At 71.6% G+C, this 111,024-nt stretch carries 108 protein-coding genes, 6 tRNA genes and 2 pseudogenes (2 of these 116 only partly in view); 57 read left to right on the top strand and 59 right to left on the bottom strand.

Features of this window, described 5'->3' with window-relative positions; genetic code table 11:
- The 3 genes from ACTWPV_RS28060 to ACTWPV_RS28050 form a co-directional block, all read left to right on the top strand.
- Window positions 1-322, top strand: partial view of an NAD(P)/FAD-dependent oxidoreductase gene (locus ACTWPV_RS28060; RefSeq protein WP_443154083.1) — the 3' portion only. 857 nt of this gene lie to the left of the window's left edge; the window shows 322 of its 1,179 coding nt (coding positions 858-1,179); its start codon lies off the left edge, out of view; it ends in the stop codon at window positions 320-322.
- A gap of 119 nt (window positions 323-441) precedes the next feature.
- Window positions 442-999, top strand: coding sequence for a WD40/YVTN/BNR-like repeat-containing protein (locus ACTWPV_RS28055; RefSeq protein WP_443154082.1), 558 nt, complete (start codon window positions 442-444; stop codon window positions 997-999).
- 187 nt (window positions 1,000-1,186) lie between these two features.
- Window positions 1,187-3,562: a heavy metal translocating P-type ATPase gene (locus tag ACTWPV_RS28050; protein WP_443154081.1), complete on the top strand. Its 2,376-nt coding sequence runs from the start codon at window positions 1,187-1,189 to the stop codon at window positions 3,560-3,562.
- A gap of 62 nt (window positions 3,563-3,624) precedes the next feature.
- Here ACTWPV_RS28050 and ACTWPV_RS28045 read toward each other — a convergent pair.
- The 5 genes and pseudogenes from ACTWPV_RS28045 to ACTWPV_RS28025 form a co-directional block, all read right to left on the bottom strand.
- Window positions 3,625-3,771 (bottom strand): annotated as a pseudogene (locus ACTWPV_RS28045) (metal-sensing transcriptional repressor); the annotation flags it as partial.
- A gap of 129 nt (window positions 3,772-3,900) precedes the next feature.
- Complete coding sequence (locus tag ACTWPV_RS28040; protein WP_443154080.1) at window positions 3,901-6,126, bottom strand: heavy metal translocating P-type ATPase; 2,226 nt, start codon at window positions 6,124-6,126, stop codon at window positions 3,901-3,903.
- A gap of 21 nt (window positions 6,127-6,147) precedes the next feature.
- Entirely contained in the window at window positions 6,148-7,122 is a 975-nt protein-coding gene (locus tag ACTWPV_RS28035) for a hypothetical protein (protein ID WP_443154079.1), read from the bottom strand.
- Window positions 7,119-7,331, bottom strand: a complete 213-nt coding sequence (locus tag ACTWPV_RS28030; RefSeq protein ID WP_443154078.1) for a heavy-metal-associated domain-containing protein — start codon at window positions 7,329-7,331, stop codon at window positions 7,119-7,121. Before ACTWPV_RS28030 ends, ACTWPV_RS28035 begins: the two co-directional genes overlap by 4 nt.
- A gap of 27 nt (window positions 7,332-7,358) precedes the next feature.
- Window positions 7,359-7,640, bottom strand: a complete 282-nt coding sequence (locus ACTWPV_RS28025) for a metal-sensitive transcriptional regulator (protein ID WP_347643866.1) — start codon at window positions 7,638-7,640, stop codon at window positions 7,359-7,361.
- Between the two features lie 226 nt (window positions 7,641-7,866).
- Between ACTWPV_RS28025 and ACTWPV_RS28020 the strand changes: the two genes are divergently transcribed.
- Together ACTWPV_RS28020 and ACTWPV_RS28015 are read left to right on the top strand one after the other, a co-directional pair.
- On the top strand, window positions 7,867-8,004 hold the full coding sequence (locus ACTWPV_RS28020) for a hypothetical protein (protein ID WP_443154077.1): 138 nt from the start codon (window positions 7,867-7,869) through the stop codon (window positions 8,002-8,004).
- A gap of 314 nt (window positions 8,005-8,318) precedes the next feature.
- Complete coding sequence (locus tag ACTWPV_RS28015; protein ID WP_443154212.1) at window positions 8,319-8,660, top strand: tyrosine-type recombinase/integrase; 342 nt, start codon at window positions 8,319-8,321, stop codon at window positions 8,658-8,660.
- A 65-nt stretch (window positions 8,661-8,725) separates the two neighbouring features.
- Here ACTWPV_RS28015 and ACTWPV_RS28010 read toward each other — a convergent pair.
- Window positions 8,726-8,800: transfer RNA gene (locus ACTWPV_RS28010), tRNA-Val, on the bottom strand.
- A gap of 485 nt (window positions 8,801-9,285) precedes the next feature.
- Here ACTWPV_RS28010 and ACTWPV_RS28005 point away from each other — a divergent pair.
- Window positions 9,286-9,702, top strand: coding sequence for an SsgA family sporulation/cell division regulator (locus ACTWPV_RS28005; protein ID WP_132341648.1), 417 nt, complete (start codon window positions 9,286-9,288; stop codon window positions 9,700-9,702).
- 76 nt (window positions 9,703-9,778) lie between these two features.
- Here ACTWPV_RS28005 and ACTWPV_RS28000 read toward each other — a convergent pair whose 3' ends face one another.
- Window positions 9,779-10,336: a DUF305 domain-containing protein gene (locus ACTWPV_RS28000; protein ID WP_443154076.1), complete on the bottom strand. Its 558-nt coding sequence runs from the start codon at window positions 10,334-10,336 to the stop codon at window positions 9,779-9,781.
- A 135-nt stretch (window positions 10,337-10,471) separates the two neighbouring features.
- Between ACTWPV_RS28000 and ACTWPV_RS27995 the strand changes: the two genes are divergently transcribed.
- The gene (locus tag ACTWPV_RS27995) at window positions 10,472-11,848 is read left to right on the top strand and encodes an LVIVD repeat-containing protein (protein WP_443154075.1); all 1,377 of its coding nucleotides are present in this window, start codon (window positions 10,472-10,474) and stop codon (window positions 11,846-11,848) included.
- 5 nt (window positions 11,849-11,853) lie between these two features.
- Here ACTWPV_RS27995 and ACTWPV_RS27990 read toward each other — a convergent pair whose 3' ends face one another.
- From ACTWPV_RS27990 to ACTWPV_RS27970, 5 genes are read right to left on the bottom strand one after another with little or no spacing between them, the layout of a single operon-like run.
- Window positions 11,854-12,378 (bottom strand): hypothetical protein, encoded by a 525-nt coding sequence (locus tag ACTWPV_RS27990; RefSeq protein ID WP_443154074.1) that lies wholly within the window; start codon window positions 12,376-12,378, stop codon window positions 11,854-11,856.
- Window positions 12,379-12,435: 57 nt separating this feature from the next.
- Window positions 12,436-14,211 (bottom strand): protein kinase domain-containing protein, encoded by a 1,776-nt coding sequence (locus ACTWPV_RS27985; protein ID WP_443154073.1) that lies wholly within the window; start codon window positions 14,209-14,211, stop codon window positions 12,436-12,438.
- A 39-nt stretch (window positions 14,212-14,250) separates the two neighbouring features.
- The gene (locus ACTWPV_RS27980; protein WP_443154072.1) at window positions 14,251-15,093 is read right to left on the bottom strand and encodes an aminotransferase class IV; all 843 of its coding nucleotides are present in this window, start codon (window positions 15,091-15,093) and stop codon (window positions 14,251-14,253) included.
- 1 nt (window position 15,094) lies between these two features.
- Entirely contained in the window at window positions 15,095-16,105 is a 1,011-nt protein-coding gene (locus tag ACTWPV_RS27975; RefSeq protein ID WP_443154071.1) for a chorismate-binding protein, read from the bottom strand.
- A complete protein-coding gene (locus ACTWPV_RS27970) occupies window positions 16,072-16,989 on the bottom strand; it encodes a LysR family transcriptional regulator (RefSeq protein ID WP_347643873.1) in 918 nt (305 codons plus the stop codon). Before ACTWPV_RS27970 ends, ACTWPV_RS27975 begins: the two co-directional genes overlap by 34 nt.
- 57 nt (window positions 16,990-17,046) lie before the next feature.
- On the opposite strand from ACTWPV_RS27970, the gene ACTWPV_RS27965 reads away from it, so the two are divergent.
- Complete coding sequence (locus tag ACTWPV_RS27965) at window positions 17,047-18,219, top strand: Rid family hydrolase (protein ID WP_443154070.1); 1,173 nt, start codon at window positions 17,047-17,049, stop codon at window positions 18,217-18,219.
- Here ACTWPV_RS27965 and hutH read toward each other — a convergent pair.
- The 3 genes from hutH to ACTWPV_RS27950 are packed head-to-tail and all read right to left on the bottom strand — an operon-like array spanning window position 18,211 to window position 21,086.
- On the bottom strand, window positions 18,211-19,761 hold the full coding sequence (gene hutH, locus ACTWPV_RS27960; RefSeq protein ID WP_347643875.1) for a histidine ammonia-lyase: 1,551 nt from the start codon (window positions 19,759-19,761) through the stop codon (window positions 18,211-18,213). The two genes, ACTWPV_RS27965 and hutH, sit on opposite strands and share 9 nt — an antisense overlap.
- Before the next feature lie 16 nt (window positions 19,762-19,777).
- The gene (locus ACTWPV_RS27955) at window positions 19,778-20,485 is read right to left on the bottom strand and encodes an ArsR/SmtB family transcription factor (RefSeq protein WP_443154069.1); all 708 of its coding nucleotides are present in this window, start codon (window positions 20,483-20,485) and stop codon (window positions 19,778-19,780) included.
- Window positions 20,486-20,534: 49 nt separating this feature from the next.
- A complete protein-coding gene (locus ACTWPV_RS27950; RefSeq protein ID WP_443154068.1) occupies window positions 20,535-21,086 on the bottom strand; it encodes a hemerythrin domain-containing protein in 552 nt (183 codons plus the stop codon).
- Between the two features lie 113 nt (window positions 21,087-21,199).
- Here ACTWPV_RS27950 and ACTWPV_RS27945 point away from each other — a divergent pair, with 113 nt between their 5' ends.
- The 4 genes from ACTWPV_RS27945 to ACTWPV_RS27930 all read left to right on the top strand — a co-directional run bounded on the left by ACTWPV_RS27945 (window position 21,200) and on the right by ACTWPV_RS27930 (window position 23,441).
- Window positions 21,200-22,396, top strand: coding sequence for a hypothetical protein (locus ACTWPV_RS27945; protein WP_443154067.1), 1,197 nt, complete (start codon window positions 21,200-21,202; stop codon window positions 22,394-22,396).
- Window positions 22,397-22,425: 29 nt separating this feature from the next.
- Window positions 22,426-23,148 carry an SDR family NAD(P)-dependent oxidoreductase gene (locus ACTWPV_RS27940; protein WP_443154066.1) on the top strand — a complete coding sequence of 241 codons (723 nt, stop codon included), beginning with the start codon at window positions 22,426-22,428 and terminating at the stop codon, window positions 23,146-23,148.
- Between the two features lie 80 nt (window positions 23,149-23,228).
- Window positions 23,229-23,300 (top strand) — tRNA-Gly (locus ACTWPV_RS27935).
- Window positions 23,301-23,366: 66 nt separating this feature from the next.
- A tRNA-Val gene (locus tag ACTWPV_RS27930) sits at window positions 23,367-23,441 on the top strand.
- A 79-nt stretch (window positions 23,442-23,520) separates the two neighbouring features.
- On the opposite strand, the pseudogene ACTWPV_RS27925 reads toward ACTWPV_RS27930, so the two are convergent.
- Window positions 23,521-24,692, bottom strand: a pseudogene (locus ACTWPV_RS27925) (serine hydrolase domain-containing protein).
- A 307-nt stretch (window positions 24,693-24,999) separates the two neighbouring features.
- Here ACTWPV_RS27925 and ACTWPV_RS27920 point away from each other — a divergent pair.
- The 5 genes from ACTWPV_RS27920 (at window position 25,000) to ACTWPV_RS27900 (ending at window position 30,463) form a co-directional block, all read left to right on the top strand.
- Window positions 25,000-27,372 (top strand): ATP-binding protein, encoded by a 2,373-nt coding sequence (locus ACTWPV_RS27920; RefSeq protein WP_443154065.1) that lies wholly within the window; start codon window positions 25,000-25,002, stop codon window positions 27,370-27,372.
- 113 nt (window positions 27,373-27,485) lie between these two features.
- Window positions 27,486-27,965 (top strand): hypothetical protein, encoded by a 480-nt coding sequence (locus tag ACTWPV_RS27915; RefSeq protein WP_443154064.1) that lies wholly within the window; start codon window positions 27,486-27,488, stop codon window positions 27,963-27,965.
- 42 nt (window positions 27,966-28,007) lie between these two features.
- Complete coding sequence (locus ACTWPV_RS27910) at window positions 28,008-28,583, top strand: epimerase (RefSeq protein ID WP_443154063.1); 576 nt, start codon at window positions 28,008-28,010, stop codon at window positions 28,581-28,583.
- Between the two features lie 116 nt (window positions 28,584-28,699).
- On the top strand, window positions 28,700-29,794 hold the full coding sequence (locus tag ACTWPV_RS27905; protein ID WP_347644345.1) for an LLM class flavin-dependent oxidoreductase: 1,095 nt from the start codon (window positions 28,700-28,702) through the stop codon (window positions 29,792-29,794).
- A gap of 39 nt (window positions 29,795-29,833) precedes the next feature.
- The gene (locus ACTWPV_RS27900) at window positions 29,834-30,463 is read left to right on the top strand and encodes an FMN reductase (RefSeq protein WP_443154062.1); all 630 of its coding nucleotides are present in this window, start codon (window positions 29,834-29,836) and stop codon (window positions 30,461-30,463) included.
- A gap of 43 nt (window positions 30,464-30,506) precedes the next feature.
- On the opposite strand, the gene ACTWPV_RS27895 is transcribed toward ACTWPV_RS27900, so the two are convergent.
- Entirely contained in the window at window positions 30,507-31,415 is a 909-nt protein-coding gene (locus ACTWPV_RS27895; protein WP_443154061.1) for a superoxide dismutase, read from the bottom strand.
- Between the two features lie 158 nt (window positions 31,416-31,573).
- Here ACTWPV_RS27895 and ACTWPV_RS27890 point away from each other — a divergent pair, with 158 nt between their 5' ends.
- The 4 genes from ACTWPV_RS27890 (at window position 31,574) to ACTWPV_RS27875 (ending at window position 34,414) form a co-directional block, all read left to right on the top strand.
- Window positions 31,574-32,140: a hypothetical protein gene (locus ACTWPV_RS27890; RefSeq protein ID WP_443154060.1), complete on the top strand. Its 567-nt coding sequence runs from the start codon at window positions 31,574-31,576 to the stop codon at window positions 32,138-32,140.
- Window positions 32,141-32,168: 28 nt separating this feature from the next.
- The gene (locus tag ACTWPV_RS27885) at window positions 32,169-32,774 is read left to right on the top strand and encodes a cyclodeaminase/cyclohydrolase family protein (RefSeq protein WP_443154059.1); all 606 of its coding nucleotides are present in this window, start codon (window positions 32,169-32,171) and stop codon (window positions 32,772-32,774) included.
- Window positions 32,771-33,598, top strand: a complete 828-nt coding sequence (locus ACTWPV_RS27880) for a bifunctional 5,10-methylenetetrahydrofolate dehydrogenase/5,10-methenyltetrahydrofolate cyclohydrolase (RefSeq protein WP_443154058.1) — start codon at window positions 32,771-32,773, stop codon at window positions 33,596-33,598. The genes ACTWPV_RS27885 and ACTWPV_RS27880 overlap by 4 nt, the downstream gene beginning before the upstream one ends.
- A gap of 87 nt (window positions 33,599-33,685) precedes the next feature.
- Window positions 33,686-34,414: a type 1 glutamine amidotransferase gene (locus ACTWPV_RS27875; protein WP_443154057.1), complete on the top strand. Its 729-nt coding sequence runs from the start codon at window positions 33,686-33,688 to the stop codon at window positions 34,412-34,414.
- Here ACTWPV_RS27875 and ACTWPV_RS27870 read toward each other — a convergent pair.
- A complete protein-coding gene (locus ACTWPV_RS27870; protein WP_347643890.1) occupies window positions 34,383-35,123 on the bottom strand; it encodes a sulfite exporter TauE/SafE family protein in 741 nt (246 codons plus the stop codon). The two genes, ACTWPV_RS27875 and ACTWPV_RS27870, sit on opposite strands and share 32 nt — an antisense overlap.
- Window positions 35,124-35,186: 63 nt before the next feature.
- Window positions 35,187-36,275: an alpha/beta hydrolase gene (locus ACTWPV_RS27865; RefSeq protein WP_443154056.1), complete on the bottom strand. Its 1,089-nt coding sequence runs from the start codon at window positions 36,273-36,275 to the stop codon at window positions 35,187-35,189.
- Window positions 36,276-36,328: 53 nt separating this feature from the next.
- On the opposite strand from ACTWPV_RS27865, the gene ACTWPV_RS27860 reads away from it, so the two are divergent.
- A complete protein-coding gene (locus ACTWPV_RS27860) occupies window positions 36,329-36,988 on the top strand; it encodes an endonuclease V (protein ID WP_443154055.1) in 660 nt (219 codons plus the stop codon).
- Between the two features lie 18 nt (window positions 36,989-37,006).
- On the opposite strand, the gene ACTWPV_RS27855 is transcribed toward ACTWPV_RS27860, so the two are convergent.
- Both ACTWPV_RS27855 and ACTWPV_RS27850 read right to left on the bottom strand, forming a co-directional pair.
- Window positions 37,007-37,378, bottom strand: a complete 372-nt coding sequence (locus tag ACTWPV_RS27855; protein ID WP_347643893.1) for a hypothetical protein — start codon at window positions 37,376-37,378, stop codon at window positions 37,007-37,009.
- A gap of 104 nt (window positions 37,379-37,482) precedes the next feature.
- Window positions 37,483-38,151: an NADPH-dependent F420 reductase gene (locus tag ACTWPV_RS27850; protein ID WP_443154054.1), complete on the bottom strand. Its 669-nt coding sequence runs from the start codon at window positions 38,149-38,151 to the stop codon at window positions 37,483-37,485.
- 82 nt (window positions 38,152-38,233) lie between these two features.
- On the opposite strand from ACTWPV_RS27850, the gene ACTWPV_RS27845 reads away from it, so the two are divergent.
- From ACTWPV_RS27845 to ACTWPV_RS27825, 5 genes are all read left to right on the top strand, one after another.
- Window positions 38,234-38,596, top strand: a complete 363-nt coding sequence (locus tag ACTWPV_RS27845; protein ID WP_443154053.1) for a winged helix-turn-helix transcriptional regulator — start codon at window positions 38,234-38,236, stop codon at window positions 38,594-38,596.
- Between the two features lie 69 nt (window positions 38,597-38,665).
- Window positions 38,666-38,791 carry a hypothetical protein gene (locus ACTWPV_RS27840; RefSeq protein WP_443154052.1) on the top strand — a complete coding sequence of 42 codons (126 nt, stop codon included), beginning with the start codon at window positions 38,666-38,668 and terminating at the stop codon, window positions 38,789-38,791.
- 12 nt (window positions 38,792-38,803) lie between these two features.
- Window positions 38,804-38,947 (top strand): hypothetical protein, encoded by a 144-nt coding sequence (locus tag ACTWPV_RS27835; protein ID WP_347643896.1) that lies wholly within the window; start codon window positions 38,804-38,806, stop codon window positions 38,945-38,947.
- 20 nt (window positions 38,948-38,967) lie between these two features.
- On the top strand, window positions 38,968-39,579 hold the full coding sequence (locus ACTWPV_RS27830) for a TIGR00645 family protein (RefSeq protein WP_443154051.1): 612 nt from the start codon (window positions 38,968-38,970) through the stop codon (window positions 39,577-39,579).
- Window positions 39,580-39,607: 28 nt separating this feature from the next.
- On the top strand, window positions 39,608-39,928 hold the full coding sequence (locus tag ACTWPV_RS27825; RefSeq protein WP_443154050.1) for a hypothetical protein: 321 nt from the start codon (window positions 39,608-39,610) through the stop codon (window positions 39,926-39,928).
- A gap of 33 nt (window positions 39,929-39,961) precedes the next feature.
- Here ACTWPV_RS27825 and ACTWPV_RS27820 read toward each other — a convergent pair whose 3' ends face one another.
- Together ACTWPV_RS27820 and ACTWPV_RS27815 are read right to left on the bottom strand one after the other, a co-directional pair.
- Window positions 39,962-40,777: a Cof-type HAD-IIB family hydrolase gene (locus ACTWPV_RS27820; RefSeq protein ID WP_443154049.1), complete on the bottom strand. Its 816-nt coding sequence runs from the start codon at window positions 40,775-40,777 to the stop codon at window positions 39,962-39,964.
- A gap of 122 nt (window positions 40,778-40,899) precedes the next feature.
- Complete coding sequence (locus ACTWPV_RS27815; protein ID WP_443154048.1) at window positions 40,900-41,376, bottom strand: DUF2283 domain-containing protein; 477 nt, start codon at window positions 41,374-41,376, stop codon at window positions 40,900-40,902.
- 199 nt (window positions 41,377-41,575) lie between these two features.
- Here ACTWPV_RS27815 and pyrF point away from each other — a divergent pair, with 199 nt between their 5' ends.
- Window positions 41,576-42,400: an orotidine-5'-phosphate decarboxylase gene (pyrF, locus tag ACTWPV_RS27810; RefSeq protein WP_443154047.1), complete on the top strand. Its 825-nt coding sequence runs from the start codon at window positions 41,576-41,578 to the stop codon at window positions 42,398-42,400.
- Window positions 42,401-42,426: 26 nt separating this feature from the next.
- Here the strand turns inward: pyrF and ACTWPV_RS27805 are convergent, their stop codons facing one another.
- The 11 genes from ACTWPV_RS27805 to ACTWPV_RS27755 all read right to left on the bottom strand — a co-directional run bounded on the left by ACTWPV_RS27805 (window position 42,427) and on the right by ACTWPV_RS27755 (window position 53,708).
- Window positions 42,427-42,639 carry a hypothetical protein gene (locus tag ACTWPV_RS27805; RefSeq protein WP_443154046.1) on the bottom strand — a complete coding sequence of 71 codons (213 nt, stop codon included), beginning with the start codon at window positions 42,637-42,639 and terminating at the stop codon, window positions 42,427-42,429.
- Window positions 42,640-42,664: 25 nt separating this feature from the next.
- Window positions 42,665-43,549 (bottom strand): ribokinase, encoded by an 885-nt coding sequence (gene rbsK, locus ACTWPV_RS27800; protein ID WP_443154045.1) that lies wholly within the window; start codon window positions 43,547-43,549, stop codon window positions 42,665-42,667.
- Window positions 43,546-44,880 carry an ADP-ribosylglycohydrolase family protein gene (locus ACTWPV_RS27795; RefSeq protein WP_443154044.1) on the bottom strand — a complete coding sequence of 445 codons (1,335 nt, stop codon included), beginning with the start codon at window positions 44,878-44,880 and terminating at the stop codon, window positions 43,546-43,548. Before ACTWPV_RS27795 ends, rbsK begins: the two co-directional genes overlap by 4 nt.
- On the bottom strand, window positions 44,877-46,016 hold the full coding sequence (locus ACTWPV_RS27790; RefSeq protein WP_443154043.1) for an ADP-ribosylglycohydrolase family protein: 1,140 nt from the start codon (window positions 46,014-46,016) through the stop codon (window positions 44,877-44,879). The genes ACTWPV_RS27795 and ACTWPV_RS27790 overlap by 4 nt, the downstream gene beginning before the upstream one ends.
- Window positions 46,013-47,104 carry an ADP-ribosylglycohydrolase family protein gene (locus tag ACTWPV_RS27785; protein WP_443154042.1) on the bottom strand — a complete coding sequence of 364 codons (1,092 nt, stop codon included), beginning with the start codon at window positions 47,102-47,104 and terminating at the stop codon, window positions 46,013-46,015. Before ACTWPV_RS27785 ends, ACTWPV_RS27790 begins: the two co-directional genes overlap by 4 nt.
- A gap of 6 nt (window positions 47,105-47,110) precedes the next feature.
- The gene (locus ACTWPV_RS27780) at window positions 47,111-48,118 is read right to left on the bottom strand and encodes an ADP-ribosylglycohydrolase family protein (protein ID WP_443154041.1); all 1,008 of its coding nucleotides are present in this window, start codon (window positions 48,116-48,118) and stop codon (window positions 47,111-47,113) included.
- Window positions 48,115-49,416, bottom strand: a complete 1,302-nt coding sequence (locus ACTWPV_RS27775; RefSeq protein ID WP_443154040.1) for an ABC transporter substrate-binding protein — start codon at window positions 49,414-49,416, stop codon at window positions 48,115-48,117. The genes ACTWPV_RS27780 and ACTWPV_RS27775 overlap by 4 nt, the downstream gene beginning before the upstream one ends.
- A gap of 9 nt (window positions 49,417-49,425) precedes the next feature.
- Window positions 49,426-50,244 carry a carbohydrate ABC transporter permease gene (locus tag ACTWPV_RS27770; protein WP_347643912.1) on the bottom strand — a complete coding sequence of 273 codons (819 nt, stop codon included), beginning with the start codon at window positions 50,242-50,244 and terminating at the stop codon, window positions 49,426-49,428.
- Window positions 50,241-51,155 carry a carbohydrate ABC transporter permease gene (locus ACTWPV_RS27765; protein WP_443154039.1) on the bottom strand — a complete coding sequence of 305 codons (915 nt, stop codon included), beginning with the start codon at window positions 51,153-51,155 and terminating at the stop codon, window positions 50,241-50,243. The genes ACTWPV_RS27770 and ACTWPV_RS27765 overlap by 4 nt, the downstream gene beginning before the upstream one ends.
- Window positions 51,152-52,219: a LacI family DNA-binding transcriptional regulator gene (locus ACTWPV_RS27760; protein ID WP_443154038.1), complete on the bottom strand. Its 1,068-nt coding sequence runs from the start codon at window positions 52,217-52,219 to the stop codon at window positions 51,152-51,154. Before ACTWPV_RS27760 ends, ACTWPV_RS27765 begins: the two co-directional genes overlap by 4 nt.
- A gap of 238 nt (window positions 52,220-52,457) precedes the next feature.
- The gene (locus ACTWPV_RS27755) at window positions 52,458-53,708 is read right to left on the bottom strand and encodes an MFS transporter (protein ID WP_443154037.1); all 1,251 of its coding nucleotides are present in this window, start codon (window positions 53,706-53,708) and stop codon (window positions 52,458-52,460) included.
- 22 nt (window positions 53,709-53,730) lie between these two features.
- On the opposite strand from ACTWPV_RS27755, the gene ACTWPV_RS27750 reads away from it, so the two are divergent.
- The gene (locus ACTWPV_RS27750) at window positions 53,731-55,002 is read left to right on the top strand and encodes an ROK family protein (protein ID WP_443154036.1); all 1,272 of its coding nucleotides are present in this window, start codon (window positions 53,731-53,733) and stop codon (window positions 55,000-55,002) included.
- A gap of 596 nt (window positions 55,003-55,598) precedes the next feature.
- Entirely contained in the window at window positions 55,599-55,904 is a 306-nt protein-coding gene (mihF, locus tag ACTWPV_RS27745) for an integration host factor, actinobacterial type (RefSeq protein ID WP_043641121.1), read from the top strand.
- 147 nt (window positions 55,905-56,051) lie between these two features.
- Here mihF and ACTWPV_RS27740 read toward each other — a convergent pair whose 3' ends face one another.
- On the bottom strand, window positions 56,052-56,699 hold the full coding sequence (locus ACTWPV_RS27740; RefSeq protein WP_443154035.1) for a response regulator: 648 nt from the start codon (window positions 56,697-56,699) through the stop codon (window positions 56,052-56,054).
- Window positions 56,690-57,937, bottom strand: coding sequence for a sensor histidine kinase (locus ACTWPV_RS27735; protein WP_443154034.1), 1,248 nt, complete (start codon window positions 57,935-57,937; stop codon window positions 56,690-56,692). The genes ACTWPV_RS27740 and ACTWPV_RS27735 overlap by 10 nt, the downstream gene beginning before the upstream one ends.
- A gap of 184 nt (window positions 57,938-58,121) precedes the next feature.
- Here ACTWPV_RS27735 and ACTWPV_RS27730 point away from each other — a divergent pair, with 184 nt between their 5' ends.
- The 4 genes from ACTWPV_RS27730 to ACTWPV_RS27715 all read left to right on the top strand — a co-directional run bounded on the left by ACTWPV_RS27730 (window position 58,122) and on the right by ACTWPV_RS27715 (window position 63,207).
- Window positions 58,122-59,402, top strand: coding sequence for an acyltransferase family protein (locus ACTWPV_RS27730; protein ID WP_347643918.1), 1,281 nt, complete (start codon window positions 58,122-58,124; stop codon window positions 59,400-59,402).
- A 46-nt stretch (window positions 59,403-59,448) separates the two neighbouring features.
- On the top strand, window positions 59,449-59,949 hold the full coding sequence (locus ACTWPV_RS27725; RefSeq protein WP_443154033.1) for a GNAT family N-acetyltransferase: 501 nt from the start codon (window positions 59,449-59,451) through the stop codon (window positions 59,947-59,949).
- 47 nt (window positions 59,950-59,996) lie between these two features.
- A complete protein-coding gene (locus ACTWPV_RS27720) occupies window positions 59,997-62,504 on the top strand; it encodes a DEAD/DEAH box helicase (protein ID WP_443154211.1) in 2,508 nt (835 codons plus the stop codon).
- 187 nt (window positions 62,505-62,691) lie between these two features.
- Window positions 62,692-63,207 carry a DUF2087 domain-containing protein gene (locus ACTWPV_RS27715; protein ID WP_443154032.1) on the top strand — a complete coding sequence of 172 codons (516 nt, stop codon included), beginning with the start codon at window positions 62,692-62,694 and terminating at the stop codon, window positions 63,205-63,207.
- Here ACTWPV_RS27715 and ACTWPV_RS27710 read toward each other — a convergent pair.
- A complete protein-coding gene (locus ACTWPV_RS27710) occupies window positions 63,174-64,100 on the bottom strand; it encodes a helix-turn-helix domain-containing protein (RefSeq protein ID WP_443154031.1) in 927 nt (308 codons plus the stop codon). The genes ACTWPV_RS27715 and ACTWPV_RS27710 overlap by 34 nt on opposite strands.
- 41 nt (window positions 64,101-64,141) lie before the next feature.
- On the opposite strand from ACTWPV_RS27710, the gene ACTWPV_RS27705 reads away from it, so the two are divergent.
- Complete coding sequence (locus tag ACTWPV_RS27705) at window positions 64,142-64,921, top strand: phytanoyl-CoA dioxygenase family protein (RefSeq protein WP_347643922.1); 780 nt, start codon at window positions 64,142-64,144, stop codon at window positions 64,919-64,921.
- Between the two features lie 5 nt (window positions 64,922-64,926).
- On the opposite strand, the gene dusB is transcribed toward ACTWPV_RS27705, so the two are convergent.
- Window positions 64,927-66,036: a tRNA dihydrouridine synthase DusB gene (dusB, locus tag ACTWPV_RS27700; protein ID WP_347643923.1), complete on the bottom strand. Its 1,110-nt coding sequence runs from the start codon at window positions 66,034-66,036 to the stop codon at window positions 64,927-64,929.
- A gap of 81 nt (window positions 66,037-66,117) precedes the next feature.
- On the bottom strand, window positions 66,118-66,348 hold the full coding sequence (locus tag ACTWPV_RS27695) for a hypothetical protein (RefSeq protein WP_443154030.1): 231 nt from the start codon (window positions 66,346-66,348) through the stop codon (window positions 66,118-66,120).
- Window positions 66,349-66,408: 60 nt separating this feature from the next.
- Here ACTWPV_RS27695 and ACTWPV_RS27690 point away from each other — a divergent pair, with 60 nt between their 5' ends.
- The 4 genes from ACTWPV_RS27690 (at window position 66,409) to ACTWPV_RS27675 (ending at window position 67,334) form a co-directional block, all read left to right on the top strand.
- Window positions 66,409-67,083: an ACT domain-containing protein gene (locus tag ACTWPV_RS27690; RefSeq protein WP_443154029.1), complete on the top strand. Its 675-nt coding sequence runs from the start codon at window positions 66,409-66,411 to the stop codon at window positions 67,081-67,083.
- A 15-nt stretch (window positions 67,084-67,098) separates the two neighbouring features.
- A tRNA-Gly gene (locus tag ACTWPV_RS27685) sits at window positions 67,099-67,170 on the top strand.
- A gap of 14 nt (window positions 67,171-67,184) precedes the next feature.
- A tRNA-Cys gene (locus ACTWPV_RS27680) sits at window positions 67,185-67,258 on the top strand.
- A gap of 1 nt (window position 67,259) precedes the next feature.
- Window positions 67,260-67,334, top strand: a tRNA-Val gene (locus ACTWPV_RS27675).
- 82 nt (window positions 67,335-67,416) lie between these two features.
- Here ACTWPV_RS27675 and ACTWPV_RS27670 read toward each other — a convergent pair.
- The 4 genes from ACTWPV_RS27670 to ACTWPV_RS27655 all read right to left on the bottom strand — a co-directional run bounded on the left by ACTWPV_RS27670 (window position 67,417) and on the right by ACTWPV_RS27655 (window position 71,972).
- A complete protein-coding gene (locus tag ACTWPV_RS27670) occupies window positions 67,417-68,754 on the bottom strand; it encodes an APC family permease (RefSeq protein WP_443154028.1) in 1,338 nt (445 codons plus the stop codon).
- Window positions 68,755-68,834: 80 nt separating this feature from the next.
- Window positions 68,835-69,668, bottom strand: coding sequence for a carbohydrate ABC transporter permease (locus tag ACTWPV_RS27665; protein ID WP_347643927.1), 834 nt, complete (start codon window positions 69,666-69,668; stop codon window positions 68,835-68,837).
- The gene (locus ACTWPV_RS27660) at window positions 69,665-70,588 is read right to left on the bottom strand and encodes a carbohydrate ABC transporter permease (protein WP_347643928.1); all 924 of its coding nucleotides are present in this window, start codon (window positions 70,586-70,588) and stop codon (window positions 69,665-69,667) included. The genes ACTWPV_RS27665 and ACTWPV_RS27660 overlap by 4 nt, the downstream gene beginning before the upstream one ends.
- Before the next feature lie 49 nt (window positions 70,589-70,637).
- Complete coding sequence (locus tag ACTWPV_RS27655) at window positions 70,638-71,972, bottom strand: extracellular solute-binding protein (protein WP_443154027.1); 1,335 nt, start codon at window positions 71,970-71,972, stop codon at window positions 70,638-70,640.
- A gap of 325 nt (window positions 71,973-72,297) precedes the next feature.
- Here ACTWPV_RS27655 and arfA point away from each other — a divergent pair, with 325 nt between their 5' ends.
- On the top strand, window positions 72,298-73,788 hold the full coding sequence (gene arfA, locus ACTWPV_RS27650) for an arabinosylfuranosidase ArfA (RefSeq protein WP_443154026.1): 1,491 nt from the start codon (window positions 72,298-72,300) through the stop codon (window positions 73,786-73,788).
- Between the two features lie 3 nt (window positions 73,789-73,791).
- On the opposite strand, the gene ACTWPV_RS27645 is transcribed toward arfA, so the two are convergent.
- The gene (locus ACTWPV_RS27645; protein ID WP_443154210.1) at window positions 73,792-74,772 is read right to left on the bottom strand and encodes a LacI family DNA-binding transcriptional regulator; all 981 of its coding nucleotides are present in this window, start codon (window positions 74,770-74,772) and stop codon (window positions 73,792-73,794) included.
- Window positions 74,773-74,914: 142 nt separating this feature from the next.
- Window positions 74,915-75,607 (bottom strand): DUF6348 family protein, encoded by a 693-nt coding sequence (locus ACTWPV_RS27640; protein ID WP_443154025.1) that lies wholly within the window; start codon window positions 75,605-75,607, stop codon window positions 74,915-74,917.
- Between the two features lie 255 nt (window positions 75,608-75,862).
- Here ACTWPV_RS27640 and ACTWPV_RS27635 point away from each other — a divergent pair, with 255 nt between their 5' ends.
- The 4 genes from ACTWPV_RS27635 to ACTWPV_RS27620 all read left to right on the top strand — a co-directional run bounded on the left by ACTWPV_RS27635 (window position 75,863) and on the right by ACTWPV_RS27620 (window position 79,546).
- A complete protein-coding gene (locus ACTWPV_RS27635) occupies window positions 75,863-77,041 on the top strand; it encodes a glycosyltransferase family 4 protein (protein ID WP_443154024.1) in 1,179 nt (392 codons plus the stop codon).
- Window positions 77,042-77,161: 120 nt separating this feature from the next.
- Window positions 77,162-78,046, top strand: coding sequence for a D-alanyl-D-alanine carboxypeptidase family protein (locus ACTWPV_RS27630; RefSeq protein WP_443154023.1), 885 nt, complete (start codon window positions 77,162-77,164; stop codon window positions 78,044-78,046).
- A gap of 52 nt (window positions 78,047-78,098) precedes the next feature.
- The gene (locus ACTWPV_RS27625) at window positions 78,099-78,656 is read left to right on the top strand and encodes a GbsR/MarR family transcriptional regulator (protein ID WP_443154022.1); all 558 of its coding nucleotides are present in this window, start codon (window positions 78,099-78,101) and stop codon (window positions 78,654-78,656) included.
- Window positions 78,653-79,546: an alpha/beta fold hydrolase gene (locus ACTWPV_RS27620; protein WP_443154021.1), complete on the top strand. Its 894-nt coding sequence runs from the start codon at window positions 78,653-78,655 to the stop codon at window positions 79,544-79,546. Before ACTWPV_RS27625 ends, ACTWPV_RS27620 begins: the two co-directional genes overlap by 4 nt.
- A 195-nt stretch (window positions 79,547-79,741) precedes the next feature.
- On the opposite strand, the gene ACTWPV_RS27615 is transcribed toward ACTWPV_RS27620, so the two are convergent.
- Window positions 79,742-80,371, bottom strand: coding sequence for an alpha-ketoglutarate-dependent dioxygenase AlkB (locus ACTWPV_RS27615; RefSeq protein ID WP_443154020.1), 630 nt, complete (start codon window positions 80,369-80,371; stop codon window positions 79,742-79,744).
- A gap of 222 nt (window positions 80,372-80,593) precedes the next feature.
- Here ACTWPV_RS27615 and ACTWPV_RS27610 point away from each other — a divergent pair, with 222 nt between their 5' ends.
- Complete coding sequence (locus ACTWPV_RS27610; protein ID WP_443154019.1) at window positions 80,594-81,871, top strand: MFS transporter; 1,278 nt, start codon at window positions 80,594-80,596, stop codon at window positions 81,869-81,871.
- Between the two features lie 25 nt (window positions 81,872-81,896).
- Here ACTWPV_RS27610 and ACTWPV_RS27605 read toward each other — a convergent pair whose 3' ends face one another.
- The 3 genes from ACTWPV_RS27605 to ACTWPV_RS27595 form a co-directional block, all read right to left on the bottom strand.
- Window positions 81,897-82,442, bottom strand: coding sequence for a CGNR zinc finger domain-containing protein (locus tag ACTWPV_RS27605; protein ID WP_443154018.1), 546 nt, complete (start codon window positions 82,440-82,442; stop codon window positions 81,897-81,899).
- A 68-nt stretch (window positions 82,443-82,510) separates the two neighbouring features.
- On the bottom strand, window positions 82,511-82,870 hold the full coding sequence (locus ACTWPV_RS27600) for a DUF2203 domain-containing protein (protein ID WP_347643940.1): 360 nt from the start codon (window positions 82,868-82,870) through the stop codon (window positions 82,511-82,513).
- A gap of 9 nt (window positions 82,871-82,879) precedes the next feature.
- Entirely contained in the window at window positions 82,880-83,551 is a 672-nt protein-coding gene (locus tag ACTWPV_RS27595) for a GntR family transcriptional regulator (RefSeq protein ID WP_443154017.1), read from the bottom strand.
- A 100-nt stretch (window positions 83,552-83,651) separates the two neighbouring features.
- Here ACTWPV_RS27595 and ACTWPV_RS27590 point away from each other — a divergent pair, with 100 nt between their 5' ends.
- A complete protein-coding gene (locus ACTWPV_RS27590; protein ID WP_443154016.1) occupies window positions 83,652-84,986 on the top strand; it encodes an MFS transporter in 1,335 nt (444 codons plus the stop codon).
- A gap of 67 nt (window positions 84,987-85,053) precedes the next feature.
- A complete protein-coding gene (locus ACTWPV_RS27585; RefSeq protein ID WP_443154015.1) occupies window positions 85,054-85,986 on the top strand; it encodes an SPFH domain-containing protein in 933 nt (310 codons plus the stop codon).
- Here the strand turns inward: ACTWPV_RS27585 and ACTWPV_RS27580 are convergent.
- Window positions 85,983-87,278: an MFS transporter gene (locus ACTWPV_RS27580; protein WP_347643944.1), complete on the bottom strand. Its 1,296-nt coding sequence runs from the start codon at window positions 87,276-87,278 to the stop codon at window positions 85,983-85,985. The genes ACTWPV_RS27585 and ACTWPV_RS27580 overlap by 4 nt on opposite strands.
- 289 nt (window positions 87,279-87,567) lie before the next feature.
- On the opposite strand from ACTWPV_RS27580, the gene ACTWPV_RS27575 reads away from it, so the two are divergent.
- Both ACTWPV_RS27575 and ACTWPV_RS27570 read left to right on the top strand, forming a co-directional pair.
- On the top strand, window positions 87,568-88,275 hold the full coding sequence (locus ACTWPV_RS27575; RefSeq protein WP_443154014.1) for a sirohydrochlorin chelatase: 708 nt from the start codon (window positions 87,568-87,570) through the stop codon (window positions 88,273-88,275).
- A gap of 43 nt (window positions 88,276-88,318) precedes the next feature.
- The gene (locus ACTWPV_RS27570) at window positions 88,319-88,867 is read left to right on the top strand and encodes a GNAT family N-acetyltransferase (RefSeq protein ID WP_443154013.1); all 549 of its coding nucleotides are present in this window, start codon (window positions 88,319-88,321) and stop codon (window positions 88,865-88,867) included.
- Here ACTWPV_RS27570 and ACTWPV_RS27565 read toward each other — a convergent pair.
- A complete protein-coding gene (locus ACTWPV_RS27565) occupies window positions 88,864-89,379 on the bottom strand; it encodes a hypothetical protein (protein WP_443154012.1) in 516 nt (171 codons plus the stop codon). The two genes, ACTWPV_RS27570 and ACTWPV_RS27565, sit on opposite strands and share 4 nt — an antisense overlap.
- A 113-nt stretch (window positions 89,380-89,492) precedes the next feature.
- Here ACTWPV_RS27565 and ACTWPV_RS27560 point away from each other — a divergent pair, with 113 nt between their 5' ends.
- Window positions 89,493-89,948, top strand: coding sequence for a hypothetical protein (locus ACTWPV_RS27560; RefSeq protein WP_443154011.1), 456 nt, complete (start codon window positions 89,493-89,495; stop codon window positions 89,946-89,948).
- A gap of 2 nt (window positions 89,949-89,950) precedes the next feature.
- Here ACTWPV_RS27560 and ACTWPV_RS27555 read toward each other — a convergent pair whose 3' ends face one another.
- A complete protein-coding gene (locus tag ACTWPV_RS27555) occupies window positions 89,951-96,259 on the bottom strand; it encodes a CHAT domain-containing protein (RefSeq protein WP_443154010.1) in 6,309 nt (2,102 codons plus the stop codon).
- Between the two features lie 194 nt (window positions 96,260-96,453).
- Here ACTWPV_RS27555 and ACTWPV_RS27550 point away from each other — a divergent pair, with 194 nt between their 5' ends.
- Window positions 96,454-96,858, top strand: a complete 405-nt coding sequence (locus tag ACTWPV_RS27550; protein WP_347643950.1) for a nitroreductase family deazaflavin-dependent oxidoreductase — start codon at window positions 96,454-96,456, stop codon at window positions 96,856-96,858.
- 13 nt (window positions 96,859-96,871) lie between these two features.
- Here the strand turns inward: ACTWPV_RS27550 and ACTWPV_RS27545 are convergent, their stop codons facing one another.
- Together ACTWPV_RS27545 and glgA are read right to left on the bottom strand one after the other, a co-directional pair.
- Window positions 96,872-97,060 (bottom strand): hypothetical protein, encoded by a 189-nt coding sequence (locus ACTWPV_RS27545; protein ID WP_443154009.1) that lies wholly within the window; start codon window positions 97,058-97,060, stop codon window positions 96,872-96,874.
- Complete coding sequence (gene glgA / locus ACTWPV_RS27540; protein ID WP_443154008.1) at window positions 97,057-98,229, bottom strand: glycogen synthase; 1,173 nt, start codon at window positions 98,227-98,229, stop codon at window positions 97,057-97,059. Before glgA ends, ACTWPV_RS27545 begins: the two co-directional genes overlap by 4 nt.
- Window positions 98,230-98,437: 208 nt before the next feature.
- On the opposite strand from glgA, the gene glgC reads away from it, so the two are divergent.
- On the top strand, window positions 98,438-99,673 hold the full coding sequence (glgC, locus tag ACTWPV_RS27535) for a glucose-1-phosphate adenylyltransferase (RefSeq protein ID WP_347621076.1): 1,236 nt from the start codon (window positions 98,438-98,440) through the stop codon (window positions 99,671-99,673).
- Between the two features lie 271 nt (window positions 99,674-99,944).
- On the opposite strand, the gene ACTWPV_RS27530 is transcribed toward glgC, so the two are convergent.
- The gene (locus tag ACTWPV_RS27530) at window positions 99,945-100,775 is read right to left on the bottom strand and encodes a hypothetical protein (protein WP_443154007.1); all 831 of its coding nucleotides are present in this window, start codon (window positions 100,773-100,775) and stop codon (window positions 99,945-99,947) included.
- Between the two features lie 353 nt (window positions 100,776-101,128).
- On the opposite strand from ACTWPV_RS27530, the gene ACTWPV_RS27525 reads away from it, so the two are divergent.
- Window positions 101,129-102,607 (top strand): Nramp family divalent metal transporter, encoded by a 1,479-nt coding sequence (locus ACTWPV_RS27525; RefSeq protein ID WP_443154006.1) that lies wholly within the window; start codon window positions 101,129-101,131, stop codon window positions 102,605-102,607.
- 340 nt (window positions 102,608-102,947) lie between these two features.
- Here ACTWPV_RS27525 and ACTWPV_RS27520 read toward each other — a convergent pair whose 3' ends face one another.
- From ACTWPV_RS27520 to tnpA, 3 genes are all read right to left on the bottom strand, one after another.
- The gene (locus tag ACTWPV_RS27520) at window positions 102,948-103,976 is read right to left on the bottom strand and encodes an ArsR/SmtB family transcription factor (RefSeq protein WP_443154005.1); all 1,029 of its coding nucleotides are present in this window, start codon (window positions 103,974-103,976) and stop codon (window positions 102,948-102,950) included.
- A 97-nt stretch (window positions 103,977-104,073) separates the two neighbouring features.
- Window positions 104,074-105,627, bottom strand: a complete 1,554-nt coding sequence (locus ACTWPV_RS27515) for an MFS transporter (protein ID WP_443154004.1) — start codon at window positions 105,625-105,627, stop codon at window positions 104,074-104,076.
- Window positions 105,628-105,987: 360 nt separating this feature from the next.
- Window positions 105,988-106,404 (bottom strand): IS200/IS605 family transposase, encoded by a 417-nt coding sequence (gene tnpA, locus ACTWPV_RS27510; RefSeq protein ID WP_443154003.1) that lies wholly within the window; start codon window positions 106,402-106,404, stop codon window positions 105,988-105,990.
- 22 nt (window positions 106,405-106,426) lie between these two features.
- On the opposite strand from tnpA, the gene ACTWPV_RS27505 reads away from it, so the two are divergent.
- Together ACTWPV_RS27505 and ACTWPV_RS27500 are read left to right on the top strand one after the other, a co-directional pair.
- Window positions 106,427-107,626: an RNA-guided endonuclease InsQ/TnpB family protein gene (locus tag ACTWPV_RS27505; protein ID WP_443154002.1), complete on the top strand. Its 1,200-nt coding sequence runs from the start codon at window positions 106,427-106,429 to the stop codon at window positions 107,624-107,626.
- An 89-nt stretch (window positions 107,627-107,715) separates the two neighbouring features.
- Window positions 107,716-108,432, top strand: coding sequence for an MFS transporter (locus ACTWPV_RS27500; protein WP_443154001.1), 717 nt, complete (start codon window positions 107,716-107,718; stop codon window positions 108,430-108,432).
- A 34-nt stretch (window positions 108,433-108,466) separates the two neighbouring features.
- Here the strand turns inward: ACTWPV_RS27500 and ACTWPV_RS27495 are convergent, their stop codons facing one another.
- On the bottom strand, window positions 108,467-109,420 hold the full coding sequence (locus ACTWPV_RS27495) for a sporulation protein (protein WP_443154000.1): 954 nt from the start codon (window positions 109,418-109,420) through the stop codon (window positions 108,467-108,469).
- Between the two features lie 287 nt (window positions 109,421-109,707).
- Between ACTWPV_RS27495 and ACTWPV_RS27490 the strand changes: the two genes are divergently transcribed.
- Together ACTWPV_RS27490 and ACTWPV_RS27485 are read left to right on the top strand one after the other, a co-directional pair.
- Window positions 109,708-110,748, top strand: a complete 1,041-nt coding sequence (locus ACTWPV_RS27490; RefSeq protein WP_347643961.1) for a PP2C family protein-serine/threonine phosphatase — start codon at window positions 109,708-109,710, stop codon at window positions 110,746-110,748.
- Window positions 110,749-110,899: 151 nt separating this feature from the next.
- On the top strand, window positions 110,900-111,024 hold the 5' end (the start) of the coding sequence (locus tag ACTWPV_RS27485; protein WP_443153999.1) for a GH39 family glycosyl hydrolase. Its footprint extends 1,243 nt past the window's final position; 125 of the gene's 1,368 nt are visible here — the first part of the coding sequence; its start codon is at window positions 110,900-110,902; its stop codon lies beyond the right edge, outside the window.

Raw genomic sequence — 111,024 nt, 5'->3', positions numbered from 1 at the left:
CGTCGAACACTGGTCGAACGCCAACGACCAGGGCGCCGCCGCGGCGCTCAACCTGCTGGCCGGTCCGGACAACGCCAAGCCCTTCGCCGACCTGCCGTCCTTCGCCACCCACGTGCACGGCGCCCGCATCCAGACGGCCGGCCTGCCGCACCTGGCGGACGAGACCCGCGTCGTGACCGGCGACCCGCGCGAGGGGCGGTTCGCCGTCGCCTTCGCCAAGGACGGCGCTCTGGTAGGCGCCGTCGCGGTGAACGCGCCCAAGGACCTGATCCGCGTCAAACGCGCCATCCTGGCGGGCGATCGCCTGGCTTCCCTGGTGTGACGAGAAGACACGCTGAGGCCACGCTTCTACGATCGCCGGTAGCATTTGAACAGACCCGGGTGGAGGGACTGTCACATGGTGCGTGGCCTAGGAGAGCTCGAGTCCACGACCAAGACCACATGGGCTTCGCCATCACCGGCCCGAAGACGTTCCTGGCCAGCGGACACCCCTCGCCCGAGGACGTCTCGCCGGAACACCCGCCCCACCTCGGCCTTGTCAAGTCGACGGACTCCGGACGCACCTGGAAGACGCTGTCGGAGGACGGCTCCGCCGACTTCCATTCCATCCAGCCCGCCGGCGGCAACTTGTACGCCTACGACAGCCAGACGTCTAAGGTATGGCGCAGCATCGACGGCGGCACCACCTGGTCGAAGGGCACCGAGGAGAAGGTGATCGACCTTGGAGCCAGCGCCGAGCAGCCGTCACGCGTCTACGCCACCACACCCGACGGGCTGAAGGTCAGCACCAACGGCGGGCTGCACTACAGCAAGGTCACGAAAGCCCCCCTCCTCAGCCACATCGACGTCCTCGCAGGCGACGCGCTCGTGGGAGCGGGAGCCGAGGGCCGAATCCACATCAGCCAGGACTCCGGGAAGACCTGGTCCGCCTCCGGACTTCTCCTTGTCGACGTGGCCGAGGTCCTGTGGATACGCGGAAAGCATCTCCGCAACCTGTGAAGTCATGTTCCTCCCGTCGCGAGTGACGGCCCTACCCAGCAATCGAGGCGCCCTAAGCACATCTACGATCAGCCGCAGTAGTACAGCCCATTGCCGTATGCAGCACCTCCGGACTGACCAAAGCCTTAGCGGGTACCGGTTCTACGATGAGCCATCGTGAAGTAGAGCTCTGTGGGAGGTGACAACCATGAGCGACTACGTCCCTGCGCGACCTGGCGAAGACAAGGAACGCAGCACTGCGATCCTTGACGTCAGCGGGCTGCACTGGGCTTCCGAACAGAACGTCGTCGTGGCCACCCTGGGCCGGCGCCCAGGCGTGCTGCAGGTCGAGGCCAACGCTGCCGCCCAGACGGCGACGGTGCGTTTCGATCCGCGCGTCACGTCCCTCGCCGAGCTGCGTACGTGGATCACCGAATGTGGCTATCACTGCGCCGGGCAGTCGGTTCCCTCTCACATCTGCGATCCCATGGCTGAGCCTGACCCGCCAGGCGCGAGCGTCGAGGCTCCGCCCGCTGATCACGCAACGCATGCCGAAGAAGCGGCGTCACCTCACGACATGATGGGACACGGCGGCCATGCCGAGATGTCGATGGCCTCGATGGTCACTGACATGCGCAACCGCTTCCTGGTGGCCGCGGTCTTCTCCATCCCGATCGTGTTGTGGTCTCCGATCGGCACGGAGGTGTTCGGGCTGGACCTGCCTGTCCCGTTCGGATGGCGTCAAGACGTCTGGGCGCTGCTGCTCAGCCTGCCGGTGATCTTCTACTCGTGCTGGATCTTCTTCGACGGAGCCGTCCGCGCACTTCGCGCCCGCACCCTCGACATGATGGTTCTCGTCGCGGTCGCGGTCGGCGCCGGCTGGTTGTACTCCCTGGTCGTCACGCTCACCGGCGGCGGCGAGGTGTTCTACGAGGCCGCCACCGTCCTGGCCGCCTTCGTACTGCTCGGCCACTGGTTCGAAATGCGGGCGAGGGGCGGCGCCAACGACGCCATCCGTGCCCTGCTCGACCTGGCCCCGCCCAAGGCGACGGTTGTTCGTGATGGTCAGCCGGTCGAGGTCCCGACCGCCGAGGTGATGGTCGGCGACCTCCTGCTGGTCCGTCCTGGCTCCAAGATTCCGGTCGACGGCACCGTCGAAGAGGGTCAGAGCGAGGTCGACGAGTCGATGGTCACCGGCGAGAGCCTGCCGGTGCACAAGGAGCCGCGTTCTGCCGTCATCGGTGCCACCGTCAACCGCAACGGCACGCTCAGGGTGCGCGCGACCAAGGTGGGAGCCGACACCGCCCTGGCACAGATCGTCCACCTCGTCCAGCAGGCGCAGAACTCCAAGGCGCCGGGGCAGCGGCTGGCCGACCGGGCGGCGTTCTGGCTCGTCCTCGTGGCATTGATCGGAGGGGTCCTCACCTTCGCGGTCTGGCTGCTGGCCGCAGGGCAGCCGTTCAGCGTCGCGATCCTGTTCGCCATCACGGTCGTCGTCATCACCTGTCCCGACGCGCTCGGCCTGGCGACCCCCACCGCCATCATGGTGGGCACCGGGCTGGGGGCCAAGCGTGGGGTGTTGTTCAAGAATGCGATGGCGCTCGAGTCCTCGGCCCGCATTCAGGTCGTGGTGATGGACAAGACCGGCACCTTGACCAAGGGCGAGCCGGAGGTCACCGATGTGGTGGCAGGTGACACGCTGCCGGACGACGAGTTCCTGCGCCTGGTCGCTGCCGTCGAGCGGGAGTCAGAGCATCCGCTGGCCGAGGCGATCGTCCGGCATGCGGATGGCCTGGGCTTGGCGCCGATGAGGGCCGAGCACTTCGAGAACGTCCCCGGACACGGCGCTGTCGCGCAGGTCAACCGGCGCAAGGTCGTGGTCGGCAACCGGCGGCTGCTGGAGCGGGAAGGGGTGGAGCTCGGGAAACTGGCGGGCAGGCGGCGGGAACTGGCCGAGGGCGGCCGCACCGCCGTCGTGGTCGCCGTGGACAACACGGTGGCCGGCATCATCGGCATCGCGGACGCGGCGCGGGACACGTCCTCTGCTGCCGTTGCCACGCTGCATGAGCTCGGCATCGAGGTGGTGATGCTCACGGGAGACAATGCCGCGACCGCGGAGCGGATCGCGCGGCAGCTCGGCATCGACACCGTGATCGCCGAAGTGCTCCCGCGAGACAAGGCGGCCAAGATCGCTGAGCTCCAGGCAGGCAGCCGCAAGGTGGCCATGGTCGGGGACGGCGTCAACGACGCCCCGGCACTCGCCCAGGCCGACCTGGGCATCGCCATCGGCGCCGGCACGGACGTGGCCATCGAAACCGCCGATGTGGTGCTGATGCGCTCCGACCCGCTGGACGTGCCCACGGCCCTGCGCATTGGCCGGGGTACGTTGCGCAAGATGCGGCAGAACCTGGGCTGGGCCATCGGCTACAACGCGCTCGCCCTGCCCGTCGCCGCCGGGGTGTTCGAGCCGGCGTTCGGGCTCGTGCTTCGGCCTGAGATCGCCGCGCTGTCGATGTCGGGATCGAGCGTGATCGTGGCCGTCAACGCCCTCGCGCTCAAACGGCTGCGCCTGCCCTCTACGTGACGAAAGGCGGGTCGAGAACGCACCAGCCTGGCGACGGCGTCGCCGGGCTCCTTGACTTCCGCCTCGGCATCCGGGCCGCCCTGGCGGGTGGCTTCGGAGACGCAGTGGGCAAGGTGCTCCTCAGGCAGGGCCAGGGAGAATGACTTCAGTGCGCTGGTGGCCGCGGAGACCTGGGTCAGGATGTCGATGCGTGCTGCGTCTGGCAGCACAGCCGGCCGTAGAAGCCGCGCGGTCGGACCGGTACGGGTCGAGGTTGCTCCCGATCGCACCCGATCTGCGGCACCTGAGCAAGAGGAGGATGGCTCCACGCCGTACGGCGTGGAGCCATCCCGGCACTGCTACTTGAAGCGCCGCAGGCGCAGACTGTTGCTGACCACGAAGACGCTGGAGAACGCCATCGCCGCTCCTGCGATCATCGGGTTGAGCAAGCCGAGCGCCGCCAGCGGCAGGGCGGCCACGTTGTAGGCGAAGGCCCAGAACAGATTGCCCTTGATCGTGCTGAGCGTCTTACGGGACAGCCGGATGGCGTCGGCGGCTACCCGCAGGTCGCCCCGTACCAGTGTGAGGTCGCTCGCCTCTATGGCGGCGTCGGTGCCGGTGCCCATGGCCAGCCCCAGGTCGGCCTGGGCCAGCGCGGCAGCGTCGTTGACCCCGTCACCGACCATGGCCACGACCTTGCCCTCGGACTGCAGGCGCTTGACCACGTCGACCTTGTCTGCGGGCAGCACCTCGGCGATCACCTCGTCGATGCCCACCTCGGCCGCGACGGTCTTGGCCACGGCCTCGTTGTCGCCGGTCAGCAGCACTGGTGTGAGACCGAGGGCACGGAGCTGGGCGATGGCCTCCTTGCTGGTCGGCTTGACCGCGTCGGCCACCACGAGCACCGCCCGTGCCTGGCCGTCCCAGCCGACCGCGACCGCGGTGCGGCCGCCGGCTTGGGCCTCGTGAAAGTCCCGTTCCAGGTCGGCCGGAAGGTGCTGGGACCACTCCTCCAGCAGCCGGGGGCGGCCGACCAGGACCGCGTGGCCGTCGACGATGCCTTGAACGCCGAGCCCTTCGACGTTGGCGAAATCCTCCGGCGCGGGCAGTTCGCCGACGCGGGCAGCGGCACCCTTGGCTATGGCCTGGGCGATCGGGTGCTCGGAGGCGTATTCCAGCGCACCTGCCAGGCGCAGCACCTCGTCCTCGCTCGTCCCCTCGGCCACGTGGACGGCCGTGAGGGTCATCCTGCCCTCGGTGACCGTGCCGGTCTTGTCCAGCACCACAGTATTGATCTTGCGGGTGGACTCCAGCACCTCCGGCCCCTTGATCAGGATGCCGAGCTGCGCGCCTCGGCCGGTCCCGACCAGCAGCGCAGTCGGCGTGGCCAGACCGAGTGCGCACGGGCAGGCGATGATCAGCACCGCGACCGCCGCCGTGAAGGCCGCCCCGACACCGTCGCCGGTGCCGAGCCAGAAGCCCAGCGTACCGAGGGCGAGTGCGATCACGATCGGCACGAAGACGCCGGAGATGCGGTCGGCCAGCCGCTGCACCTGCGCCTTGCCGGTCTGCGCCTCCTCGACCAGCTTGGCCATCTGGGCCAGCTGGGTGTCGGCGCCGACCCGGGTTGCCCGGACGATGAGCCTGCCGCCCGCGTTCACGGTGGCGCCGGTGACCGCATCGCCCACGCCGACCTCGACCGGGACGGATTCGCCGGTGAGCATCGAGGCGTCCACGGCCGAGGAACCTTCCTCGACCACGCCGTCAGTAGCGATCTTCTCCCCCGGCCGGACCACGAACCGGTCGCCCGCCGTGAGCTGCTCGACCGGCACGCGCCGGCCGTCGGCCAGCTCCACGTCCTTGGCGCCCAGCTCCAGCAAGGCCCTCAGCGCAGAGCCGGCGCGCCGCTTGGAGCGGGTCTCGAAGTAGCGCCCGGCCAGGATGAACGCCGTCACCGCGGCGGCCGTCTCCAGATAGATGTTGCCGGAGCCGTCGGTGCGCTCGATGGTGAACGTGAACGGGTGCGTCATGCCGGGCGTGCCGGCGGTGCCGACGAACAGCGCCCACAGCGACCAGCCCAGCGCGGCCAGAGTGCCGACCGAGATCAGCGTGTCCATGGTGGCCGCGCCGTGGCGCAGGTTGGTCCAGGCTGCCTTGTGGAAGGGCCAGCCCGCATACGCCACCACGGGAGCGGCCAGTACCAGCGACAACCACTGCCAGTTCGTGAACTGCAGGGGCGGGATCATCGCCATGGCCACCACCGGGACCGACAACACCACGGAAGTGATGAGGCGGTGGCGCAGCGGCTGGAGCTCGTCCTCCGGCTCCTGCTCGGCCGCCTCCGTTGTGGGCGGGGCGGGCAGCGCGGCCGTGTATCCGGCCTTCTCCACCTCCGCGATGAGCTGCTGCGGGTTGACGTCCTCGGGGAAGGTGACCTTCGCCTTTTCCGTCGCGTAATTGACCGTCGCGGTCACGCCGTCCATCTTGTTCAGCTTGCGCTCGATGCGGTTGGCGCACGAGGCGCAGGTCATGCCGCCGATCGAGAGCTCGACCGCGTTCTGCCGGTCATCGGTGACCTGGGTCATCACCGTTCTCCTTTCTCTCGCTCAGTGGCTGTGGCCGTCGTCGGCGTGCCCGGTCGATGTGGGCGTCGGCGTGGAGGTCGGGATCGCCGGCCGCTCCCCAGCGCCGAGGGTGAAGTCCGCGGTGCGGACCTCGCCCTTGTGCTGGAAGTCGAGGAACAGCCGGTAGTCGCCGGTGCTGGGCGCTTCGGCGTAGAAGACGATCTCCGGCCCGGGGTCGGTCTCACCGTCGCCGGGCTCTCCGTCGGGATGGACGTGCAAGTAGGCAAGGTCCCTGGCGCGCAGCGCCACGAGGTGGCCGTAGGCGCCGAGGTAGGGCTGCAGGTCAGTGACCGGCTCGCCGTCCTTGCTGACCTTGAGGGTGAGCCTGCTCGACTGGCCGGGCGTCAGCTCGCCGTCGAGGGTGACCTCGTATCCGTCGACGCTCGCCGTACGGCTGGCCTGCGGCAGCGCCTTCGGCTCGAAATCGCCGGCGACGAGCAGGTCTGTGCCCAACGTCAAAGCCTTGCCGCCCGTGGGGGCGAAGTCGGCGAAGGCCCGGTACGCTCCCGCGCCGGGCAGGGTCAGCTTGACCGACCAGACGCCGTCACCTGCTTCGGTGGGGTGGAGATGCAGGAAGGTGCTCAGGTCGCGGGACACGACGATGAAGTGAAGCTTCTTGTCGTGCTCAACCTGGTAGTCGGTGACCGGCTCACCGTCAGGCCCGGTCACCGAGAAGCGGAAGTCGGTCGGCTCATCCGGCTTGATCGTCGCGGTGAGCGGGTGAAGGGTGTAACCGCTCTCGGACACTTGGAGCCCCCCGGGGGTATCGTCCTTCACCTGCTCGGTGGCGTGCTCCCCGTGGCCCGCGCTCGCGCTCGCGGTGGGCGCTGTCATGGCGGCGTGGTCCTCGGCCGGGGGCGTCCCCACCGGTCCCACCACCTTGCCCGCGCCCAGAGCACCGCCGAAAACGACGGCCAGTCCCAGGACGTATGAGCCGAGCTTGGCTGGGGTGTTCACCGGTTCGCCACCTCGTAACCGGCCTCTTCAACGGCAGCGATGATCTTGGCTGAGTCAATAAGGCCGTCGCTGTCCACGGTCAGCAGCCCGGTCGCCAAGTCCACCTCGACGTTGGCGACCCCGGTCACTTCGCTGACCTCCTCCTTGACCGAACTGACGCAGTGGCCGCAGGTCATGCCCTTGACGGTGTAGGTGGATGTGGTGCTCATATCGATCTCTCCTTCAGGTCGGCAGGGTCAGGAACGCACGAGTCTGGCGATCGCCTCGGAGGCCTCCTTGACCTTGGCGTCAGCCTCCGGCCCGCCCTTCAGCGTGGCCTCAGCGACACAGTGGGCCAGGTGCTCTTCGAGCATCGACAGGGAGAACGACTTCAGCGCGCTGGTCGCCGCCGACACCTGAGTCAGGATGTCGATGCAGTATTTGTCGTTTTCGACCATCCGCTGCAGCCCGCGGACCTGCCCCTCGATACGGCGCAACCGCATGGCGTGGTCCTGCTTGCTACCGCTGTATCCGGCCATGTCCACCCCTCCCCTTGTCGATCGCCCAGAACAACACCATACCCCCCTACCGTATTCCTGGCAAAGCAGGGCGGCGCCGCCGTTCACTTCGCCAACGACTCCTTGGATGACTCCAGGAGCTGGCTCGACATCGGAATGACTGTCAGCGCCGCCCTGGCCGGCACCGTCTCGACGGCATCACCACCTACCCTACCGGGGTACCGCTCCGTTCCTGACTCTGCGCGAGGTGGCTCGGGTTGAGCGGCTCGCCAGTCGGTCGGTGCCCCGCCGGCGCAAGGCGTGGCGCGAAGGCGGGACGCAAGCGCTGCTGTCCAGAGCCGTCCTCTTCGGCTACCACCGCGTGGCGCCCTCCGAGCGGCCGTGAATCTGGGCCATCGACCTGGATCAAGCCCGGAAGGACCCGCCACTCTCTTGACCTGCGTCAGGCGAGCCTTCCCGTCAGCGTTCGCAGCGCAGGCTCATACCTACTTCTCTACGATGTAGATCCCTAAGACCCTTGCGCGACTTCACCTTGCGGATGGCAACGTCGCATGGAGTGGACCCGGCACACCAGTTGGACATCCCAGACCACCTGGACCGCAGCGAGCGTGCCGAGACCTGCCACGCCGTACGCTCCAGCTCCCTCATCGGTGTGTCCGCGCCCTGGTCGTGCTCTGGGAGCACCTGGACGCCCGTGGAATGCCCCCGGGCAAGGACGATCAGGCACGTCTGGTGTTCGCCACTCGAAACGGCACCGCGATGAGTGCGGGCAACGTCCGTCGCGAGTTCCGGTGGGTCATCACCAGGGCCGGCCTGGTCGGTTCCGAGTGGACCCCTCGGGAGATGCGGCACAGCTTCGTCTCACTGCTCTCCGCTGACAGCGTGCCCATCGAGCACATCGCTCGCCTGATCGGTCACGCGGGAGGGTCGGCGGTGACGGAGAAGGTCTACCGTCAGCAGATCCGTCCGGTGATGCAGGAAGGAGTCGCGATCATGGATCGCATCTTCCCCGCTCCGGACCACGGCCCCGAGGAGCCGTAAGTCACTCACTTTGTCACTCAGAAGATCCAAAAGGCCGGTTCCTGACGTGGAACCGGCCTCTGAACTGGTGGGCGATACTGGGATCGAACCAGTGACCTCTTCGGTGTGAACGAAGCGCTCTCCCGCTGAGCTAATCGCCCGCCCTGCCGGCTCCGCTTGGTGCCGACGGGGAAAACCATACCGCACTCTGGCGCCTGCTGGCGAAGCGATGTGATCAGAAGAGGGTGGGCCGGGCGGCGGGAGGGGGCCGGCGGGGGCCGGATCGGCGCAGCCGTAGGGATTCGGGTGAAACGCGGCGGTTGCCCATCGGCATGGCGGGTCGGTGGCATACCATCAGTCGTGTTCCGGAAGACACCGGTCGCGATCATTTCGCAAGAAACGTTCATGACCGACGCCTCCGGAACACGGTCCACCGCACGCAAAACCCTTGCAAATACGACCCGATTGATGCCGTTTAGCCTGGTAGATGCCCAAATGTCCAGCTGTGATGTGCGTTACAGAAGGCCCTAGGAGCGGAATCTTTCCTACGGGTTTCTTCGTTCCCTGCGTCATGGCTCAGGACGAAGTCCGTCAGAGCAGTGAAAGCCCCGTAGAGGGGACCTACGACGAAAAGGTTTGGCTGACGATGAACAGCACCACCGTCTCCGCCGAGCTTGGCCTTCGGCTTGTGGTCCCCGACCGTACAACCGTCCCCCTGCTCGCCGGGTTGAGTTACACAGCTGACGACCCATACGCCATCCGCATGGCCTTCCACGTAGGGAACGACGAGCCGGTCGAGTGGATCTTTGCTCGCGAACTGTTGACCGTGGGCATCGTGCGACGTGTCGGCGACGGCGACGTGCAGGTGTGGCCCGCCCGTGCCGACGGCGAGCGCACGCTGCACATCAGTCTCACGTCACCGTTCGGGCAGGCGCTCTTCGAAGTGCCGCTGGCCCCGCTCACGGAGTTCCTCCACCGCACGTACGAGAAGGTGCCCGCGGGCCGCGAGACCGACTTCATGGATCTCGACAGCGAGCTGACCAACATGCTCTGGCCCTCGTGACCGGAAGCGACCTCGTGAACGAGAGCGACCCCGTGCCCCCGGTGTCCCCCGGTCGGAGCACCCCCAGGCCCCGGAGCTAGGCCGGCAGCGATTCCAGCACCCGCTTCATGCGGGTGATCTCGATGCTCTGACCCGAGTACACATCCTTGGCGAGCAGCCGCATGCGCCGGTCCCGGCCGGTCGCGAGCTGCTCGCCCGCCATCTTCACCGCCCCCTGGTGATGTCTGATCATCAGCTGGAGGAACAACCGGTCGAAGGCGGTCCCCTTGGCCGCGCCCAGCGCGTTCAGCTGCTGCTCGGTCGCCATCCCGTAGCCCTCGGCCTCCCCGTGGTCGTGTCCCGACGGGGCGGAGCGGCCCAGCTCGGCAAGCCAGTTGGTCATGCCCTTGATCTCCGGCAGCTGGGCGGCGTCGATCGCGCGGGCGATCGCGCGGATGGTGGACGTGGTCGTGCGGTCTTCCACGAGCGCCGTCATTTCCAGAGCCTGGCGATGATGCGGGATCATGGCCTCGGCGAAACGTACGTCGGAGGCCACGGTCGGGGCGGGCGTCTGCCCGAGCCGCTCCCCCGGTGTCGCCGTGCGCCCCTGGCCTCCTGGGCTGCCGGGCACGATGACCGGCGCCTCCGTACCCACGGCAGAGGGTTGGGCAGACGGCTGCGAGCAGGCGCTTAGGCCCAATATGGTCAGAACCGTGATAAAGACCGTGCGCGGCGTCGAACCTGCTGACATAGCTTCCATACTGAGCCACAACATGAAGGGGAATGCGCGTTGATCTCTGCCAAGCTGCGCGGAGCGTTGCTGTGTACGGTCATGCTGCTGGCCTCCGCGTGCGCCGGAGTCCCGCTGGGGGGCATGCCCGAAACGCCCGCAGGGTCGTCGCAGGAGACCGGCGCTCCAGCAAAAACCACCGCGGACGGCGTGATGAAGAGCGACAATGTGGAACACGTCGCCAACATTCCGAGAACTGCCCCGTTAAACGGTTCGGAAGACCTCAATACGGACCTCGCCTTCCAGGGCGACTACGCGTACATGGGCAACTTCGGCGGGTTCACGATCTACGACATCAGCGACCCGACGCAGCCGCAGATCGTCAGCCAGGTGTCCTGCCCGGCGCAGCAGAACGACGTCACCGTCTACGGCGACCTGCTCATCCTGTCGATCGACGAGCCGCGCAGCGGCCCGGAGTGCGACTCCCGCGATGACCGCCGCAGCTGGGAAGGTCTGCGCATCTTCGACATCAGCGACAAGAAGAGCCCCAGATACGTCAGCGCGGTCCAGACCGACTGCGGCTCCCACACGCACACGATGGTCCCCGCCGGGGAGACCTTGTACGTGTACGTCTCCTCGCCGGGCCCGGAGCCCGAGTCGGAGACCTGCCAGCCGCCCCACGAGCTCATCCAGATCGTGGAGATCCCGGTGCAGGACCCGCAGTCGGCGAAGATGGCGGCGAAGCCGGACCTCTTCCCTGAGCGCTCCAACAGCGAGGGCGGCTCCGGCTGCCACGACATCACCGCCTACCCGGAGAAGAACGTGGCCGCGGCCGCCTGCTTCGGCGACGGTGTGATCATGGACATCACCGACCCGGTCGAGCCGAAGGTCGTCCAGCGGCTGAACGATCCTGAGAACTTCCAGATCTGGCACTCGGCGACGTTCAACAACGACGGCACCAAGATCGTGTTCGGTGACGAGCTCGGCGGCGGCGCCATGGCCACCTGCGACAGGAACACCCCTCCCACGAAGGGCGCGGACGCCGTCTACGACCTGATCAACGGCCAGTTGGAGCGGCGCAGCTACTTCAAGATCCCGAGGGAGCAGCAGCCGGACGAGAACTGCGTCGCCCACAACGGCTCCCTGATCCCGGTGCCGGGCAAGGACGTCATGGTCCAGTCGTGGTACCAGGGCGGGGTGTCGATCTGGGACTTCACCGACTCCGCCAACCCGAAGGAGATCGGCTTCTTCGAGCGCGGGCCCGACGAGACCGGCGGCACCGTGGGCTCCTGGTCCGCGTACTACTACAACGGCTACATCTACTCCAGCGACATGCGCCAGGGCCTCGACGTGCTGCGGATCGACCATCCGCTCACCGACCCGGCCAAGCAGGTCAGGATGGACGACTTCAACGTACAGACGCAGAAGTCTTACTGAAGGGTTCAGTGCGCCTCGGTGGCCCCCCAGGACGGCCAGCAGTGCTTCGACCGCGCCGCCGCGCCCGCGATGGCGGCGCCGTCGAGCCGCACGATCTCGAGGCCGATACCGGCCCACGGCCACTCCATGGTGAGGACGAAGTCCTCCGGCGGCGGCAGCGGATGCAGCCACAGGGGCGTCTGGTAGAGGGTGAACGTCGCGTCGCCGCGCACGCCGCCGGGAAACCAGGAAAGGCTCGGCGGCGCGCAGTGGTGGTCGGCGTCGGAGGCGACTTCGACGCCGTCCGGATAGCGCAGCGTGATGTGCAGCGACGTGCTCTCCTCGCCGGAGAACGCGGAGTCGAGCTGCAGCGCCAGGCCGCGCGGCGCCGCCGCGTTGCGGGCCACGACGTCGATGTTCAGCAGGCAGCCGGTGTCGAAGGCCTGGATCATCGGCAGCAGGACGGCTAGGGCGGGGGTTCGGGCGAGCACACGCTCCACTGTGACGATGGCACCCATGGTGGAGATCGGCGGCACCGGGGCTGTCTCCATGTCCCTCATCATCGCCGCAGGACGCGCCTGAGGCGATCCCGTGGCGCGTCCGGATCCCTAGCCGGGTGCGGCGATCTCCCCCTGCCGCCAGCCCCCGAACGTCGTGGAGTAGGTGGAGGCGAGCTCGGTGCCGCGCACCTCGGTCACCCAGGAGAGCACGAAGAGCCGGGGACGGTTCTGCCGGTCCAGTTCCAGCTGCCAGTTGATCCTGGTGCCTTTGAGCTCGCTCGTCTTCCAGGCGGCCATGCCCGCGAGCCGCTCCTGGATCGCGCCGGGCGCCTTCTCCGCCGGCAGGCTGCCGGAGTAGCGCAGGCCGGCCGCGTCCACCCGCTCCGTGCGCCCCACCAGGTCGAGGATAACGCCGATTCCCGACATGGTGACGACCATGTCGAGGTAGTCCTGGCCACGCGGCTCGCGCTCCCCTTGCGGTTTCCCGTCGACGAACAGCTCGGTGGAGCCCTCGGACAGCACCATGGCCACGTCCATCGCGGGCTCGCCGGCGGGGGTGACGGTCATGGCGTAGGCGCAGTTCTGCGGGCTGAAGCTCACCTCGGGATGGAACCGGATCCGGCCGTGCGCCTTCGCGGCGAACTCGCTCTGCGTCAGGGCGCCGTCGAAGGTCAGGTCCGCCATCGGCTTCACCGTGATCGCGCTCTGCATCGCGATCACGATGTCCTGCCCTTCCGGCCGCGGCGGGACGACCGTGCGCTCGGGTGACGCGGTGGCGCTCGGCGAGCGGTCCTGCGCGGCCGGGGTCGCCGAGCCCGCGGGGGTGGTGGACGTCACGGAGCCGCTCGCGTCCGGGCTCCCCGCAGCGTCGGGGCCGGCGACCCGCCCGCCGGATGCCGGGCCCCGGGCCGAGCGCCACCACAGCACGCCTCCCGACACGGCCCCCGCACCCGCGACCGCGCCCGCCCCGAGCAGCAGCGCCCGCCGCGACACCCGGCCTCGCCCTCCGCCCGCAGCCGCCCGCGCTCCCCTGCTGAGCTCCGCCTCGGCGGCCCGGTCGTCCGGGGTGCGGCTCTCCGGTGCGGGTGCGGCGCTCGCGCCGGGCGGGTCCGAGGGCTCGCCGAGAAGTTCCAGCAGGACCGTACGGGCGCCGGGCCGGGCGGAAGGGTCCTTGGCCAGGCAGCGCGCCACGATCCCGCGCAGCGGCTCGGGCAGCCCGCCGAGGGCGGGCTCGCCGTGCAGGATCCGGTACGCCACCGCCGCGAACGTGTCGCGCCCGAACGGCGGCTCACCCGTCGCCGCGAACGTCATGGTCGAGCCCCACGCGAACAGGTCGGCCGCGGGCCCGACGGTGTCACCGGACAGTTGCTCGGGCGACATGTACGGGGGCGTCCCCGAGGGCGAACCCGCCGTCGTGGTGGCGTCCACCAGCCGGGCGATGCCGAAGTCGATCACCCGTGGCCCGTCGGGGCCCAGCAGCACGTTGCCGGGTTTGAAGTCCCTGTGCACCACGCCGGCCCGGTGGATGGCGGCCAGGGCGGTGACGGTGCCGATGGCCAGCCGGGTCAGCGCGGCGCCACGCACCGGCCCGGCCGTCGCGAGGGCGGGGCCGTCGATGTACTCGGCGGCGACGTAGGGAGGATCGTGGTCGAGGTCGGCCACGATCACGCGCGCGGTGCAGAACTCGTCGACCATCCGCGCGGCGGCGAGCTCGCGGGCGAAGGCCCGGTCGATCCCGCCGGTCATCACCTTGACGGCCGCCTGGCCGGAGCCGGGCGACTCGCCCAGGTAGACGATGCCCTGCCCGCCCTGGCCGAGACGGCCCACGATGCGGAACTCTCCCACCGCCTCGGGATCTCCCGGGCGGAGCGGATCGACTGCCACGTATGCCTCACACGATCAGTTGTGAGGCATGACCTTAGCTCATGGGTCGAGGTCGGCGGCAGAGCGTTCTGCGAAGATCCGCATGGCCTTGATGGTGATCGGACCGGGCGCGACGGGCAGCTCGGTGTCGTCGACCCGCCTGATCGGCTGCACGTCGCGGGTGGTGGAGGTGAGGAAGGCCTCCTCGGCTTCGTAGAGGGCCGTCAGCGGGATGTCGGCCTCTTCCGCTCCGCACCATTCGAGGACCAGCGCCCTGGTGACGCCCGCCAGGCAGCCGGACCCCAGGGTGGGGGTGAGCAGGCGGCCGTCGCGCACGACGAAGACGTTGGAGCCGGTGCCCTCGCACAGGTGGCCCGCGAGGTTACCGAAGACGGCCTCGCCGCCGCCGCGCTGCTTGGCGTACAGCAGGGCCTTGGCGTTGTCGCCGTAGGACGTGCTCTTGACGCCGGCCAGGGCGCCGCGCTCGTTGCGCGGCCACGGGACGACGGTGACATCGGCGGCGGCCGGGAACGGCTTCTGCTCGCCGACGATGACGACGGACGTGGTGCCCTGGTCGCCGCGGTCGGAGCCGAGCGGGCCGGGGCCGCTGGTGTAGGTGACGCGGATGCGGCCGAGCGGCCAGGCGGGCCCGTTGGCCGTCGTGGCGGCCAGGAGCTTGCCGATGCCGTCGGCGATGGCCTCGACGTCGGGCTCGGGCAGGTCCATGCGCTGTGCTGAGAGCCTGAGCCGGTCGAGGTGCCGGGTGAGCGCGAACGACTCACCCTTGACGATCTTGATGGTCTCGAAGACGCCGTCGCCCACCATCAGCCCGTGGTCGAACACCGACACGGTGGCCTGAGCGGGGTCGATCAGCTCCCCGTTGACCCAGACAGGGATGTTCACTTCAGTCTCCTCCTGTGGATGCCAGTGCGATGAGCCTGGCTGCCTTGAGCTCGGTCTCGTGCCATTCGCGCCCGGGGTCGCTGCCCCAGGTGATGCCCGCGCCCGTGCCGAACCGGATCTCGCCGCCCGCGAGCCAGAACGTCCTGATGCCCACGGCCAGCGCCGCCGTGCGCCGGTCGGCGTCGACCCAGCCCACGGCCCCACAGTACGGGCCCCGGGGGGCTGGTTCGAGCTCATTGATGATGCGGACCGCCGACGACTTCGGCGCGCCCGTGACGGACCCCGGCGGGAACGTCGCGGCGAACAGCTCGGGCCATCCCGCACCCGGGGCCAGCCTGGCCCTGACGGTGGAGACGAGGTGGACGAGGCCGGGGTGCTCCTCGACCGCGCACAGCGCGGGCACCTCGACGGATCCGACGTCGGCGACCCTGCCGAGGTCGTTGCGGACGAGGTCGACGATCATGACGTTCTCGGCGTAGTCCTTCTCCAGCAGGTCGGCCGCGGTGACGCCGGTACCCTTGATGGGCCGGGACTCCACGACGTCGCCGTCGCGCGACAGGTAGAGCTCGGGCGAGGCCGACACCACGCTCAGCCCGGGCACCTGGATCACCGCGGAGTGCGGCGCGGGGTTGCCGGACGCCAGGCGGGCGGCCAGCGCGAGCGGGTCGGCGTCGGGCGGGGCGGGCGCCGACAGGATCCGGCAGAGATTGGCCTGGTAGACCTCGCCCTGCTCGATGAAGGCGCGGATCGCCCGCACGCCGCTCTCGTAGGCGGCGCGGTCGAGCGAGCTACGCCACTCGCCTCGGCGGGGCCCGTGCCAGGGGCGGGCCGGCGCGGGCAGGGGCGCCCGGCGCACCCGGTCGAACCGGGCGCACATCACCTTGCCCTCGTAGTCGACGACGACGGCCCACCAGCCCTGGCCGTCGAGGGCGGCGAGGTCGGTGGTCACGTCGCGCAACTCCGTCGCGAGCACGCCGCCTAAGCAGGCGTATCCGTCGTGCACATCTGCCATTCTCCCAGCATCCCGGCCAGCTCGAGCGCGGCGGGCAGCGGGGTGCCGGGCAGGGCCGCGTACACCTTGCGCGCGGGCGCCGTGCCCCGCAGCGGCCGCAGCACCAGGTCGCGCGGCACGGCCCTGGCCGCCAGCTCGGGCACCAGCGTCACGCCCAGCCCGGCGGCGACGAAGCCGAACTTGCCCGACCATTCGGCCACCCGCAGCCCGGTGCGCGGCGTGAACCCGGCCGCCGCGCACGCCGTCACGAGGAGGGTGGGCTGCCCGCGCGGGGCCGCCTCGATCCAGCTCTCCCCGGCCAGGTCGCGCAGGTCGACGTCATGCTCGGCGGCCAGCCGGTGGTCTCCGGGCAGCGCGACGAGCAGCCGGTCGTCCAGCAGCGGCACCGTGCCGGCGACGCCGGCGGGCAGCCCGGAGGGGTAGTCGCTGATCACGGCCACGTCCAGCGTCCCGGCGTTCAGCCCGTCGACCAGCCGCGCGCTGAGCCCTTCTGTCAGCCGCAGGTCGACGCCCGGGTGCCGGTCGGCGAACCGCCTGAGCGTGGCGGGCACGAGGCCGACGTTGGCCGTGGCGAACGCGCCCACCCGCAGGACGCCGCCTCGCCCGGCGTGGATGGCGGTCAGTTCCTCGCCCGCCCGCTGGAGCCGGTCGAGCACGGCGACGGCGTGGCGGTGCAGCGCCTCGCCGGCGGGCGTCAGGCGTACGCCCCTGGCCAGGCGCTCGAAGAGCGGCCCTCCTGCGGCGCGTTCCAGCGCGGCGACGCGGCGGGAGACCGCGGACTGGGTGTAGCCGAACAGCTCGGCGGCGGCGGTGAACGAGCCGCTCCTCGCGACCTCGTCGAAGAGCCGCAGCGTGGCGGCGTCAAAGGCATTCGTGTCAAGCATGGCTGATATGCAATCTAGTCGGTGGTGGAATGCCTCGCTCCCCGCTTCACTGAGCGCATGATTGCTTTTTTCGGACAGGGGCGCATGGGAGCGCCGATGGCCCGGCGGCTCGTGGAGGCCGGGCACGAGGTACGGACGTGGCGGCGCGGCAACGGTGTCACGGCCGCCGCGGCGGTGGACGGCGCCGGCCTGGTCATCACGATGCTGAGCGACCCGGCCGCGGTGCGCGAGGTGGTGACCGCGGCCCTGCCGGGGCTGCGGCCCGGAACGACCCTGGTGGAGATGTCGACGATCGGCCCGGAGGCGGTGCGCGAGCTGCGCGCGCTGCTGCCGGCGGAGGTGGGACTGGTGGACGCGCCCGTGCTGGGGAGCGTGGGCCCCGCCGCGTCCGGGACCCTCACGGTGCTGGCCGGCGGCGACGTGGCAGGGTGCCGAGAGGTGCTGTCGGCGTTCGGGCGGGTCAGGGAGCTCGGCCCGCTGGGGACGGGCGCGGCCATGAAGATCGCCGTCATGAGCGCGCTCGTGCCCGTCCAGGTGCTGCTGGCCGAGACGTTCGCGTACGGCGGCGCGCACGGCGTGGACCGCGACGCGCTCGTCGACGTGCTGGCGGACACCCCGCTGGGCGTGGCGGCCGAGCGGCTGAGGGCTCCTTCCGGAGAGACCCGTTACTCCCTGGCCCACGCCGCCAAGGACCTGGAGCTGGCCGCGTGGGACGGGGCCTGGATGAGCGCGGCCGCCAGGACGCGGCTGCAGGATGCTCGGGCGGCCGGGCTCGGCGAGCGGGACGTCACCGCCATCGCGGAGCACGTCGCGGGCCCCGCGGCCGGATCCGGCGCGCGGCGGGCGGTGCCGCTCAACCTGGCGACCGTCCCGGCCACGAACGGCATGTACTCGCACGCCGTCCGCGCCGGCGACACGCTCTACGTCTCCGGCCAGGCCGCGTTCGACGAGCGGGGGAACATCGTCGGCGCGGGCTCCATGACGGCCCAGGCCGAGCACGTGTTCCAGGTCGTGGCCCGCATCCTCGCCGATCAGGGCGCGACGTTCGACGACGTGGTGTTCATCAGGACGTACCTGACGGACATGGACGACCGCGTGGCGTACGGGCGGGTGCGCAGGAAGTACATCACCGGCACGCCCCCGGCCAGCACGACCGTCGAGGTGTCGAAGCTGTTCATGCCGGGGTTGCTGCTGGAGGTGGACCTGATCGTCGCCCTGCCGTCACGCTAGGGGGCCGGTCACCGACTCGGCGGCGGCCACCACTCCCCCGTCGGCGACCAGGCGCACGGCGGAATCGATCTCCGGCGCGAGGAACCGGTCGGGGCCGGGGGCGGGGACGGTCTCGCGCAGCGCGCCGAGCACGGCCGCCGTCGCGGGCGCGGGCTCCAGCGGGGCGCGCAGGTCGATCGCGCGGGCGGCGGTGAGCACCTCGACGGCCAGCACGCGGGTCAGCCCGTCCACGGACCTGCGCAGCTTGCGCGCGGCCGACCAGCCCATGGAGACGTGATCCTCCTGCATGGCCGAGCTGGGGATGGAGTCGACGCTGGCCGGCACGGCCAGCCGCTTGAGCTCGGAGACGATGGCGGCCTGGGTGTACTGGGCGATCATGTGACCGGAGTCGACGCCGGGGTCGTCGGCCAGGAACGCGGGCAGCCCGTGGTTGCGGGCCACGTCGAGGAACCGGTCGGTACGCCGTTCGGACATCGAGGCCAGGTCGGCGGCCACGACGGCCAGGAAGTCCAGCACGTACGCGATCGGGGCGCCGTGGAAGTTGCCGTTGGACTCGACGCGGCCGTCGGCCAGGACGGCGGGGTTGTCGACGGCGCTGGCCAGCTCGCGCCCCGCCACGGTGGCGGCGTGCGCGATGGTGTCGCGGGCGGCGCCGGCGACCTGGGGTGCGCAGCGCAGGGAGTAGGCGTCCTGGACGCGGGTGCAGGCCTCCGGGTCACGATGGCTCGCCATGATGCCGGAGTCATGCAGGATTTTCGTCATGTTGGCTGCGGACAGGGCCTGGCCCGGGTGCGGTCGCAACGCCTGCAACTCGGGCGCGAACACCCGGTCGGTGCCCAGCAGCGCCTCCACGCTCATCGCGGCGCTCACGTCGGCGGTCCTGACCAGCCTGGTGAGGTCGTCGATGGCCAGGATCAGCATGCCCAGCATGCCGTCGGTGCCGTTGATGAGCGCCAGGCCCTCCTTGGCGGCCAGCTCGACGGGGTCGATCCTGGCCTGCTTGAGCGCCTCGGCGGCCGGCAGCAGCGCGCCGGAGGCGTCGCGCACGACGCCCTCGCCCGTCAGCGTGAGCGCGACGTGCGCCAGCGGCGCCAGGTCACCGGAGCAGCCGAGGCTGCCGTATTCGTGCACGACCGGCGTGATGCCCGCGCTGATGAGCGCGGCCAGGGTCTTCGCCGTGACCGGCCTGATGCCGGTGTGGCCGGTGGCCAGCGTGTGCAGGCGCAGCAGCATGAGCGCGCGCACGACCTCGGTCTCGACCTCGGGCCCGCTGCCGGCCGCGTGCGAGCGCACCAGGGAGCGCTGGAGCTGGGCACGCAGCGCCGGGTCGATGTGCCGCGTGGCCAGCGCCCCGAACCCCGTCGAGATGCCGTACGCGGGGGTCGGGCTCTCGGCGAGCTCGTCGACCCGCTGGCGGGCGGCGGCCATGGCGGCGACCGCGTCGTCGGTGAGGCGCACCGGGGCGCCGTGGCGGGCCACCTGGATGACGTCGCGGAAGGTCAGGGGCTCAGGGCCGACGTTCACGACTCCGTTGTCGCGCATGGTGTCTCTCTCGCTGCTAGGTAACCGGCGTACCCGATGTTAGCTCCTTACCAGCGAACAACGCCGACAGCCCCTCCCTGCCCTCCTCGGTGAGGACGACGGCCCTGGGCACGGCGCCCCGGCGGAACCAGCCACGCTCCAGCAGCACTCCCGTGATCGCCGCCCCGAGCGCACCGCCCAGATGCGCCCTGCGCTCGGTCCAGTCGAGACATTCAGGGGCGAAACGCCTCCTGGACCCGCGAGCGCCGGCCACGTCCACGCCGATCCCCGACAGCAGCCGCTCCCCCGCGTCCGTGAGGTCGTACGCGGCGTAGTAGCCGCCTTCCCGCAGCCGGTCCAGCAGGGCCACGCCCGCCCGCCCCGCCAGGTGGTCGTAGCAGGTGCGGGCCTCCTCCAGCAGGCGGGCCTGCCGGGACTGGCGCAGCGAGCGCACGGGCGGGCGCCCGCTGATCCTGGCCAGCGTCTCCAGCACCTCGGCCACCTCGTGCCCGGACAGCCGGTAGTAGCGGTGGCGGCCCTGGCGCACGACGTCCACCAGCCCGCCGTCGAGCAGCCTGGCCAGGTGGGCGCTCGCGGTGGCGGCGCTCACCCCGGAGGTCCTGGCCAGTTCCCCCGCCGCAAGCGCGCGCCCACCGAGCAGCGCCGTGAGCATGGCGGCCCTCGTCGGATCGGCGATGAGCGAGGCGACGGGCGCGACGTCGGCGTCACGTGCGACGAACTCCATGCCTGCGACGTTAGTACGACGACATTTCGCCCGTCGTCGAAAGGTGCCGTCAACGCCTGCCGAGAGCCTTGCCGATCATGTCCCGGGCCCGGTCCATCAACGCCAGGGGCGTCCCCACCAGCATGTTCCTGGCGACGGTCTCCGTGCCGGGGTGCGGGCGCACGGGCGCCAGGGCCTCCGCCGCCCGTATCGCCGCCGCCATGGCCCGCCGCTCGACCATGGAGGTGTGCGCCCGCAGCTTGACGAACTCGTACCGCTCCTCGCTGCGCGCGTGCGCGGTCACGGCCGTGCGCAGCTCGGCCAGCCGGTCCCAGAACTCCGGATGATCCACCCCGTCCTTGTGCAGCTCGACGAGGAGCCGCTTGGCGCGGTTCTCCTCCTGCAGCCGGTCGGCCACCACGCCCTGGCCGTTGTCGAGCTTCCTGCGCGCGTACGGGTGCACGATCTCCTCCTCGGCGGTCTCGTGCACGCACAACATGCGCGTCAGCCGGTCGAACGCCTCCTCGACCTTGTCCGGAGGCGCCTTCTCCACCTCGTCGAACAGGTCTCTGATGCGGCCGTGCTGGGCCGTCAGGAGATCGATGACATCGTGTTCACCCACGGGTGCGCCCCTACCCCCGCTCCCGTGCGGCTACGCGCCCCCTTACCGAACACGGGCGGTTCGGGGACCGAACGCGGAGGTTGCCAGGTCAGGCCACGGGTACGCGCTGCGGCATGGCCTTCGACCCACTGCAGGAGCGGGGCGTCCCGCTGGACGAGCAGGTGCGTGACTGGCGCGAGCTGGACGTCACGCCCATCGACGCCGACCGCTGCGATCCGTACACGCGGTGCCGGATCATCACGATGAACGGCATCGAGGTGGAGGCGATCATGTTCAGCCACCACCTGGCCCGGCACTGCCAGGATCAGGAGATCAGGCGGCAGCTCGCTCGCGTGCGCTCCATCGAGGCGCAGCAGCAGAAGGCGGTCAACTGGCTGCTGCCCGGATCGGCCTCGGTGCTGGAGACGACGATCGCGTACGAGCAGGTGGCCGTCGACCTGACCGCGTGGGTGGCCCGGATGGAGCCGGACGCGTATCTGAGGCAGGCCTACGAGTTCGGCGTGCTGGAGGACTTCGACCACCTCTACCGCTACGCCAACCTCTACGAGATGATCGAGCACCGCAAGGCCGAGAAGATCGTCGACCAGCTCACCGAGGTGATGCCCGGCCGGCCGACCTACCTGCACCACCGCGACCCCGTCGACAACGTCCGCGAGCCCTACGACCGGCGCAGGACCGAGCCGCTGTCGCGGCTGCACGCGCTGACCGTCATGTCGGCCGAGCAGCAGACCATGAACTTCTACATGAACGTCGGCCCGATGTACATGGAGCCCATCGCCCGGCAGCTCTACCAGGAGATCGGCCTCGTCGAGGAGGAACACGTCACCCACTACGAGTCGCTGGTCGACCCCGGCGAGAGCTGGTGGGAGATGCTGCTCAACCACGAGTACAACGAGTGCTACCTCTACTACTCCTTCATGGAGACCGAGTCCGACCCCAAGGTGAAGAACATCTGGGAGCTCCACCTCAACATGGAACTGGAGCACCTGCGGCTGGCGGCCGAGCTGTTCAAGCGGCACGACGGCCGCGACCCCGACCAGGTGCTCGCGCCCGCGCTGCCGCCGCCGGTGACGTTCGAGCCGAACAAGCAGTACGTCCGCGATCTCCTCGCCACCCGGATCGACCACACCACCCTGGGCACCGGCTACGTGCAGGAGGCGCACGAACGCTTCGAGAAGATGCAGGAGGCGATCATGGGCGGCGAGAAGGCGCCTTCCGAGCGGGTCGTCGACGACAACCGTGCCATCACCGGCATGGAGTACCGCCTGGAGACCGAAGGGCCGCATCCCGCGGGCCTCCGGCTCAGGTGACGACGAGCCCGGCCACTAGAGTCGGGCCCATGTCAGTCGCCCTCGTCACCGGCGCGTCGCGCGGCCTCGGAGCCGTCATCGCGCGCAGGCTCGCCGCCGACGGCCTGGCCGTCGCCGTCAACTACCGCTCCAACGGCGCAGGCGCCCAGGACGTCGTCTCCGCCGTACGGGAGGCGGGCGGCACCGCGGCGGCGTTCGCCGCCGACGTCACCGACGAGGCCGGGGTCACGGACCTGGTGGCCGCCGTCGCCGAACGGCTGGGCCCGGTGGACGTGCTGGTGGCCAACGCGACCGGCCCGCAGCCCTCCGTCGCCGTCGAGGACCTCACCTGGCAGTCGCAGCTCGACCAGCTGACGTTCTTCGTCAAGAGCCCCACCCTGCTCGTACGGGCGGTGCTGCCCGGGATGAAGGAACGCGGCGGCGGCCGCGTCATCCAGATCGGCTCCGACATCGTCGACCGCAAGCTGCCCGGCATGTCCGCCTACATCGCCGCCAAGAGCGCCCAGCACGCGATGACCCTGGCGTGGGCCCGCGAGCTCGGCCCGTACGGCGTCACGGTCAACATCGTCGCCCCCGGCTGGATCCCGGTCGAGCGGCACGCGGGCCTCGACGAGAGCGGCTACCGCGCCGAGGTGCCGCTGGGCCGGATGGGCACGCCCGGCGACGTGGCGGCGGCGGTGTCCTACCTCGCTTCCGACGGCGCCGCCTTCGTCACCGGGCAGTGCCTCACCGTCAACGGCGGCCACACCTGACCTGGGCGGATCTCCTCAGTTTGGGGACCAGGCCGGGATTCGCTAGAGTTCTCTCGTCGCCCGGCGCGAGCGGGGCACACGCGGAAGTGGCTCAGTGGTAGAGCATCACCTTGCCAAGGTGAGGGTCGCGGGTTCGAATCCCGTCTTCCGCTCGGAGCTTGTGGCTCGGTGGCGTGCCCGAGAGGTGGGGCGGTGACCTGCGTCTCCTCGCCACGCAAGGACGATTAGCTCAGCGGGAGAGCGCTTCCCTGACACGGAAGAGGTCACTGGTTCAATCCCAGTATCGTCCACCAGGCATCATGGGGCGGCGTTGCGCCGTCCGCGCGTTACCGAGGCCTCGCCTGGGCAGGGCGTGCCGCCGCCAGGACGTTCTCACGCCTGCCGTCCGCAGAGGGCGGCGGTCGCGGCCTGCTGCAGGGCGCCGATCACCCGCTGGTAGTCCGCACCGAAGAAGTCGCGGTGCGTGACCGACAGGGACACATGCCTCCGCCCGTCCTCGGAGTGCAGCGACTGGGTGGAGAAGCCCTGGATGCCGCCGTCCTTGCCCCACGCCGTCATCCCGCACCGCAGGGTCAGCCGCATCAGGCCCAGACCGTCCCTGCCGCCGTCGGGGCTCCCGGTCGCGACGGTGGTCTTCATGGCCGCCAGTTGCTGAGGCGGGAGCAGCTCTCCACCGAGCAGGGCGGCGAAGAAGCGGTTGAGGTCACCGGTGGTCGAGATGATCTCACCGGCGGCTCCGGCCCAGGACGGGTTGAGGCGCGTGACGTCAGCGGATCGTACGCCCCCGCCGGGTTCGGCGACCTTGAGGTAGCCATGGGCGTGGGGTCCGGGGTCGCCGTCCGCGTGCCGGGGACGGACGTGTGCCTGAGCCGTAGCGGCCGGAGGACGCGCCGCTCGACCTCCTCCGCGTAGGTGTGCCCGGTGACCTTCTCGATGATGAGGCCGGCCAGGACATAGTCGGTGTTGGAGTAGTGCCAGCCGGTCCCGGGCGGGAAATACGGCGGGCGGCCGGTGGCCATGCGTACGAGGCGCTCCGGCGTGTACGTGGCGAAGCGCACCTTGGTGAGAAATCGCTCGCCCTTCATGGGCAGCGCCTCGGTGTCCTCCAGGTATTCGCGCAGCCCGGAGGTGTGGTTGAGCAGCTGGCGGACGGTGATGTCGCGGCCGCCGGGCACCAGGCGGGGCAGGTGCCGTTCGATCGGGTCGTCCAGGCCGACGCGCCGCTCCGCCACGAGCTGGAGCAGGACGGTGGCGGTGAACGTCTTGGTGGTGCTGCCGATGCGGAAGCGGCCCCGCGCGGGCACGGGCCGCCGCCCGCCCAGCTCGGCGGTGCCGCTGACGCCGCGCCACCGCCCCCGCGCGTCGACCACCTCCGCCTGCGCGCCGACCGCCCCCGCCTCGACGATGGCGTCAAGTGAGCGCTGCAGATCCGCGCGCGTGCCCGTCGCGGCGCCGCTCTGCGCCGCCGGCACGAGTGCCAGGGCCAGCGCGGCCACGGGGACGAGGCGCCACGCACGGCGCGTCCTGTACGTGCTCGATCTCATGGAAGACCCCCTGAACGTGTCATGTGTGGTGTCGTGGGTGAGCCGCATCGGGTGCGTCACGGACGCGGTGGCCCGGTCCGGAGAGCTCTCATCACGCCGCACCACGCTAGGAAAGGCGCCGCCGCGCCGCCTCCCCCGGCTGGGGGAAGGAGCGCCGCGCCCCTGGACGAGCCGGCGAGCGGCAACGGCCATCTCACCGCGCCGGAGACAGCCTCTGAATCGGCCGGCACATAACGTGGTTATGTCTGGTCCTTATGGGGCAGCCTGATCCGCTGGCGCAACCCTTTTCGAGGCAATGGTGACTGTGGTGACGACCCTCAACAAGCGGCGCCCGGTGTCACGGCTGCCGGTCGAGGTGACGAGTTTCGTGGGGCGCCGGCACGAAGTGGCCGAGGTCCGGCGAGTCCTCGGCGCGGCCAGGGTGGTGACGCTGACGGGCGTCGGGGGCGTCGGCAAGTCCCGGCTGGCCCTACGGGTCGCCGCGGAGGTCCGGCCGGCCTTCCGCGACGGTGTCTTCCTGGTCGAGCTGGCCGGGCTGGAGAGCCCGGCGCTCCTGCCCAGGGCGCTGATCAGCGCCCTGGAGATCCGGGACCAGTCCTCGCGCCCGCCGATGGACACGCTCATCGAGCGGCTGCAGGACCATCAGATTCTCGTGGTCCTCGACAACTGCGAGCACCTCCTGGACGAATGCGCCCTGATCGCCCAGACGATGGTTCGCTCCATCGCCGGCCTGCGTATCCTCGCCACCAGCCGGCAGGCGCTGGGCATCGAGGGAGAGCAGGTGCTGGCCGTGCCGACGTTGTCGCTGCCTGAGCCGGACCTCCCGGGACCGCGCGGGGGCTCCTTCACCACCCACCCGGACGCGGTGCGGCTGTTCGCCGACCGCGCCACGGCCGTGCTGCCCGGCTTCGCCGTCACCGAGTCCAACCGTGAGGTCATCGAGCGGATCTGCCGCCACCTGGACGGCATCCCGCTCGGGATCGAGCTGGCGGCCGCGCGCCTGCGGTCGCTCTCCATCGAGCAGCTGATGGCCCGCCTGGACAACCGGTTCCAGCTGCTCACCGCGGGAAGGCGGGCGGTGCTGCCGCGGCAGCAGACGCTGCGGGCGCTGATCGACTGGAGCCACGGCCTGTGCACCGAGAAGGAACAGCTGCTGTGGGCCCGCGCCTCCGTGTTCGCCGGCGGTCTCGACCTGGAGGCGGCCGAGGCGGTGTGCTCCGGCGACGGCATCGACCGCGACGAGGTCATCGATCTCGTGACGGGGCTGATCGACAAGTCGGTGCTGGTCCGCGACGACCGCTCCCCCGCGGCGCCGGCCGTCCGCTACCGGCTGCTGGAGACGATCAGGCAGTACGGCCGCGAGCGGCTCGTCGCACTGGGCCAGGAGGCGGCGCTGCGTCGGCGGCACCGCGACTACTTCCGCGGCCTCGCGGCCGGATACCGCGCCAACGTCTTCGGGCCCTCGCTGGTGACCTGGTCCGCCAGGCTGCGAGCCCACCACGCCAACCTGCGCCGGGCTCTCGAGTACTGCTTCGCCGACCCCCAGGAGGCCCCGACCGGCCTGGCCATGGCCGCCGACCTGTTCCACCAGTGGGCGGCCGGAGCCTACCTGGGCGAGGGTTGCGACTGGCTGGACCGAGGGCTGGCCGCGGCCGGCGAACAGGACGAGGTGTACGCCAGGGCCCTGTGGTCCCGCGCGTGGCTGTCCATCATCCAGGCCGACGTCGACTCCGCCGAGACGATGTTGCGCGAGGCCGGGGCGATCGGCGCGAGGCTCGGCGACGAGTCGGCGCAGGCGTACGCGACGCTCTGCTCCGGCATGATCAAGATGTACCGGGGCGACCCCGGGTCAGCCGTCACCTGCTACGAAAGGGCCGGGGCCCTGCACCGGGCGGTGGGCGACCCCATGGGGCTCGCGCTCTCCCTCGTCTGGACCTGCCTGGCCCGCTCCTTGCGGGGCGACTCGGCAGGCGCCCTCTCCGCGGGCGAGCAGTGCGTCGTCCTCTGCGACACCCACGGCGAACGCTGGGTCAGGTCCTACGCGCACTTGGCGCTCGGCGTGGAGACCTGCCGGCACGGCGACACCCGGCGGGCGGCGGCGTACGCGAAGGAGAGCCTGCGGTTCCAGCGGACCATCGACGACCTGCTGGGCGTCAGGTTCAACATGGAGGTGCTGGCGTGGATCGCCGCCACCGAGGGGCGGCACGAGCGGGCGGCCGTGCTGCTGGGCACGCTCAGGACCGTCCGCCGGATGATCGACGTCATGCCGCTCGAATACGTCTACGTCCTGCGCCACTACGACGACTCCGAGGCGCGCACCCGCGAGGCGCTCGACGAGGCGGACTTCGAGGAGGCCGTCAGGCGGGGGTCCCGGCTCTCCTACGACGAGGCGCTCGCGTACGTCCTGGAAGAACATCCGCCCCGGGAAGGCGCGCCCCGCGCCGGTGCGTCCCGGCCCGGCGCGTCCCAACCACACAGGGCCGCGTCGGCGCAGCCGCTGACGCGTCGCGAGATGGAGATCGCCCGCCTCGTGGCCCAGGGCATGAGCAACAAGGAGATCGCCGCCACCCTGGTGATCGCGCAGCGCACCGCCGAGGGGCACGTCGAGCACATCCTGACCAAGCTCGGGTTCACCTCCCGCACCCAGATCGCCATCTGGGTCACCGACCAGGAACGGTGATCCTCGGGCGCGCCTTCGCCCCCGTAACGGGCCCTTTGTCACATATGCGCGGCGTAATGCGTCTTATGGATAGACCCGTTCTCAGCCGAGCTTCCTGTACGAGGTGATTCCCCTTGCCGCCCACTCCGGACGCCTCCTACGCCGACCCGGAATCCCTGCGGATCGACGTCGGCGCCAGCGAAGGGCTGATCTCGACGGGCCCGCGACTCCTGCGCACGCTCCCGTCGTTCCACGGCTCGATCTACCTGCGGCCGGCCGGTTCGCTGGCCGGCTTCGCGCTGAGATTCCCGCTGCCGCTGCCCGACCGCGAAGAGCTGGTGTGGGAGGCGGTGGAACTCGGTGCGGGCCGGCTGCCGCAGGAGGTCAGCGGGCAGGGCACCCTGCGGCTGGGGCGGCGGCAGGCCTTCGGGCGCGTGTCAGGCGTGTGCGCGGAGGTGCCCGGAGGGCGCTCCGGCCGCCCGTACCTGAAGATCGTGCTGGAAACGCGGCTGCCGTCACTGGCGCTGCGCTGGCCGCCCGAAGCCCGGCACCGGCTGCGGCAGGCCAGGCTCAGGCTCTTCACCGAGATCCGCCCGGACCCGATGAGAAACTAGGGAGCCACCGGGGTCGAGGCCGGAGCGGGGGGCGAGCCAGGCGTGAAGGTGATCCTGTTCGGGGCGGCCGGGACGGTCGGGCGCGGGGTGCTCCGCCAGTGCCTGCTCGACGACCGGGTGACCGCGGTGCTCGCGGTCGGCCCCGCCCCGACGGGGGTCGTCCATGACAGGCTGCGCGAGATCGTGCGCGCCGACCTGCTCGACCTGGCGCCGGTCGAGGCCGGGCTCCGCGGCCACGACGCGTGCTTCTTCTGCCCGGGCGGCCCGGGACGCCCGCGCGCCGCGGGCGAGACGCTCGCGCGGCTCAACCCCGGTTCGGCCTTCGTGTACGTGTCGGGGGCCAGGGTCGACCGCGCGGCCGAGGAGGCGCTGCTCGCGCTGCCGTTGCGGTCCTACGTGTTCCGGCCGGGCCCGGTCCGGCCGGAAGGCGGCGTCACGGCGAGGACCGGGCTCCACCGGCTGGCGTACATCGTCGTCCGGCCGCTCTATCCCGTCCTGCGGAGGGTCCTCCCCGCGACGGCGACCACGCCCGGGCAGATCGGCCGGGCGATGATCACGGTCGCCGAGCGCGGCGCGCCCCGGCGGGTGCTCGGGCCCGCCGACATCAACGCGCTCTGACCCGGCCTCCCGTGCCCACGGCTCGTCCGCGGCCGATGGCGGATGATGGAATATCGGGACGGGCTTCGGCGCTACCCTTATTGTCAAATGTTCAACAGTCATGGACGGTGACTAAAGTGCAGTTCGGGATCTTCAGCGTGGGCGACGTGACCACCGACCCCACCACGGGCCGGACGCCGACCGAGCGCGAGCGCATCAAGGCGATGGTGACGATCGCGCTCAAGGCCGAGGAGGCCGGCCTCGACGTGTTCGCGACGGGTGAGCACCACAACCCGCCCTTCGTGCCGTCCTCGCCGACCACCATGCTCGGCTACATCGCCGCCAGGACGGAACGGCTGATCCTGTCCACGGCCACGACGCTGATCACCACCAACGACCCGGTGAAGATCGCCGAGGACTACGCCATGCTGCAGCACCTGGCCGACGGCCGGGTGGACCTCATGATGGGCCGGGGCAACACCGGCCCGGTCTACCCGTGGTTCGGCCAGGACATCCGGCAGGGCATCCCGCTGGCCATCGAGAACTACGCGCTGCTGCACCGGCTGTGGCGCGAGGACGTCGTCGACTGGGAGGGCCGCTTCCGCACCCCGCTGCAGGGCTTCACCTCGACGCCGCGCCCGCTCGACGGGGTGCCGCCGTTCGTGTGGCACGGCTCGATCCGCACCCCCGAGATCGCCGAGCAGGCCGCCTACTACGGCGACGGCTTCTTCGCCAACAACATCTTCTGGCCGAAGGAGCACTTCATCCGCCTGATCAACCTCTACCGGCAGCGCTACGCCCACTACGGCCACGGCACGCCCGAGCAGGCCATCGTCGGGCTGGGCGGCCAGGTGTTCATGCGCAGGAACTCGCAGGACGCGGTGCGGGAGTTCCGCCCGTACTTCGACAACGCCCCCGTGTACGGCCACGGGCCGTCGCTGGAGGAGTTCACCGCGGAGACGCCGCTCACGGTGGGCAGCCCGCAGCAGGTCATCGACAGGACGCTGGAGTTCAGGGAGCACTTCGGCGACTACCAGCGGCAGCTGTTCCTCATGGACCACGCGGGTCTGCCGCTGAAGACGGTGCTGGAGCAGATCGACCTCCTCGGCGAGGAGGTCGTGCCGGTGCTGCGCGAGGAGTTCGCCAAGGGCCGCCCCGCCGAGGTGCCCGGCGCCCCGACCCACGCCTCCCTGCTCGCGGCGAAGGACTCCGGCGCGCCCGTCACCGCCTGACCCCGATTCCCCGAAGGACTTCTGGAAGGACCGACGTACATGAAGCTCGCCATCGTCACGGCCGGACTGACGCAGCCCTCCTCCACCCGCCTGCTCGCCGACCGCCTCGCCGAGGCGGCGCGCCGGCGGCTGGAGGAGCGGGCGGAGCCGGTGGACGTACGCGTGATCGAGCTGCGCGAGCTGGCCGTGGACGTCGCCGGCGCGTTCGTGGCCGGCTTCCCCAACGCCCGGCTCCGGGGGGCGATCGAGGAGGTGACGGAGGCCGACGGGCTCATCGCGGTCACGCCGATCTTCAGCGGCTCGTACAGCGGCCTGTTCAAGAGCTTCTTCGACGTGATCGACAACACCGCGCTGGAGGGCAAGCCCGTGCTCATCGCCGCCACCGGCGGCACCGCCCGCCACTCGCTGGCGCTGGAGCACGCGCTGCGGCCGCTGTTCGCCTACCTGCGCGCGATCGCCGTCCCGACGGCCGTCTACGCGGCGTCGGAGGACTGGGGCGGCGGTGGCGACGCCTTCACCGACGGCCTCGGCGAGCGCGTCGCCCGCGCGGCGGACGAGCTGGCCGGGCTCATGGAGAGCCGCGCGCCCCGGCGGGACGACGCCGAGGAGGTCGTCCCGTTCGAGCAGCAGCTCGCGGCCCTGCGCCCGGCGAACGGCCAGGTCCGCTGACCACCTCGGGAGCGCGGAGCGGCCGCGCCCCCCGAGGTCCTTCTCAGCGCTTGACGGCGACCACCGTGTACGGTGTCTCCGGCGTCGGCGTCGTGGTGAAGCGGGCGTTGGGCAGGTAGAGCCGGTGGCCGTGGGCGGCGACCGTCGTGGGCACGTCGAAGCGGGGGTCGGTCAGCCGCTTGACGATCTTGCCGGACGAGGCGTCGCGCGCCAGTTCGACGGCGGCGACCGTGTTGAGCCGGTTGAGCACGGCGTACAGGGTGCGGCCTGACAGGAGCAGGCCGTCGCCGTTGGCGAGCGCCTCGCCGCCCAGGTCCACCTCCGTGGTGGCGCCGGAGGACGGGTCGGCCTCGAACAGCTTGCCGGTGTTCGACTGGACGATCAGCAGTGACCTGCGGTGGGGGCTGGGGGCGATGCCGTTCGCGTTGATGCCGGTGCCGTACTCGATGTCGCCCTTGAGCGGGATCTTGACGGCCTTGGCGGGGAGCGCGCCGCCGCGCCCGAGCTCCAGCTTGTAGAGCACCGGGTTGGTGGGGTCGGTGAAGTAGGCGGCGCCGCGGGTGAGGATGACGTCGTTGACGAACGACTCGCCGGTGGCCAGCGTGTACGACCTGATCACTTTGCCCGTGCGCAGGTCGACCACCCGGGCGTCGCCGCCCGTCCCTCCGGCCACGAACAGCCGCCGCCCGTCCGTCTCGAGACCGAGCGACGGCGTGCCCGGCCCTTTGCTGACGACGGACCCCTTCCCGGTGCGCAGGTCGGCCCGGTAGATGTCACCGGTCGCGCGGGAGCCGAAGTAGGCGTACGGTCCCGGCCCGATCGCGATGCCCTCGGGCTGGAACCCGTCGGGCAGGTCGAACGTGTCGGGCTTGCCCGTGGCCTGCGCGGGGACACCGCCCACGAGGAGGGCGGCCAGGGCGCTGAGTGCGGTCTTCAGGATCGCGGATCTCATGCGGCCCACGATGCCCGCGCACGCCCAGGCGGGCAACGGCCGCCGGCGGGCTTCACAGCGATTTCGCAGGAACGTCCACGGGAGAAGCCGAGGGGCCCCTCACGCGGACGGATGCCGCACGGTAGCTTGGGACAGAGCCGAACAAACGGGGTTTTAACATGTCAAACGGTGCCCGTCATGGTCTCGGAGTGGTCGCCGGGCTGCTCCTGCCTCCGCTGATCGCCGTCGGACTGTCGTTCGGAGTCGGCGATTTCGCGACGCGTCTGAGGGTCGCGTACGAGCTCTCCTGGCTCGGGCTGGTCGTCATCGCCGTGTCGGCGATCGCGCTCGCCTTCCTGGTCGGCTCCCGCCTGTCGCCGGTGGCGTCGCTGCTCGGGGGCCTCATGTTCACCGCGCTGGGTGTCCTGCCCCTCCTGGAGATGTTCACCCGCCAGCGGCTCCTGCCGAGCCAGTGGCTGCCCGACACCGTCGGGATCGGCTACCAGACCCTGGCCTACTCCTGCCTGCTGCTCTTCCTCGGCATCACGACGCTGGTGGTCTCCATGTTCCCGTCGAGGTGGCGGGCCGCCCACCGGCCACCACCTCCCGACCACCACCTCGAGCACGGCCTCGATTACGGTCACGCGTACGGCCCCGCCCAGGACCCGTACCCGCCGCAGAGCGGCCCCGCCTACCCGCCGCAGAGCGGCCCCGGCGACACCACGCGGCCGATGTTCCGCGAATGAGCCGGGCACGGCCTGGCAGAATGCCGCCATGCGCGACTCTAAGATCGTCGACTTCCTGACCGAGCTGGCCGACAGGGTGCCCGCACCCGGCGGCGGCGCGACCGCGGCCCTGCACGCGGCCCAGGCCGCCGCGCTGCTCGGCATGGTGGCCCGCTACACCACCGGCGAGAAGTACGCCGATCACGCCGGCACCGTCGCCGGCGTGATCGCCGAGACCGACGCCCTGCGGGGGCAGGCACTGAAGCTGGCCGAGGAGGACGCCGCGACCTTCACCGCGGTCACCGACGCCTACCGCCTGCCCAAGGGAGAGGAGCGCAGCGCGGCCATCGCCAGGGCGCTGGCCGCCGCCGCCGAGCCGCCCGCCCGCGTGGCCGAGACGGCCACGCGCGTCGTCGAGCTGTGCGAGGTGCTGCTGCCCGTCGCCAACCGCAACCTCGTCACCGACGTGGCCGCCGCCGCGGACGCCGCGCGCGCCGCGCTCTCCACCGCCAGGGTGAACGTCGAGGTCAACCTGAGCGGCATCGAGGACGAGCGGGCACGCCATGAGCTGACCGGCCGCCTGTCCGGCGTCGACGCGACCATCGCCAGAGCCGGCGCCGTGACCGCCTCCGTACGCGAGGAGGTCAACCCGTGAAGGCGCTGCCGGGCAAGGACCTGGCCGCCGCCATCCGCGCCCGGACGCAGGCCGAGGCGGCCGCCGGCCCGCAGCCGCGCCTGGCGGTGGTGGTGGCCACGGCCGACGAGGCGAGCCTGTGGTACGTCCGCTCGATCGCCAAGGCGGCGGTCGGCGTGGGCATCGCCTGCGACCTGGTCGACCTGGGCCCCGGCGCGACCTCCGACCAGATCGGCGAGACGCTGACCCGGCTCAGCACGGACGCCGGCGTGCACGCCGTGATGATGCAGACACCCCTGCCGGAGGGCGCTTCGGCGCAGGAGCTGGCCGGCGCGATCGACCCGCGCAAGGACGTCGACGGCGCCAACCCGCTCTCGCTCGGCCGGCTGGCGGCGGGACTGCCCGCGTTCCCGCCCGCCACGGCGGCCGCCGTGATGGCGCTGCTCGACCACCACGAGGTGGAACTGGAGGGGCGGCACGCCGTGGTGGTGGGCCGTTCCACCGTGGTGGGCAAGCCGCTGGCGCACCTGCTGCTCGACCGGAACGCCACCGTCACCGTCTGCCACTCGCGCACCCGCGACCTGGCCTCCGTCACCTCCACGGCCGAGGTGCTGGTCGCCGCGGCAGGCCGAGCCGGGTTGATCGGCGCCGCGCACGTCGCCCCCGGCGCGGTGGTGATCGACGTCGGCACCAACCCCACCGAGGACGGCGGGCTGACCGGCGACGTCGCCTCCGACGAGGTCGCCGCCGTGGCCGGCGCGCTCACCCCGGTGCCCGGCGGCGTGGGGCCGGTGACGACCGCCCTCCTGCTCCGCCACACCGCCAGGGCCGCTAACCTGCCGTGACCCCGGTCCCTTCCACGCCGTGCTTCCACGCCATGCTTCCACGCCATGCTTCCACGCCATGTTCGCGAACCCCAGCGGAGGCCCACGATGGGTGATGTCCTGATCGTCCAGAACAGCCGCAGCGGCGGCCCCGGCCGCGTGGGCGGATGGCTTGAGGACGCCGGACTGAAGCTGGACGTCGTGCACGCCCACGACGGCGCTCCCCTGCCCGGCCGCCTGGAGCACGACGCCATGATCGTGCTGGGCGGGGGCTACCTGCCCAGCGAGGACGACAGGGCGCCGTGGCTGGCCGGCACCCGGCGGCTGGCGGCCCAGGCGCTGGCGGACGGCGTGCCGTTCTTCGGGATCTGCCTGGGCGGCCAGCTCATAGCCGAGGTGGCGGGAGGCGTGGTGACCGGCGACACCGGAGCGCCCGAGAACGGCAGCGTCCCGGTCACGATCCGGCCCGAGGCCGCCACCGACCCGCTCTTCCACGACCTGCCCCCGGTGGTTCCCGCCGTCGAGCACCACAAGGACGCCGTCACCGGGCTGCCCGAGGGGGCCGTGCACCTGGCCGAGACGGCGGCGTGCCCGTACCAGGCGTTCCGGGTGGGCGAGCGGGCGTGGGGCGTGCAGTTCCACCCGGAGGTGACGCCCGCGCGCATCCGTGAGTGGCGGGCCGAGGGGTTCGACCCCGGAGAGGTCTACGAGCGGGCGGTGGCGGACGAGCCGGTGTCCACGCCCGTCTGGCGCCGGGTCACCGGCAGGTTCGCCGCGCTCGCGAAGGAACGGGCGGGCGTCCCGGTCAGGTCACGTACGAATCCCAGCCCAGCTTGATCGCCACGGCCAGCCCGCAGGCCGCCGCCAGGTACCGCAGCCCCGAGCCCGGCATCCTGCGGGCGATCTTGGGGCCGGTCCATCCGCCGAGCAGGAACCCGGCCGCCAGCGGCGCCGCCGCACCCCAGTCCACCGGGCCGAACAGCGCGAACCCGAGCGCCGCCACCGCGTTCGCCAGCCCGGACAGCACGTTCTTCATCGCGTTGAGCTTGGCCGCGGGCTGGGCGAACGTGGCGGCCAGCACGGCGAACACCATCAGGCCTCCGGCCGCGCCGAAATAGCCGACGTAGATCGTCACGGCGAACAGCCCCACCCGCGCCGCCAGCCCGTGCTCGCCGTCCGCCCGGCCGGACGGCGGGCGGGCCAGCAGCAGCGAGGCCATCGCGATCAGCCACGGCGCGATCAGCTCGAACGTCTCGGCAGGGGTCACCAGCAGCAGGAACGCGCCCGTCGCGCCGCCGATCGCGGCCACCGGGCCGAGGCGGAGCATCCGGCCGCCCTCACCGGCCAGTTCGGGCCGCGAGCCCGCCGCGGCGCCGATGCCGGTGAAGACCAGGGCGACGGTGTTGGTGACGTTCGCGGTCAGCGGGGGCAGGCCGAACGCCAGCAGCGCCGGGTAGGAGACGACCGACGCGAGGCTCACGACCGTGCTCACCACGCCGGCCACCACACCGACGCCGAGCAGTCCGAGCACCTCTCCGACGATCACCTGGACATGCTAGGCGGTGACCGGTTCGTCCCCTTCGGGCGGGTGGCGGGCTTCTTGCCACGCTCAGGTGAGCGCGGCGGTGATGGCCTCCGCCGCTGCCCGCCAGATCGAGGTGGTGGGAGTGATGACGTCGAAGTGGTCGCCGGGCTGTTCCAGGTACGTCACGTCGTCGCCGGCCCGTCCGGCGGCCTCGGCGTAGCGGCGGCCGAAGTCGATCAGGTCCAGGTCGTCGGCGGCGCCCTGGACGACGAGCTGCGGCACGCCGATCGGCACTCTGAGCAGTGGCGACCCGGCCCTGTGGACGTCTGCTCCCCCGGACGACCGTTCCTCGCGACCGCCCATGGCGGCGGCGACGGCGCCGGAACCGAGCCACCGCCGCTCGGCCTCGACCAGGTCGAGCACGCCCGCTAGCGACACCGCCAGCGCGGCCCGCGCCCCGTCGGCCACCGCCCGCAACGCCAGCTGGGCGCCGGCCGAGTGTCCTCCTACCGCGATCCGATCGAGGTCCAGCGGGGTGCGGGGACGAAGGGCGTGGAGGGTGGCCAGGCCGGTGGCGACGTCGGCGGTGGTGGCGTGCCAGCCATGCGTGTCGGGACGGCGGTATTCGAGGTTCCACACCGCGAACCCGCGCCCCGCCAGGTCGGCGCAGAGTGCCTCCATGAGGTCCGCGGCCCAGATCGAGCGCCAGTATCCGCCGTGGACCAGCGCCACGACCGGCGGCCTGGGCACGCCCTCCGGTACGTACAGATCACCCCATTGATCGCGGGACGGTCCGTAAGGGATCCTCAGGGGACTGTGGCGTACCCGGTTGAGGGCGTGCCGGATGCCCCAGCTCAGGCCGCTGAGCCCGCGCCCGTGCAGGTGGGAGGCGCCCTCCCCCGGCTCGACGCCGTCGGCCCGGTGCGTGTCCACCCAGACCACGGCTCCGAGCGGCCGTCCGATGAGGGCGCGCACCTCGGCCTCGGGCCCGGGGATCACGACCGCCCCGTCCCGCACGAGCGACAGCAGGTGAGAGGCGTCGCGGGCGTGGACGAGGGTGCCCCGCACGCCCAGGGCGGCGAATTCGCGGCCGGCGACCCGCGCCAGCAGCGCCGGGTCGGCGACGACCCCCGGACCGACGATCACCGGTACGTCCACCGGAACTTCGTTCATGACGACCGACCCTACGCAACGATCTCCGGCCGCGACCGCGTACCTTGATCGGGGTGCGGGTACGACGACTTCATCCATGGCCCTCCAGCGTCGCGGAGGCGGAGTCCATCCAGGACCGGCTGCGCGGGCACGTCGAGCTGACAGGACCCACCGGGTTCGCGCTGGTGGCGGGCCTGGACGTGCACTACCACGGCGACGACGCGGTGACGGCGGCCGTGGTCGTGCTCGACGGGAGCACGCTCACGCCGGTGGAGCAGGTGGTCGCCGAGGCGCGGGCGGCGTTCCCGTACGTGCCGGGACTGTTCGCCTTCCGCGAGCTGCCCGCGTTGATCGACGCCCTCGAACAGCTCACCGTGACCCCTGACCTGCTGGTCTGCGACGGGTACGGGCTGGCCCATCCGCGCGGGTTCGGGCTGGCCTGCCACCTGGGGGTGCTCACCGGCCTGCCGGCGCTGGGGGTGGGCAAGACGCCGTTCATCGGCACGCACGAGCCTCCCGGGCCGGAGCGCGGGGCGTGGACGCCGATCGTGTACGAGGGCGCCACGGTCGGGCGGGCGCTGCGCACGCGACGAGGGGTCAAACCGGTGTACGTCTCCCAGGGCCATCGCATCTCCCTGGACACGGCCACCGACGAGGTCCTCCGGCTCGCCGCCCGCTTCCGCCTCCCCGAGCCCGTCCGCCACGCCGACCACCTGGCCCGCCACCCCTCCTGACCCGCGCCCGCCGCAGGCTCAGCGGCGCCAGGACCAGACCACGAGCCACACGCTGAGCCCGAAGAGCCCCACCCCGAGCGGCACGTGCGCCGTCACCGCCCCGGAGCCGCCCAGCATCGACTGGACGAACCCGAGCAGCAGGATCGCCAGGCTGACCAGCGCGGGCCAGCCGGCCGCGCGGCCCGGACGCCACATCAGCACGGCCACGATGAGCTGCACCAGCCCCAGCACGTGCACGGCTAACGACCCCTGACCGTGCAGGGCGGCGCCGGCGCCGCTCATCAGCTGCCCGGCCGTCACGGCCTGAGCGAGCACGGATGCCGTGTTGAGGATGGCGACGACCTTGAACGCGGTCATGTACCCGCTGCCCTTGGCGACCTCGGTTACCACTGGACTTCTCCTTAGGCCTCGTAGGAAGGCCTCCAGGATTCTCCCTGGCGGTGCGCGCGGCATCCGCCGACCGTCGTCATCCCCGCTACGCCTCTCGTCGTACGTCAGCCCTGTCCGTGTGCGCCCGACGAGTCCAGCGGCGGCAGGATGGCCTGGGCGTCGGCGCCCCCGAACCACAGTCCGATCACGAACGCGGCGGTCGCCTCCAGTTGCATCGCCCGGTCGAGCCCTCCTCCGTTCAGCGGCTCGCAGCCGAGGTCGGCGACCAGCGCGCGGGCGGAGTCCATGGCGGCCGGGTCGTCGCCGCACAGCGGCACGGCCAGTGGCCTCGCGCCGAACACCGGCGGCGTCATCCGCCACACGTCCACGTGGCACAGGTTGAATGCTTTCACGACGTGGCCTCCAGTGAGGTCGCTGATCAGGCGTGCGATCGGTCGCGTGGGGTCATAGCGGTCAGGGGCGGCAGCGTTGGTCACGTCGATGACGGGTTTGCCGCGCATCGACGCACCGGCGGCCTGAAGCACGTCCACGAGGCCCGCTTCCCTGACGGCGACCATCACGACCTCGCCGAACCGGGCCGCCTCCGCCCACGTCCCGGCCCGGACATCCGCCTCCCCGGCCGGTGCCCGGCCGGCCCGGGCGCGCATCCTGCCGGCCTGTGCCGTGCTCCTGCCCGGGTCCCGCCCGCTGATCATGACCGTGTGACCCGCCCTGGCCCACTGCGTGCCGAGGGCGTCCGCCATGCCGCCGGCGCCCAGAATCCCGATACGCATGTCCGTCCTCCTCAAGGGATTTGCTTGGATGACGACGATAGAAATTCCGTCGCACACCATCCGGTGCCTAACGGAGGCTTCGTTGTTCCTCGCCGACTGCCAGGCCAGACTCGCCTTCGACCTGATCGCCAACACCTGGAACGCGGTGGTCGTCTGGGCGCTCCGCCACGGCCCGCGCCGTCCGGGGCGGCTGCGGGAGGAGATCGGCGGCATCAGCCCGAAGGTCCTCACGGAGACGCTGCGCCGCCTGGAGTTCAACGGCCTGGTGGCGCGGCGCGCGTACGCCGAGGCGCCGCCCCGCGTGGAGTACGAGCTGACCGAGCTGGGCCGCAGCCTCCTGGGCCCGATCGAGGCGTTCGGCGTGTGGGCGTCCGACCACGCCGACGAGGTGATGGCCGCCCAGGACCGCCGATCCGCCGATCACTTCCCGCAGGAAAATCTTTAACTTAGAGTAATCATTCCATTACTCTGGGTAGTGTCATCGGTCGTTCGGCACCCCTACCCAGGAGGTTCGATGTTGTCCATCTCCCGGCGGATCACGCCCGCCATGCTCGCCGCGGGCGGCCTGGCCCTGTCCGCCGCCGTCCCGGTCCATGACCCGTCGTCCGGCAGCGCCGTGCGCGCGGGCGAAGAGCAGTGACAAGGAGTTCCGTTGAAGTTCGGTGTCCTGACCGCCGTCGCCGCCGCCGCGCTGGTGGCCGGCGCGTCCCCGATCCCGCTGGAACTGCTCGGCAACGGCTCCCCGCTCATTGACGTGGAGACCGTGGTCCAGCACGTCAACGTCCTGACGTCCTAGTGCGACTCGCTCAGGTGCCCGTGACCGCGTCGCGTACGAGGTCGCAGAAGATGCCGGAACGGGTCGGCTACGTCATGTTCCTGAGCCGGTGGATCCAGGCCCCGCTCTACGTGGGGTTGATCGCGGCCCAGGTCGTCTACGTGTGGCGGTTCATGGCGGAGCTGATCCATCTGATCCACCTCGGGTTCGGCGGCACGCCGCCCGAGACCACGGTCATGCTGATCGTCCTCGGTCTCGTGGACGTCGTCATGATCTCCAACCTGCTGATCATGGTCATCATCGGCGGCTACGAGACGTTCGTCTCGCGGTTGCGCATCGAGGGCCATCCTGACCAGCCCCAGTGGCTCTCGCACGTCAACGCCAACGTGCTCAAGGTCAAGCTGGCCATGGCCATCATCGGCATCTCGTCCATCCACCTCCTCCAGATCTTCATCAACGCGGCCAGACCGGCCATCACCGACAGGGAGTTGCTATGGAAAACCCTGATCCACCTGACCTTCGTGGTCTCGGCGCTGGCACTGGCGCTGATCGACCGGATGATGGGGGGCGGGCACCCTCAGCACGACACCGGCGACGGCGTCAGCCCCGCCGGCATGAAGGCCGCCTGGGCAGGCCGGCACACCTCGCCGTGACGCGGTGGTGCCGGGGGTGGGGGTTCTGATGGGAACGAGGCGCTTCGTCGCCGCGGGGCTCGGGGCCGCGGTGGCGAGCGTGCTGTTCCCGTACGCCGCGCACGCCGTGGTCACGCCCCCGCCCACCGCGGCGGGCGCCCAGCCCGCGACGGCCGCCGAGCCCGCCGAGCCCGCCGAGCCGGCCGCGGCCTCGGGCCGGCCGCTCATCGGTGACGTGATCGTCTTCAATGACGAGATCGTCGAACCCGTGTCGGCTCCGGTGAGCACGTGCGGCGGGCTGATGCCCGTGCTCAGCACCTCACCCGGCTCCTGCGACGGTGCCTCGCGCGTGTCCGACGACGACGCCTGAGGCCGTACGTGCCCGCCCGCGTGGGCGGGCACGTCACCCGCGGGACCGTCCGTAGAGATCCTCCAGCACCGCGGCCACGCCGTCCTCGTCGTTGGAGAGCGTGCGCCGCTCGATCGCCGCCAGCACCAGATGGTGCGCGTTCGCCATGGCGTAGCCGGCGCCCGCGTACGCGAGCACCGCCAGATCGTTGGGCATGTCGCCGAACGCCACCACCTCACCGGCCTCGACGCCTCGCTCCCCGCAGAGCCGGTCGAGCCCGCCCGCCTTCGTCACGCCCGGCGCGCTGATCTCCAGCAGCCCCTCGTCGCTGGAGTACGTCACCTCGGCCTGGCCCTCGACGGCCGCCACCACGGCGGTGAACATCTCGTCGGCGGTGTGCGCGGCGGACATGGCGAGCAGCTTGACGATGGGCTCGTTCCCGTCGAAGACCGACGCCACCTCGCGGTAGTGCGCGAGGTCGTGGCTGACCCGCCGCGTGTAGGCCACTTCGGTCAGCACGTTCCTGCCGGTCTCGACGGCGAGGCCGACGCCGGGGATGGCCTCGGCCAGGGTGGCGGCGACCTTTCTGGCCGCCTCGGGCTGGAGCGGACGGCTGTCGATGATCTCGTCGGCGGCCACGTCGTAGGTGACGGCTCCGTTGCTGCAGATCGCGATGCCGGTGACGCCGGTCTGCTCGGCGATCTCGCGGACGCCGCGCGGCGCCCTGGCGGTGACGAAGACGATCTCGGCTCCGGCCGCCCGTGCGGACCGCAGGGCCTTCTTGGTGCGCGGGGTGATGGTGCCGGTGGAGGTGAGGAGGGTTCCGTCGAGGTCGGTGGCCACGATGCGCGGCGAGATCACGGTGCTCACCCGGGCGATTATCCCCGGCCGTGCCCGCCCGCAGGGTAGGCGGGTGTGCTCCCTCCCCCGCCCTGGTGACCGGCGGTGGTTGCCGGCCCGCCGGCGAGCGCTCGTGGAGGACGCCTCTCCGATCAGAGCCGCAGCTCGGGCGGGAGCGCCGCCGCCGCGTTCATGATCTCCAGGCCGAGGATCTGCCCGGATTCGCCGTAGTCGACGATGACGTCGTCAGCCTCGACCTGACGTACCGCCTCACCTGGTGACATTTCGTGCTTCATGGAGACGTAGGCGATGTCGTGTTCCTGGTCCACGCTCACGTACACCGTCCGCGCCCGCCGGCCCTGCGGCGCGTCGTCCCAGCTCAGCAGGCCCCCCTTGGCCTCGTGGGACCCGGCGAGCGCCGCCCGCACCGTGACCATCGCCAGCCCGATCGCCTCCAGCGAGTCGAACGCGGTGACCTTCCGCTCGTGCTCCCACCCGGCGAGCCCGTCGATGCGGTACGGGCACGACCACTCGCCCGCCGGCTCCTCGTACGGCAGGCCGAGCGTGACGACGACGTCACGGGGCGGATCGGTACGCAGCACCAGCACACGATGGGCGATCTCGTACATGTCTGCTGATCTACCCCTCAGGCCAAGCGAGGAAGACTCGGATCGCACACCCTGTTCAGCATCGGGAGTCCTGTCCCGTATCGTCGCCGGAGAACCGTTCCGCCGGGGCCGGCGCCGAGGGTCGTGGCGGTGGTCGTGAGAGAGGCCGGGCGAGCACCATGTCGGGGGCAGCCAGGGGTCTCCGGCGAAGGAGGAGCCGATGAATGACACGTTCGGGGCGCGCCTGCGAGCCAGGCTCGACGCGTGCGGACCGCTCTGCGTGGGCCTCGACCCGAGCCCGGCGCTGCTGCACGCCTGGGGGCTCGACGACTCCCCCGCCGGTCTGGAGCGTTTCAGCCGTACGGTGGTCGACGAGGTGGGCGACGTGGCCGCGGTGGTCAAGCCGCAGTCGGCCTTCTTCGAGCGCTGGGGCAGCCGCGGCATCGCCGTGCTCGAACGCACCATGGCCGACCTGCGCGAGGCCGGCACGCTGGTGCTGCTCGACGTCAAGCGGGGCGACATCGGCAGCACGATGGCCGCCTACGCGGAGGCGTACCTCGACCGGGGCGGCCCGCTGGCCGCCGACGCGGTGACGCTCAGCCCTTACCTGGGGTTCGGGTCGCTCGAGGGCGCGATCACGTCGGCCATGCTCAACGACGCGGGCGTGTTCGTGCTGGCCCGCACCTCCAACCCCGAGGCGGCCGCGTTGCAGCGGCACGTGGCCGGCCAGGTGATCGCCGCCGCGGCGGCGGCGAACGCGGGGCACACGCCGTTCGGGCCGGTCGGGCTGGTCATGGGGGCCACGCTGCCCGCACTCGACGACGCGCTGGACGACCTCAACGGCCCCATCCTCGCGCCGGGGCTGGGCGCCCAGGGCGCCACCCCCGCCGACGTGGCCCGGGTGTTCGCGTCCGTCCGCCATGCCGTCGTGCCCTCGATCTCCAGGGCCGTGCTCGCCGACCCCAAGCAGCTGCGCTCGCGCACGCTCGACTACCGGGACGAGTGCGCCGCCCGCCTGGGGGCGAAGGTCGCCGCTCAGAAGTGAGCGTCGACGCCGTTCCCGCGTGACGGTCAGCCGGTGGGGCCGGCGTCCGGGCGGATGACGTCGTTCCCGTTCTCCTCTTCCCCGGCTTCCTCCTCCTGTTCGTCCTCCTCGTCAGGGAGGTCGGCGGAGACGGGGCGGCGGCTCCTCGGGGTGCCTGCGCCCGAGCGTTCGGCGACGACGTCGCTCTCGCCCTCGACCCCGCCGACCGCGTCCGGCTTTTCCTCTGATGTGTCGCTCATGGTCACCACCTGCCCAGGCAGAACGTCATGAGACCTCGCGTTCGATCTCCTGGCGGGCCGGCATCGACGTGCTGGCCCCCTCGCGCTGCACCGACAGCGCCGCCGCCGCCGAGGCGAACCGCAGGGCGCCGGCCATGGCACGCCCCTCCGAGCGGGCCACCGCCAGCGCGCCCACGAACGTGTCGCCGGCCGCCGTCGTGTCCACCGCCTTCACCGGCACCGCGGGCACGCGCAGCCGCTCCCCCGACCGCGACCCGAAGAGCGCGCCCTCAGAGCCCAGCGTGATCACGGCCTCCTCGACCAGCTCGAGCAGCGCGTCGAGCGCCGCGTCCGCGCCGGAGACGCCGGTGATGGCAGCCGCCTCGTGCTCGTTCGGGACGATGGTCGTGACCGCGTCGAGCAGCTCAGCCGGCAGGGGCTGCGCGGGCGCCGGCGTGAGGAACACGGGCACGCCCGCCGCCCTCGCCCCCCGCGCCGCCTTGACGACCGCGCCCATGGGCAGCTCCAGCTGGAGCAGCAGCGCTTGAGAGGCCGCGATCACGGCCAGGTCGTCGGGGGACGGTCCGGTCACCGTGCCGTTCGCCCCTGGCACGACGACGATCGAGTTGCCCCCGTCGTCGTCGACCACGATGTGCGCGATGCCGCTGGGCCCCGGCACCTGGCGCAGGCCGCTTACGTCGACGCCGGCCTCCGCCAGCGTGGCCCGCATCTCCGCGCCGAAACCGTCGTCGCCGACCGCCCCGAGGAACGCCACCCGCGCGCCCGCGCGGGCCGCGGCGATCGCCTGGTTGGCGCCCTTGCCACCAGGGATGGTACGGAAGTGGCGCCCGGTGACCGTCTCGCCGCGCTTAGGGGCTTTTGAGACGTACGCGACAAGGTCCATGTTGGCGCTGCCGAAAACCGAGATCATATGGTCATCATCTCCTGGGTACGGGCGGCCAGCTCTTCCAGACCCACCCCGTCGAACCCGGTGAGGCTGCTGGCCAGGCGGTCGCGCATGCGCCAACGACCGGGCACGCCGCCGTTCAGCGCCCCCGCGAGGGATCCGGCCGTGGCCCCCGCCGAGTCGGTGTCCCAGCCGCCGGCGACCGCTCCCGCGATCGTGGCGGTGAAGTCGCCCCGGCCATGGATCAGCGTGGCGGCGACGAGGGCGGCGTTGTTGACCGTGTGCACCCAGTGCAGGGCGCCGTGGCGTTCGTGGAGGCGGTCGACGACCCGCTCGAAGTCGTCCTCGCGGGCGGCGTCCGCGACGGCCAGGCGGACGGCCTCGTGCAGCCGCGACCCCTCGGGCACCACGGACAGGCCCGCCCGCACCACCTCCTCCGCCGACGTGGCCACCAGCGAGGCGGCGCACATCGCGGCCACGAACATCGCCCCGTAGATCCCGTTCGCGGTGTGGGTGAGCCGGGCGTCGCGCCAGGCGTACTCGGCGGCCGTGGCCGGATCGCCCGGGTTGACCCAGCCGTACACGTCCGCCCTGATCAGCGCTCCGATCCACTCGCGGAACGGGTTGCGACGGGTGGCCGTGCGGGGCGGCTCGACGCCGTCCAGCAGGTTGCGGTACGCGACCCGCTCGGCGGTGAACGTACGGCCCGCGGGCAACTCGTCCAGCCACAGCCTGGCCACGTCGTCGGTGGTGAACCCGCGGCCGTGACGTTCCAGGACGGTCAGGGCCAGCAGCGGGTAGTTGAGGTCGTCGTCCTCGGGGATGCCGTCGATGTTCTCGGCCAGGGAGTTGACGGCGCTGCGGCGGTTCCACGGCCAGCGGCGCGCGACGTCATCGGGCAGGCCCTTCGCGGTGAACCAGCCCCTGATGGGCCAGTTGCCGGTGGTCTCGGCGATCCGCCTGATGCCCTCGCGCGGGATCTTCTCGACGGGTTTGCCCAGGACGCACCCGGCCGCCCGCCCGAGCCAGGCGCCCAGCACCCGGGCGGGATCGGCCGCGCCGGGGCGGGGGGCGGGCCAGCCGGGGCAGGCGGCGATGATCGCGGCCAGGTCGGACGGCTCGTCGAGCGGCGACGGGATGGCCGCCAGCTCGTCCAGCAGCTCCTCGGCCGGCCCTCGCAGTCGCGCGGCGCCGGGGCCGGAGGCACCCGCGCGTGGCGGGGCGTCGTGCCCTCCGGCCGCGTGCCACCGGGCCGCGATCTCCCGGACCCGGTCGCCGGCGCGGCCGTCCTCGGCCGCCTGGCGGAGCTCGTGGCCGAGCAGGTCCTCCGGCTGGACCCAGGTGAGCCGGATCACCGGCGGTCCAGGGCGGCGAAGGCGGCCTCGTGGTCGCGCCGCCGCGCGAGGTCGTCGGCGTGCACCCGGCGGGCGACCCCGGCGATGGCGAGCCCGGGAGCCACCAGGTCCGTACGGCTGGCGGCGCCGACCTGCTCCACCCACTCCGCCGGCACGGAGGACAGCCCTCCGAGCGCCCCCGCGATGGCCCCGCCCATGGAGGCGATCGAGTCGGCGTCGCGCCCGTAGTTGACGCCGCCGAGCACGGTGTCGCGGTAGCCGCCCTTGGCGATCACCAGGAACCCGAGCGCGAGCGGCAGCTCCTCGATGCTGTGCGTACGGCTCGGCCGCCGCGCCCCCAGCCCCTGGTCGCGGTAGGTGTCGGCGACGGTGTCGTACGGCCGCATGGCGGCGCGCAGCGCCTCGAACGATCCGTCCCAGTGCCCGAGCCCGGCGGCGGCCTCGCAGACGGCCTCGATGGCGGCCCTGGTGCCGTCCTTGGCCAGGCGCAGGCAGGTGGCGACCACGGAGTCGGCCGTGGCGCCCGGCCGCATGGCCTCGGCGACGGCGGCGGCCATCACCCCGGCGGCCTCGCGGCCGTAGCTGGACTGGTGGGCTCCGGCCAGGTCGATGGCCTCGGCGTAGGCGCCGTCGGGGTCGGCGGCGTTGACGATGCCGACGGGGGCGACGTACATGGCGGCGCCGCAGTTCACGATATTTCCGACACCGGCCTCGCGCGGGTCCACGTGCCCGTAGTGCAGCCTGGCCACGATCCACTTCTCGGCCAGGAAGATCCGCTGCAGCGGCAGCGCCTCGGCCTCCAGCTCGGGGATCCACCGCCGCTCGCCCATCAGCTCCGGCACCATGTGCTCGGCCATCGCATACGCACCGAGGTGCCCGCCGGCCTTCTCGTAGACCCGGATCAGGGCGTGCGTCATCAACGTGTCGTCGGTGATGTGGCCGTCACCCTTGTGGTACGGCGCGATCGGCCGGGCGTTGCGCCAGTCCTCGTTGAACGGCGGCACGATGCCCTCGACCCGGCCCGCGTACCGGTCGACGATCTGTTCGGGGGTCCAGCCCTCGGTGGCGCCGCCCAGCGCGTCACCGACCGCCGCCCCCACCACGCAGCCGGTCGCCCTGTCCTCAAGCGGCGTCATGCGATTCCCTCCGTGACATCGTTGGCTAGTTCGATCAGATCCAGGCCCGCCAGGTCGGGCAGGCAGCAGCCGGCCAGCGTGCGCACCGGCGTGATCCACCCCTCCGGGACCGCGCCGAACCCGCCGCAGGCTCCCGTGAGCGCTCCGGTCAGCGCGGGCGCCGAGTCGGCGAGCGCGGCCAGGCACGCCGCCGCGGGCACCGCCCGGCCCAGTTCCCCGCCCGACACCGCGGCCAGCGCCAGGGCGACGGGCACCGTCTGCGCCGCGCCGACACCGTAGCTGTAGACGTGGTCGAGCAGCGCACCGTCCAGCGCGGGGACGGCGGCGAACGGGTCACCCGCCGCCCGCGCGGCCTTGACCGCCAGCCGGGCGTTGTGGCCGATGGCGGTGCCGTCGGGCAGTGCGGCGAGCGCGGCCTCCACGGCGTTGACCGCCGAGCCCGACGCCACGGCCTCGGCCACGGCGGCGGCCATGGCTCTGGCGCCCAGGACGCCGTCGCCGGCGTTCGTCACCTCGGCGTCCCGCGTGGGGTCCCTCCCGAGGGCCCCGAACGCGACGGCCCTGACCGCGGCGGCGTCGTCGAAGAAGTGCGGGTTGTCGTGCCCGGACGCGGGCGGCTCCACCCCCTTGGCGAGGTTGTCGAGCGCGGTCGCCACCGAGATCCGCGCCCTGACCGCCCCGCCGCCGGCCCGCGCCCCGGACGATCCGAACGCCGCGTCACCGACCGCCCGCACCCCGGACGGCCCGGACGCCGGGTCACTGGCGGCGCGCGTCCCGGGGGTTCCCGGGGCCGGGTCGATGAGGTCCCTGAATGCCTCGGCCCGCGGCCGGTCGATGGTGAGCGCCGTCCACGCCAGCCATTCGGCGTCGTCGGACGGGCCGACGCGCAGCGGCGCCACCGGCTGGTTCAGCGCGAACGGCACCGGCAGGGTGGTCACGCGATGTTCTTCCGCGAACGCGTCCAGCTCCCTGTACAGGCGCCGGCTCCAGGGCGCGTGCAGCGCCGCGCGGTGCCTGGCGGCGGGCCATCCGGCCGCGTCGCCCACGGCGAGCCCGGCGAAGGCGCCCCTGATCCTGTCCCCCGACATCGTGATCTACAGCCTTTCCGCCAGTTCGTCGGCGACGTCCAGCACGTGTCTCCCCGCCACGACGGGCAGGCATTTGCCCGTCACCGGCCCGATTCCTCCTGCCCACCGCCGGGGCACGCCGCTCTCTCCGCGACCGGCTCCCGCCACGGCCCCGGCGATGGCGCCGATCGTGTCGGCGTCCCTGCCCAGGCTCACCCCGAACGTCACCGACGCCTCCACGTCACCGCCTCCCGCGAGGAAGGCCGCGAACGCCAGCGCCACGGCTTCCGGCGCCACGTCGGTCCAGGGGTAATGCCGCACGACCACGGCCTCGTGCAACGCCTCGCCGATGGCTGCCCCGCCGGCACCCGCATCCGGGCCGGCCGCGCCGGCGCCCGCAGCCGTGGCCGAGAGCCGGCCGAGCACGTCGCGTACCCGGACGATGTTCCTGGCGGTCCAGGAGTCGGGCGGGATGACCGCCAGCGCCGCCGCCACGACCTCGTCGGGGGCGGCGCCGCCCATCGCGGCGGCCACCGCGCCGGCGACCGCGCGGCCGCCGAGGATGCCCTCGCCGGCCGCGCTGACCAGACCGTCCTGCTCCACCAGCCGGGCCGCCTCCGCCGGATCGCCCGGGCAGAAGATCCCGTACGGCGCGGCCCGCATGGCCAGCCCGTCCGACCACCCGTGGGCGTGCACGAGCCCGGTCAGCGGCGGCTCCAGGCCGCGGCGCAGCGCTTCGACGGTGCCCAGTTCGGAGAACCCGGCCCCGCGCATCGGCCCGGCGATCCGGGGCAGGATCAGCTCCCGGTACGCGGCGGCGACGTCCGCGCTGGTCAGCGCATGACCGTGGCGGACGAGGAGCGACGCGGCGAAGATCGCGTACTCGGTGTCGTCGGTGCCCCCGCCCTCGATCTCGGTGAGCCGTCCCCACCGGCGCCGGATCTCCGACGGCGTCAGGTTCTCGGCGGGAGCGCCGAGGGCGTCGCCGGCCGCCAGGCCGAGCAGGCACCCCCGGGCCCTGTCGCGAGGAGTCACCGCTGGTACCGCTCCAGCACCTGGTTGCCGTCCTCGACGAGCCTCTTGGCCACCTCGTCGATGGTGATCTTGTTGGCGAAGTACTCCTGGAGGGCCGGCGTGGCGACCTTGCTCTTCCACTCGTCGAACCCGTTCACCTTGAGGAACGGCGCCACGACGAGGTCCTTGGCGGAGGCGGTGGCCACGTCCCAGCCGTTCTCCTCGCTGGTCATCGCCGGGTCGGCGGCGGCCTTCACGGAGGTCGGCAGCAGCCAGTCGCCCTTGGCGAGCTTGGCCTGGTTGGGGCCGTTCAGGAAGAACGAGATGAACTTCATGGCCTCGTCGGAGTGCTCGCTCTCCTGCGCGATCGACAACGTCTGCGAGACCGCGCCCTGCTGGGTGGTGGTGCCCTTCGGGCCCGGCAGGGTGACCCACTCGAAGCCGTCCGGCGCCTGCTCGGCGACCTGCTGGCGCAGGTAGACCCCGGAGGGCAGCAGCGCGAACTTGCCCTTGTAGAAGGCCGGCAGCGGGTCGGCCGTGCCCTGGCCGAGCGCGGCGGGATCGGCCGACTTGTCCTTGTAGAGCTGGTCGTGGATGCGCTGCAGCACCTCGCGCTCCTCGGGCCCGACCTTGACCGTGGTCTTGCCGCCGGCGGTCTGGAAGAACGTGCCGCCGAAGTTGAGCGCCAGGTTGAGCGTCTTGTTGACCGGCGACTTCATCGGCCAGGCCACGCCGTACGTGTCGCCCTTGGTCATCTTCTTGGCGGCCGCGGAGAACTCGTCCCACGTCCACGGGGCGTCCGCCGTCGGGATGCGCACCTTGGCCGCCTCGAGCAGCTTCTTGTTGGCGATGATGACCTGCGACTCCTGCAGGAACGGCACGCCGTAGACGCCCTGCTCGCCCTTGCCGCCGTCGAAGGTGACGGTGTCCCAGGCGGCCTGGGGGATGTCGTTCTTGAGCTCGGCGGGCAGCTTGCCGCTGAGGTCGAGCAGGTAGCCGTCGGTGGCGAAGCCGGACAGCGCGGGCGAGTCGTTGTGGATGACGTCGGGGGCCGTGCCACCGGCGAACTGGGTGACGAGCTGGTCGTTGACGTTGTCCCAGCTGCCCTGGACGTAAGTGACCTGGATGTTCGGGTTGGCTTTGTTCCACTCCTCCACGAGCTGCTTGTTGGCGGCCACGGACTCCTTCTGCCACGCCAGGCTGAGGAAATTGACCTTCACCGGCTCGTTCGGGGAGGAGGACTCGCCGCCTCCTCCCCCGCCGCACGCCGTGGTGAGCGTGGCGATCGCCACCACCGCCAGAGCGGACTTGATACGCATATGAGCCTCCTAGCCCTTGACGGCGCCGGCCATCAGGCCGGACTTCAGGCGCCGCTGGATGATTGCGAAGAAGATCAGGCTCGGGATCGTCGCCATGAGCGACGCCGCGGCCAGCGGGCCGAGCCTGGCCACCCCCTCGGGGCCGGTGAACCTCACCAGCGTCAGCGGGAGCGTCATGACATCGGGGTTCTGCAGGATCACGAGCGCGAACATGAACTCGTTCCACGACGAGATGAACGCGAACAGCAGCGTGGCCACCACGCCCGGCGCGAGGAGCGGCGCCACGACGGTGGCGATCGAGCGCAGCCGGGTGGCGCCGTCCACGGCCGCCGCCTCCTCCAGTTCGGGCGGCACCGCGCGCACGTACCCCTGCAACATCCACAACGCGAACGGCAGCGTGAACGTCACGTGCACGGCCACCAGCCCCGGCAGCGTGTTCACCAGGTCCATCTCGCGCAGGATCATGAAGAGCGGGATGATGATCAGGATGAACGGGAACACCTGGCTGACCAGCACCCACCCGAGTGCGACCCGGTTGAGCAGGCTGCGGTAGCGAGCCATGGCGTAGGAGGCGGGCAGCGAGATCAGCACCGTGATCACGCTGCTGAACAGCGCCACGATCAGGCTGCGCACCGCCGCGCCCACCAGGTCCTGCTCGCCGAACGCGTCGGTGAAGTTGGCCAGCGTCGGCTCGCGCGGCAACCACGTCGGCTCGGTCAGCGCCATCTCCTGCGGCGTCTTCAGCGCCGTCGACAGCAGCCAGAGCAGGGGAAAGGCCAGGAAGACGATGTACGCGACCAGCGCGGCGTACTGCGGTAGGCGTCTCATCGGCTCTCCCTCATCTGCCGCCACAGGTACAACCCGAGCACCGCGAGCACGACGATCGCCATGGCGAGGCCGAGCATCGAGGCGTAGCCCGCGAACCGGTAGCGGAACGCCTCCTCGTAGGCGAACAACATCGGCAGCCGCGTCTGCCCGCCGGGCCCGCCCTGCGTGAGCACGTAGACCAGGCCGAACTGGTTGATGTTCCACACGAAGTCGAGCGAGGTGATCGCCACGATCACGGGCCGCAACTGCGGCAGCGTGATGCTCCAGAAGCGCCGCCAGCGGCCCGCGCCGTCCATCTCGCCGGCCTCGTAGAGCTCCTTGGGCACGTTCTGCAGGCCCGCCAGGAGCACGACCGTGGTCTGCGGCATGCCGGTCCACACGCCGACCACGATGATCGCGGGCAGCGCGAGCGAGAAGTCGGCCAGCCAGTTGACGTCCGTGCCGAGCAGGTCGTTCAGTATGCCCGCGTCGGGGTGGTAGACGAGCTTCCACATCAGGCCGATGACCACGGGCGGCATCGCCCACGGCACCACCGCGAGCACCCGGGCCACGCCCCTGAAGCGCAGGTTCTGGTTGAGCAGCACGGCCAGGCCGAGCGCGGCCAGGAACTGCAGCACGGTCACGGAGACCGCCCAGACGGCGCCGATCCTGAACGACGCCCAGAAGTCGTCGTCGGCCAGCAGGTCGGTGAAGTTCGCCAGGCCGACGAAGCTCGTCTCGTGGACCCGCGTGTTGCGGGCGTCGGTGAAGGCCAGGCCGATGCCGTACAGCAGCGGGCCGACGCTGAACAGCAGCACCGGCACCAGCGCGGGCAACATCAGCAGCCACATCTCGCGCGTCTGGCGCGACATGCGGCGGCGCTTGGCGCGCGGCCTCCGCGGCGGCGCCGGTCTCGTCACGGTCGCCGTCACGCGCCGCCCTCCTTCCTCTCGGTACGTCCCGCGTCGTCGTGCGCGGCTCCCTCGCCCGCCGTGCTGGCGCGGATGACGAGCCGGGGTGGCACGGTGACCACCCGCGGCTCGCGGTCGCCGCCCTGCAGCCGGTCGAGCAGCCGGTCGAGCAGCAGCTCGGCGGCGGCCTTGCCGCGCTCGGCCGACCCGAGCGAGACGCTGGTCAGCGCCGGCCACGAGGCCGCCGCCAGGTCGGTGTCGTCCATGCCGACCACCGCCACGTCGGCGGGCACCCGCTTGCCCGCCGCGCGCAGCACGTCGAGCGCGCCGAGCGCGATCAGGTCGTTGGCGCACATCAGCGCGTCCACGTCGGGAACCCTGTCGAGCAGCTCCGCCACCGCGCGGCCCCCTTCCGCGCGGTAGAAGTCGCCGATCCGCACGAGGTCCTCGTCGTAGGGCAGGCCGAGGTCGGCGAGCGCCTCGCGGTACGCGGCGCCGCGGGCCGCGCCCGGAACGGTGTCGAGCGGGCCGTTGATCATGCCGATCCTGCGGCGGCCGAGCGCGTAGAGGTGGTCGATCGCCAGCCGCACGCCGGTGCGGGAGTCGGCGCGCACGTTGTCGGCCCGCGTGCCCTCGGGCACCGAACCGATGATCACGACGGGCGCCCTGGCCGCGGCCAGCATCTCGAGGTGCTGCTCGGTGACCCGCAGCGGGCTCATGATCAGGCCGTCCACGTAACGTTCGCCGAGGCTGTGCAGCACATCGATCTCGTCGGCCACGACGGCGTCGGTGGAGTGCAGCACGAGCCGGTAGCCCGCCGCCTTCAGCACCGGCTGGATCTCGCGGAGCATGGCCAGGTAGGCGGGGTTGCCGACGTCGGCCATGGCGAAGGCCACCTGGTGGGTGCGGCGCGACTTGAGCGACCTGGCCACGGCGTTGCGCACGTAGCCGAGCTCGTCGGCGGCGGCCATCACCTTGCGCACGGTCTCCTGCCTGGTCGGCAGGCCGTTGAGAACCCGCGAGACCGAGGCGATCGAGACGCCGGCGCGCTCGGCGATCGTGGTGATCGTGGGTCCGTCGGCCACGGTTGTCCTTCCCGGTGGTGTAAACGTTTACGATCTGATTGCTGTAAACGTTTACCGCGTGAGCCACATGAAACCGGCGCGCAACCTGCAGGTCAAGTCACGATCGCATAACACCAGGTCAGCCGCCATGCCGGCAAATCCGCGACCACCGGCGCGGCAAGCCGGGCGCGCCCGGAGCATGCCGGACGCGCGACGGATGAGGCCCGCGAAGACGGGCAGGACGCGGCGCCGCGCGGGGTCAGTCCCGGGCGGGTTCGGGCTCCGGCCCGGGCGCGACGACCCCTTCCCCACGGGACTCCGCGCCGGAGACCCTGAGCAGCGAACGGATCGCGGGCGCGCCGGCGAGCGCCACCACGGCGGCCAGGACCGTCGGGATGACGAGCGCGACCGGCAGCGAAGAGGCCTCGGCCACGTAGCCGAGCACGGCGGGCCCCAGCAGCAGCCCGCTGTAGCCGAACGCCGTCACCATGGCCAGCGCCCGTCCCACCCGGTCGCCGACCGCTCCGACCGCGCTGAACAACACCGGCACCACCGTGGCCAGCCCCACCCCGGCCAGCGCCCAGCCGGTCCACGCACAGACCACCTGGAGCGGCTCGCCGACGACGGGCGAGAGGAGGATCAGCACGTAGCCGACGGTGGCGAAGAGCCCGGCCAACTGGATGGTGCGCACGGAGCCGAGCCTGGCCCTGATCGGGTCGCCCAGCAGCCGGACGGTCGTCATGGCCACGGAGAAGACCGTGTACGCCAGCGGCGCCATGGCGGGGTCGGTCTCCAGCACCGTACGCGCGTGCAACGCGGCCCAGTCGATGGCCGCGCCCTCGCTCAGGTGCCCGGCGAAGGCGGCCAGCCCGAGCACCGCGATGAGTCCCCACTTCAGCCCGGCGCCCTTCTGGGCCCCCGGCTCCGGCGAGGCGTGCTCGGGCTGGTCGGGCAGCAGCAACCGGGCCGCGGGAACGTACAGGAACGGCACGACCAGGGCCGCCGCGATCAGCAGCCACTGGGCGTCGAGCCCGGCCTGCAGGACGAGCGCGGTGAGCCCGCCCCCGGCGGCGCCGCCCAGGCTCCACGTGCCGTGGAAGGCCGAGATGATCGGCCGGCCGTAGCGGCGTTCGACTTCGACGGAGTGGGCGTTCATGGAGACCTCGGTCACCCCGAGCCCGATCCCGAACACGATCGCCAGCACCACGAGGGCCTCGTACGAGGGCGCCAGCGCCGGGCCGAGCAGGACCAGCGCCGAGAACGGGCCGGCGAACCAGCACACCCGCCTGCTGGACCACCGGTCCACCAGGGATCCCGCCACCAGCATCGACACCAGCGCACCGCCGGAGATCAGCAGCAGGATGCTGCCCAGCCGGGCGAAACCGAGGTCGAGCCGGTCGTTCAGGGACGGCAGCCCGGCCGCCCAGAGACCCATCACAAAACCGCAGAGGATGAAAAATCCGAAAACTCCGGCACGAGCACGCCTGGCTTCAATGAGGCTTTTGTTCACGGCTAGAGCATAAACTGTGTTCGTGAACGGAGCCACGACGAGCGGCGAGCTTCGCGCGCACAACCGGGTGCGGCTGCTGCGCGCCGTCCACGACTGCGGGGCCACCAGCACCCGATCGCGGCTGACCCGCGACCTGCGGCTGGCGAGGGGGACGGCGTCGGTGCTCGTCGCCGGGCTGGCCGAGGACGAGCTGCTGCACGAGGAGCCGGCCCAGGAACACGCGCGGGGACGCCCGACCCAGGTGCCGGGCCCTCATCCACGCGGGCCGCTGGCGCTGGCGGCGGACGTGCGCGAGGACGCGTGGGAGCTGGCGGCGTGCGAGCTGGGTGGCCGGGTCGCCGTCCTGGACGTGCGCCCGCACGACGGCACGCCCGAGGGCGCTCTCGTTCCGCTGGGCGAGGCCGTCGCCGCCCACACGTCCCGGCTCGGCCACCGGGTCGTCGGCGTCGGCGTCGCCCTGGCGGGGCCGGTGCGGTTCGGCGGCCTGGTGGACATCGCCCACCTCGGCTGGCGCTCGGTGGACGTCCCCGCCCTCCTCGGCCTGTCCCCCGCCCCCGGCGACGCCCCGCGGGAGGACGCCGCACCGGGCGCGAGCGAGGTGGTGGTCGGGAACGACACCGCGTTCGCGGCGCTGGCGGAGGCGCGGCGCGGGCGGTTGCGAGGGGTGCGGGTGGGACTGCACCTGCATGTGGACTTCGACCTGGGCGGCGTGCTGGTCGTCGAGGGGCGCCCGCTGGGCGGGGCGAGCGGCACCGGCGCCGAGTTCGGGCACATACCGCTGGGGGGCGGCGACCGGCCCTGCATGTGCGGGGCGATCGGCTGCTGGGGCATGGATGTCGGCGCGAACGCGCTGCTGCGCCACGTCGGCCTGGAGCACGGCGGCGGCCGGGGACGCGAGCAGGCCGAACGGGTGCTGGCCACGAGCGAGGAGGCGGTGGCGGCCGGCGCCGCCGCGCTCGGCCGCGGGATCGCCGCCCTGGTGAACGCCCACGATCCGGAGGTGGTGACCCTGTCGGGCCACGGCGTGGAGCTGGCGGAGCGCGCGGGCGGGACGCTGCTGCGGGCCTGCGAGCCCCGCCTCATGGCGATCCGCCGTGACCCCCCGCCCAGGATCGCGGGGTCGGCTCTGGGCTGGCGCGGGGCGCTGCTGGGCGCCATGGAGTCGGTCTTCGACGCCTTCCTGACCCCCGAAGGGCTCGGAAGGTGGCGGGAAAACCACCCTGACCAGGGTCGCGACACGCCCGAAAGGCGAAATGTGACGCATTCCACCCCGCGTAGGGATAAGCCGCAATAGCGCCCTCCGTATCCGAACACGTTTGCGATCTTGTACGGCCCTCCGCCGGCGAGCCGTACGGCTGCGAGGATCCGGCGGGCCGGACCCCCATGACCCGGGCGGCGAACGCGTGAACCTGGAGCTCGCGCCCCCATGACGGAGGCGGGCGCGACGCGGGGCGTGCCGGGCGTGCGCGGCCATCCCCGTGGCGCTCGCGGGCACGGGCGATGTCCGGCGTTTCCCCAGCGTATGAAGGGTACGGAGGCGTGCTCGCGCCGGGCGGGGCGCGCACCTCGGCCGCCCCGCGAGGGACGACCGCGGACCCGGCGAGGCCGGCGGCTCGCTCGCAGGGCCGGCCGGGGCCCGGTCCCGCCGCCGCTGAGGTCGCACCCGCTCCGTGAGGGCTACGGTGTGGGAGAACGCGTGGTCGGCGGCATGAGGGCCGGCGAAGGCCCGGTCACGCGGCACGTGGCGTGCGCGTGAGCGGCCACGACGGGGTGGCCGGCACGTTGAGCCGGGCGCTTTCCGCAACACGAACCGCTGGTATCCGCCATGATTAGCCACTGCACCACGGGTAACAGAACCCGAACGTAAAACTCCCCGAGGAGAGAACAGAGATGGCACTTCCCACCCTCACCCCCGAGCAGCGTCAAGCGGCTCTGGCCAAGGCGGCCGAGGCGCGTGCCGCACGCACCGCCCTGCTGGCCAAGGTCAAGGCCGGCGAGCTGACGTTCGCCCAGCTGCTCGAGCGCGACGACGACATCGCGAAGAAGATCAAGGTCTCCCAGGCGCTGCGCGCCGTCAAGGGCGTGGGTCCGGCCAAGGCCACCGCGCTGATGGAGGAGGCGGGCGTCGACGAGAAGCGCCGTCTCGGCGGCCTGGGCGCCCAGCAGCGTAAGAAGCTGGTCGACGCGCTCGGCTGACCCCGAGCGGCCAGGTCCGCGCGCAGCGCCGCGCGGACCGGCCAGCCACCCCTCAGCGCGGCCGAGGAGGGACCGGAGAGCGGAGCCGCCCCCGCTCGCCGGCGGGCCGGGGCCGGGGGTGTGGGCGAACCGACAACGACATAAGGGTCAGGACCGCAGGTAGGTCAGCACAGCGAGCACCCGGCGATGCTGGTCGCTGTCCTCCGCGTAGAGGCCGAGCTTGCTAAAAATGCTCCTGATGTGCTTCTCCACGGCCCCGTCACTGATCACGAGCTGCCGCCCGATGGCCGGATTCGACTTCCCCTCGGCCATCAGCCCGAGCACCTCACGCTCACGCGGCGTGAGCTGCGCCAGCGGGTCGTCCTTGCGCCTGCGCACCATCAGCTGGGACACCACCTGCGGATCGAACACGGTGCCGCCGGCGGCCACCCGCCGCAGGCCCTCGAGAAACTCGTCGACGTCGACGACGCGGTCCTTCAGCAGGTAGCCCACCGCGCCCCGGGCGTCGGCCAGCAGGTCGTCGGCGTAGGAGACCTCGACATACTGCGACAGGATGAGCACGGGCGCGCCCGGCACCCTGCGCCGCGCCTCGACGGCCGCCCTGAGCCCCTCGTCGGTGAACGACGGCGGCATGCGCACATCGACCACCGACACGTCGGGCCTGTGCCCGGCGACGGCCTCGACGAGGCCGGGGCCGTCACCGACGGCCGCCACCACCTCGCAGCCGAACTCTTCGAGCAGCCTGACCAGGCCCTCCCTGATCAGGACCGCGTCATCGGCCACGACTACCCGCACGGCACCTCCGCCACGATCGTTGTCGGCCCGCCGTCGGGTGACTGGATCGTCAGCTCCCCGTCGACGGCGCGGAGCCGGTCGGCCAGCCCGGCGAGACCGTGTCCCTTGGCGACGCTCGCGCCGCCGACACCATCATCCCCGATCGTGAGCATCAGGCCGTCACCGATGCGGACCAGCTGGACCGTGCAGACGGTGGCGCGGCTGTGCTTGGCCACGTTCGTGAGAGCCTCGGCGCACACGAAGTAGACGGCGTTCTCGACCGACGCCTGATAACGATCGACCGTCTGCACGTCCAGGTCCACCGGGATCGTGCAGCGCCCGGCCAGGGCGGCGAGAGCGGGCGCGAGACCGCGGTCCGACAGGACGGGCGGCGCGATGCCGCGGGAGAGCGCGCGCAGCTCGTCGAGCGTCTCGCGGGTGGCGCCGATCGCCGACTTGAGCGTGACCTGCGCCGCCTCGGGGTCCTTGGCCATCTGCCGCTGCGCCCTGGACAGCTCCATGGCCAGCGAGACCAGCCGCTGCTGCGGGCCGTCGTGGATGTCGCGCTCCAGCTTTCGCAGCGCGTTGGCCTCGGCGGAGACGGCCGCGGCGCGCCCTTCGGCCAGGTCGTCGATGCGCTCGTGCAGCTCGGCCACGCCGGTCAGCAGCGCCCTGCCGAGCCCGGCCCGCAGCAGCGCGGCCCCGCGCACCATGAAGGGCATGAGCACCGCGAAGACCAGGCCGATGCCCACGTGGAAGACCACGTTGACGAGATAGCCGTCGCCGAGGCCGAGCAGCTCGGGCAGCTCCGTGTTGCCGGGGATCCGCATGGTGATGATGCCGTACAGCGGCCAGGTCAGCCCTGCCAGGGGGATCGCCCAGAAGACGACCGTCAGCACGAACGCCACGATGGCGAACGGCAGGCTGACGATGCCGTGCAGCAGATCGAGCCAGGACTGCCCGCTGGTCAGCGGGTTGACCAGCCGGCGGAACCAGCCCGCGCCGTCCGGGGCCGGCTTGTAGCGGGGCCGCACCGGAGGGCGCTTGAGCACGTCGGACAGCCAGCCGCGCTCCGCGTCGGCGAATCCCCGCGCCATCATCAGCGTGCCGGCCAGGAGTGGCACGCCGAGCCACACGACCAGGGTGCCCGTGCCGGCGGAGAAGCCGGCGACCATGAGCACGAAACCTATGACGGTCGTGGGGAAGCCCACCAGCGTGTAACGGGTGTCGAGAAGGACACGCCTCATCAGGGAGCGCATGGCCTCAACCGTATTTCGTCCCGTCGTCCCGGACGAGCGGGTGCGCCGGTGTGCGGGGGTAGGGCCAGCCCTACCGGAGCCGGTGGTGCGATCTTGACCTCGACAGGGTGGGCGGCGGCAATGTGCGCGGGCGCCCGCGACGGAAGCCTTGAGTCATCCGTCCCCTGCGAATCGAGGCGCCCCCATGACCGTTCTGCTGGACCGCCCCACCGCCGCGGCCACCACGACCACGGGGCCGCGCCGCACGGCAGGCGTGCGCGCGGCGCGGGATCCGTTCATCGACCTGCTGCGCGTGTTCGGCATGGCACTGATCGTCCTGCAGCACTGGACCATCCCCGTGCTGTCGTACGACGGGGTCCGGCTGAGCACGGGCAACGCGCTGTCCACGCCCGGCGTGTGGGTGGTGACCTGGATCAGCCAGGTGATGCCGCTGGTGTTCTTCGCGGGCGGCGCCGCGAACGCGATCAGCTTCGGGCGCACCGGCAAGAGCGCGCCGCGGTGGCTGGCGGAGCGGCTGCGCCGCCTGGCCTGGCCGCTCCTGCCGCTCGCCGCGGTGTGGATCCCGCTGCCGCACATCCTGCTCACGCTGGGCGTGCCCGAGCAGCCGCTCGACGTGGGCGCGAAGCTGACCGGGCAGCTGCTGTGGTTCCTGGCCGTCTACCTGATCGCCGTCACGGCCACCCCGTACGCGCTGCGCCTGCACCAGAGGTACGGCCTGTGGATCCCCGCCGGGCTGGCGGCCGGGGCGGTGCTGACCGACGTGGCACGCTTCTCCACCGGGGTCGAGGCCGTGGGCTACCTGAACATCGTGTTCGTCTGGCTGGCCGTGCACCAGCTCGGCTTCCTCTACGCCGAGGGCCGGCTGCGCCACGCGTGGGCGCTGGCGGCGGGGGGCTTCGGGGCGGCGGCTTCGCTGGTGGCGTACGGCCCCTACCCGGGCAGCATGATCGGGCTGCCCGGCGCCGAGATGTCGAACATGGCCCCGCCCACCCTCGCCATGCTGGCCGTCTCCGCCGGGCAGATCGGGCTGGCCGTGCTGCTGCGGCCGTGGTTGCTGCGGCTGCCCACGGGCCGGCTGCTGGACTGGGCGGGGCCGCGGATCATGACGGTGTACCTGTGGCACATGCCGGCCCTGTTCGCCGTCACCGGCGTCGTGGTGGTCCTGCTGGGCATCGAGACGCCGGCGCCGGGCAGCGCGCTCTGGTTCGCCGGATGGCCGCTCTGGTTCGGGCTGCTGTGCCTGGTGTTGTGGCCGCTGCTGAAGGGGTTCGCCCGGTTCGAGACGCCGCCCGCGCTGCCGTACGGCAAGGAGGGCTGGGGCACGGTGCTGGGGGCGACCGCGCTGGTCGGCGCGGGGGTGCTGATCCTCACCGTGGGCGGCTTCGCCCCCGGCGGCGGGCCGTTCCTCGCGGTGATCGCGCTGCTCGGCGGGCTGCTGGTGACGGCGCCGCGCGCCGGGGCGTGAGGTCGGGGAAACACCGGCGTAACGCGCCGGTGCGCAGAATGGGGGCATGACGAAGGTCCGAGCCCTCGCCGGCGCCGATCTGCCCGCCGTCGCCGCCATCTACGCCCACTATGTGACGGGCAGCGTGGCCACGTTCGACGAGACGCCGCCGTCGCTGGACGACTGGCGGGCGAAGGCGGCCGGCGTCACGCGGGCCGGGCTGCCGTTCCTGGTGGCCGACGTGGACGGCGTGATCGCCGGCTACGCCTACCTCGCTCCATACCGTCCCAAGCCCGCCTACCGGCACACCGTCGAGGACACCATCTACCTCGCGCCCGGCATGACCGGGCGCGGGCTCGGCCGGCTGCTGCTCGGCGAGCTGATCGACGCGGCGCGCCGGACGCACGCCCGCCGGGTGGTGGCGGTGATCGCCGACTCGGGCGACCCGTCGTCGGCGCGGCTGCACGAGGTGTACGGCTTCGCCGAGGCCGGCCGGCTGAGGGCCGTGGGATTCAAGCACGGGCGCTGGGTCGACACGGTCCTGCTCCAGCTCGACCTGGAGGTTTGACCTAATCGGGGCGGAGCCGGTTCGACCATCGGGCAAACTTCGGCAGGATAGAGGGCGTGAGCCTACTCGTTGACCGCCTGCCAGATGACATCGACGCCGATCCCGACGCCATCTTCGACGCTTTCGTCGCCTGGAACTCCGAGCGGGGGCTCACCCTCTATCCCGCCCAGGAGGAGGCGCTCATCGAGGTCGTCTCCGGCAGCAACCTGATCCTGGCCACGCCGACGGGGTCGGGCAAGTCGCTGGTGGCCGCCGGCGCCCACTTCGCCGCGCTGACGCGTGACGTGCGCACGTTCTACACCGCGCCGATCAAGGCGCTGGTCTCGGAGAAGTTCTTCGACCTGTGCGCCGTCTTCGGCACCGAGAACGTCGGCATGATGACTGGCGACGCGAGCGTCAACGCGGGCGCGCCCATCATCTGCTGCACGGCCGAGATCCTGGCCAACGTGGCGCTGCGCGACGGGGCCGCAGCCGACATCGGCCAGGTCGTCATGGACGAGTTCCACTTCTACGCCGAGCCCGACCGCGGGTGGGCCTGGCAGGTGCCGCTGCTGGAGCTGCCCAACGTGCAGTTCGTGCTGATGTCGGCGACGCTCGGCGACGTGTCGATGTTCGAGCGCGACCTGACCAGGCGCACCGGGCGGCCCACGTCCGTGGTCAAGCACTCGGAGCGGCCGGTGCCGCTCGTCTACTCCTACCGGATGACCCCGCTGCACGAGACGCTGGAGGAGATGCTCAGCACCGGCCAGGCGCCGGTCTACGTCGTGCACTTCACGCAGGCCGCGGCCATGGAGCGGGCCCAGGCCCTGATGTCGATCAACATGGCGACGAAGGCCGAGAAGGAGGCCATCGCCTCGATGATCGGCGGGTTCCGGTTCACCACCCGGTTCGGGCGCGCCCTGTCGCGGCTGGTCCGCCACGGCATCGGCGTGCACCACGCCGGCATGTTGCCGAAATACCGGCGGCTGGTGGAGCGGCTCGCGCAGGCGGGGCTGCTGAAGGTCATCTGCGGCACCGACACGCTCGGCGTCGGCGTCAACGTGCCGATCAGGACGGTGCTGTTCACGGCGCTGTCGAAGTACGACGGCAACAAGGTGCGCCGGCTGCGCGCCCGCGAGTTCCACCAGATCGCCGGGCGGGCCGGCCGGGCGGGCTTCGACACGATCGGCTACGTCGCCTGCCAGGCTCCCGAGCACGACATCGAGAACGCCAAGGCACTGGCCAAGATCGGCGACGACCCCAAGAGGCGGCGCGGCTATGCCCGCAAGAAGCCGCCGGAGGGCTTCGTGGGCTGGAGCGAGGACACGTTCGTCAAGCTCCAGGAGGCCGAGCCCGAGCCGCTCAACTCGCGTTTCAAGGTCAGCAACGCCATGCTGCTCGCGGTGATCAACCGGCCGGGCGACTGCTTCCAGGCGATGAAGCACCTGCTGACCGACAACCACGAAGACCGCAAGTGGCAGCGGCGGCACATCAGCCAGGCCATCGCGATCTACCGGTCGCTGCTGGCCGGCGGCATCGTGGAGCAGTTCGCCGAGCCCGACGAGCAGGGCAGGCGGGCCCGGCTGACGATCGAGCTGCAGGAGGACTTCGCGCTCAACCAGGCGCTCTCGACGTTCGCGCTGGCCGCGTTCGACCTGCTCGACCGCGAGTCGCCGGCCTACGCGCTCGACGTGGTCTCGATCGTGGAGTCGATCCTCGACGACCCGCGCCAGATCCTGTCCGCCCAGCTCAAGAAGGCCAGGGGCGAGGCCGTCGCGCAGATGAAGGCCGACGGCGTCGAATACGAGGAGCGGATGGAGCAGCTGGCCGAGGTCATGTATCCGATGCCGCTGGACGACCTGCTGCTCGGGGCGTACGAAACCTACCGGCGCGGGCATCCGTGGGTCGGCGACTACACCGTCAGCCCGAAGTCCGTGGTGCGCGACATGTTCGAGCGGGCCATGACGTTCGCCGAGTACATCCAGTTCTACGAGCTGGCCCGGTCCGAGGGCACGGTGCTGCGCTACCTGGCCGACGCCTACCGCACGTTGTCGCGCACGGTGCCGGAGCATCTCAAGACCGACGACCTGGTCGACCTGATCGAGTGGCTCGGCGAGCTCGTCCGCCAGGTCGACTCGTCGCTGATCGACGAGTGGGAGAAGCTGACCAACCCGGCCGAGGTGCTGGAGCAGAAGGACCAGCTGGAGGCCAAGGTGCGCCCGGTCACCGCCAACCCGAGGGCGTTCCGGGTGCTGGTGCGCAACGCCATGTTCCGGCTGGTCGAGCTCTGCGCCGTCGAGAAGGAGGACGAGCTGGAGGAGCTCGCCCCCGACGTCGACTGGGGCGCGGCGCTGGACGCGTACTACGACGACCACGAGGAGATCCTCACCGACGCCGACGCCCGGGGGCCCGCGCTGCTGCGGATCGAGGAGGAGAGCGGGTTGTGGAAGGTCCGCCAGACGATCAGGGATCCGGCCGGCGACGGTGACTGGGGCATCGACGCCCAGGTCGACCTGGCCGCCTCCGACGAGGAGGGGCGGGCCGTGCTCCACGTGATCGGGCTCAACCGGCTCTGAGATCCCGGAGAAGCGACAAGCCCTGTGCCGGAACGGACTGGCAAGGGCGCCCCGGCACAGGCCTGTCGATTAAGTGTCCGGCTCTGAGTGTTGAGGTCGTGTCATAGCCATGTCTCAAGATCGAGACATTTCGTGACATATGCGATTACAAAGAGTCAGGAAAGCCTCGCGTCGATCATAGGACAAAATGGGTGAGGTGAACGACCACGACCTCCGGCGCGTCCTCGGGCTGCTCTCCCAGGACGACACGCTGCGCGCCTTCTCCGCCCTGGTGCTCGGCCTCCCCGGCGACCCGTCCCCCAAGGCGCTGCACAGGCTGGCCGCGGGCGGCCTGGCCGCCCGCGGCGACGACGGCACGTGGCGGGCCACGCCCGAGCGGTTCCGCGAGCTGCTGCGCGCCCACGCGGAATCGGCCGACGAGCCGGCCGGGGAACTCGGCGCGGAGGAGCGGGTGTTGCGGACGTTCCTGGTCGGCGGGCGGCTGACGACCACGACGATGCGCCGCGACAAGCGGCTCGTCGTGCTCCGGTACATCGTGCGGGTGTTCGAGCCGGGAGTGCGCTATCCGGAGAAGGACGTGAACGTGGCGCTGCGGGCCTTCCACGACGACCACGCGGCGCTGCGCCGCTACCTGGTCGACGAAGGGCTGCTGTCCCGGGAGGACAACGTCTACTGGCGCAGCGGCGGCCCCGTCGACGTCTGAGCGGGCCGCCGGTCCCGCAGGCGGGCGCGATAGTCGCGGGGCGGCATCCCGTACTCCTTGCTGAAGGCCCGGCTGAAGTGGAAAGGGCTGACGAAACCGCACGCCAGCGCCACCTGGCCGACGTCCATGTCGGTCACCTCCAGCAGGCTCGCGGCGTGGCCGGCCCGCGCCCGGCGCACCACCCGCATGGGGGTCTGACCGGTCTGCTCGGCGAACAGGTGGGCGAAGCGGGAGGGCGAGAGCGCCACGGCACGGGCCAGCGAGGCCACCGAATGCGGGGCGCCGGGCTCGGCCGCGATGATCGCCAGGGCCCGGCGGACACGTTCGTCGCCCTCCTCGCCCGTCCGCGTGGCCTCAGGGCGCGCGGACGCGGTGGCCAGCACCAGCACCTCCTCGACCGCGCCGAGCACCAGCTCCCGCGCGGGCCCGCCCACGGCGAGCGCCGGAACCCGCGCCTCGACCGGCGCCACCGGCGCGAACCCCGGCGTCCAGCGCGCGTCCTGGAGCGCCCGCTGGAACGCCAGATCGACGCGCTCGTGCACGGACGGCGGCACCCCGGCGACCAGGTGACAGCCGTCGCCCTCGCCGTACGGCGCCAGCCACGCCGCCCAGCCCGGCCGCGGCTGGAAGTGCACCCACCAGAACCGCCACCGCTCCGCGCCCGCCCGCACCCGGTAGTGCTGCGCCGCCCCCGAGCCCAGCACCGCCAGATCCCCCGCCGCCACCGCGAACGACGTGCCGCCCTGCTCGACCAGCCCCTCCCCCGCCTCCGTCCACAGCAGCAGCCAGCTTGGCGACCCCGCCGGGCGGCGTGTCGCGTAGCCGGGCGCCTTGTCGTAGTGGCCCACGATCAACAGCTCGGCAGCAGGAACAGACAGGTCCTCAGCGGTCACAGGCATACCGTCGCACGAACGTGCTCTCTAGCGTGAGACCCATGAGGCTCAACGACTTCCACGACCAGGGATTCATGCTGGCGCCAGCCCTCCTGTCGCAGGAGGAGGTGGCCGAGCTGCGCGAGGAGTTCATGGCGCTGCACGCCAGAGGGCCGATCCCCGGGCACTTCGCCCCGCAGCCGCAGGAGCCCGGCCGGCCGTACGACATCCTGCGCGACTATCCGCGCATCATGCACCCGCACCAGGTGAACGACGTGGCCCTGCGCTTCCTGCTCGACGCGCGCATCGCCGCGATACTGCGCGACCTCCTCGGCGAGGAGCCGATAGCAGCTCAGAGCATGTTCTACTTCAAGCCGCCGGGCGCCAGGGGCCAGGCCCTGCACCAAGACAACTTCTACCTCCGCGTCGAGCCGGGCACCTGCGTGGCCGCCTGGGTGGCGCTCGACCGGGTGGACCGGGCGAACGGCGGCCTGGAAGTGGTGCCGGGGACGCACCTGATGGACCTGTTCTGCCCGGAGGAGGCCGACCAGGGCACGTCGTTCACCAGGGAGTACGTGCCGCCGCCACCCGGCCTCGAACGGGTGCCCGTCGACATGGACCCCGGCGACGTGTTGTTCTTCAACGGCAGTCTGGTGCACGGCTCGGAGCCCAACACCACGAGCGACCGGTTCAGGCGCAGCTTCATCTGCCACTACACGGGCCGCTCGGCCGAGCGCATCGCGGAGTATTACCCGACGCTCACGATGTCGGGCGAGCGGATCCGGCTGGAGCCGGCCGTGGGCGGCGGCCCCTGCGGCACCGAGATCACCGGCCCGCACTGAGCGCGTCAGCCGCCGGAGACGTCCGACTCGGCCGCCTCCGGCACCACGCAGTCCCACGGATCGTCCAGCCACCCGTCCGGCAGCAGCACCTTGGACCGCTCACCCGACTTGCCGCGCGGGGTGTCGGTGTTGGGCGGCCACGGCTGGTCGTGATCGAGCTTGGCCAGCCCTTCGCGCAGCCCGTCGAGCGATTCGGCCGTGGCCAGCTCACGCCGCAGCTCGCTCCCGACCGGGAACCCCTTCAGATACCACCCGACGTGCTTGCGGAAGTCGGCCACCGCGTAGCGCTCGATGTCGAAGCACCCGGTCAGCCCTTCGGCGTGCCTGGCCATCGTCTCGGCCACCTCGCCGAGCACCGGCCTGGCCCGCTCGGGGCTGCCGTTGAACGCGTTCTCCAGATCTCTGAACAACCACGGCCGGCCGAGGCACCCGCGCCCGACCACCACGCCGTCGCAGCCCGTGCGCGCCACCATCCGCAGCGCGTCGTCGGCCGACCAGATGTCGCCGTTGCCCAGCACGGGGATCTCCGGCACGGCCTCCTTGAGCCGGGCGATGGCCGCCCAGTCGGCCACGCCTCCGTAGTGCTGGCGGGCCGTGCGGGCGTGCAGGGCGATCGCCGCGACCCCCTCCTCGACCGCGATGCGCCCGGCGTCAAGATAGGTGAGGTGATCGTCGTCGATGCCCTTGCGCATCTTCATCGTCACGGGCAGCGGCCCTGCGTTCGCGACCGCCTCGCGCAGGATCCGCCGCAGCAGATGCCGTTTGTACGGCAACGCCGACCCGCCCCCGCGTCTGGTCACCTTGGGCACGGGGCAGCCGAAGTTGAGATCGACGTGGTCGGCGAGGTCCTCCTCGACGATCATCCGGACCGCCCGGCCCACGATGGCGGGGTCGACGCCGTACAGCTGGATGCTCCTGGGCCGCTCGGACTCCGCGAACCGGATCATCCTGAACGTCTTGGGATTGCGCTCGACCAGCGCCCGCGTCGTGATCATCTCTGACACGAACAATCCGGCGCCCTGCTCGCGGCACAACACCCGGAACGGCGCGTTGGTGATGCCCGCCATGGGCGCGAGCACCACCGGCGGCCACACCTCGATCGGCCCAATCTTCACCCGCTCAGTTGTAGCGCAGGTATGGCCGCGAGCGGTATTCGCCCATGGGTTCGGCCCCGGGTGGGACGAGTGTCCGCGACCTCAGTTCGTCCGGGGCCTGATCAGCACTTCTTCGGGGACGTCACCTTGACGTTCGACGTCCTTGCTCTCCACCTCAGGGGTGACCACCGCTTCGTCGGTGACCGCCGTGCCGTCAGAGGTGGCCGCCGCGGCGCCCAGCGTGAGCACGGCCCCAGTGATGACGCCGGTGATGACGCCGGTGATGACGCCGGTGATGATTCCCGTGAGCAGGCGAGGCGGCGCCGAAAGCACGGACCGCCGCACCCCTCACCGATAAACTGTGCACCGGCATCTTCATGCGAGGGGACACGGATGCTTCTTCGAGTGCGCCTGGTGCTGCCCGACCGGCCCGGCTCTCTGGCCCAGGTGACGAGGGTCCTGGGGGCGGCGGGGGCCGACATCACCCAGGTGACCGTGCTCGACCGGGGCGCCGGCCGGGCCGTCGACGACATCACGATCTTCAACCCGGCGGGCACGCCCAGGCAGGCGCTGGTCAAAAGCCTGGAAGGCGTCGAAGGCGTGACGGTCGAGGGTGTCTGGACCACCCGGGAGGCCCCGGGCACCTACCCCGAGCTGGAGATCCTCAAGTTCATCACCACGGCGGGCGACCGGGCGCTGACCACGCTCGTCGACTCGCTCCCCGTGTTGTTCAGCGCCGACTGGGCCGCCACGATGACGGCCGAGCAGCGGGTGGTCTACGCGAGCTGGCGTGCCCCGCAGCAGCCGCCCGCCATCCCGGCCGACGTCCCGGCCCGCCCCGTCGCCCTGACCCTCGACGACGACCTGCACGTCATCCATGCCCCGCTGCCACCTCTGGCGCTGTCTCTGGTGCTGGCCCGCTCCGACGGCCCCTCGTTCCACCGCATCGAGGTGCACCGCCTGACGAGGATCCTGGAGATCTTCCTCAGCCTGCCCGCGACCGAACGCGGCATGGTCCGGCTGCTCCGCGACCAAGGACCGGAAGCATCCGGTCGAAAAACCCGCTAGAGTTAACGGAGCAACGCGGAAGTGGCTCAGTGGTAGAGCATCACCTTGCCAAGGTGAGGGTCGCGGGTTCGAATCCCGTCTTCCGCTCGGAGTTTGGGCTCGGTGGCGTGGCCGAGAGGCGAGGCAGCGGCCTGCAAAGCCGTCCACACGGGTTCAAATCCCGTCGCCACCTCCACGGACGATTAGCTCAGCGGGAGAGCGCTTCCCTGACACGGAAGAGGTCACTGGTTCAATCCCAGTATCGTCCACCAGCTCTGGCGGACCCCCGGCTTCTCGTCGAAGCCGGGGGTCCGTTCTGTGTGCCGCGGTTTTGCCGAGCCGCCGTTCGTGCGCTTACGAGGCCCTCTGGCGGCGCACCACCAGCCAGTTGATCCCCCACAGGACCAGCCCGACGGCCAGGAGCAGGCCGGCCCGGACGTACACCTCGGCGGGCCGGCCGGTCAGCGGGCTCGCCATGATGAAGGCCAGCACGGCGCCGATCACGGGAAAGGCCGTGGGCGTGCGATAGTGCGCGTGCTCCACCCGGTCCTTGCGCAGCACGAGCACGGCCACGTTGACGATCGTGAAGACGCACAGCAGCAGGAACGCCGTCGTGTCGCCGAGCCCCGCGATCTCTCCCGTCGAGATGAGCGCGATGGCCAGCGCGGTGGTGAAGATGATGCCGATCACCGGAGTACGGCGGCGCGGATCGACCCAGCCGAGGCGGCGGGGCACCACGCGTTCGTTGGCCAGGCCGTACACAAGCCGGGAGGCCATCATCATGTTGATCAGAGCCGAGTTGGCGACGGCGAAGATGGCGATCGCGGCGAAGAGTTGCGGCGGGAAGTTGAGCCCGCCGGCCTTCACCACCTCGAGCAGCGGGCCGGACGACTCCTCCAGGACCCCGGGCGCGACGAGCAGCGATGAGGTGAGGGCCACGAGGATGTAGACGACGCTGGTGATCGCCACCCCGAGGAAGATCGCCCGGGGGAAGTTCCGCGAGGGGTCCTGCGTCTCCTCGGCCATGTTCACCGAGTCCTCGAACCCGACGAACGCGAAGAAGGCCAGCGCGGTGCTGCCGAGCAGGGCGTACATCAGGCCGCCCGCCTGCTCGGTGTCGATCTCGACCAGCCTGGAGGGCTCGCCCGCCCCCGTGAACACGGCGTAGACGCCGATCAGGATGATCACCAGCAGGCCGGTGAGCTCGATCAGCGTGAACACGATGTTGGTCTTCACCGACTCGGAGACGCCCCGGTAGTTCAGCGCCGCGACGGCGACGATGAAGACGATGCCGACCACCACGCTCGGCAACGTGAAGAACGCCTCCAGGTAGTCGCCGCCGATCGCGCGGGCGGCGGCGCTGGCCGAGGTGAGACCGGAGCACATCACCGTGAACGCGACCATGAACGTGAAGAAGGGCTTCTTGAAGGCTTTCTGCGTGTAGAGCGCGGCGCCCGCCGCCCTGGGGTATTTCGTGACCAGTTCGACGTAGGACATCGCGGTGAGCAACGCGATGACGAAGCCGAACAGGAAGGGCATCCAGAGGGCGCCACCGACCTGGCCGGCCACCACGCCGGTCAGCGCGTAGACGCCTGTGCCCAGGATGTCGCCGATGATGAAAAGGATGAGAAGCTTGGGGCCGATAGCCCGTTTGAGGGGAATGTGGCCGGCCTCAGGTGCGGCGCCTGTCATGCGAATGTCATTCCCCGGTCACGGTTTCTGACACCGGGCTGGGTCACCCCGCGCGGTCGAGCCGTGACGCCGCCCGCCCGTCACTGGCCCGCCAGGCCGCTGTGAGCGACGCCGCGTACGATCTGCCGCTGGAACAGCACGAACACGACCAGCAGCGGCAGCCCGGCCAGCACCACCGAGGCCATGATCTGCGCGTACCGCAGGCCGAACGTGCCCTGCACGACGTTGGCCAGGCCCACCGGCAGGGTCATGGTGTTCGGGTCGGTGGAGACCAGGAACGGCCAGAGGAAGTTGTTCCACGTGTTGATGAACGTGAAGATCGACACGGCGGCCAGCACGGGCCGCGACAGCGGCAGCACGATCGTGAAGAACACCCGCCATCGCCCCGCCCCGTCCACGAACGCCGCCTGCTCCAACTCGGGCGGCACGTCCTGGAAGAACTTGAACAGGATGAAGACGATCAGCGGCGCGGCCACCTGCGGCAGGATGATCGCCCACCAGGTGTCGACGAGCCCGAAGGTGACCATCTCGGCGAACAGCGGCGCGATGAGCACCTGCGGCGGCACCATGATCCCGGCGAGGATCACCGCCAGCAGCGCCCGCTGCCCCTTGAACCGGGTGCGCGCGAACCCGTAGGCCGCCATGGCCGAGAACAGCACGGTCATGAACGTGACGATGACCGCGGTGACGGTCGAGTTGACGGCCCACTTGAGGATGCCGCCGGTCTCCAGGACCAGCGCGTACGAGTCGAAGGTGATCTCGCTGCCGAACCACTGCAGCGGGGTCACCGTGGTCTCGTCCTCGGGTTTGAGCGAGGTGGCCACCGCCCAGGCGATGGGAGCGAGCCAGATGGCCGCCAGCACGAGCGCGGCCAGCAGGAGGATGGCCTGGCTGAAGCTGAACCGCTTGGTCACGACGCGACCTCCTCGCGCTTGCGGAACAGCCGGAGCTGCGCCAGGGAGACGATGACGATCAGGACGAACAGGATGTAGGAGACGGCCGAGGCGTAGCCGATGCGGTAGCCGGTGAAGCCGACGTCGTAGGCGTACTCGATGATCGGCCTGGTGGAGTCGTCGGGACCGCCGCCCGTCATGAGGTAGATCTGGTCGAAGACCTTGAGCGAGGCGACCAGCTGCAGCACCACGATGAGCGCGGTCGTGCGGCCGAGCAGCGGGAGCGTGATGGAGCGCAGCTTGTCCCAGGCCGTGGCGCCGTCGATCGAGGCGGCCTCGTACAGGTGCTGCGGGATGGCCTGCAGGGCGGCCAGGTAGAGCAGGAAGTTGAAGCCGACCGTCCACCAGACCGTGGTCAGCACCACCGACCACATGGCCGTGGACGGGTCGCCGAGCCACAGGACGTCGGTGCCGAGCGTGCCGTTGAGCAGGCCGTAGTCGGGCGGGTAGATCATCTGCAGCCAGAGGATGGACACCACGGCGGACGGCAGCAGGAACGGCCCGAAGAACGACAGCCGCCACAACCACTGCATGAACCGCAGGTGGTGCACCAGCAGCGCGAACACCAGCCCGAGGAACACCAGCGGGATGGTGCTCAGCACGGTGAAGACCAGCGTGTTCCACAACGAGCGCCACATGCGGGGGTCGCCGAACGCCTCGGCGTAGTTGGCGAACCCGACGAGATGGTCGTTGCCGCCGGCGATGTTGACGCTCGACAGGCTCATCCGGAAGCCGAGCAGGGTCGGCCAGACCAGGAAGACCACGTACACCAGCAGGAACGGCGCCACGAACAGCAACCCGTGCTGGGTCCATCCGCGCCGGACCCTGGCCCTGGCCGCGGGGACGGAGGAGGCCGCGGGTGGTGCGACGGCAGCAGTCATGTGCCCTCCTTGGCCGGGCCCATCGCCTTGATGACCTCGACACGCCTGATCATGAGCGCTCCTCGTCGGGGAAGGGGTCCGGGGCGGACAGCAGCCGGCCGAGCGAGGCCCTGGCCGCGGCCAGGCCCTCCTCCGGCGTGCGCTCCCCGCTGATGACGGGGGAGAACGCCTCTCCGAACTCGATCCACAACCGCGACGCGGAGCCGGCGAACCACACCTGGGGATCGAGCGCCACCTCGGTGACGACCGAGCGGTACTCCGACTGCGGCTCCAGCGCCAGGTACTCGGGCAGTTCCAGGGTCGGCAGGTAGGCGGGCACGTGGCCGGCCACGGCCCAGTCGGCGCTGTTCCTGACGAGGTAGGCGATGAATTCGTAGGTGGCGCGCTCCACCTCGGGGTCGCGGTCGCGCTGGTGCGGCAGGACGAACGCGTGGCAGTCGGCCTGCGCCGATCCGGTGCCGAAGACGGCGGGGAAGCGCGTCATGCTGAACGGTGTCCCGCGGTCCTTGAGCCCGGTGGTCTCCCAGTCGCCGTTCCACAGGAAGGCGGCCTGGCCGTTGGTGAAGTTGGCCACGGAGGCGCCGTAGTCGGTGCGCCAGTCGCACAACCCTTCCTTGCCGAGCCGCTGCATGAACCGCAGCACCTCGAGCGCCTTGGCGTCGTCGATGGTGATCGTGGCGCCGTCGTCGGACAGCAGGGTGCCGCCGCTCTGCGGGTACAGCGACCACCACACGCGCCACGGGCCGACCGTGCCGAGGCCGAGCGCGTCGAAGGCGAGCGGCGGTTTGCCGCCCATCACCTCTTTGGCCTTGGTCAGCTGGTCCACCAGTTCGTCGACGCCGTTGGTGGGCCGCAGCTTGCCGTCCGAGCCGAGCAGCCCTGCTTTGCCGCAGATGTCGGTGTTGTAGTACTGCACCATCGGGTGGGCGTCGAACGGAATGGCATACAGCACGCCGTCGATGTGGGCCCGCTCCCAGATGGGCGGGCTGAAATCGGCGCCCCGCAGGCCGACCTCCTCCAGCAGCCGCTCGTTGACGGGGTCGAGGATCTGGCCGGCCCCGATCCCGGCCAGCCGGGCCAGATGGAAGGTGGCCAGGTCGGGCGATCGCCCGCCGGACCCCGCCATGGCGATCTTCGTGTAGTACGGCTCGCCCCAGGCGAGCACGTTCTCCTCGACGAAGATCTCCGGGGCTTCCTTGGCGAACGCGTTCACCATGCTGTTCATGATGATCCCGTCGCTTGCGCCCATGAAGTGCCAGTACTGGACCCGGGTCCCGGAGGAGCCGAGTCCCACGGGGATGGCGCAGCCGGAGGCGGCGGCGCCGAGAAGGGCAAGGCTGCCGCCGAGGAGGTGCCGGCGGGATATGCCGGAGGGACCTTGCACAGTGGCCTCTTCCTACCGAGCCGATGCTTGGCCGTTGTTCGCTGATGTTCTCGTTGGCGCAAGAGGATTCAGGGCAGCCGCGAACCGGCCTGGCGCACCGCGCGCAGGCGACGGTGGCGATCCGCCGGGTTGCGGAGGTCGCCGCGCGGACCCCGTGTTTCGTTGGGGTTACCCGAGTGTTAGCGGTAACACCTAGCCTGTCAAGGCCCCCGCGGAAAACGCTTGCCCGACACCCGGGGGCGAGCGCGGGCCCCTTGACCCCACCGCTGATAACGCTAACAATCTGGAGCGACGTCACGCCCGCGCAACACCAGGAGTCCCCTCCGTGCACCAGGCAGAACTCACGCTCGATCCCGCGTTCAAGGTGGCTCCGGTACGCCGGCGCACCTTCGGCACGTTCGTCGAACACCTCGGGCGATGTGTCTACACCGGCATCCACGAGCCGGACCACCCCTCGGCCGACGGCGACGGCTTCCGCCGCGACGTGCTCGACCTGACCAGGGAGCTGGGCGTGTCCACCGTCCGCTACCCCGGCGGCAACTTCGTCTCCGGCTACCGGTGGGAGGACGGCATCGGCCCGGTCGCCGAGCGACCGCGCCGGCTCGACCTGGCCTGGCACAGCACCGAGACCAACGAGGTCGGCGTCGACGAGTTCGTCCGCTGGTGCCGCAAGGCCGGCGTCGAGCCCATGATGGCGCTCAACCTCGGCACCCGCGGCATCGCCGAGGCCCTCGACCTGCTCGAATACTGCAACCACCCCTCCGGCACCACGCTGTCGGACCTGCGCGTCGCGGGCGGTTCGAAGGAGCCGCACGGCATCAGGATGTGGTGCCTCGGCAACGAGATGGACGGCCCCTGGCAGACCGGCCACAAGACGGCCCGCGAATACGGCCGGCTGGCCGCCGAGACCGCCCGCGCCATGCGCACGATGGACAAGAACCTGGAGCTCGTGGCCTGCGGCAGCTCGGGCTCCGGCATGCCGACCTTCGGCGCGTGGGAGGCCACGGTGCTGGAGGAGACGTACGACGTGGTCGACTACATCTCCTGCCACGCCTACTACGAGGAGAAGGACGGCGACCTCGGCAGCTTCCTGGCCTGCTCGACCGACATGGAGTACTTCATCTCCTCGGTCGCGGCCACCGCCGACCACGTCGGGGCGCGGCTCAAGTCGCGCAAGCGCATCGACATCTCCTTCGACGAATGGAACGTCTGGTACCTGTCACGCTTCCGGGACGCCGAGCCGCCCACCGACTGGCCGGTCGCGCCGCCGCTGCTGGAGGACCACTACCACCTGGCCGACGCGGTGGCGTTCGGCGGGTTGCTGATCACGCTGCTGCGCAACAGCGACCGGGTGACCGCCGCGTCGCTGGCCCAGCTGGTGAACGTGATCGCGCCGATCATGACGGAGCCCGGCGGGCGGGCCTGGCGGCAGACGACGTTCCATCCGTTCGCGCAGGCGTCCAGGCACGCGGCGGGCGACGTGCTGCGGGTGGAGCCGGTCTCGCCGTCGTACGAGACGAAGGAGTACGGCGAGGTGCCGCTGCTGCACGCGGTCGCCACGCACGCCGAGGAGGGCACGACGCTGTTCGCGGTCAACCGCTCGACCGACGCGCCGCTGTCGCTGACGATCGACACGCGGGCGCTCGGCGGCGCGCGGATCGTCGAGGCCACCACCCTGACGGACGCCGACGTCTACGCCCGCAACACGGCCGACGCCCCCGACCGGATCGTGCCCAGGCCGAACCCCGACGTCGAGCACGACCCGGCACGCGTCCTGCTGCCGCCGGTGTCGTGGAACGTGATCAGGCTGGCCTGAGGCTCACCCCGGGGCGGCGCCGGTGCTCTCCCTGATGACGAGCTCCGGCTCGACCAGGCGCCGCCCGTCGGGGTCGGCGCCCGCCATCCGGTCGAGCAGCATGTGGAAGGCGAGCCGGCCGACCTCGCCGAAGTCCTGCCGCACGGTGGTCAGCGGCGGCCAGTAGTAGGCGGACTCGGGGATGTCGTCGAAGCCGGCCACGCTGACGTCCTCGGGCACGCGCCGCCCGGCCTCGCGCAGCGCCCTCAGCACGCCGAGCGCCATCTGGTCGTTGGCCGCGAACACGGCGGTGAGCTCGGGCTCCCGCGCCAGGCCGCGGCCGAGCCGGTAGCCGGAGCGCGAGCTCCAGTCGCCGCGCAGCACGTCGGGCACCGGCCGGCCGGCCTCCTCCAGCACGCCGCGCCAGCCCTCGATGCGGCCGTCGGCGTCGAGCCAGTCGGCCGGCCCCGCCACGTGCCACACCGTGCGGTGGCCGAGGCTGAGCAGGTGCCTGGTCACGCGCACGGCTCCGGCCCGCTGGTCGACCTTGGCCACGGGCACGGGGAGGTCGTCGCCGGCGTCGACCGCCACCGCCGGCATCTCGGGCGGCAGGTGGCGCAGCCCCTCGGTGGCCGACTCGTGCGGCGCGACGATGATCACGCCGTCGACGGCCTGGGCGCGCAGCCGCTGCACGCCCTCCTCCATCGACCTGCGGTTGAGCGAGCTGAGGCTGGCGATGCTGACGTTGTAGCCGGCGTTTCTCGCGGCCTGCTCGATGCAGTAGAGGGTGGTGGCGGGGCCGTAGAGGGTGGTGTCGATGCTGACCACGCCGAGCACGCCGGAGCGGCCGGTGACCAGCTGGCGGGCCGCCTGGTTGGGCCGGTAGTCGAGCTCCCTGACCGCGGCCAGCACCCGGGCCCGGGTCTCGGCGCGCACCCGGTCGGGATCGTTGAGCACGCGCGAGACGGTCATGGCCGAGACACCGGCCAGCACCGCCACGTCCATGAGCACCGCCGGCCTGCCATTCCTGGGTTTCACCGCAGCACACCCCCTGCCGGTAACGCTAACAGGCGGAGGGGGCGGGCGCGCGGGCCTGGCCATGGGGGGCGATGGCCGGCGCCCACGTCGGCCATCGGCGGCTGAGGGGTCAGCCGGCCTCGTCGTGCACCAGCAGGACAAAGGTGCGGGCGTACGAGATGCCCTGCTCGGGCCGCGGCCAGTCCAGCTCGGCCAGGGCCCGCGAGCCCGCCTCGTGGTAGGCGCCGTTGACCCGGATCTCGGCCGTCTCGGCGCCCTCGCCCCCGCCGAAGAACGCCTTGACGCCGATCAGGCGCTCGCGCTCGAACGTGCCCTTCAGCGCGGGAGCCAGGTGCGGCAGGACCACGTGCTGGACGGCCCACCGCTGGACGGCCTCATGGTCGTCGCCGGTGCCCCAGCCGGTGATGCCGCCGTGGATGGCGTGCCAGCCGGAGAAGCCGTCGGGGTCGTCGGGGCCGAAGTGGGCGGCGTGCGAGCCGTCCTGGACGAGGAGCTCGATCAGGGCGCTGCCGGTCGTGCCGAGCCACACCTGGACGGCCCGGTCGAGGGCCTCCTCAGTGGTGCCGCCGTACCCGGCCACGCAGTCGCTGATCGTGGTGTCCTCGGGGCGGTCGACGTTGAGCACGAAGTCGAGGTCGAGGTGGCCGGGGTCGCCGGAGTGGTCGTCGCCCAGCACGACGGCGAGCGTGCCCGGCCCCTTGGCCCTGCCGTCCTGGACCTGCCACGGCCTGCCCATGGCCGCGCCGAGGCGATCGGCGATCATGCCCAGGATCACGTCGTCCGCCGGTCGTCCCTCGTCCATGCTCATCCCTCTCGACCTCGCCGCGCACCGCTCCTGGCCACCCTAGCGAGTCTTGATCATCATGCGCGGGCACGCACGCCCGCCCTGCGTGCCGCCGTTGCCAGGGAACTGCCAGGTACGGTCGTTACCCTGCATCGGCATGAACCGGCAGCGAACACCGAGCACGACGCTGGCCAGGTCCGGTCCCGACCCCTCCCGCGCGCCCGCCGCCCGCGTGCCTCCCGCCCCGGAGGCACGGGCCCGGGAGCACGCGCCATGAAGATCCGCTACTTCATGCTGCACGCCTACGGCGCCGGCGGCACCATCCGCGCGGTCGTCAACCAGGCGAACGCGATGGCCGCCGCGGGCCACGACGTCGAACTGGTCAGCCTCGTGCGGCGCCGCGAGAGACCCCGCTTCGGGCTGGACCCGCGCATCCCGATCGTGACGCTCGTGGACCAGCGCGGCGGCCGGCGTCCCGACTCGCTCGGGCGCAGGGCGTGGCGCCGGGTGCGGGGGAAGGTCGTGCCGCGCGGGGAGTTCGCCAGCGCCTACTTCACCGAACGGGTGGAGCGCGCCGCGATGGACTACGTGGCCGCGCTCCGCGACGGCGTCCTCGTGACCGCGCGGCCCGCGCTCAACCTGATCGCGGCCCGCCGCGCGCCCAAGGGTGTCGTCACGGTCGCGCAGGAGCACATGAACCTGCCGGCCTACCCCGACTCCATCCGCAGGCAGATCGCCCGTCACTACGGCCGCCTCGACGCGATCACCGTTCTGACCCGCACGAACCGGCATGCATACGAGCGCCTGCTCCCGGGGGCCCCGATCGTGCAGATCCCGAACGCGGCCCACCTGGCGGAGCAGGAGCCGTCCCAGCAGGTGAACCCCGTGGTGGTCGCGGCCGGGCGGCTGACCGCGCAGAAGGGGTTCGACCTGCTCATCGAGGCCTTCGCGAAGGTCGTGGCCCACCACCCGGAATGGCGGCTGCGCGTCTTCGGCACGGGCGCCAGGAAGGCGGAGCTCGACGGGCTCGTGCAGCGCCTGGACCTGGGCGGCCATGTGACGCTGCCCGGGCGTACCGGCCGGCTGGACCGGGAACTGACGAACGCCTCCGTGTACGCGCTGAGCTCCCGGTTCGAGGGCTTCCCCATGGTGATGATCGAGGCCATGGCGCACGCGCTGCCCGTGGTCGCGTTCGACTGCCCTACCGGCCCGGGGGACGTGCTTGCCGACGGGTTGGACGGCGTGCTCGTGCCGCCGCGGGACGTGAACGCGCTGGCCGACGCCCTGATGCGGGTCATCTCCGACCGGGATCTGCGGGTGCGCATGGGCCAGGCCGCGGCCGAGACGGCACGGGCCTACGCGCCGGAGCAGGTGATGCCGCTCTGGGAGGATCTGTTCGCGGAACTGGCACATGGCGAACGCGTGACCGGCACCTTCTGGCACGACCGGTGAGCATATTCGCAAAAGATTTACCTCACGAAAGGCCCGGAAATATCGGGCTTTCTGACATCCGGTCATGAATTTTCGTTGTTTTCGTCAACAGCACCCCAAAATGCGCGGCACCCTGTCGTCATGCGTATCAGGAGAGCCCCACTTGTCGCCTTGGCAGGCGCCGCCGCCCTGGTCACCGGGGTAGCCGCGCCCGCCGCCGCCCAGGCGCCGGCCGCCCCGCCCGTCATGACCGCCGCGGAAAGAGACACCCCGGCGGTCTACGGCCGGGCGGCCCATCTGATCGACGCCGAGTCCGGCGACGTGCTTTTCAGCAAGGACGCCGGCGAGCGCATGCCGGTCGCCAGCCTGACCAAAACCATGACCGCATATGTCGTATTGAAGTCGGCCAAACCCACCGACGTGGTCCGGATCAAGGCCGAAGACGTCGCGTACGCGGAGGACGGCGGCGGCACCACCGCCGACCTGCGCCCCGGCGACCGGCTCACCGTCGGCGAGCTGATGTACGCCCTCATGCTCCCCTCCGGCGCCGACGCCGCCCACGCGCTGGCCCGCACGTACGGCCCCGGCGTCAAGGGCTTCGTCGCCAGGATGAACGCGACCGCCCGCGAGCTGGGCATGTCCGACACCGAGTACGTCAACGCCGACGGCCTGCCCACCCCGCGCGGCGACGGCTACTCCACGGCCGAGGACCAGGCCCTGCTGGCGGTCAAGGCGCTCCAGGTACCACTGATCGAGGAGGTAGCGGGCACGCGGCGGCACACGCTCGCCGCCACCGACGACCACCGCGCCTACAGCTGGCGCAACACCAACAGGCTGCTCGGGACGCCGGGCGCGATCGGGTTGAAGACCGGGTTCACCCGGGCGGCGGGCTACTGCCTCGCCTTCGCGGGCGAGTCGGAGGGGCGGCGGCTGGTCGGCGTGCTGCTCGACGAGTCCGTCTCCAGCCGGCGGTTCGGCACCGCCGAGGCCCTCCTGGCCTGGGGCGGGTCGCGGGTCTCCGCCTGAGCCGCATTCTCGTCATTGCAGTCATTACTGCAATGACAGTAATATCCGAAATATGCGTACCCCTTCGGAAGCCGAGCTCGAGTTCGTCGACGACGTCGCGGTGTTCTTCGCGCGGGAGGGCCTGCCACTGATCGCCGGCCGGGTGATCGGATGGCTGCTCATCAGCGACCCGGAAGAGCAGAGCGCGGCGGAGCTGGCCGATGTGCTCCGGGTCAGCCGCAGCTCCATCAGCAGCGCGACCCGCCTGCTCACCCCCAGCGGGCTCGTCGAGGGGGTCCGCCGCAGGGGCGAGCGGCAGGAGTATTTCCGCATCGCCGCCGACGGGTGGAGCCGCATGGTCGCCGGGCGTTACGCCAAGACGGCGGCGTTCAGGGAACTCACCGAGGACGGCCTGCGGGTGCTGGCCGGCAGCGCGCCCGAGCGGCGCGAGCGCCTTGTCGGCGTCCACCAGCTCTACCAGTTCCTGGAGCAGGAACTGCCGGCCCTGTGGGACCGGTGGGAGGCGTACCGCGCCGCCGCCGAGAACCCCGGCGGAACGCACGCATCCGCCCCGGGCCCGACCGGGACGGACGCGTCCGGGGCAGGCGACGCGGGAAAGGGCGCGGAGTGACGGCGGGGGCGCCCGCGGAGCCGTCCGGGTTGCGCAGCACCTATCTCACCTGCCCGGAGGGCCGGCTGCACGTCTACAGCGCCGGCGATCGGGGCTCCCCCGTGCTGCTGCTGAGCGGGGCGGGCATCGACAACGCGCTGCTCAGCTGGCGGCACCTCATCCCGGCCCTGAGCGCCCGGCACCGCGTTCTCGCCCTCGACTGGCCGAAGCAGGGCAGGAGCCGTCCCTGGGACGGACCGGCCACCCACGAGCGCCTGCTGGCCGCCGTCACCCAGGTGCTCGACCATTTCGAACTGACCTCCGCGGCCCTGGTGGGCCTCTCCCAGGGCGGCGCGCTCACCCTCGCGTACGCCATCGAGCACCCCTCCCGCGTCGACCGGATCGTGGCGCTCGCCCCAGCCGGGATCCTGTCGTTCCCGCCCGTCGTGCACCAGGCGCTCTGGCTCGTCGCCAAGCTGCCGCTGCTGAGCAAGACGTTGCCGAGCGCCATGTTCAGGAGCCGGGAGAGCGTCGCCGGCTTCGCCAGGCGGGCGCTCTTCGCCGGGCCCGTCGACGACTTCGAGGACGTCGTGGACGAGATCATGGCGGAGGTGCGGGTCGCGGGAGCGGGTTCCTCCGACTGGCAGAACGCCTCCATCGGGCCCCTGCGGATGCGCGTCGACCTCAGGCCGCGCCTCGGGGAGATCGCCTGCCCCGCCCTGCTCATCCAGGGAGAAGGGGACGCGGGGGTGAACCCCACGCGTACCGAAGCCGCCGCCGCGCTCATCCCCGGCGGCCGGTACGTGCTGCTCGAAGGCGTCGGCCACTGGTCCAGCCGCCAGGCACCTGAGCGGGTCAACCCGCTGATCGGCGAGTTCCTCGGCGAGGGGCGGGGAAACGATGGACGGTAGTGATCCTCTGGGCTAGTTTGCCCGACATGAAGCTTCGCATCGCGTTGAGCGTGCTGTCAGCGTCCGTCGTGCTCGGGACGACGGCTCGTTCGACACGGTTTCGTGCACGCGGGACCTGTCGTGCTGGGCGGCGGGTGAGCAGGGCCGGGTCGCACGCCTGACCCTGCGCTGACCGGCCGCATCCCACCCGTGGGGTCAGCGCACGCCGCGCGGGCGGAACTGGACGCTGATGCGCGGCCCCGCCGGGCGGCTGGTCTTCGGGATCGCGTGCTCCCAGGTGCGCTGGCAGCTCCCGCCCATCACGATCAGATCGCCGTGGCCGAGGTCGTGGCGGATCGAGGAACCGCCGCCGCGCGGCCGCAGCAGCAGCGAGCGGGGGTCGCCGACCGAGAGGATCGCCACCATGGTGTCCTCGGTGCCGCCCCTGCCGATCGTGTCGCCGTGCCAGGCCACGCTGTCACGGCCGTCGCGGTAGAAGCAGAGCCCGGCCGTACGGAACGGCTCGCCCAGCTCCTCGCCGTAGTGGGCGTTGAGCACCCGCCTGGCCTCGTCGAGCGCCGGGTCGGGCAGGGTCTCGTGCTCGTCGTAGAACTTCAGCAGCCGGGGCACGTCGACGACCCGGTCGTACATGTGCCGCCGCTCCGCGTGCCACGGAACCGTCTCGGCCAGCCGTTCGTAGAGCTCGTCGGCTCCGGCCAGCCAGCCGGGGCGCAGGTCGATCCAGGCGCCGTGGGCGAGGTGGGTCCTGCGCACCGTGTCGCCGAGCGGGCCGACCGCGAGCTCCTCGTCGAGGCCGAGCAGAGATGCTTGGAACGCGGCTGTCATGAGGACGAGTGTACGTCATCGTTCAAACACACATTCGATCACGGGGTGGCACCGGGCGGCGCGGGATGGCCGCCGATGACGCGCCCGGCCTGCGCGGCACGCAGTCCGTACAGGCCGGGCCGTCCGCGAGCGCGAAGCGGCCTCCAGCAGACTGGAACGTTCCTGACCGGCTCCCGGCGACCCCGCGCTCGCTACGAGCATCATCCATGTAACGTCTCCACTATGTTATCCCGTTACATGGGCGGGGCCGTCGCCGCCCGCACCGGAGATGAGATGTCCGGGCCCGCGCTGCTCGTCACCGGACTCGCCGTCACCGGATCTCCCCTGCTGGCGTCGTGGTTGCTGGCCGGGCTCACCGTCTCGGCCGCCGTGGGCGGGCCGCTGCTCGGAGTGCTGCTCGACCGGGCGCGGCGGCCCGGCAGGCTGCTCGCCTGCTGCCTGTCGGGATACGCGGCCGGCCTCCTGCTGGTCCTCTCGGGGCTGGGCCGGGTGCCGGATGCGGCGCTCATCGGGGTGGCCGTCGCGACCGGCCTGCTGGGTCCCGCGCTCGCGGGCGGCTGGACCGCGCAGTTGCCGCTGGTGGCCGGGCCCGAACGGCTGGGCCGTGCCACCGCGCTCGACGCCATGACCTACAACGTGGCAGGACTCGCCGGTCCCGCCGTGGTGGGCGTGCTCGCGGCCGTGGGCGGCGCCACCATGGCGGTGCCCGCCTGCGCCGCGCTCCTGATCGTCGCCCTGCCCGTCGCCTGGACCCTGCCCCCACGTCCGGACACGTCCTTCGCGGGGCGCTCCGCCGGGACCGGCCGCTGTGGGCGCAAGGGGGTCGGGCGCCAGAGGGGTGGGCGGTCCGTACGGGCGGAGCTGATCGCCGGGTTCGCCGCCATCGCCAGGAATCCGCGGCTGCGCGGGGCGACGGCCGGATCCATGATCTCGTGCGCCGGTCTGGCCATGCTCGTCGTGGCGGTGCCCGTGCTGGGTGTCCGCCTCACCGGAGAGAGCGGCCACGGCGCGCTGCTGCTGTCCGTCACCGCCGCGTGCGGGCTGGCGACGAACGCGCTCCTGGCCACCCGCGCTCCGGCAGGCGCGGGGAACGGCGCACGGACCGCCTGCGACCCGGCAGGCGCGGGAGGCGAAGCGCGGGCCGCCCGCGACCCGGTGCGGTGGTGGGATGGTGTGCTGGTCTGGGGGACGGCGGTGCTGGGGGCGGGCATGGTGCTGGCGGCCGTGGCGCAGTCGTTCTGGATCGCCGTGGTCGCCGCCGCCGTCGCGGGAGCGGGTGAGGGGCCGCAGCTCACCGCGCTGTTCTCCGTACGCCACCGCGAGGCGCCCGCCCGCCTGCGGAGCCAGGTGTTCACCACGGCCGCCAGCCTGAAGATCACCTCGTACGCGCTCGGTTCCGCGATGGCGGGCCCGCTGGCGTCGTACTCGCCGGGCGCGGCCCTGCTGGCCGGAGCGGCGCTGCAGGCGGTGGCCGTGGTGGTGCTCATCCCCCGGCGGTGACCGGGCGAGCGCCGGGGGAAGGGGGTCAGCCGGGGGCGCGGGTGCCGGAGCGGGAGCGGTGGGCGGCGACGCGTTCGCGGGTGGCGCAGCGGGCGCTGCAGTAGCGTCGCGGGCTGCCGCCTCCGAGGTCGAGGAAAGGCCGCCCGCAGCTCCGTGCGGCGCACAGCCCGCCGGGAACCCTCTGGTGGTCGGCGAGCAGCACCGCCAGCGCCATCGCCGAGGACGCCAGGAACCACTCACCCCACGGCGCGTCGTCACCGCTGTCGACGTGCAGGTGCCAGGTCGTCGAACCCCCGTGGCTGGTGAGCCTGGGGGTCTGTGCTCCGCCGGCGAGCAGCCGGTTGAGCAGGGCCGCCGCCTCGCCGACGGTCTGCGCGGCCAGCACCTCGCGCAGCCGCGCCGCCGCCTCCCGCATCGCCGTCAGGTCGTTCGCGCTGAGATCGAGGTCTCCGGTCTCCCCGTGGTCGCGCAGGACCCGCGACACCGACTCGATCGACGGCTGCTCGTGCAGCAGTTCCACGCACAGGTCGACGGCTCGCGCGGCCATCGCCTTGGTCGAGTGAACCTCCACCCCAGCAGCGTATGCCCGCCGTGGCCGGTATCGCCCGGGTGCGGCAGGCCGGGTGCGCGGACCGCTGATCAGAGCGGGCGGCGGCCGGCGAAGCCCAGCTCGGTGCGGTGATACCAGGCGAGCTCGCGTTCGCCCTCGATCCAGCAGAGCCGTACGGACACGCCGTCGAGCTCGGAGGGGAAGTCGACGAGCACGGGCGCGATGCCCTTGACCTCGATCCCCTGCTCGCTCCATCCGCTCAGGATCTCCTCGACGCGGGCCTGCAGCCCCTTCAGCTCAGGCAGGCCGCCGAGCTCGGAGCGCCCTTTCGTACGCCGGTCGAAATCGATCTCGGCCAGGTCGGCGCGGGCGGAGATCACGACGCGGGCGTCCTCGATCACGGCGGGGATCAGCGCACGGGCCTCGTCGAGGGTGAAGATCCGGTCCATGCGCCCACGCTAGCGGCTCGGTTCGAAGGCGTGGATGAGCAGCCGCTCGGCGTGGTCGAGGTAGTCGTCGAGGTAGGCGGCGGCCACGTCGGGCCCGCCCGACGCGATGAGCTCGAGCAGCGTGCGGTTGCGGTCGACGAACGGCTCGTGGAAGGCCCGCGGGTTCTCCATCACGTGGAAGACGAGGCGCAGCTCGGCCAGCAGCTGGCGCATGGCCTCGTCGATCCTCGGGCTGCCGATGAGCGAGACGAGCGCCTGGTGGAAGCGGATGTTGGCGGTGCCGACGGCCTGCCAGTCGTCCTTCGCGGCGGCCCGCTCGGCGTCACGGACGGCCTCGCCGATCGTCGCGAGCTCCGTCTCGCCGGGGGTACGCCGCACCGCGGCGCCTTCGAGCACGCGGCGCACGCGGTAGAGGTCGGAGACGTCGGCGGCGGACGGCAGGCGGACGAACACGCCGCGGTTGAGCCGGTGGTCGAGCAGCCGCTCGTGGCCGAGCAGCCGGAACGCCTCGCGCAGTGTGTTGCGCGAGACGCCGAGCGCCTCGGAGATGGACTCCTCCGAGAGCCGCTGCCCCGGAGGGAAGAAGCCTTCGCTGATGCGGTCGCGCAGGATGTCGGCCACCCGTTCCGCCGTGCTGCTGCGTCCCAGGCGGGGCCGGTCCTGGGAGAGATCGGCAACCACGTTATCCACAATCGACAGGGAATCATGGAGCAAACCTCTTGTCGAATTGTTCAACGATCCTTACGTTGAAACTGTCCCCCATCAACTCTAGGAGCATTCGATGTCAGGCTCCACGCAACAGACCCGGCGGGTGATCCTCGCCAGCCTGATCGGCACGTCGCTGGAGTGGTACGACTTCTTCCTCTACACCACCGCGGCGACCCTCGTCTTCCCCCAGCTGTTCTTCCCCGACCTCGACCCCTTCAACGCCACCCTGGCCTCGCTGACGACCAACGCCGTGGCGTTCGTGGCCCGCCCGCTGGGCGGCATCGTGTTCGGCCACTTCGGCGACCGCGCGGGCCGCAAGACCGTCCTCGTGGTCACGCTGCTGGTGATGGGCGTCTCGACGTTCCTCATCGGCGTGCTGCCCGGCTACGCGAGCGTCGGCGTGATCGCGCCGATCCTGCTGGCGCTGCTCCGGTTCGTGCAGGGCCTGGGGCTCGGCGGCGAGTGGGGCGGCGCGGTCATCATGTCGCTCGAGCACGGCGACGGCCGGCGGCGCGGCTTCAACGCCAGCTGGCCGCAGGTGGGCGTGCCCGCGGGCTACGTGCTGGCGACGGGCCTGCTCACGGTCATGTCCTTCACGATGTCCGACGCGGCGTTCCTGTCGTGGGGCTGGCGGGTGCCGTTCCTGCTGTCCGGCGCGCTGGTCTTCGTGGGGCTGTGGGTGCGGCTCAAGATCTCGGAGTCGCCGTTGTTCGCCGAGGTCGAGCAGCACGGCGCCAAGGCGAAGATGCCGCTGCTCGAGGTGCTGCGCACCCACCCGCGCGCCCTGCTGTCGGCCTTCACCGCGCGGATCGGGGTCGATGTCGCCTTCTACACCTTCACGGCGTACATCATCGTCTACATCACCGGTGAGCTGGACCTGCCGCGCTCGTACGCGCTGAACGCGGTGCTGATCGCGTCGGCGCTGCAGCTCGGCCTGATCCCCGTGGCCGGCGCGCTGTCCGATCGGTACGGCCGGCGGCCCGTCTACCTGGCGGGCGTGGTCGCCGCCGCGGTGTGGGTGTTCGCGTTCTTCCCGCTGCTCGACACCAGGTCCTTCCCCCTGATCGCGCTGGCCGCCATCGTGGCGCTGGTCACCCACGCCGCGATGTACGGCCCGCAGGCCGCGTTCATCGCCGAGCTGTTCAGCACGCGCCTGCGCTACAGCGGCGCGTCCATGGGCTACCAGGTGGCCGGCATCGTCGGCGGCTCGCTGGCCCCGGTCATCGCTCTCCAGCTCTTCCACACGTTCCAGACGACGGTGGCGGTGTCGGTCTACGTGGTCGCCGCCCTGGCGGTGACGGCCGTGGGCCTGGCCATCGCCCCCGAGACGCGCGACCTCGACCTCGCCGACGACCCCGACGTACCCGCCAGGCCCTCGCTGCCGGGCCAGGTGGGCCCGTTCGCCTGAGATCCGTAGGAATGCCGCGAAAGCCGCGGGCGGCGGCTGCCAACGCCGCCCGCGCGAGAGGATCCGGATGAGAATCGCCCTGGCCGTCGTTGCCGCGATCATCGTGATCCCCCTGCTCGTCGGGGGCGTGGGCGGCATGGAGAGCACGAGCGGCGGCGAGGTGGCCGTGGTGCGCGACGGCGGCCCGCTCGACGACAACAAGGTGCGCGAGGTGATCAACCCCGGCTCCGGGGTGACCTGGACCGGCATGTGGTCGTCGGTGCACCGCTATCCGGCGCAGCAGCGTTTCTACACGATCACCGCGGACACCAGGCGGGCGACCGCCCTCGGGGTGGACGTGGTGACGGTCCCGAGCAGCGACGGCGTGAACCTCGGCATCGAGGGCACCCTCTACTTCACGCTCAACCTCGACCACGGGACGCTGAAGAAGTTCGACGACAAGTACGGGACGCGCACCTTCCGCGCCCAGGACGACAGCTCCCTCTACCCGTGGGACGGCGACCAGGGCTGGGCGGCCTTCTTCGGCCAGGCCGTCCGGCCGGTGATCGACAACGCGCTGCGCGGGCAGATCGGCGCGATGCGCTGCGCCGAACTGGTGCCCTCCTGCTCGCTGCTGGAGAGCTCCGGCCTCAAGCCGCAGGACAGCAACGCCACCATCGCCAAGGTGCAGGACGCGGTCAACGCCTCGCTGGCCCGCGACCTGCCCGCCACGCTGGGCGGCGACTTCCTGACCGGGCTCCGCTTCACGCTGGTCAAGGTGACGCTGCCCGCAGAGGTGCAGAAGGCCGTGGACCGCTCGCTGGCCGCCGCCGCGGCCGTCTCCGAGGCCCAGGCGAAGGTCGCCCAGGCCGAGGCGGAGGCGAAGGCGAACAGGGCCAGGCAGGACGGCTACGACAAGTGCCCGTCCTGCGCGGAGATCGAGAAGCTCAAGTCACTGCCGCAGGGCATCACCGTGTACGCCCCAGGCAACCCGCAGTCGGTCGTCGTGCCCGCACGCTAGGCCGCGGTCTCGGGGGCCGCGGTCCGCTCCGGCCGCCAGCGGCCCTTGAAGGCTGCCATGGAGACCAGGAACACGACCTGGCCGGCGAGCGCCACGGTCAGCCACGTCTGCCAGCCGCCGGCCTCGACGACGATCGGGGAGACGACCAGCAGGACCACGATCATGACGCGGACGACCATGCCCCAGATGCCCAGCGCCGAGCCCTGCAGCCGGGACTCGACGTCCTCGGCGTTCTCGGAGAAGCTGGCCATCCACGGCACGTACGCGATGCCCATGAACAGCAGGATCAGCGCGTACACGATGGTCACGTGCGCGGTGGGGACGCCGGGACCGATCAGGGCGATGAAGTACGCCATCGCACCGGTCGTCAGCACCGTCCCCACGGCGATGAACGGCTTGCGCAGCCGCAGCCGGTCGGACATGCGGCCGACGACGACCACGGTCAGGGCGTTGACCACGATGCTCAGCGCGACGACCCGGTTGGCCACGGCCGGGTCCATGCCGAACGCGCCCGACAGGATCGTCTGCCCGAAGATGGCGAACGTCCAGTAGAGCACCTGCCAGCCGGTGTTGCCGAGCACGTGCGCCCACAGGTGCGGGTGCCTGAACAGCTCCCTGACCTTACCGTGAGTGACGATCTCCCCCACCCGTACGGCCTGCTCGTCCTCCAGCACCTGCGCCCGCAGCGCGGCCGACGGCTCGGCGATCTTCCAGGCGATGATCGCGCACATGGTCAGTGACACGACGCCCATGATGATCGCCTGCGACTGCCACGCGTTGCCGAACAGCGGCAGCGTGAAGCCCGCGATGAGCGCGGCCAGGAACGAGGCCCCGACCGGCCCCCACGTCCAGAACGCGAACGCCTGCGCCCGCCCCATCCGCGGAGAGAAGTCCCGCACCAGCGACGCGGTGATCGTGATGCCGGCGCCCTCGATGAACAGCATGAGGCACCGGATCCAGAACAGCCCGGCCACGGTGTCGACGGTGGCGAGCAGGAAGTTGCAGGCGGCCGTGACGGTCAGGGTCGGCACGAGGATCTTGACCCGGCCCCACCGGTCGGACAGGATGCCGCCGAAACCGGCCGAGATACCGCCCACCAGCACGGACAGTGCGGCGATCTGGCCGTAGACGGTGAGCGACATGCCCAGGTCGTCCATGAGCAGGGGCAGGATGGTGGCGATCGTGGTCTCGAAATTGACCACGAGACTGGCCAGCACGGCTATCGCGAGCAGGAAGATCCTGCGACGGCCGACGGGATAAACGCTCAGTTCGCGGACATAGAACGGCTTCATTCCCATCCTCCGGGGACGGACCTGAGATTGTCGCTCTAGAACGCGTTTCTAGTGGCTCAAGAGTTTCCGTTTCGTACCGGCTAGTCAATCTTTCCGGCCATCACAAACCCATCTCGATCACTCACAGCGAGCGGAGCGGTCCATCTCGTTGCCAGGCATGGCAGGTTGTGACGGAATCGCCATCGATTCACGGAACAGGCGGCCCTGAATAGGCATAAACTGCGCGCCTGTGAGCCTGCCTGTACGCGAACGTGCCCCCCGGCCGGGAGGCGGTCGCCACCGCCGTCCCGTGCCCACGTCCTTGCCGTCGGACGCCCCTCTGCTCGTGCTCGCCACCCCGGGCGACACCGCCGGAGTGGCCGAGGAGATCGCGGCGGTCGTACGCGTCGACCACCCGCAGATCGAGGTGCGGCTGAAGAGCGTCACCGACCTTGCCGACTCGCTGCCCTCCGGCCGTGACGCCGTCGTCGTGCCGCTGCTCACCTGGGAAGACCCCGTCGTCATGGCGGAGATCGGCAAGGCCGTCGCGGCCAGCGGCTCGGGAGCCGTCGTGACCGAGGCGCTCGGGCCGCACCCGCTGCTGGCCGAGGCGCTGCACATCCGCCTCGCCGAGCGCGGCCTGGCCAGGGTCGACCGCGTACGCCTGCTGAACGTCTCCAGCCCCACCGACGCCGTCATCCTCGGCACGGCGGGCGGCCAGCGGGCCGTGCAGGCCGTGCAGGCCACCGCGGTGCTCCTGGCTTCCAGGCTCACGCTGCCCGTCCTCGCCGCCTCGATGGACAGCGAGCCCGGCGTCGTCCTCGCGGCCCGGCAACTGCGCAAGGCCGGCGCTGAGCGCCTCGCCATCGCGCCCTGCATCATCGGGCACGAGGCCCCGCAGGGCATCGTCGAGCAGGCGGCCGCGGCGATCAACGCCGGGCACGCGGAGCCGCTCGGCTCCCACAGCGCCATCGCCGAACTTGTCGCGCGAGCTTACGGAAGTCAACTCGCCACTTGACATCCACTTGTAAAGATCGCGGGACTTCCGTTACCGTCTGCGCATGCGGCGTGTCCTGTGCGAGGGTGAACGGTTGGGCCTCCGTGACGTCACGGAGGCCGACGTCACCGCCCTGCACGCCGTCTACGGCGACCCCGCCGCAACCCAGCACATGCCCTTCACCCCGCGCGACCTGCACGAGGTGACCGCGCTGGTCCAGCAGGCCATGGAGGCCGCCTGCGCCGAGCCGCGCCGCCTCTACGTGCTGGCCGTGATCGACGCCGGGCGCCGCGACGTAATCGGGGTGGCCCGCCTGCGCGTCGAGGCCGACCACCCGCACAGCGCGGAGATCGGCTTCGGGCTCCATCCCGGCCAGTGGGGCCGGGGCATCGGCACCGACCTCGTGCGCCTGCTGCTGAAGTTCGGCTTCAAGCAGCTCGGGCTGCACCGCATCTGGGGCGCCCGTTCCCCCGCCAACCTGCCGGCGCAGCTCGCGATGCTGACGGCGGGCATGGTCGAGGAGGGCCGCATCCGCCACCACCTGCACACGCCGCACGGCTGGCGCGACTCCATCGTGCACTCGGCGCTCGAAGACGAGTGGACCGAGCGCTAGACGCCCCACCCCTTGACGACCAGGGCGGCGACCTGCGCGGGAGGGCCCGCGCAGGCGTCCACGGCGTAGTCCTCGACCTGGGCCGCGTCCAGAATCGATGCCAATTCCCCGGCCCTCTCCAGGTGCCAGTCAAGTGACCCGGGATCGTTCGTGTGGCGTGTTCTCAGCCGCCCGCGTACCTCGGGGAGAGCGGCGTGGAGCCGGCAGACCGTGAGCGGGACACCCAGCACCTCCGCGTAGGAGGCGCGCTCGGCGCGGCTCTCGACGACGCCGGCGAGGACCAGCCGCTGCGCGCCCGCGGCCAGGAAGTTGGCCGCCACCGGGCGCAGGTTGCGCATCGTCAGGGCCCCGTTGAAGGGATCGCCGGGGGGCGCGGGCCAGGCCCGGCGGAGCCAGTCGACGTCGATGACCGCGTTGGGCACGCCGGCGTCGGACAGAACGTCGCCGGCGGCGTCCGCCACCGACGTCTTCCCCACACCCACGGTGCCGGTGATCAGGAGAGCCTCAGCCACTTACGTGACCTTACCGCTCTTACCGGGCGGACCCGCCGGGCAGGCGGAGTGGCGCGATCCGCGATTGTCGGTGGGGCGTCCTACGATGAGCCTCCTCACGGAGGGAAACTGCCATGCTAGACGCGCTGATCGTGCCCCTGTTCGTCACCACGGACCTGCCGCCGGGGGCGGAGCTGGCCGAGTTCGGGGAGCTGCTCGCCGAGACGGCGCGCGTGCTCGGCCACGACGGCGCGGGCTACGCCGCGTTCCTGGCGGGGAAGGTGTTCTGGCTCGACCGGCCCGTGCTGCCGGGGCAGCGTCCCGCGGCCGAGACGGAGCTGCGCTTCGCCGGGATGCTGGGCCGTCTCGCCGCCTCGGGCACCGGCCACACCGCGCGCAGCGTGGTCCGCGACCTGCGACAAGCGATCGGCGAGGCCGTGACCGGGCGCTACGGCGACGTGGGCGTCGCCCCCGCCGTGTTCGCGATCCGCGACCAGGACGTCCGGGAGCGCACGCCCGGCACCGCCCTCTCCATCGACACCCGCGACGCCGCGGCCGAGCTGGTTAGCGCGGCCCGCCCCTACCTCTAGGCTCAGCCGGGCAGGCCGACCAGCACGTACGGCGCCCAGAGGTCGGGCTCGGCGGAGCCGTAGAGCTCGCGCAACCCCAGCACGGCCGAGCGCAGAGCCCGCACCTCGCCCTCGCCGTCGCGCCGCCTGGCGTAGAAGTCGCGCAGGAGAGCCAGGGTGATCTCGGGCGCCACCGGCCAGAGCGCCAGCAGCGCCGACCTGGCCCCCGCGTTCAGGAACGCGTGCCCCAGCGCGGCCACGTCCTCCGCACCGGGAACGGCCACCCGGGCACCCCCGCGGACCTGCGCACGGGCTTCCTCCCCGGTCTGCTCGTGGGTGGTGAGGACCACGAGGCCGGCGTCGACGTTCATGCCCATCAGCCGCCTGGCCGTGAGCAGGCCGTCGGCGAGCCGGACGCCGGAGCCGAAGGGGTCGCCGCCCTGACCGAACGCGCCGTGGCACGCCAGGTGCAGCACGTCCCACGTGCCGGGCAGAAGTGCCGAGGTGGCGGACGGGCCGGTGCGGGGCCGGGTGCCGAGCAGGGCGGCCACCTCCTCCGCCTCGGCCTCCACGGGAGCCTTCGCGCCGTCCCCCCGCGGGAAGCCCAGCACCAGCGAACTCCCGCCACCCGCCCGGGGTCGCCGCGCCAGGCGGGCCAGGACGGCGGCGGACGGGGCGTAGGCGACGGGAAACCGTTCGATCAGCGTGCGGCCGTCCGGGGCGAGCGCGTGGAGCGGGATGCCGTGCAGTTCGGCGTGCGGAAGGAGGTGCACGAGGTCGAGGTCGTCGCCGAAGGCTTGGAGCGCCTCCCGCAGCAGCAGATCGGCCAGCCGCTTCCAGAGGTCCGCGCGCCGCCGCCGGGCCTCGACGTCCAGCAGCCCCGGCCGCTCACGCGCGGCGGCGAGGAAGTCGCTGAGGACATCCCGGCCCGCGGCGGTGGGAAACACCCGCGGCTCGGCCCAGCCCGTGCGATGGGCGAACACGGTGACGGCGCCTTCCCCCACGGAGAACCCGAGCAGTCCGACGGCCCCCCGGGAGGCGGCGCCGGTGCCGGCCGGAGAGCGCACGGCAGGCCCGGGCGCGACGAGGGCGTCCAGCTGGGCCCGGCCGGGCGGGGCGCCCAGCCGTAGCGCCACGTGGATCGGGGCCGGAGGTTCCGTGCGCCGCCACGACGACTCCACGTCGGCCCTGGCCTCGCGGGCGCGCCGGATCAGCTCCGCCGCCTGCTCCGGGTCCCGGGTGTTGCGGGCGGCCGTCATGAGCGTGCGCACCGCGTCGAGCCCTCGCCGCCCGGCCTCCAGCATCTCGCCCGGCCCCTCCGCGGCCGCCGGGCCGGGCTCGCCTCGCACGGGAACGGGACGCGACGCGCCGCCCGGCCGAACGGAGGCCGGGCCGGGCTGTTCCGGGGTGTCGCCGCTGCCTTCGGGCGGGCGCGGCGGGGGATCGAGGTGGGCGGCCAGCGTCTCGAGCTTGGCGCGTTCGAGGATGGTCCAGGCGGTCAGGCCGCGGCCAAGACGTACGGCGAGGTCGAAGGCCCGGTCACGGGCGGGCAGGTGGCCGAGCTCGAAGGCGCGTTCCGCGTCGGCCAGAGCGGCGGGCAGGTCGCCGAGCGCCTCCGCGGCCAGGGAACGATGGTGGCAGGCGACGCCCAGCTCCAGGTCGTGCCCGAGTTCGGCCAGCAGGTCGATGGCCGTGGACAGCCGCAGGCGGGCGCGGGCGTACGAGGAGCTCGTGACGTCGCGCGCGCCCAGGCGGCTCAGCGCGAGGGCCCTACCGGGGCGGTAGCCGAGCTCCTCGGCCAGGGCCAGCGCCTCCTCCAGGAGCCTTGGCGCCCGGGCCGGGCTCAGACGGGCGAGGGCGATCAGGGCCAGCACCACGCCGTGACCCCTGCCATGAGCACGTTCCAGGGTCAGGCACCGTTCGGCGAGCGGCTTGGCCTCGTCCGGTTCCCCGCGCAGCGTGCGGACCAGGGCCAGGTCAGCGTAGGCGTCCGCGAGCCCGGTCCGGACGCCCAGTTCCTCGCTGATGGACAGGGCCTGCTGGTAGCGGGACGCCGCCTCGTCCAGTTCGTCCAGCCTGAGGTGGAGGGCGGCCCGTCCGGCGAGGAGCGGGGCTTTCAGGGCGCGCCAGACCGGGGCGGCGGCCAGGGCGAGTCCCTCGTCGAAGGCGTTCGCGGCGTCCTGCCACCGGGCCTGCGCGGTGAGCGTACGGCCGAGCAGGTCAAGGGCCTGGACCAGCTGGGCCGGGAGGGCCGACCGGGTTGCCCTGGCCAGGCTGACGGCTTCGGCGAGGTGCCGGACCGCCTCGTCCGTCCGTCCGAGGTCACTGACCGCCGCCCCCAAGTTCCGCAGGTGCTCGATCCGGTGGCCGTCGCGTAGCCGGTGGCCGCGCGCCGCATGGTCGCGTGCGGCGATCGGGTCTCCCAGGGCGCGGCAGAGGGTGGAGAGCTTGGCCAGAAGGTACGAGCGTTCCTCCGTGCTCTCGACGGGCTCCGCCGGAGCGGAACCCGGACCCGTCCCGGCGACATCCGGCTGGACCGGGGCCGGGTCGGCGAGGGCGCGCTCCGCGGCGGTGAGCGCCTCCTCGGCGAGGGTGCGGGCCGCCGGCAGGTCGCCTGCGGCCTCCGCCTCCTCGATCCGCAGCCAGAGCTCCAGCCGCTCCGCCCTGGCGTCCCGGCCGCCGCCCGCCCGCGAAGTGGTGAGCGCCTGGTCGAGGGTGGCACGGCCGCGGGTCACGTCGCCGAGGGCCAGCTGGATGGCGGCCAGCCGGGACAGGACTTCGACGTCCAGTTCCCCCGCCACGGGCACGATCACCTCGAACGGCACCCCCACCACGTCCCCGGCCGTCTCCAGCCCGGCCAGGCCGGTCTCCAGCGCGGCCCTGGCGCGGCGGAACTCGCCTTGCCGCTCCAGCGCGAAACCGAGCCGGGTGGAGGCGAGGGCCGCCAGCCGGTCCTGGCCGCCTTCGCGGTAGCCCGCCATGGCCTGCTCCAGCGCGGTCACCTGCGCGGGCACATCGCCGGTGAGCGCGGCCAGCGCCGCCAGCCGATCGCGTACGACGGCCTCTTTGACCGGGTCGCCCGCGGCCGGCCCGAGCGCGGAGCGCAGGCGTTCCGCCGCCTCCCGCAGGTCCCCGAGCCGCACGTCCAGAGCGGCCCTACCCAGGGCGGCGGTCAGGAGCGCCTCGCGATCGCCCGCGACGGCGGCCAGCTCCGAGGCCCGGTCGAGGTCCGCCGAGGCGTCCTCGGCACGGTCGAGCACGGCCAGGCAGGCGGCCCGCATGGTGAGCGCCGTCGACTCCTTGGCGGGGGCGCGCAGCCGGGCCAATGCCTCCGCCGCGGCGCCGAAGTACTCCAGTGCCCGCTGCGGCTCGCCCTCCGCGTACGCGAGCGCGCCCAGATTGTACCGGACGGATCCGGCCCCGTCGTCGTGGCCGGCGGCCTCGTACTCGCGCTCGGCCAGTTCGAACGCGAACCGCGCGCCGGCCGTGTCACCGCGTTCACGGCGGCGCTGCGCGATGCGGTACCACTCGTCGGCGGGCTCGCGGCGCCGTCCCCTCCGCCGTACGATCTCCACCAGCCGGGTCTCGCAGGCGGCCGCCTGTGCCCGGTGGCCGCGCCCGGCCAGCATGACGGCGTGCGCGTCGAGCGTCCTGCAGGCTTCCTCCCACGCTCCCGCCGCCTCCAGCTCCCTGGCGCAGGCGGTGATGCGCTCGCCGGCCGCCGTGAGGTCGCCCTGGTCGACGGCCGCCCTGGCGGCGGGCACCAGGGCCATGGCCGCACGTTCGGTCTCGCCCAGCTCCGCGTACAGCTCGCGGGCCCTGGCCGTGCGGGCCACGGCTGCGGCGGGGTCGCCGGCGGCCAGGTGGGCGCCGGCCGCGCGCTCCTGGTGGGAGGCCTCCTCGGCGGCCAGCCCGGCGTCCTCGCACAGGGCGATGGCGCGCAGGTGCTCCTCGACGGCTCCGGCGGGGTCGCCGGAGCGCAGGTGAACGGCGGCCTTCCTGCCGAGCTGGAGCGCCTCGGAGCCCGGCTCGCCCAGCTCGCGGTAGAGCGCGGCCGACCGTTCGTACGCCTCCAGCGCCCGGTCGAGCCGGCCGGCGTCCTCCTCCCCTGCTCCCTGCTCGGACAGCGCGTACGCCATCCGCGAGCGCGACCCCGCCTCCTCGAACGCCGCGCAGGCCCGGGCCAGCACGTCACCGGCGAGGTGCGGACGGCCCAGCTCGGCCAGCCGCGACGCCACCTGGAGCAGGTGTTCGCCGCGCTCCCCGGGCGCTCGCGTCCGCCGTTCGGCCAGCCGCAGCAGTTTGCCCGCCGTCTCCTCGTCCGGCGAGCGCAGGGCCAGCTCGGTCGCGGCCTGCGCGAGCCGCTCGTCCACCGCCGCCGGTTCCGGCTGCTCGACCAGGCCGTCCAGCAGGTCTCCCAGCCGCGGCAGCAGGCCGGAGCCGCCGCCGGCGGCGGCCGGGGCGGGGATCGGTGTGGCCAGGATCAGGGCTTCGCTCAGGTCGTCGGCGTCGCCGCGCGCGGAGAAGCGGGCCAGCAGGGCCTCCCCCAGCGCCTGCTGGGCGGGGGCCGGGTCCCAGGCGATCTTGAGGGCGAGTTCGGCCGCCTGGCGGGCGGAGTCCACGGCGTCGTCCAGGTCCTGCGTCCGTCCCGCCCGCTCTGCGCGCCACCGCAGCACCTCGGAGATCAGCCTGTACGCCTCCGCCCGCAGCGCCGGCCGGTCGCCGGCCGCCAGGGCCTCGCGCAGCGCGGTGACGGCCTCGTCGGCACTCTCCGTGGTGAGACGCAGCCGGAGCGCCCGGCCGAGCAGCAGCAGCACCTCGGCCCTGGCCGCGTGGCGCCGGTCCTGGGCGGCGAGCGCCGCGTGGGCGGCCGCGACCGGCTCGGCCGGATCACCGCCGGTGGTGACGGCTCGGTCGAGCAGCGCGTTCGCCAGGCCGGCGAGCAGGCGGGCACGCTCGGGGTGACCGGTGGGCGCGAGCGCGGCCCCCTCACGTGCGGCGTCGACGGCGGCGTCCAGGTCGGCGAGGTCGCCGGTGACGGCGTAGCGCCTCCTGCGGCGCTCGCCCAGCAGAACGAGCCGCGCGACGGGGTCCGCGCCGAGCCCTCGGATCGTCTCGCCGGGCGTCACGCGGATCGCCTCCAGCATTTCCGTGCCGGCTTCGAGCGAGCGCTCGTCCCCCGTGACCACGTACCACTCGACCAGCCCGGTCGCGTACGGAGCCACCACCCCGGACGTGGACCACGGCTCGTGCCAGAAGTCCAGCGCGCACTGCCCCACCCTGATGAACGCCAGCAGGTCGCCGTCCGCCAGCGACCGGTCGGCCCGGTCACGGGTGAGGTCGACGAGCGCGCGCAGCGCCTGCGACCTGTCCTGGCTGCCCGGAGGGCTCTGCGCCGCCCTCAGATAGGCCCTGACCAGTTCCTCGTCGCCGGGCGCGGCGCGGCTGAGCGCGTCCGCCAGCTCACCCGTGTGGGCGACGGGGTCGGCAAGTGCCGCCCGGAACAGCAGGTGCACGGCGTCGTCGGCGGCCTCGGGCGCGCCCGTCTCCTCGTGCAGCCGCACCAGGCCGTTCCCCAGCGCGGACAGCGCGCGTGGGGCCCACGCGGGGCCGGTCGTACGCATGCGCCCGTCCGGGCCGGCGGATCCGGCGGTCCGGTCGCGCTCGGGCTCAGGCCCGACGGGCTCAGGCTCGGCGGATCCTGATGCTCCGGCCGGTTCGTCCGCTCCGCCGGTGCCGGGCGGCCGCACGGGGCCAGGCGAACCGGCGGGATCACCGGCTCGCGCCGGGCCCGGCGAAGACGCGGAGTCAGGCGGACGTGCCGGTTCGGGCGAGCGGGCCGGATCGGATGGGCGTACGGACTCCTGCAGCAGCAGCTCGCCCAGCCGCTCGGCGACCTCCTCCGCCCCCGGACGCGCCACCGCGTGCCGGACCAGGGCCTCGATCAGCAGCCCGACGTGCGGGTACCCACCCGGGTCCACCAGCCGGAAGATCTCCTCGACCAGACCGGCCCAGCCGGCGGCCGAGTCGCCGGAAGGCATGCTGGAGCCGCGCAGCCGCTCGGGCAGCCGCCCCGGGTCGAGCAGCGCCACGGCGGCGAAGAACGCGCCCGCCACCGCGGCGTCCTGCGTGACGCGCTGGTCGAGCCGGTAGCGGGCGAGGTGCAGCATGCCGATCAGGCGCCATGCGGCGGCGTCGGAGCGGTCGCCGGCGCACGCGCGCATCGCCTCCTCGGCCTCGGCCAGCGCCGCGGGATCCCAGATCAGCTCGGGATCAGCGGCCTGCTCGAAGCGTTCGATGCGGGCGGCCAGTGCCTCGGCCGGATCGGTCATGGCCAAAGGCTCTCACCAGCGTGCGCCCGCGTACAGACATGCTGATCACGGTGTCGGCTCGATCCGGGAAACGCCGGGCATCGGCAGGTCGAACGCCGGCGTGACCGGCCCGCCCGCGACGGCGACCGCCAACTTCTCGTACAGACCCGGGCACGTCACGGTGAGGTCACGCCGGTCGCGGGTAGACAGGGTCCATGCTCTACGGCAAGGAACATGTCCAGCGCTATCAGGAAACCGATGGCGCCGAAGGACACGACTGGAACAACACCACAGTGCTCCTTCTCACCACCAAGGGCCGCAAGTCGGGCCGGCCGTACACGACGCCGCTCATCTACCAGCGGCACGGCGACGACCACGTGATCGTGGCCTCCAAGGGCGGCGACCCCGACCATCCGGAGTGGTACAAGAACCTGCTCGCCAACCCGGACGTCGACGTGCAGGTGAAGGACCAGCGGTTCAAGGCCCGCGCCCGCACGGCGGCCCCTGGGGAGAAGCCGGAGCTCTGGCGGCTGATGACGGCCACCTGGCCGGACTACGACAACTACCAGCGCCAGACCGACCGCGAGATCCCGGTCGTCGTCCTCGAACGCATCCACTGACGCGCCACGAGCGCTATTCCACCGGGACGAACTCCACGTAGCCGTTGCTCCACCCCGCGTACCACTCATAAGTCTCCGGGACGGTCAGCCCTCGAGAGATCATCGTCTGCTGGAACATTCTCAGCAGTTCCTCGGAGCTGGCCGTCGCTTCACCGCCTGCGGTCAGCTCGACCGTGCCGGTTCGCGGGCAGGCAGTACTCACGCGAGCAAGGATGTGTAGAGGTCGCGCGTGCGGTGGGCGATGCGCGACCAGGAGAAGTGGCCGACCGCGCGGGCGCGGCCGGCCCGGCCCATCGCCTCGGCGCGGGACGGGTCGCCGAGCAGGGCGTTGACGCGTTCGGCCAGGTCGGCGGCGAACCGCTCGGGGTCGTGCGGCGTGCCGTCGCCGCTCTGGGAGATGGGCACCAGCAGCCCGGTCTCGCCGTCGGCCACCACCTCGGGGATGCCGCCCGTCGCGGTCGCGACCACGGCCGTCTCGCAGGCCATCGCCTCCAGGTTGACGATCCCCATCGGCTCGTAGACCGACGGGCACACGAACACCGTCGCGTGCGTCAGCAGCTGGATCACCTCCGCCTTGGGCAACATCTCCTGGATCCAGAACACCCCGTCGCGGTCGAGGCCGCGCACCAGCGCGGTCACCTCGGCGGCGATCTCCGGCGTGTCGGGCGCTCCCGCGCAGAGCACGAGCTGGGCGCCGCGGTCGAAGGAGCGCGCCGCGTGCAGGAGGTGGACCAGGCCCTTCTGGCGGGTGATGCGGCCGACGAACACGACGTAGGGCCTGCCCGGGTCGACGCCGTGCTTCTTCAGCACGTCAAGGCCGGGGTCGGGGGCGTATTCCGCGGTGTCGATGCCGTTGTGCACGACGGTGACCCTGCCGGGCGGGATCTCGGGGTAGGCGGCCAGGACGTCGCGTCGCATCCCCTCCGACACCGCGATCACCGCGTCGGCCGCGGCCAGGGCGGTGCGCTCGGCCCACGACGAGATGGTGTAGCCGCCGCCGAGCTGCTCGGCCTTCCACGGCCGCAGCGGCTCAAGGCTGTGCGTGGTGACCACATGGGGGATGCCGTGCAACATCTTGGCGACATGCCCGGCGAAGTTGGCGTACCAGGTGTGCGAGTGAACGACGTCCGCGCCCTCGCAGGCGGCGGCCATCTCCAGGTCGACGCCGAGCACCTGGAGCGCGGCGTTGGCGCTCTCGAGCCCGCCCGGCACCCGGTAGGCCGCGACCCCGGCCTCGGCGCGCGCGGCCCCGAAGCAGCGCACCCGCACGTCGGCCAGTTGTCGCAGCTCCCTGGCCAGGTATTCCATGTGCACCCCGGCTCCGCCGTAAACCTCCGGCGGGTACTCACGGCTGAGCAGATCAACGCGCATGACACGACCTTATGGCGGCCGCATCCGGCGGACCACCACAAGGGGCGGGTGTTGCGCCGTTGGCCGGTTCTGCCCGCCCGCGACACGTCGGGGAGGCCCTGCCCGGGAAACTCCGGCGGGCACATTGATCCGCAAATCCGGACACGCGCGAATGCCGCCGTGCGGGCTTTCGTCGATAGATCGGCCATTTGAGGGTAGCGTCCAGAACATGAGGTCCCGGAAGGTGCTTGCGGTCGTGCTGGCAGGTGGAGAGGGCAAGAGGCTCATGCCGCTCACGGCGGATCGGGCCAAACCGGCCGTGCCGTTCGGGGGGATGTACCGGCTCATCGACTTCGTGCTGTCCAACCTGGCCAACGGCGGCTTCCTGAAGATCGTCGTGCTCACGCAGTACAAGAACCACAGCCTCGACCGGCACGTGTCGCGCACCTGGCGGCTGACGGCGATGCTGGGCAACTACGTCACCCCGGTGCCCGCGCAGCAGCGGCTCGGCCCGCGCTGGTTCTCCGGGTCGGCGGACGCGCTCTTCCAGAACCTCAACCTGATCTACGACGAGATGCCCGAGCACGTGATCGTGTTCGGGGCCGACCACATCTACCGGATGGATCCGCAGCAGATGGTCGAGCAGCACGAGGACTCCGGCGCCGACGTCACCGTCGCGGCGATCCGGCAGCCGCTGTCGCTGGCCGACCAGTTCGGCGTGATCGAGACCGACCCCGAGGGGCGCCGGATCGTCGCCTTCAGGGAGAAGCCGAAAGACGCGGTGGGGCTGGCCGACTCGCCCGACGAGGTGTTCGCGTCGATGGGCAACTACGTGTTCAAGACGCAGTCCATGATCGACGCCTTGCGCGAGGACGCGCTCGACCCCACGAGCAAGCACGACCTGGGTGGAAACATCATCCCCATGCTGGTCAAGTCGGGCGGGGCCGACGTGTACGACTTCGCGCACAACATCGTCCCCGGCTCCAGCGAGCGCGACCGGGGCTACTGGCGTGACGTGGGGACGCTCGACGCCTACTACGACGCCCACATGGACCTCATCTCGGCCCACCCGGTGTTCAACCTCTACAACGACAAGTGGCCGATCTTCACCGGGCACGACCCGCTGCCGCCCGCCAAGTTCGTGCACAACGACGGCGACCGGGTGGGGCGGGCGATCGACTCACTGGTGTCGCCGGGCGTGATCGTCTCCGGCGGGACGGCGATCCGGTCGGTCCTGTCGCCCAAGGTGGTGCTCCACTCGCACTCACGGGTGGAGGACTCCGTCCTGATGGAGAACGTCAAGATCGGCAGGGGCGCTGTGGTGCGCAAGGCGATCATCGACAAGAACGTCGTCATTCCCGACGGCGCGCGGATCGGCTTCGACCTCGAGTACGACCGCACCCGGTTCGCGCTGACGCGGGGCGGGGTCGTGGTCATCGGCAAGAACGAGATCGTCGACCGGTAGGCGGGCGGATCCCGGCGCGGTCGCGGCGGGCGGCATTCAGGCGGCCGGGAGTCACGGTGTCCCGCGTCGCCGGCGGCGCTGCCCCGGAAGGGGGGACCGGGCCGGCGCCGGAGCGCCGGGCGGCAGTGTCACAAAGGTCGTCAACAGGCAGGGGAGCCCGGACTTCCGGGGAAGGGTCCCGGGCCACGTGGCCGTGTCCCGGGACCGCACGAATCGGCCCGAACAGGATCGGGCCAACCCTTGTCAGCGCTGGCTCAGCCAGGCCGTCCGCTTAGTGCTGGCCGTACCAGATGCCAGGCCAGGCGTACGGGTTCCCCCAGGGGCGGTAGCCATGGTGCGGCCAGCCCCAGTGGTGGTGCGGACGGTAGCCATGGTGGTGGCGGTCACCGTGGTGGCGGTCACCGTGGTGCCCGCGCTTCCAGTCCCTGGCGTACCTGTCGTCCTCCATGGCCTCCAGGTCGGTGGTGTCGTGCTCCTCAGCCCGCTGGGCATCCTCGGAGTGCCACGCCTCCTCGGACTCGGCGGCCTCCTCTGACTCCCAGCCCTCCTCGGACTCCCAGCCCTCCTCGGATTCGGCGGCCTCCTCCGCCTGCCACACCTCCTCGGACTCAGCGGCCTCCTCAGAGTGGTAGGCCTCCTCCGACTCAGCGGCCTCCTCAGAGTGCCACGCCTCCTCGGATTCAGCGGCCTCCTCCGACTCCCAGCCCTCCTCGGACTCGCCGGCCTCCTCCGACTCCCAGGCCTCCTCGGACTCAGCGGCCTCCTCAGAGGTCTCCGCCTCCTCCGACTCCCAGGTCTCCTCGGACTCAGCGGCCTCCTCAGAGGTCTCCGCCTCCTTCGACTCCCAGGTCTCCTGCGACTTCTCCGGCTCGCGTACGTCGTAGGCGGCTTCGGCCTTCTCCGCTTCCTCGACGTTCCGGGCTTCCGCGGCTTCCTGGTTCTCCGCGGTCTGAGCCGTCATGTCGCCGTAACGGAACGCCTTGCGCTTGTGACGGTCGTCGGTGCGCTCGCGGCGGTCGGAGCAGGCCTCCTGGTCGTGACGGGACGCGTGGACGCCCCACTTGTCGATGCGGAGTGTGTGGGTGGCGTCGGACACGCTCAAGGCGCAGGTGACCTCATCAGCGTGGGCAGGAGCGGCTATGGCGACTAGCGCGGCGGCGGTGGCCAGAGCGCCACCTGTGGCTATGAGCTTACTTCTCACGTTCTCCCCCTGTTATCACGAAGTGACAAGCATTAATCACTCTAAGTAGTCGCCCTCGTAACGTCGTGTAACGCCACGCGAGGAACGTCTCACCGCTTTGCCGGATGTCTCGGGACAAGATCGACGCTCATGCGGCGGCGTCCGCTCCCCGCCGGAGTGCCCCGTCCCGGCCCGCCGCGGGGGCGCTCCGTCCGCATGATTGGGCCTTGCTGCGGCCGTGGTTCGGGATCACTGTGAACGCAGGAGGCAGTGAGATGTCGCACCCACTCGGAGTCAGCCGCCCGGATCTCGAAATCACCGACCTGCCCACACCCGAGGAGGTCTTCAAGGTCTCCAGGATCGGCCCCAAGGAACTCTTCAAGTACGCCGTCGGCCCGAGCCTGATCGCTCTCGGCATCTCGATCGGCAGCGGCGAGTGGCTGCTCGGGCCCCTGAGCGTGGGCCAGTACGGCTTCATCGGCGTCGGCTGGGTGATCCTGGTCTCGGCGCTGCTGCAGACGTTCTACAACGTCGAATGCTCCCGGTACATCCTCGCGACGGGTGAGACGCCGGTCGTCGGCTGGGGGCGGGTGCCGCCGGGGTGGCCCCTCTGGGTGCCGCTCTCGGTGGTGATCGTGATCTTCGCGTTCATCGCGGGCGGCTGGGCCTCGTCGGCGGGGGACGGCGTGTACGCGCTGATCCACGGTGCGCCGCCGCCCGCCGGGGAGCTGGAGCCGCGCTGGTGGGCCGTCGCCCTGCTGGTGCTGGTGTTCGTCATCACCGCGCTGGCCCGCCGGATCAGCCGCGTGCTGGAGCTGGCGAACTGGGTGATGGTCGGCTCGATCCTGCTCGCCCTGCTGGCCGTGGACCTGCTCGTGGTGCCGTTCAGCCAGTGGTGGGAGGGCATTCTCGGTTTCATCACCCCGGCCGCGCCGCCCGCGGGGATCACCGCCACGCAGCTCGGCGGCCTGGCCGGGTTCACCGCGCTGGCCTCCGGCCTCAACTGGTACGTCATGGGCCACTACCGCGACAAGGGCTACGGCATGGGCCACCGGGTCGGCTTCATCTCCGGCCTGCGCGGCGATCGGCGCGAGATCCTGGCCAGCGGCGTCACGTTCCCCGACGACGAACGCAACCGGGGACTGTGGCGCAGGTGGTACCGGCTGCTGATGGTCGACATGTGGGGCGTGTTCTTCGTCGGCGCCATCCTCGGCATGCTGCTGCCCACGATCCTCATGTCGCACGCCGTCACGATGTCGGGCGAGAAGCCGACGCGGGAGAACGTACCGACGTTCGTGGCCTCCGTGCTGGGCGCGGAGTACGGCCAGGCGGTCTTCTTCATCGGGCTGCTGCTGGGCGTGCTGGTGCTGTTCTCGACGCAGCTCGGGATCTTCGAGGCGATGGTCCGGGTCACGACGGACGCGGCCAACGCCACGAGCCCGCGCCTGCGCGCCCTCATCCAGGGCGACCCGCGGCGCTTCTACTACCCGTTCATGATTCTGCTGCTGATCGTCATCTCGGTCATCATCTTCCAGTCGCTGCCGGTGGCCCTGGTGGAGTGGTCGGCCAACATGTCGAACCTGGGCGCGCTGCTCTATCCGTTCCTGCTGATGTACCTGAACAGCAAGCTGCCGCGCCCGGCCCGCCCGCGGCCGTGGCACTACGTGATCCTCGTGCTGAACTTCCTGTTCTTCGGGTTCTTCTTCGTCAACTTCATCGCCGACTTCATCGGGGACCCGCTGGTGACGTTCTAGCCGTCACGGAAACACTTGCACGTAAGCCGAAGTGACCTGGTTCCCTCCCGGTGCCCTGCTACTTGTCGCGGACTTGTCAGCGCATCGGAGGGAACCTTCTCATGGCCTTGTCGCTCGGCTGCCTGACCCGTCCCGCCGGCCTGGGGCTCGCGGTGGCGCTCGGTGCCACGCTGTGCGCCGGGGTCGCGGTCACGCGGACGCCGCTCTACTACATCTCTGGCGAACGAGCCGGGTTGGAAGCTCGACGGCCCGCTGCTCTACCAGTTCGGCCAGGCCGGCTGACACGCGTGGACGGAGAGCGCGCCGGGCTCCCCGGCGCGCTCTCCGTCGTTCCCGCCCCTCAGCGGCGGAAGATGTCCAGCAGCTCCTCGGCGCGCGGGGTGCGGGCGATCCACACCTCGCGTCCGCGCCGCTCCCTGCTGATGAGCTGGGCGGCGATGAGCCGGTCGCAGTGGTACGTGATGCTGCTGGGCGCCACCTGCATGTCGCCGGCCAGCATGCTCATGGTCATAGGCTGCCCGATCGCGCAGAGCAGGTCCGCGCGGACCGGCCCCATCAGCGCCGACAACTCGCCGTGCGCCGTTCCCGCGGGCCGGTGCCAGAGCTGGTCCGCTCCGGGCACCGGGTAGGCGATCCACACCGCGTCCTCGTTGTCCAGGCTGACGATGACCGCGTCCTTGCCGGCCAGCATGGGCACCAGGACGATCTTCCTGTCGCCCAGCTCGTACGTGCTGGACTCGACGTCGGCGATGAGCAGCCCGCGCTCGCCGTACGTGATGCGGTGGTTGAGCACGCCGAGCAGCAGTTCCGGGCCGCCGCGGACGGAGGCGACGCCGACCCGCCGGATCTCCCGGTCCAGCAGGGGGCGGGCGCGGCGCCACAGCGGTTCCGTGGTGTCCCAGACGTCGGCGAGGGCGCCGGCGTAGCCGTGCAGCCAGCGGTCCGGCCGCTCGGCCGCGGGACGCCAGTGGGCCGGCAGCGGCCTGTCGCCGAATGCCTGCTCCAGGTCCTTGATCAGAGCGTCGCGCGGGAGGTCGCGCAGGGTGTCGATCTGGTCCTGCACCGAGACGTCGCCGCCGGTGGGCGTACGGGGCACGAGGCTGTCGGGGACCACCGAGTAGCCGGGGGCGGCGAGCGGCCGTACGGCCTGGTGTCCCTGCGGCCGGACACGCGATCTGATCGTCTTGCGCCAGAGCTCCGGCAGGCCGCGGCGGCGTCCGGCGAGCGCGTCGGAGATCATCGCCAGGGCGGTGAGGTCCGGTGAGATCGAGATGGACAGCTGGGGCGCGGAGGTCATGCGCAGTTCGCTCCACACAGCGGTGCTGGTTACGTCGGACTCCTTGAAGTCGGGGAACTCGATCAGGTGCACATCAACCTATTCCTGCCGCTTTCTCCTGACTTACAGTCCGGTTACACCATGAAGCGGCAGGTCAGCGCACGCGCAGGAGGCGGGCCGACCAGGCCGGTCATCTGGCCGCGTGCTCGACCTCCGGCGTGGGAGGGGCGGAGCCGATCGGCGGGACGCGGCGCAGCGACGTGACCGCGAGCACCGCGGCCGCCAGCATGATCACGGCGCTCGCGGCCCCGGCGGCGGCCAGCCCGTCGGAGAACGCGCTCCTGGCCGTCGCGAGCAGTTCGGCGGCGACCCCCGCGGGCTGGTCCGCGGCGGCTCCGACAGCCCCGCCGAGGGTGTCGCGGGCGGCGTCCGCGGCCGCTTCCGGCGTCCCCTCCGGTACGGACAGGCTCGCCCGGTAGACGATCGTGGCGAGGCTGCCGAGCACGGCGAGCCCGAGCGCGGCGGAGAACTCCTGCCCGGTCTCGGAGAGCGCCGAAGCGGAGCCGGACCGTTCCGGCGGGGCGGCGCCGACCACCATGTCGATGCCGAGCACCATGAGCGGGGAGCTGCCGGCGAAGAACATCGACTGCCCGATCACGACGTACGCCAGCCCGCTGGAGCTGCCCGCCTGGGTGAACAGGAGCATGCCGAGCACGCCGACCGCCAGCCCGCCCGCGATGACGTGGGCCGGGCGGAACCGGCGGGCCAGCACCGGGGTGACGGCGAAGCCGACGATCACCGTGGCGCTCATGGGCAACATCCAGAGCCCGGCCTCGAGCGGGGACAGCTCCTCGACCAGCTGCAGGTACTGGCCGGCGAGCAGACCCAGCCCCGGGCCGATCATGGTGACCAGCATGAGCGTGCCGAGGGAGGCGCTGAACTTGCGGTCGCCGAACAGCTTCAGATCGAGGAGCGGGTCGGCGAGCAGCCGCTGGCGCCGGATGAACACGACCCCCAGGGCCAGTCCCGACACGATGCCGGCCGCCGGGCCCCAGCCGAACCCGCCGGCGGCGAGCTCCTTCACGCCGTAGATGGCGGGCAGCACCGCGGCCATCGAGAGCACCACGCTCACCAGGTCGATGCGCCCCGAGCCAGGGTTGCGGTATTCAGGCAGCAGGAGCGGCCCGGCCACCAGCAGCACCACCATGACGGGCACGTTCACCAGGAAGACCGACCCCCACCAGAAGTGTTCCAGCAGCACGCCGCCGACCAGCGGCCCGATCACCATGCCGCCGATGAACCCGGTCATCCACAGGCTGATGGCCCGGGTACGCTGCCCCGGATCCCGGAACATGTTGCTGATCAACGACAGCGTGGACGGCATCAGCGTGGCGCCGGCGACGCCGAGCAGGCCCCTGGCCACGATCAGCGCCTCCGCCGTCGGCGCGTACGCCGCGAGCGCCGAGGCACCCGCGAACGCGGCGCCGCCGATCAGCAGGATCTTCCTGCGCCCGACGCGGTCGCCGAGCGTGCCCATCGTGATGAGGAAACCAGCGATGAGGAACCCGTAGATATCGGAGATCCACAACAGCTCCGAGCCGGTCGGCCGCAGATCCTCGGTCAGCGCCGGCACGGCCAGGTGCAGGACGGATATGTCGATCGACAGCAGCAGGGTGGGGAGGATGAGCACGGTCAGGCCGGTCCATTCCCGCCAGCCCGCCTGTGCGGGGGCAATCTCCTTCATGTCGGCCACGGTAGGACCTCAAGTCGAGTTGAGGTCAATTCTGCTCACCATTATAACCTGTGACGCTTTCTCTCCCTCTATAACCACACATGTCATGCCCAAGGGTGATGAAGTGGCCTTGTACCAGAGGGCGAGGTGCGCACAGAGGTTATAACCTGCCCATGGACCCAGGCCCGACGGCGATGCGCGAACCGGCGGCCGAGTACGGCCCGCTCGGCACCGGCCATCTGGGCTGCGTCATCGCGCAGCAGGCGCTGGTGGCCAACACCACCGGGCGCGGCGGCCACGGCGCCGCGTTCGTAGCGCGTAGCGGTGCAGGAATAGCCCGGTTCGCCGCCAGGCGGACCGGCGTCTTGTGGTTCAAAGGGGACGGGTTTGCTGCTCGATGTACTGGCGCAGGACACTGATCGGAGCGCCGCCCACGCTCCCAGCGAAGTACGAGCCCGACCACAGCTTGTTCGCCCGGTAAAAGTGGGCGGCCAGTTCGGGAAACTCCTGGCGCATCCGCCGGGAGGAGACTCCCTTCAGCGAGTTGACCAGTTTCGACAGGGCGATCTTGGGCGGGAAGTTCACCAGCAGGTGGACGTGGTCGTGCTCCCCGTTGAACTCGCGTAGCTCGGTCTCGAAGTCGGCGCACACCGATCTCATGATCTCTTCCATGCGGGTCAGATGAGTGCCGGTGAAGACTCGATGCCGGAACTTCGTCACGAAAACCAAATGAGCATGTAGAACGAAAACGCAGTGCCTGCCGGTCCTAATTTCGCTGCCCTCGGCCATAAACCAACTGTATTCTGGCCGGGTGCAGTTGCGGTACTCCTACCGGATCGACCCGACACCGGCCCAGCAGATCGCGCTGGCGCGGGCGTTCGGGTGCGCCCGCGTGGTGTTCAACGACGCGCTGCGCATGCGTAACACCGCCCATGCGGCCGGGTCGCCGTTCGTGACGGACACCGAACTGTCCCACCAGGTCATCACCGAGGCCAAGAAGCGCCCCGATCGGGCGTGGCTGGGTGAGGTCTCGGCAGTCGTGCTCCAGCAGGCGCTCGCCGACTGCACCACCGCCTTCCGCAACTTCTTCGCCTCCGTCTCGGGTCGGCGCACAGGCCCGAAGATCGCACCGCCCCGGTTCCGGTCGCGTAAGGACAACCAGCAGGCGATCCGCTTCACCAAGAACGCCCGCTTCTCCATCACCGGGCAGGGCAAGCTGCGCCTGCCGAAGATCGGAGACGTGGCGATGCGCTGGTCGCGGGAACTGCCCTCACCACCATCCAGCGTGACCGTGATCAAAGACGCGGCAGGCCGGCACTTCGCCTCGTTCGTGATCCAGGTCGCCGAGACAGTCCTGCCCGCCACCGGCGCGGAGACCGGAATCGATCTCGGGCTCGGGCATTTCGCCGTCCTGTCCGACGGCCGGAAGATCGACTCGCCCCGGTTCCTGCGCCGGGCAGAGAAGAAGCTCAAGAAACTCCAGCGGGATCTGTCGCGCAAACAGAAAGGATCAGCCAACCGGGGCAAGGCTCGCACGAAGGTCGCCCGCCAGCACGCCAAGGTCACCGACGCGCGCCGTGAGTTCCACCACCAGCTCTCCACAAAGATCATCCGCGAGAACCAAGCGGTGTACGTGGAGGACCTGGCGGTCAAGGGACTGGCCCGCACCAGGCTGGCCAAGAGCGTCCATGATGCCGGATGGAGTCGGTTCGTCGGCATGCTGGAGTACAAGGCGCACCTGTACGGACGGACCTTCGCCAAGGTCAGCCGGTGGTTCCCCTCCTCCAGGCTCTGCTCGGCCTGCGGAATCGTGGCCGAGGCAATGCCGCTGGCCATGCGGGAATGGACCTGCGCCTGCGGCGCACGGCATGACCGGGACATCAACGCCGCCAGCAACATCCTGGCCGCCGGACGGGCGGACAGGCTAAACGCCTGTGGAGGGCCGGTGAGTCCAGGCGCCAGCCCGGCACGGCCCGACGAAGCAGGAAGCCGTGGAAGTGCTGCCGCCTGAAGAGCGGCGACACAGGCCAGAATCTCCGGCCTTCGGGGCCGGGGAGCGCGTCAAACGTTCGCCGCCTCGCTCGGGCGGGGGCGGGGCCCGTGCTGATCGCCGTGTTCGGCGGGGAGCAAGCGATCCCGGACACCGGCCGCGTCTTCCTGTGGTCGTGCGGCCTGTCCGCCGTGCTCGTCGCGCTGTCGGCGGCGCTCGCGCGCAGCCCCCGCCCGGTGGCCGGCGAGCAGGACGCGGGCGGCGACGTGCGCTCCCTGCTGCGCCGTCCCGGGCTCGCGCACGCGCTGGTGACGAGCTGCGTGGTGCTGGCGGCCGTCGACATCACGCTCGACTACCTGCCGGCGCTGGGCACCGAGCACGGGCTGAGCGCGGGGACGATCGGGCTGCTGCTGACCGTGCGCGGCCTGGCGTCCATGGTCTCGCGCTTCTTCCTCGGCAGCCTCTCGCGCGCCGTCGGCAGGCGGCGGCTCCTGGTCGGCAGCACCGTGGGGGCGGCCGTCGCCATGCTGCTCACCCCCCTGCCGATGCCGCTGTGGCTGCTCGCGCCGGTGCTGGTCGTCCTGGGGTTCGGGCTCGGCGTGGGGCAGCCGCTGACCATGTCGTGGCTGGCCGAGTCGGCGCCGCCGGGCCTGCGCGGCCGCGCCATGTCGCTCCGCCTGGTCGGCAACCGCACCGGCCAGCTCCTGCTGCCCGGCGCCGCCGGGCTCGTGGCGGCCGGCGCGGGCGCCGGGGGTGTGCTCCTGCTCACCGCGCTCGGCCTCGGCTGGGCCGGCGTCGCCGCCCGCCGCCTGCCCGTCGACCCCTGACCGGCCAGGCGGCGGCGCGTGTTTCAGCGGGGGGTCACCAGTCGCCGCCCTCCTCCTCGTCGCCCTCGAAGAACTCCTCGACGACCTCCTCCACGACCTCGCCCGCCACGAGACCGCCGACGACGCCCGCCGCGCCGGCCGCGGCGACCATGCCCAGGCCGGGCCCGCCGTGGTGTCCCTCGTGGTGGCCGTAGTGCTCGTGGTGACCGCCGTGCCCGGCGTACTGGGACAGGCTGTCGAGCCAGCGGCCCAGCTCGCCCGCCCAGTCGGTGACGAGGGCGTCGTCGTGGCTGACGTGGAAACGGCCGATGGCGTCGCTGGAGGAGTAGTGGCCTGCGCGCTTGTCGGCCTCCAGCACGACCTGCAGCCCCGCCGGGTCGGCCACGAAGGTCACCTCGACCTCGCGGACCACCCCGGAGTAGGGGCCGGACGCGTAGAACTCGATCTCCTGGTAGAACGGCAGCTCCTGCCGCACCCCGTGAAGCTGCCCCGCCTCCAGGTCGGCCGACTTGAAGCCGAAGCCGAGCTGCAGGAACGCCTCCAGGATGCGCAGCTGCGAGGGCAGCGGCTCGACCGCCACCATGTCGAGGTCGCCCTTGTCGACGGCCTTGGCGATGGCCAGCTCCGTGCGCACTCCCACGGCCATGCCGGTCAGCGGCTGCCCGCCGATCTCGCTGATCGGCGTCTCCCACGGCACGGGGAACGCGAAACCGAGGACCCGCTCCTCGCCCTTGGCCAGCGTGAAAGGACCGGAGACCTCGGTGCGGGAGAACTCGCCGAGCCCCGCCTGCTCGCCGTCGCCGTGCTCGATCTCGACCCGGGCCACCAGCCCGAGCGTGATGTGCTCGATCTCGGCGTCGAAGTCGCCGCCTTTGAGCCGTACCTCCCCTTCCAGCGTGCCGCCCGGCCGGGCCCGGGCGGTGGACAGGACGGTGTCCACCGAGGGCGCGCCGACGCCGAAAGCACCCAGCATCCGTTTGAAGACCACGACTCTGTTCTCCCTGTGCAAGATCGGTTGTGTGCCGCTGACCCAACGATCTGTACCCGGCCGGAGTTCCGCTGGTCCAGCAGGTGTCGGAAGCATCCCTCATGTCTGTTTCGTCGCGTCTCCGTGGAACCTCACCCGTACGACGCCGTCCCGCGCGGCCCGCAACCGACATGCGTTGAGCCATGCTTGTATATGGCCAATCATTGATGTTTCATTTTTCGTTGACCGGGATCGGTGGGCTGACAGTGGGCCGTGCGAGACACGCACATGGCGACGCGAGGGGGCAGATGAGATCCCTGCGGGCTCTGCGGTGGTTGCCCTTCGCCGTCATGTTCTGCGTCGCCGTCCTCGACGTGCTGGCGGGCCCGACGCTCATCTTCCTGCCGCTGCTCACGCTGGGCCCGGCCTTCGCCTCGTTGTCGGGCGGGGTGCGGCGGACCTCCGCGGTGGGCGCGGTGGCGCTGGCCATCTGCCTGTTCCTGGCGTCCTACAACGACCTGGTGCTCCACTGGCAGAACAACCTCACGGTCGTCAGCATCGCGGGCGTGACCGCGGCCAGCATGCTGGCCGCCCACCTGCGGCTGGAGCGCGAGCGCGAGCTGGCCAGCGTCAAGCAGGTCGCCGAGGTCGCCCAGCGGGTGCTGCTGCGGCCGGTGCCGCGGCGGGCGGGAGATCTGCAGGTGGCGCTCTCCTACACCTCGGCGGCGGCCGAGGCCCAGATCGGCGGCGACCTGTACGAGGTCGTCACGACGCCGCACGGCGTTCGCCTGCTGATCGGCGACGTCCAGGGCAAGGGCCTGGCCGCGGTCGAGACGGCCGCCTGGGTGCTCGGCGCCTTCCGCGAGGCCGCCTATGACGAGGCCGAGCTGACCGACATCGGCGAGCGGCTGGAGGTCAGCCTGACCCGGCACCTGGACGACGAGCAGTTCGTCACGGCGACCGTCGCCGAGGTGCACGAGGGCGAGATGACGCTGGTGCACTTCGGCCATCCGCCGCCGATGCTCATCAGGCCCGACGGCACCTGCTCCACGATGGAGCCGCCCGAGCAGGGGCTGCCGCTGGGCCTCGGCGCCCTCGACGCCGCGGCGGCCAAGCCCCAGCGCATCCCGTTCGGGGAGGGCGACCGCATCCTGTTCGTCACCGACGGCGTCATCGAGGCCAGGGACACGGCCGGCCAGTTCTACCCGCTCACCGACCGCGCCGGGCTCCTGACGCTCACCGACCCGCAGGCCGCGCTGGACGCGCTGCGGGCCGACCTGGTGGAGCACGTGGGCGGGCCGCTGCTCGACGACGCCGCGATGTTGCTGCTGCACCGCCGCGGCTCGTGAGACCCGCGTCGCGGAAAGACGCCGAACGATAACGATTGACTGTGAACCAGGCGCTCGATGCGCCCCGCCTCCCCAGCCCGTGGAACGCTACTGGCGGCATGTCGACGGGAGGATCGGTGAGGCTCGGGTGACTTCGGGTAACCGTCAAGGGATGAGGCGGCGGCTCGGGCGGGCGGCCGCCTCGGCGGCGACCGCCATGGCCGTGGCTCTGGCCGTCACGAGCTGCTCGTTGCTGGGCCAGTCCCCGCAGCAGCGGCCTCCCACCGTGCAGAAGAC

This window comes from Nonomuraea sp. KM88, assembly GCF_052245635.1.
GTDB lineage: Bacteria > Actinomycetota > Actinomycetes > Streptosporangiales > Streptosporangiaceae > Nonomuraea.
The sequence above is the reverse complement of the archived record's forward strand: the minus strand, read 5'-3'. Positions and strand labels throughout refer to the sequence as shown.

Bases quoted from the DNA above. Each gene is read 5' to 3' on its own strand.
- ACTWPV_RS28055 (WP_443154082.1), top strand. From the start codon at position 442: ATGGGCTTCGCCATCACCGGCCCGAAGACGTTCCTGGCCAGCGGACAC.
- ACTWPV_RS28050 (WP_443154081.1), top strand. From the start codon at position 1,187: ATGAGCGACTACGTCCCTGCGCGACCTGGCGAAGACAAGGAACGCAGC.
- ACTWPV_RS28040 (WP_443154080.1), bottom strand. From the start codon at position 6,126: ATGACCCAGGTCACCGATGACCGGCAGAACGCGGTCGAGCTCTCGATC.
- ACTWPV_RS28030 (WP_443154078.1), bottom strand. From the start codon at position 7,331: ATGAGCACCACATCCACCTACACCGTCAAGGGCATGACCTGCGGCCAC.
- ACTWPV_RS28025 (WP_347643866.1), bottom strand. From the start codon at position 7,640: ATGGCCGGATACAGCGGTAGCAAGCAGGACCACGCCATGCGGTTGCGC.
- ACTWPV_RS28015 (WP_443154212.1), top strand. From the start codon at position 8,319: ATGCCCCCGGGCAAGGACGATCAGGCACGTCTGGTGTTCGCCACTCGA.
- ACTWPV_RS28005 (WP_132341648.1), top strand. From the start codon at position 9,286: ATGAACAGCACCACCGTCTCCGCCGAGCTTGGCCTTCGGCTTGTGGTC.
- ACTWPV_RS27990 (WP_443154074.1), bottom strand. From the start codon at position 12,378: ATGGAGACAGCCCCGGTGCCGCCGATCTCCACCATGGGTGCCATCGTC.
- ACTWPV_RS27975 (WP_443154071.1), bottom strand. From the start codon at position 16,105: ATGGCAGATGTGCACGACGGATACGCCTGCTTAGGCGGCGTGCTCGCG.
- ACTWPV_RS27970 (WP_347643873.1), bottom strand. From the start codon at position 16,989: ATGCTTGACACGAATGCCTTTGACGCCGCCACGCTGCGGCTCTTCGAC.
- ACTWPV_RS27965 (WP_443154070.1), top strand. From the start codon at position 17,047: ATGATTGCTTTTTTCGGACAGGGGCGCATGGGAGCGCCGATGGCCCGG.
- hutH (WP_347643875.1), bottom strand. From the start codon at position 19,761: ATGCGCGACAACGGAGTCGTGAACGTCGGCCCTGAGCCCCTGACCTTC.
- ACTWPV_RS27955 (WP_443154069.1), bottom strand. From the start codon at position 20,485: ATGGAGTTCGTCGCACGTGACGCCGACGTCGCGCCCGTCGCCTCGCTC.
- ACTWPV_RS27945 (WP_443154067.1), top strand. From the start codon at position 21,200: ATGGCCTTCGACCCACTGCAGGAGCGGGGCGTCCCGCTGGACGAGCAG.
- ACTWPV_RS27940 (WP_443154066.1), top strand. From the start codon at position 22,426: ATGTCAGTCGCCCTCGTCACCGGCGCGTCGCGCGGCCTCGGAGCCGTC.
- ACTWPV_RS27900 (WP_443154062.1), top strand. From the start codon at position 29,834: ATGAAGCTCGCCATCGTCACGGCCGGACTGACGCAGCCCTCCTCCACC.
- ACTWPV_RS27895 (WP_443154061.1), bottom strand. From the start codon at position 31,415: ATGAGATCCGCGATCCTGAAGACCGCACTCAGCGCCCTGGCCGCCCTC.
- ACTWPV_RS27890 (WP_443154060.1), top strand. From the start codon at position 31,574: ATGTCAAACGGTGCCCGTCATGGTCTCGGAGTGGTCGCCGGGCTGCTC.
- ACTWPV_RS27885 (WP_443154059.1), top strand. From the start codon at position 32,169: ATGCGCGACTCTAAGATCGTCGACTTCCTGACCGAGCTGGCCGACAGG.
- ACTWPV_RS27875 (WP_443154057.1), top strand. From the start codon at position 33,686: ATGGGTGATGTCCTGATCGTCCAGAACAGCCGCAGCGGCGGCCCCGGC.
- ACTWPV_RS27865 (WP_443154056.1), bottom strand. From the start codon at position 36,275: ATGAACGAAGTTCCGGTGGACGTACCGGTGATCGTCGGTCCGGGGGTC.
- ACTWPV_RS27850 (WP_443154054.1), bottom strand. From the start codon at position 38,151: ATGCGTATCGGGATTCTGGGCGCCGGCGGCATGGCGGACGCCCTCGGC.
- ACTWPV_RS27840 (WP_443154052.1), top strand. From the start codon at position 38,666: ATGTTGTCCATCTCCCGGCGGATCACGCCCGCCATGCTCGCCGCGGGC.
- ACTWPV_RS27825 (WP_443154050.1), top strand. From the start codon at position 39,608: ATGGGAACGAGGCGCTTCGTCGCCGCGGGGCTCGGGGCCGCGGTGGCG.
- ACTWPV_RS27815 (WP_443154048.1), bottom strand. From the start codon at position 41,376: ATGTACGAGATCGCCCATCGTGTGCTGGTGCTGCGTACCGATCCGCCC.
- pyrF (WP_443154047.1), top strand. From the start codon at position 41,576: ATGAATGACACGTTCGGGGCGCGCCTGCGAGCCAGGCTCGACGCGTGC.
- ACTWPV_RS27805 (WP_443154046.1), bottom strand. From the start codon at position 42,639: ATGAGCGACACATCAGAGGAAAAGCCGGACGCGGTCGGCGGGGTCGAG.
- rbsK (WP_443154045.1), bottom strand. From the start codon at position 43,549: ATGATCTCGGTTTTCGGCAGCGCCAACATGGACCTTGTCGCGTACGTC.
- ACTWPV_RS27790 (WP_443154043.1), bottom strand. From the start codon at position 46,016: ATGACGCCGCTTGAGGACAGGGCGACCGGCTGCGTGGTGGGGGCGGCG.
- ACTWPV_RS27785 (WP_443154042.1), bottom strand. From the start codon at position 47,104: ATGTCGGGGGACAGGATCAGGGGCGCCTTCGCCGGGCTCGCCGTGGGC.
- ACTWPV_RS27775 (WP_443154040.1), bottom strand. From the start codon at position 49,416: ATGCGTATCAAGTCCGCTCTGGCGGTGGTGGCGATCGCCACGCTCACC.
- ACTWPV_RS27770 (WP_347643912.1), bottom strand. From the start codon at position 50,244: ATGAGACGCCTACCGCAGTACGCCGCGCTGGTCGCGTACATCGTCTTC.
- mihF (WP_043641121.1), top strand. From the start codon at position 55,599: ATGGCACTTCCCACCCTCACCCCCGAGCAGCGTCAAGCGGCTCTGGCC.
- ACTWPV_RS27735 (WP_443154034.1), bottom strand. From the start codon at position 57,937: ATGCGCTCCCTGATGAGGCGTGTCCTTCTCGACACCCGTTACACGCTG.
- ACTWPV_RS27730 (WP_347643918.1), top strand. From the start codon at position 58,122: ATGACCGTTCTGCTGGACCGCCCCACCGCCGCGGCCACCACGACCACG.
- ACTWPV_RS27725 (WP_443154033.1), top strand. From the start codon at position 59,449: ATGACGAAGGTCCGAGCCCTCGCCGGCGCCGATCTGCCCGCCGTCGCC.
- ACTWPV_RS27715 (WP_443154032.1), top strand. From the start codon at position 62,692: ATGGGTGAGGTGAACGACCACGACCTCCGGCGCGTCCTCGGGCTGCTC.
- ACTWPV_RS27705 (WP_347643922.1), top strand. From the start codon at position 64,142: ATGAGGCTCAACGACTTCCACGACCAGGGATTCATGCTGGCGCCAGCC.
- ACTWPV_RS27690 (WP_443154029.1), top strand. From the start codon at position 66,409: ATGCTTCTTCGAGTGCGCCTGGTGCTGCCCGACCGGCCCGGCTCTCTG.
- ACTWPV_RS27670 (WP_443154028.1), bottom strand. From the start codon at position 68,754: ATGACAGGCGCCGCACCTGAGGCCGGCCACATTCCCCTCAAACGGGCT.
- ACTWPV_RS27660 (WP_347643928.1), bottom strand. From the start codon at position 70,588: ATGACTGCTGCCGTCGCACCACCCGCGGCCTCCTCCGTCCCCGCGGCC.
- ACTWPV_RS27645 (WP_443154210.1), bottom strand. From the start codon at position 74,772: ATGGACGTGGCGGTGCTGGCCGGTGTCTCGGCCATGACCGTCTCGCGC.
- ACTWPV_RS27640 (WP_443154025.1), bottom strand. From the start codon at position 75,607: ATGGACGAGGGACGACCGGCGGACGACGTGATCCTGGGCATGATCGCC.
- ACTWPV_RS27635 (WP_443154024.1), top strand. From the start codon at position 75,863: ATGAAGATCCGCTACTTCATGCTGCACGCCTACGGCGCCGGCGGCACC.
- ACTWPV_RS27630 (WP_443154023.1), top strand. From the start codon at position 77,162: ATGCGTATCAGGAGAGCCCCACTTGTCGCCTTGGCAGGCGCCGCCGCC.
- ACTWPV_RS27625 (WP_443154022.1), top strand. From the start codon at position 78,099: ATGCGTACCCCTTCGGAAGCCGAGCTCGAGTTCGTCGACGACGTCGCG.
- ACTWPV_RS27615 (WP_443154020.1), bottom strand. From the start codon at position 80,371: ATGACAGCCGCGTTCCAAGCATCTCTGCTCGGCCTCGACGAGGAGCTC.
- ACTWPV_RS27610 (WP_443154019.1), top strand. From the start codon at position 80,594: ATGTTATCCCGTTACATGGGCGGGGCCGTCGCCGCCCGCACCGGAGAT.
- ACTWPV_RS27600 (WP_347643940.1), bottom strand. From the start codon at position 82,870: ATGGACCGGATCTTCACCCTCGACGAGGCCCGTGCGCTGATCCCCGCC.
- ACTWPV_RS27590 (WP_443154016.1), top strand. From the start codon at position 83,652: ATGTCAGGCTCCACGCAACAGACCCGGCGGGTGATCCTCGCCAGCCTG.
- ACTWPV_RS27585 (WP_443154015.1), top strand. From the start codon at position 85,054: ATGAGAATCGCCCTGGCCGTCGTTGCCGCGATCATCGTGATCCCCCTG.
- ACTWPV_RS27580 (WP_347643944.1), bottom strand. From the start codon at position 87,278: ATGAAGCCGTTCTATGTCCGCGAACTGAGCGTTTATCCCGTCGGCCGT.
- ACTWPV_RS27570 (WP_443154013.1), top strand. From the start codon at position 88,319: ATGCGGCGTGTCCTGTGCGAGGGTGAACGGTTGGGCCTCCGTGACGTC.
- ACTWPV_RS27560 (WP_443154011.1), top strand. From the start codon at position 89,493: ATGCTAGACGCGCTGATCGTGCCCCTGTTCGTCACCACGGACCTGCCG.
- ACTWPV_RS27555 (WP_443154010.1), bottom strand. From the start codon at position 96,259: ATGACCGATCCGGCCGAGGCACTGGCCGCCCGCATCGAACGCTTCGAG.
- ACTWPV_RS27550 (WP_347643950.1), top strand. From the start codon at position 96,454: ATGCTCTACGGCAAGGAACATGTCCAGCGCTATCAGGAAACCGATGGC.
- glgA (WP_443154008.1), bottom strand. From the start codon at position 98,229: ATGCGCGTTGATCTGCTCAGCCGTGAGTACCCGCCGGAGGTTTACGGC.
- glgC (WP_347621076.1), top strand. From the start codon at position 98,438: ATGAGGTCCCGGAAGGTGCTTGCGGTCGTGCTGGCAGGTGGAGAGGGC.
- ACTWPV_RS27525 (WP_443154006.1), top strand. From the start codon at position 101,129: ATGTCGCACCCACTCGGAGTCAGCCGCCCGGATCTCGAAATCACCGAC.
- ACTWPV_RS27515 (WP_443154004.1), bottom strand. From the start codon at position 105,627: ATGAAGGAGATTGCCCCCGCACAGGCGGGCTGGCGGGAATGGACCGGC.
- tnpA (WP_443154003.1), bottom strand. From the start codon at position 106,404: ATGGCCGAGGGCAGCGAAATTAGGACCGGCAGGCACTGCGTTTTCGTT.
- ACTWPV_RS27490 (WP_347643961.1), top strand. From the start codon at position 109,708: ATGAGATCCCTGCGGGCTCTGCGGTGGTTGCCCTTCGCCGTCATGTTC.